General features: G+C 68.4%; 98 protein-coding genes, 1 other RNA gene and 1 pseudogene (2 of these 100 cut by a window edge). 49 read left to right on the forward strand and 51 right to left on the reverse strand.

Going from position 1 to position 114,172, the window contains the following annotated elements; genetic code table 11:
- The 6 genes from rpsA to gyrA form a co-directional block, all read right to left on the reverse strand.
- A protein-coding gene (rpsA, locus tag JI745_RS24280; RefSeq protein ID WP_201813004.1) for a 30S ribosomal protein S1 crosses the window boundary here: on the reverse strand, positions 1-1,468 show its 5' portion. Its footprint begins 251 nt before the window's first position; the window shows 1,468 of its 1,719 coding nt (coding positions 1-1,468); its start codon is at positions 1,466-1,468; the stop codon falls past the left edge of the window.
- A gap of 145 nt (positions 1,469-1,613) precedes the next feature.
- On the reverse strand, positions 1,614-3,614 hold the full coding sequence (locus tag JI745_RS24285; protein ID WP_201813005.1) for a bifunctional 3-phosphoshikimate 1-carboxyvinyltransferase/cytidylate kinase: 2,001 nt from the start codon (positions 3,612-3,614) through the stop codon (positions 1,614-1,616).
- Positions 3,615-3,653: 39 nt separating this feature from the next.
- Complete coding sequence (locus tag JI745_RS24290) at positions 3,654-4,538, reverse strand: prephenate dehydrogenase/arogenate dehydrogenase family protein (protein ID WP_201813007.1); 885 nt, start codon at positions 4,536-4,538, stop codon at positions 3,654-3,656.
- Positions 4,539-4,552: 14 nt separating this feature from the next.
- Positions 4,553-5,659 (reverse strand): prephenate dehydratase, encoded by a 1,107-nt coding sequence (gene pheA, locus JI745_RS24295; RefSeq protein WP_201813009.1) that lies wholly within the window; start codon positions 5,657-5,659, stop codon positions 4,553-4,555.
- A gap of 72 nt (positions 5,660-5,731) precedes the next feature.
- The gene (locus JI745_RS24300; RefSeq protein WP_201813010.1) at positions 5,732-6,331 is read right to left on the reverse strand and encodes a hypothetical protein; all 600 of its coding nucleotides are present in this window, start codon (positions 6,329-6,331) and stop codon (positions 5,732-5,734) included.
- A complete protein-coding gene (gene gyrA / locus JI745_RS24305; protein WP_201813011.1) occupies positions 6,328-8,949 on the reverse strand; it encodes a DNA gyrase subunit A in 2,622 nt (873 codons plus the stop codon). The genes JI745_RS24300 and gyrA overlap by 4 nt, the downstream gene beginning before the upstream one ends.
- 270 nt (positions 8,950-9,219) lie before the next feature.
- Between gyrA and ompA the strand changes: the two genes are divergently transcribed.
- The 4 genes from ompA (at position 9,220) to ssrA (ending at position 11,777) form a co-directional block, all read left to right on the forward strand.
- Positions 9,220-9,912 (forward strand): outer membrane protein OmpA, encoded by a 693-nt coding sequence (gene ompA / locus JI745_RS24310; RefSeq protein ID WP_201813012.1) that lies wholly within the window; start codon positions 9,220-9,222, stop codon positions 9,910-9,912.
- Positions 9,913-10,013: 101 nt separating this feature from the next.
- On the forward strand, positions 10,014-10,715 hold the full coding sequence (gene ubiG / locus JI745_RS24315; RefSeq protein ID WP_201813014.1) for a bifunctional 2-polyprenyl-6-hydroxyphenol methylase/3-demethylubiquinol 3-O-methyltransferase UbiG: 702 nt from the start codon (positions 10,014-10,016) through the stop codon (positions 10,713-10,715).
- Positions 10,715-11,389, forward strand: coding sequence for a phosphoglycolate phosphatase (gene gph, locus JI745_RS24320; RefSeq protein WP_201813461.1), 675 nt, complete (start codon positions 10,715-10,717; stop codon positions 11,387-11,389). The genes ubiG and gph overlap by 1 nt, the downstream gene beginning before the upstream one ends.
- Positions 11,390-11,404: 15 nt before the next feature.
- Positions 11,405-11,777, forward strand: a transfer-messenger RNA (tmRNA) gene (ssrA, locus tag JI745_RS24325).
- Positions 11,778-11,832: 55 nt separating this feature from the next.
- On the opposite strand, the gene JI745_RS24330 is transcribed toward ssrA, so the two are convergent.
- A complete protein-coding gene (locus tag JI745_RS24330; RefSeq protein ID WP_201813016.1) occupies positions 11,833-13,503 on the reverse strand; it encodes a Na/Pi cotransporter family protein in 1,671 nt (556 codons plus the stop codon).
- Between the two features lie 92 nt (positions 13,504-13,595).
- Between JI745_RS24330 and JI745_RS24335 the strand changes: the two genes are divergently transcribed.
- From JI745_RS24335 to ntrC, 9 genes are all read left to right on the forward strand, one after another.
- Positions 13,596-14,408, forward strand: a complete 813-nt coding sequence (locus tag JI745_RS24335) for a TIGR00266 family protein (protein WP_201813018.1) — start codon at positions 13,596-13,598, stop codon at positions 14,406-14,408.
- A 93-nt stretch (positions 14,409-14,501) separates the two neighbouring features.
- Positions 14,502-15,482, forward strand: coding sequence for a selenium-binding protein SBP56-related protein (locus JI745_RS24340; RefSeq protein ID WP_201813462.1), 981 nt, complete (start codon positions 14,502-14,504; stop codon positions 15,480-15,482).
- The gene (locus JI745_RS24345; protein ID WP_201813020.1) at positions 15,466-16,233 is read left to right on the forward strand and encodes a polysaccharide deacetylase family protein; all 768 of its coding nucleotides are present in this window, start codon (positions 15,466-15,468) and stop codon (positions 16,231-16,233) included. The genes JI745_RS24340 and JI745_RS24345 overlap by 17 nt, the downstream gene beginning before the upstream one ends.
- Before the next feature lie 10 nt (positions 16,234-16,243).
- A complete protein-coding gene (locus JI745_RS24350; RefSeq protein ID WP_404932865.1) occupies positions 16,244-17,230 on the forward strand; it encodes a sterol desaturase family protein in 987 nt (328 codons plus the stop codon).
- A gap of 33 nt (positions 17,231-17,263) precedes the next feature.
- Positions 17,264-18,136 carry an EI24 domain-containing protein gene (locus tag JI745_RS24355; RefSeq protein WP_201813024.1) on the forward strand — a complete coding sequence of 291 codons (873 nt, stop codon included), beginning with the start codon at positions 17,264-17,266 and terminating at the stop codon, positions 18,134-18,136.
- Between the two features lie 262 nt (positions 18,137-18,398).
- Entirely contained in the window at positions 18,399-19,814 is a 1,416-nt protein-coding gene (gene glnA, locus JI745_RS24360; protein WP_201813025.1) for a type I glutamate--ammonia ligase, read from the forward strand.
- 160 nt (positions 19,815-19,974) lie between these two features.
- The gene (locus tag JI745_RS24365) at positions 19,975-20,508 is read left to right on the forward strand and encodes a hypothetical protein (RefSeq protein WP_201813026.1); all 534 of its coding nucleotides are present in this window, start codon (positions 19,975-19,977) and stop codon (positions 20,506-20,508) included.
- Positions 20,505-21,611, forward strand: a complete 1,107-nt coding sequence (glnL, locus tag JI745_RS24370) for a nitrogen regulation protein NR(II) (protein ID WP_404932857.1) — start codon at positions 20,505-20,507, stop codon at positions 21,609-21,611. The genes JI745_RS24365 and glnL overlap by 4 nt, the downstream gene beginning before the upstream one ends.
- Before the next feature lie 38 nt (positions 21,612-21,649).
- The gene (gene ntrC, locus JI745_RS24375; protein WP_201813027.1) at positions 21,650-23,182 is read left to right on the forward strand and encodes a nitrogen regulation protein NR(I); all 1,533 of its coding nucleotides are present in this window, start codon (positions 21,650-21,652) and stop codon (positions 23,180-23,182) included.
- A 33-nt stretch (positions 23,183-23,215) separates the two neighbouring features.
- On the opposite strand, the gene JI745_RS24380 is transcribed toward ntrC, so the two are convergent.
- The 5 genes from JI745_RS24380 to JI745_RS24400 all read right to left on the reverse strand — a co-directional run bounded on the left by JI745_RS24380 (position 23,216) and on the right by JI745_RS24400 (position 34,496).
- On the reverse strand, positions 23,216-24,409 hold the full coding sequence (locus JI745_RS24380; protein WP_201813028.1) for an AI-2E family transporter: 1,194 nt from the start codon (positions 24,407-24,409) through the stop codon (positions 23,216-23,218).
- Positions 24,410-24,474: 65 nt separating this feature from the next.
- Positions 24,475-24,789, reverse strand: a complete 315-nt coding sequence (locus JI745_RS24385) for a BON domain-containing protein (protein WP_201813029.1) — start codon at positions 24,787-24,789, stop codon at positions 24,475-24,477.
- An 85-nt stretch (positions 24,790-24,874) separates the two neighbouring features.
- Positions 24,875-25,450 (reverse strand): bacterioferritin, encoded by a 576-nt coding sequence (locus JI745_RS24390; protein ID WP_201813031.1) that lies wholly within the window; start codon positions 25,448-25,450, stop codon positions 24,875-24,877.
- Between the two features lie 125 nt (positions 25,451-25,575).
- Positions 25,576-34,254: a GH36-type glycosyl hydrolase domain-containing protein gene (locus JI745_RS24395; protein ID WP_201813033.1), complete on the reverse strand. Its 8,679-nt coding sequence runs from the start codon at positions 34,252-34,254 to the stop codon at positions 25,576-25,578.
- A complete protein-coding gene (locus JI745_RS24400; protein WP_201813035.1) occupies positions 34,254-34,496 on the reverse strand; it encodes a hypothetical protein in 243 nt (80 codons plus the stop codon). The genes JI745_RS24395 and JI745_RS24400 overlap by 1 nt, the downstream gene beginning before the upstream one ends.
- A gap of 204 nt (positions 34,497-34,700) precedes the next feature.
- Between JI745_RS24400 and JI745_RS24405 the strand changes: the two genes are divergently transcribed.
- The 3 genes from JI745_RS24405 to JI745_RS24415 are packed head-to-tail and all read left to right on the forward strand — an operon-like array spanning position 34,701 to position 37,614.
- The gene (locus JI745_RS24405; RefSeq protein WP_201813037.1) at positions 34,701-34,859 is read left to right on the forward strand and encodes a DUF3309 family protein; all 159 of its coding nucleotides are present in this window, start codon (positions 34,701-34,703) and stop codon (positions 34,857-34,859) included.
- Between the two features lie 2 nt (positions 34,860-34,861).
- Positions 34,862-36,175: a sorbosone dehydrogenase family protein gene (locus tag JI745_RS24410; RefSeq protein WP_201813038.1), complete on the forward strand. Its 1,314-nt coding sequence runs from the start codon at positions 34,862-34,864 to the stop codon at positions 36,173-36,175.
- Complete coding sequence (locus tag JI745_RS24415; RefSeq protein ID WP_236675429.1) at positions 36,172-37,614, forward strand: phosphatidylserine/phosphatidylglycerophosphate/cardiolipin synthase family protein; 1,443 nt, start codon at positions 36,172-36,174, stop codon at positions 37,612-37,614. Before JI745_RS24410 ends, JI745_RS24415 begins: the two co-directional genes overlap by 4 nt.
- Before the next feature lie 20 nt (positions 37,615-37,634).
- Here the strand turns inward: JI745_RS24415 and JI745_RS24420 are convergent, their stop codons facing one another.
- The 5 genes from JI745_RS24420 to JI745_RS24440 form a co-directional block, all read right to left on the reverse strand.
- The gene (locus tag JI745_RS24420; RefSeq protein WP_201813040.1) at positions 37,635-38,246 is read right to left on the reverse strand and encodes a hypothetical protein; all 612 of its coding nucleotides are present in this window, start codon (positions 38,244-38,246) and stop codon (positions 37,635-37,637) included.
- Entirely contained in the window at positions 38,243-38,623 is a 381-nt protein-coding gene (locus JI745_RS24425) for a phage holin family protein (RefSeq protein WP_201813043.1), read from the reverse strand. Before JI745_RS24425 ends, JI745_RS24420 begins: the two co-directional genes overlap by 4 nt.
- 70 nt (positions 38,624-38,693) lie before the next feature.
- Complete coding sequence (locus JI745_RS24430; protein WP_201813044.1) at positions 38,694-39,077, reverse strand: hypothetical protein; 384 nt, start codon at positions 39,075-39,077, stop codon at positions 38,694-38,696.
- A gap of 57 nt (positions 39,078-39,134) precedes the next feature.
- Positions 39,135-39,299: a DUF1328 domain-containing protein gene (locus JI745_RS24435; RefSeq protein WP_201813046.1), complete on the reverse strand. Its 165-nt coding sequence runs from the start codon at positions 39,297-39,299 to the stop codon at positions 39,135-39,137.
- 184 nt (positions 39,300-39,483) lie between these two features.
- On the reverse strand, positions 39,484-40,839 hold the full coding sequence (locus JI745_RS24440; protein WP_201813047.1) for a CHASE3 domain-containing protein: 1,356 nt from the start codon (positions 40,837-40,839) through the stop codon (positions 39,484-39,486).
- Between the two features lie 56 nt (positions 40,840-40,895).
- Here JI745_RS24440 and JI745_RS24445 point away from each other — a divergent pair, with 56 nt between their 5' ends.
- A complete protein-coding gene (locus JI745_RS24445) occupies positions 40,896-41,528 on the forward strand; it encodes a response regulator transcription factor (RefSeq protein WP_201813048.1) in 633 nt (210 codons plus the stop codon).
- A 101-nt stretch (positions 41,529-41,629) separates the two neighbouring features.
- Here the strand turns inward: JI745_RS24445 and JI745_RS24450 are convergent, their stop codons facing one another.
- Entirely contained in the window at positions 41,630-42,031 is a 402-nt protein-coding gene (locus JI745_RS24450) for a response regulator transcription factor (RefSeq protein ID WP_201813049.1), read from the reverse strand.
- Positions 42,032-42,334: 303 nt separating this feature from the next.
- Between JI745_RS24450 and JI745_RS24455 the strand changes: the two genes are divergently transcribed.
- The gene (locus tag JI745_RS24455) at positions 42,335-42,886 is read left to right on the forward strand and encodes a hypothetical protein (RefSeq protein WP_236675430.1); all 552 of its coding nucleotides are present in this window, start codon (positions 42,335-42,337) and stop codon (positions 42,884-42,886) included.
- 93 nt (positions 42,887-42,979) lie between these two features.
- Here the strand turns inward: JI745_RS24455 and JI745_RS24460 are convergent, their stop codons facing one another.
- Genes JI745_RS24460 through JI745_RS24470 form a run of 3 tightly spaced genes read right to left on the reverse strand, consistent with a single transcriptional unit; the run spans position 42,980 to position 44,779 of the window.
- A complete protein-coding gene (locus tag JI745_RS24460; protein WP_201813051.1) occupies positions 42,980-43,558 on the reverse strand; it encodes a DUF4337 domain-containing protein in 579 nt (192 codons plus the stop codon).
- A gap of 10 nt (positions 43,559-43,568) precedes the next feature.
- A complete protein-coding gene (locus JI745_RS24465; RefSeq protein ID WP_201813053.1) occupies positions 43,569-44,084 on the reverse strand; it encodes a dihydrofolate reductase in 516 nt (171 codons plus the stop codon).
- A gap of 14 nt (positions 44,085-44,098) precedes the next feature.
- A complete protein-coding gene (locus tag JI745_RS24470) occupies positions 44,099-44,779 on the reverse strand; it encodes a GntR family transcriptional regulator (RefSeq protein ID WP_201813055.1) in 681 nt (226 codons plus the stop codon).
- Positions 44,780-44,932: 153 nt separating this feature from the next.
- Between JI745_RS24470 and scpA the strand changes: the two genes are divergently transcribed.
- The 6 genes from scpA (at position 44,933) to JI745_RS24500 (ending at position 53,562) form a co-directional block, all read left to right on the forward strand.
- Positions 44,933-47,089, forward strand: coding sequence for a methylmalonyl-CoA mutase (gene scpA, locus JI745_RS24475; protein WP_201813060.1), 2,157 nt, complete (start codon positions 44,933-44,935; stop codon positions 47,087-47,089).
- Positions 47,086-48,078, forward strand: a complete 993-nt coding sequence (gene meaB, locus JI745_RS24480; protein WP_310738762.1) for a methylmalonyl Co-A mutase-associated GTPase MeaB — start codon at positions 47,086-47,088, stop codon at positions 48,076-48,078. The genes scpA and meaB overlap by 4 nt, the downstream gene beginning before the upstream one ends.
- Before the next feature lie 11 nt (positions 48,079-48,089).
- A complete protein-coding gene (locus JI745_RS24485) occupies positions 48,090-49,622 on the forward strand; it encodes an acyl-CoA carboxylase subunit beta (RefSeq protein WP_201813061.1) in 1,533 nt (510 codons plus the stop codon).
- Between the two features lie 11 nt (positions 49,623-49,633).
- Positions 49,634-51,634 carry an acetyl-CoA carboxylase biotin carboxylase subunit gene (gene accC, locus JI745_RS24490; RefSeq protein ID WP_201813062.1) on the forward strand — a complete coding sequence of 667 codons (2,001 nt, stop codon included), beginning with the start codon at positions 49,634-49,636 and terminating at the stop codon, positions 51,632-51,634.
- 8 nt (positions 51,635-51,642) lie between these two features.
- Positions 51,643-52,110 carry a VOC family protein gene (locus JI745_RS24495; protein WP_201813063.1) on the forward strand — a complete coding sequence of 156 codons (468 nt, stop codon included), beginning with the start codon at positions 51,643-51,645 and terminating at the stop codon, positions 52,108-52,110.
- 93 nt (positions 52,111-52,203) lie between these two features.
- Positions 52,204-53,562 carry an MATE family efflux transporter gene (locus JI745_RS24500; RefSeq protein ID WP_201813064.1) on the forward strand — a complete coding sequence of 453 codons (1,359 nt, stop codon included), beginning with the start codon at positions 52,204-52,206 and terminating at the stop codon, positions 53,560-53,562.
- Positions 53,563-53,566: 4 nt separating this feature from the next.
- Here JI745_RS24500 and ggt read toward each other — a convergent pair whose 3' ends face one another.
- The 4 genes from ggt to JI745_RS24520 all read right to left on the reverse strand — a co-directional run bounded on the left by ggt (position 53,567) and on the right by JI745_RS24520 (position 58,868).
- Positions 53,567-55,282, reverse strand: coding sequence for a gamma-glutamyltransferase (gene ggt, locus JI745_RS24505; RefSeq protein WP_201813066.1), 1,716 nt, complete (start codon positions 55,280-55,282; stop codon positions 53,567-53,569).
- An 88-nt stretch (positions 55,283-55,370) separates the two neighbouring features.
- Complete coding sequence (locus JI745_RS24510) at positions 55,371-56,180, reverse strand: thymidylate synthase (RefSeq protein ID WP_310738763.1); 810 nt, start codon at positions 56,178-56,180, stop codon at positions 55,371-55,373.
- 102 nt (positions 56,181-56,282) lie between these two features.
- On the reverse strand, positions 56,283-56,960 hold the full coding sequence (locus JI745_RS24515; RefSeq protein ID WP_201813067.1) for an OmpA family protein: 678 nt from the start codon (positions 56,958-56,960) through the stop codon (positions 56,283-56,285).
- A 129-nt stretch (positions 56,961-57,089) separates the two neighbouring features.
- On the reverse strand, positions 57,090-58,868 hold the full coding sequence (locus JI745_RS24520; RefSeq protein WP_201813074.1) for an ABC transporter transmembrane domain-containing protein: 1,779 nt from the start codon (positions 58,866-58,868) through the stop codon (positions 57,090-57,092).
- 121 nt (positions 58,869-58,989) lie between these two features.
- Here JI745_RS24520 and JI745_RS24525 point away from each other — a divergent pair, with 121 nt between their 5' ends.
- The 7 genes from JI745_RS24525 (at position 58,990) to lnt (ending at position 68,462) form a co-directional block, all read left to right on the forward strand.
- Entirely contained in the window at positions 58,990-59,478 is a 489-nt protein-coding gene (locus JI745_RS24525) for a MarR family winged helix-turn-helix transcriptional regulator (protein ID WP_201813076.1), read from the forward strand.
- 82 nt (positions 59,479-59,560) lie between these two features.
- Positions 59,561-61,075, forward strand: coding sequence for an efflux transporter outer membrane subunit (locus tag JI745_RS24530; protein ID WP_201813078.1), 1,515 nt, complete (start codon positions 59,561-59,563; stop codon positions 61,073-61,075).
- Between the two features lie 33 nt (positions 61,076-61,108).
- Positions 61,109-62,410 carry an HlyD family efflux transporter periplasmic adaptor subunit gene (locus JI745_RS24535; protein ID WP_201813080.1) on the forward strand — a complete coding sequence of 434 codons (1,302 nt, stop codon included), beginning with the start codon at positions 61,109-61,111 and terminating at the stop codon, positions 62,408-62,410.
- Positions 62,411-62,425: 15 nt separating this feature from the next.
- Positions 62,426-64,027: a DHA2 family efflux MFS transporter permease subunit gene (locus JI745_RS24540; RefSeq protein WP_201813082.1), complete on the forward strand. Its 1,602-nt coding sequence runs from the start codon at positions 62,426-62,428 to the stop codon at positions 64,025-64,027.
- Between the two features lie 200 nt (positions 64,028-64,227).
- Complete coding sequence (locus tag JI745_RS24545; RefSeq protein ID WP_236675431.1) at positions 64,228-65,313, forward strand: SGNH/GDSL hydrolase family protein; 1,086 nt, start codon at positions 64,228-64,230, stop codon at positions 65,311-65,313.
- Positions 65,314-65,331: 18 nt separating this feature from the next.
- The gene (locus tag JI745_RS24550) at positions 65,332-66,015 is read left to right on the forward strand and encodes a hypothetical protein (protein ID WP_201813084.1); all 684 of its coding nucleotides are present in this window, start codon (positions 65,332-65,334) and stop codon (positions 66,013-66,015) included.
- Entirely contained in the window at positions 66,012-68,462 is a 2,451-nt protein-coding gene (gene lnt / locus JI745_RS24555; RefSeq protein WP_236675432.1) for an apolipoprotein N-acyltransferase, read from the forward strand. The genes JI745_RS24550 and lnt overlap by 4 nt, the downstream gene beginning before the upstream one ends.
- 9 nt (positions 68,463-68,471) lie before the next feature.
- Here the strand turns inward: lnt and JI745_RS24560 are convergent, their stop codons facing one another.
- Both JI745_RS24560 and JI745_RS24565 read right to left on the reverse strand, forming a co-directional pair.
- Positions 68,472-69,251, reverse strand: coding sequence for a GGDEF domain-containing protein (locus JI745_RS24560; protein ID WP_201813087.1), 780 nt, complete (start codon positions 69,249-69,251; stop codon positions 68,472-68,474).
- A 117-nt stretch (positions 69,252-69,368) separates the two neighbouring features.
- Complete coding sequence (locus JI745_RS24565) at positions 69,369-70,460, reverse strand: carotenoid 1,2-hydratase (RefSeq protein ID WP_236675433.1); 1,092 nt, start codon at positions 70,458-70,460, stop codon at positions 69,369-69,371.
- 56 nt (positions 70,461-70,516) lie between these two features.
- Here JI745_RS24565 and JI745_RS24570 point away from each other — a divergent pair, with 56 nt between their 5' ends.
- The 4 genes from JI745_RS24570 (at position 70,517) to JI745_RS24585 (ending at position 74,477) form a co-directional block, all read left to right on the forward strand.
- Entirely contained in the window at positions 70,517-73,351 is a 2,835-nt protein-coding gene (locus tag JI745_RS24570; protein WP_201813091.1) for a DEAD/DEAH box helicase, read from the forward strand.
- 102 nt (positions 73,352-73,453) lie between these two features.
- Complete coding sequence (locus JI745_RS24575) at positions 73,454-73,741, forward strand: hypothetical protein (protein WP_201813093.1); 288 nt, start codon at positions 73,454-73,456, stop codon at positions 73,739-73,741.
- Between the two features lie 59 nt (positions 73,742-73,800).
- A complete protein-coding gene (locus tag JI745_RS24580; RefSeq protein WP_201813101.1) occupies positions 73,801-74,067 on the forward strand; it encodes an antitoxin in 267 nt (88 codons plus the stop codon).
- Positions 74,064-74,477 carry a PIN domain-containing protein gene (locus JI745_RS24585; RefSeq protein WP_310738764.1) on the forward strand — a complete coding sequence of 138 codons (414 nt, stop codon included), beginning with the start codon at positions 74,064-74,066 and terminating at the stop codon, positions 74,475-74,477. Before JI745_RS24580 ends, JI745_RS24585 begins: the two co-directional genes overlap by 4 nt.
- A 12-nt stretch (positions 74,478-74,489) precedes the next feature.
- On the opposite strand, the gene JI745_RS24590 is transcribed toward JI745_RS24585, so the two are convergent.
- Complete coding sequence (locus JI745_RS24590; RefSeq protein WP_201813103.1) at positions 74,490-75,485, reverse strand: hypothetical protein; 996 nt, start codon at positions 75,483-75,485, stop codon at positions 74,490-74,492.
- A 150-nt stretch (positions 75,486-75,635) separates the two neighbouring features.
- Between JI745_RS24590 and JI745_RS24595 the strand changes: the two genes are divergently transcribed.
- Together JI745_RS24595 and JI745_RS24600 are read left to right on the forward strand one after the other, a co-directional pair.
- A complete protein-coding gene (locus JI745_RS24595; protein WP_201813105.1) occupies positions 75,636-76,244 on the forward strand; it encodes a helix-turn-helix domain-containing protein in 609 nt (202 codons plus the stop codon).
- Positions 76,244-76,762, forward strand: coding sequence for a GNAT family N-acetyltransferase (locus JI745_RS24600; RefSeq protein ID WP_201813107.1), 519 nt, complete (start codon positions 76,244-76,246; stop codon positions 76,760-76,762). The genes JI745_RS24595 and JI745_RS24600 overlap by 1 nt, the downstream gene beginning before the upstream one ends.
- A 24-nt stretch (positions 76,763-76,786) precedes the next feature.
- Here the strand turns inward: JI745_RS24600 and JI745_RS24605 are convergent, their stop codons facing one another.
- The gene (locus JI745_RS24605) at positions 76,787-77,332 is read right to left on the reverse strand and encodes a DUF3617 domain-containing protein (protein ID WP_201813108.1); all 546 of its coding nucleotides are present in this window, start codon (positions 77,330-77,332) and stop codon (positions 76,787-76,789) included.
- Between the two features lie 141 nt (positions 77,333-77,473).
- Here JI745_RS24605 and JI745_RS24610 point away from each other — a divergent pair, with 141 nt between their 5' ends.
- Both JI745_RS24610 and JI745_RS24615 read left to right on the forward strand, forming a co-directional pair.
- Positions 77,474-78,853 (forward strand): alpha/beta fold hydrolase, encoded by a 1,380-nt coding sequence (locus tag JI745_RS24610; RefSeq protein WP_201813109.1) that lies wholly within the window; start codon positions 77,474-77,476, stop codon positions 78,851-78,853.
- 181 nt (positions 78,854-79,034) lie between these two features.
- A complete protein-coding gene (locus tag JI745_RS24615; RefSeq protein ID WP_201813110.1) occupies positions 79,035-79,850 on the forward strand; it encodes an N-acyl amino acid synthase FeeM domain-containing protein in 816 nt (271 codons plus the stop codon).
- Between the two features lie 9 nt (positions 79,851-79,859).
- Here JI745_RS24615 and JI745_RS24620 read toward each other — a convergent pair whose 3' ends face one another.
- Both JI745_RS24620 and JI745_RS24625 read right to left on the reverse strand, forming a co-directional pair.
- Positions 79,860-81,653 carry an ATP-binding protein gene (locus JI745_RS24620; RefSeq protein ID WP_201813111.1) on the reverse strand — a complete coding sequence of 598 codons (1,794 nt, stop codon included), beginning with the start codon at positions 81,651-81,653 and terminating at the stop codon, positions 79,860-79,862.
- A 43-nt stretch (positions 81,654-81,696) separates the two neighbouring features.
- On the reverse strand, positions 81,697-82,059 hold the full coding sequence (locus JI745_RS24625; RefSeq protein ID WP_255545783.1) for a DUF1304 domain-containing protein: 363 nt from the start codon (positions 82,057-82,059) through the stop codon (positions 81,697-81,699).
- A 212-nt stretch (positions 82,060-82,271) separates the two neighbouring features.
- On the opposite strand from JI745_RS24625, the pseudogene JI745_RS24630 reads away from it, so the two are divergent.
- Together JI745_RS24630 and JI745_RS24635 are read left to right on the forward strand one after the other, a co-directional pair.
- A pseudogene (locus JI745_RS24630) lies at positions 82,272-82,511 on the forward strand (tripartite tricarboxylate transporter substrate-binding protein); the annotation flags it as partial.
- A 441-nt stretch (positions 82,512-82,952) separates the two neighbouring features.
- Positions 82,953-84,431, forward strand: coding sequence for a PLP-dependent aminotransferase family protein (locus tag JI745_RS24635; protein ID WP_201813113.1), 1,479 nt, complete (start codon positions 82,953-82,955; stop codon positions 84,429-84,431).
- A 5-nt stretch (positions 84,432-84,436) separates the two neighbouring features.
- Here JI745_RS24635 and JI745_RS24640 read toward each other — a convergent pair whose 3' ends face one another.
- The gene (locus JI745_RS24640; protein ID WP_201813115.1) at positions 84,437-85,000 is read right to left on the reverse strand and encodes a DUF1415 domain-containing protein; all 564 of its coding nucleotides are present in this window, start codon (positions 84,998-85,000) and stop codon (positions 84,437-84,439) included.
- 191 nt (positions 85,001-85,191) lie between these two features.
- Here JI745_RS24640 and epsE point away from each other — a divergent pair, with 191 nt between their 5' ends.
- Positions 85,192-86,760, forward strand: coding sequence for a polysaccharide export protein EpsE (epsE, locus tag JI745_RS24645; RefSeq protein WP_236675434.1), 1,569 nt, complete (start codon positions 85,192-85,194; stop codon positions 86,758-86,760).
- A gap of 15 nt (positions 86,761-86,775) precedes the next feature.
- Here the strand turns inward: epsE and JI745_RS24650 are convergent, their stop codons facing one another.
- The 5 genes from JI745_RS24650 to JI745_RS24670 all read right to left on the reverse strand — a co-directional run bounded on the left by JI745_RS24650 (position 86,776) and on the right by JI745_RS24670 (position 93,255).
- Entirely contained in the window at positions 86,776-89,283 is a 2,508-nt protein-coding gene (locus JI745_RS24650) for an FtsX-like permease family protein (protein WP_201813117.1), read from the reverse strand.
- Positions 89,280-89,939, reverse strand: a complete 660-nt coding sequence (locus JI745_RS24655) for an ABC transporter ATP-binding protein (protein ID WP_201813119.1) — start codon at positions 89,937-89,939, stop codon at positions 89,280-89,282. The genes JI745_RS24650 and JI745_RS24655 overlap by 4 nt, the downstream gene beginning before the upstream one ends.
- Positions 89,932-90,888: a tRNA (adenosine(37)-N6)-dimethylallyltransferase MiaA gene (gene miaA / locus JI745_RS24660; protein WP_201813121.1), complete on the reverse strand. Its 957-nt coding sequence runs from the start codon at positions 90,886-90,888 to the stop codon at positions 89,932-89,934. Before miaA ends, JI745_RS24655 begins: the two co-directional genes overlap by 8 nt.
- Positions 90,885-92,138 carry a multidrug effflux MFS transporter gene (locus tag JI745_RS24665; protein WP_201813123.1) on the reverse strand — a complete coding sequence of 418 codons (1,254 nt, stop codon included), beginning with the start codon at positions 92,136-92,138 and terminating at the stop codon, positions 90,885-90,887. The genes miaA and JI745_RS24665 overlap by 4 nt, the downstream gene beginning before the upstream one ends.
- A gap of 76 nt (positions 92,139-92,214) precedes the next feature.
- Positions 92,215-93,255: a nitrous oxide reductase family maturation protein NosD gene (locus tag JI745_RS24670; protein WP_201813125.1), complete on the reverse strand. Its 1,041-nt coding sequence runs from the start codon at positions 93,253-93,255 to the stop codon at positions 92,215-92,217.
- 145 nt (positions 93,256-93,400) lie between these two features.
- On the opposite strand from JI745_RS24670, the gene JI745_RS24675 reads away from it, so the two are divergent.
- Positions 93,401-93,811, forward strand: a complete 411-nt coding sequence (locus JI745_RS24675) for a PA2779 family protein (protein WP_201813127.1) — start codon at positions 93,401-93,403, stop codon at positions 93,809-93,811.
- Positions 93,812-93,817: 6 nt separating this feature from the next.
- Positions 93,818-94,738 carry a PA2778 family cysteine peptidase gene (locus tag JI745_RS24680; RefSeq protein WP_201813129.1) on the forward strand — a complete coding sequence of 307 codons (921 nt, stop codon included), beginning with the start codon at positions 93,818-93,820 and terminating at the stop codon, positions 94,736-94,738.
- Here JI745_RS24680 and JI745_RS24685 read toward each other — a convergent pair.
- The 10 genes from JI745_RS24685 to JI745_RS24730 all read right to left on the reverse strand — a co-directional run bounded on the left by JI745_RS24685 (position 94,717) and on the right by JI745_RS24730 (position 105,200).
- On the reverse strand, positions 94,717-95,835 hold the full coding sequence (locus JI745_RS24685; protein ID WP_201813130.1) for an ABC transporter substrate-binding protein: 1,119 nt from the start codon (positions 95,833-95,835) through the stop codon (positions 94,717-94,719). The genes JI745_RS24680 and JI745_RS24685 overlap by 22 nt on opposite strands.
- 262 nt (positions 95,836-96,097) lie before the next feature.
- Entirely contained in the window at positions 96,098-97,639 is a 1,542-nt protein-coding gene (locus JI745_RS24690; RefSeq protein ID WP_201813132.1) for an AMP-binding protein, read from the reverse strand.
- Positions 97,636-98,628 carry a nitronate monooxygenase gene (locus JI745_RS24695; RefSeq protein WP_310738765.1) on the reverse strand — a complete coding sequence of 331 codons (993 nt, stop codon included), beginning with the start codon at positions 98,626-98,628 and terminating at the stop codon, positions 97,636-97,638. The genes JI745_RS24690 and JI745_RS24695 overlap by 4 nt, the downstream gene beginning before the upstream one ends.
- 2 nt (positions 98,629-98,630) lie before the next feature.
- Positions 98,631-99,443 carry an SDR family NAD(P)-dependent oxidoreductase gene (locus JI745_RS24700; protein ID WP_201813135.1) on the reverse strand — a complete coding sequence of 271 codons (813 nt, stop codon included), beginning with the start codon at positions 99,441-99,443 and terminating at the stop codon, positions 98,631-98,633.
- Between the two features lie 21 nt (positions 99,444-99,464).
- Positions 99,465-100,256: an enoyl-CoA hydratase/isomerase family protein gene (locus tag JI745_RS24705; protein WP_201813137.1), complete on the reverse strand. Its 792-nt coding sequence runs from the start codon at positions 100,254-100,256 to the stop codon at positions 99,465-99,467.
- 12 nt (positions 100,257-100,268) lie between these two features.
- A complete protein-coding gene (locus tag JI745_RS24710) occupies positions 100,269-101,417 on the reverse strand; it encodes a thiolase family protein (protein ID WP_201813138.1) in 1,149 nt (382 codons plus the stop codon).
- Entirely contained in the window at positions 101,414-101,800 is a 387-nt protein-coding gene (locus JI745_RS24715; RefSeq protein WP_201813139.1) for a Zn-ribbon domain-containing OB-fold protein, read from the reverse strand. The genes JI745_RS24710 and JI745_RS24715 overlap by 4 nt, the downstream gene beginning before the upstream one ends.
- A gap of 164 nt (positions 101,801-101,964) precedes the next feature.
- A complete protein-coding gene (locus tag JI745_RS26940) occupies positions 101,965-103,158 on the reverse strand; it encodes a pseudouridine synthase (RefSeq protein WP_201813140.1) in 1,194 nt (397 codons plus the stop codon).
- A 57-nt stretch (positions 103,159-103,215) separates the two neighbouring features.
- Positions 103,216-104,124 carry a site-specific tyrosine recombinase XerD gene (gene xerD, locus JI745_RS24725; protein ID WP_201813141.1) on the reverse strand — a complete coding sequence of 303 codons (909 nt, stop codon included), beginning with the start codon at positions 104,122-104,124 and terminating at the stop codon, positions 103,216-103,218.
- A 107-nt stretch (positions 104,125-104,231) separates the two neighbouring features.
- A complete protein-coding gene (locus tag JI745_RS24730; RefSeq protein WP_201813142.1) occupies positions 104,232-105,200 on the reverse strand; it encodes a tripartite tricarboxylate transporter substrate binding protein BugE in 969 nt (322 codons plus the stop codon).
- 109 nt (positions 105,201-105,309) lie between these two features.
- Here JI745_RS24730 and JI745_RS24735 point away from each other — a divergent pair, with 109 nt between their 5' ends.
- Positions 105,310-106,200 carry an AEC family transporter gene (locus tag JI745_RS24735; RefSeq protein WP_201813143.1) on the forward strand — a complete coding sequence of 297 codons (891 nt, stop codon included), beginning with the start codon at positions 105,310-105,312 and terminating at the stop codon, positions 106,198-106,200.
- Here JI745_RS24735 and queG read toward each other — a convergent pair.
- A complete protein-coding gene (queG, locus tag JI745_RS24740) occupies positions 106,197-107,288 on the reverse strand; it encodes a tRNA epoxyqueuosine(34) reductase QueG (RefSeq protein WP_404932859.1) in 1,092 nt (363 codons plus the stop codon). The two genes, JI745_RS24735 and queG, sit on opposite strands and share 4 nt — an antisense overlap.
- Here queG and tsaE point away from each other — a divergent pair.
- Both tsaE and JI745_RS24750 read left to right on the forward strand, forming a co-directional pair.
- Positions 107,288-107,827: a tRNA (adenosine(37)-N6)-threonylcarbamoyltransferase complex ATPase subunit type 1 TsaE gene (tsaE, locus tag JI745_RS24745; protein ID WP_236675435.1), complete on the forward strand. Its 540-nt coding sequence runs from the start codon at positions 107,288-107,290 to the stop codon at positions 107,825-107,827. The two genes, queG and tsaE, sit on opposite strands and share 1 nt — an antisense overlap.
- Complete coding sequence (locus tag JI745_RS24750; protein WP_201813144.1) at positions 107,824-109,143, forward strand: N-acetylmuramoyl-L-alanine amidase; 1,320 nt, start codon at positions 107,824-107,826, stop codon at positions 109,141-109,143. Before tsaE ends, JI745_RS24750 begins: the two co-directional genes overlap by 4 nt.
- On the opposite strand, the gene JI745_RS24755 is transcribed toward JI745_RS24750, so the two are convergent.
- A complete protein-coding gene (locus JI745_RS24755) occupies positions 109,144-109,794 on the reverse strand; it encodes a DedA family protein (RefSeq protein ID WP_201813146.1) in 651 nt (216 codons plus the stop codon).
- A 50-nt stretch (positions 109,795-109,844) separates the two neighbouring features.
- Between JI745_RS24755 and mutL the strand changes: the two genes are divergently transcribed.
- Together mutL and JI745_RS24765 are read left to right on the forward strand one after the other, a co-directional pair.
- Positions 109,845-111,695 (forward strand): DNA mismatch repair endonuclease MutL, encoded by a 1,851-nt coding sequence (gene mutL / locus JI745_RS24760; RefSeq protein WP_201813148.1) that lies wholly within the window; start codon positions 109,845-109,847, stop codon positions 111,693-111,695.
- 14 nt (positions 111,696-111,709) lie between these two features.
- Positions 111,710-112,306 carry a MarC family protein gene (locus tag JI745_RS24765; protein ID WP_201813149.1) on the forward strand — a complete coding sequence of 199 codons (597 nt, stop codon included), beginning with the start codon at positions 111,710-111,712 and terminating at the stop codon, positions 112,304-112,306.
- Positions 112,307-112,377: 71 nt separating this feature from the next.
- Here the strand turns inward: JI745_RS24765 and JI745_RS24770 are convergent, their stop codons facing one another.
- Positions 112,378-113,361: a porin gene (locus JI745_RS24770; protein ID WP_404932860.1), complete on the reverse strand. Its 984-nt coding sequence runs from the start codon at positions 113,359-113,361 to the stop codon at positions 112,378-112,380.
- A gap of 172 nt (positions 113,362-113,533) precedes the next feature.
- A protein-coding gene (locus JI745_RS24775; protein WP_201813154.1) for an amino acid ABC transporter permease crosses the window boundary here: on the reverse strand, positions 113,534-114,172 show its 3' portion. 114 nt of this gene lie beyond the right edge of the window; 639 of the gene's 753 nt are visible here — the last part of the coding sequence; its start codon lies beyond the right edge, outside the window — the gene reads right to left on this strand; its stop codon occupies positions 113,534-113,536.

Raw genomic sequence — 114,172 nt, forward strand, 5'->3', positions numbered from 1 at the left:
CACGCAGATAGCCGGTCACGTCGTCGTTCAGCTGGATCTCGGCGCCACGCGCGTCGACCGTCTTGACCTTGCCGGTCACGATCTGGCCACGGTCGTTGACCGAGGTGTAGCTGGTGAACGGGTCGCTGTCGAGCTGCTTGATGCCGAGCGAGATGCGCTCGCGCTCCACATCGACGGCCAGCACGATGGCTTCGACTTCCTGGCCCTTCTTGTAGTTGCGGACCGCGGCTTCGCCCGGCTCGTTCCACGAGAGGTCGGACAGGTGCACCAGGCCATCGATGCCTTGTGCCAGGCCGATGAACACGCCGAAGTCGGTGATCGACTTGACCGGGCCCTTGACCTTGTCGCCGCGCTGCACGGTGCCCGAGAACTCTTCCCACGGGTTGGCCTTGCACTGCTTCATGCCCAGGCTGATGCGGCGCTTGTCTTCGTCGATCTCGAGGACCATGACTTCGACTTCGTCGCCCAGCGAGACGATCTTGCTGGGGGCCACGTTCTTGTTGGTCCAGTCCATCTCGGAGACGTGCACCAGGCCTTCGATGCCCGGCTCGATCTCGACGAACGCGCCGTAGTCGGCGATGTTGGTGACCTTGCCGAACAGGCGGGTGCCTTGCGGGTAGCGGCGCGACACGCCGTGCCATGGGTCGTCGCCCAGCTGCTTGATGCCCAGCGAAACGCGGTTCTTCTCGGCGTCGAACTTGAGGACCTTGGCTTGCAGTTCCTGGCCGACCTGAACGACTTCGCTCGGGTGGCGGACACGGCGCCAGGCCATGTCGGTGATATGCAGCAGGCCGTCGATGCCGCCGAGGTCGACGAACGCACCGTATTCGGTGATGTTCTTGACCACGCCGGTGACGATGGCGCCTTCGGACAGCGTGCCGAGCAGCTTGGCGCGCTCTTCACCCATCGAGGCTTCGACCACGGCACGGCGCGACAGCACGACGTTGTTGCGCTTGCGGTCGAGCTTGATGACCTTGAATTCCATGGTCTTGCCCTCGAAGGGCGACATGTCTTTCACAGGACGCGTGTCGAGCAGCGAGCCGGGCAGGAAGGCGCGGATGCCGTTCACCAGGACGGTCAGGCCACCCTTGACCTTGCCGTTGACGGTGCCGGTCACGAATTCGCCGGACTCCAGGGCCTTTTCCAGGGACAGCCACGAGGCGAGGCGCTTGGCCTTGTCGCGCGAGAGGATGGTGTCGCCGTAGCCGTTTTCGACGGCATCGATCGCGACGGAGACGAAATCGCCCGGCTGAACTTCGAGTTCGCCCTGGTCGTTCTTGAATTCATCGATGGGCACGTAGGCTTCGGACTTGAGGCCTGCGTTGACCACCACGAAGTTGTGCTCGACGCGCACGACTTCAGCCGTGATGACTTCGCCTGCACGCATCTCCGATTTGTTCAGAGATTCTTCGAACAGGGCGGCAAAGGATTCCATCCCGGCAGGGGCGGCGGTTTGTGCTTGAGGCATGGGGACTTTCTGTGTGGCAGGTGCCACGGGTTAGGTTGAACACCCGCCGCTTCGGAGCGCCTTGAACTTGTGGGGCAAGAAAGGCGCAGAGGTGAAACGGCGGACCGGTTTGCCCGGACGGGCCTTGAGAACAAGTCTCTTTCGATCAGGCCTGGCCGAACGGGTTGCGTTGCTGCCACCACTCCAGGACCTTGGCGACACACTGGTCGACCGAGAGCTCGGAGTTGTCGAGCACCATCGCATCTTCGGCTGGCTTGAGAGGTGAGGCGGTGCGGGATTTGTCCCGTGCGTCCCGTGCCTCGAGGTCGGCGCGAAGGGTGGCAATACTAGTCGAAATTCCCTTGGAAATCAATTGCTTATGGCGTCTTTCAGCCCGCACCGCGGCGCTGGCGACGACGAAGACCTTGAGCTGGGCGCCGGGGAAGATGACGGTGCCCATGTCGCGCCCGTCGGCCACCAGGCCGGGCAGCCGGCGGTGGGAGAGTTGCAGCTGCAGCAGGGCGGCGCGCACGGCCGGCCAGACCGAGACCTTGGAGGCCATGGCGCCCACGTCCTCGCGGCGCAGCTCGTCGCTGACCTCGGTGCCGCCGAGCCAGATCTGCTGGTGGGCGAACTTGAGCTTCAGGCCGGCAGCCACGGCGGCGAGCCCGGCTTCGTCGGTTTCGGACACGCCGGCCTGCATCGCCGCCAGGGCGGTGGCACGGTAGAGCGCCCCGGAGTCGAGGAAGTGGTAGCCCAGGGCCTGGGCGACGGCGCTGGCCAGCGTGCCCTTGCCGGAGGCAGTCGGGCCGTCGACGGTGATCACTGGGATCGACGACGTGTCGGTGCGGGCGACGGCGAAAAGCGTCTCGAAGTAGTCAGGGAAGGTCTTGCCGACGCAGCGCGGGTCGAGGATGCGCACCGGCTGGCGGGCGGGGTTGTAGGCGGCCAGCGAGAAGCACATGGCGACACGGTGGTCGTCGTAGGTGTGGATCGACGCGGGCGTGAACGTCGTCGGGGGTGTGACCTCGATGAAATCGGCGCCCTCGGTGACGGTCGCGCCCAGCTTGCGCAGCTCGGTGGCCATCGCGGCGATGCGGTCGGTCTCCTTCACGCGCCAGCTGGCGATGTTGTCCAGGCGCGTGCTGCCGTCGGCGTAGAGCGCCATCACTGCAAGCGTCATCGCCGCATCGGGGATGTGGTTGCAGTCGAGCGTGATCGCCTTCAGCGGCCAGGCGCCCCGGCGCACTTCCAGCCAGCCGGGGCCGCTCGTGATCTCGGCGCCCATGAGACGGGCGGCGTCGATGAAGCGGATGTCGCCCTGGATCGAGTCACTGCCCACGCCTTCGATGCGCACCGGCCAGCTTTCGAAGCCGGCAATGGCGCCGAGGGCGATGAAATACGACGCCGACGAGGCATCGGCCTCGACGTGGATGCTGCCGGGCGAGCGGTATTCACTGCCTTGCGGGATCGTGAAGCGTTGCCAGCCGTCACGCTGCACCTCGATGCCGAAACGCTGCAGCAGGTTGAGCGTGATCTCGACGTAGGGCTTGGAGATCAGCTCGCCCACCACCTCGATCGTGATCGGGTTGGCCTGCGACACCAGCGGCAGCGCGAGCAGCAGCGCGGTGAGGAACTGGCTCGACACATCGCCGCGCACCCGGATCGGGTCGGTGGTGCGCAGCGCGCCGCCCTTCAGGCGCAGCGGCGGGTAGCCGTCCTGCCCGAGGTAGTCGATCGTGCAGCCCAGTTGGCGCAATGCGTCGATCAAATCGCCGATCGGCCGCTCGTGCATGCGCGGCACACCCTTGAGGTCGAATTCGCCACCGCCTTGCGCGCTGAGCACCGACAGCGCCGCGGTCAAGGGTCGCATCGCCGTGCCGGCGTTGCCGAGAAAGAGCTGAGCCTGCTTCACCGACAGTGCCCCGCCGAGGCCGGTGATGCGCACGGTGGTGCCGTCGGTCTGCACATCGCAGCCGAGCTGGCGCAGGGCGGTCAGCATGACCTGCGTGTCGTCGGAATCGAGCAGGTCGTAGACGGTGGTGGTGCCACGGCTCAGGCCGGCCAGCAGCAGCACGCGGTTGGAGATGCTCTTGGAGCCGGGCAGCCGCACCGTGCCGTGGGCCGATTGCAGCGGGGGGATGTCAAGGAACGGCGTGGTGTACATGGGGACAACGGTGCGCCGCGCCCGGAGCGCAGCCTTGTGTCAGCGAGACGACCCGGACTTGCCGGCGCCCATCTGCCAGTTGGCGCGGGCATCCGAGGCGCTGCGGATCAGGTCTTCGAGCGCTTCGACGTTGCTGGTCTTGATGACGTGCTCGAGCGCATCCAGCGTGTGGCGGAAGCGCATCGACTGCTTGAGGATCTCTTCGCGGTTCGACATCAGGATGTCGCGCCACACTTCGGGGTCGCTCGCAGCGATGCGGGTGAAATCGCGAAAGCCCGGGCCGGCGAGCGAGAGGAAATCGCGCCCCGCCGGCTGCTTGGCCACCGAGTTGAAAAAGGCGAAAGCCAGCATGTGCGGCAGGTGGCTCACGGCGGCAAAGGCGGCGTCGTGGTTCTCCGGCGTCATGCGCAAGACCTGTGCGCCGATGGCCGACCACACGTCGGTCGCTTTCTGCACGAGATCGGTGTTGGTCTGCGGCAGCGGCGTGATGATGACTTGGCGGCCGGCATAGAGCGAGGCATCGGCATGCGCCACCCCCGACACTTCCTTGCCGGCGATCGGGTGTGCGGGCACGAAGGAGCCGACACGCTCCTTCAGCACTCGCCGCGCCGCATCAACCACGTCGCGCTTGGTCGAGCCCACGTCCATGAACAGCACCCCCGGCTCGACCAGGTGGCGGATGGCCTTGAACGTGGCTTCGCTGGCCGACACGGGCACGGCCATGATCACGATGTCGGAGCCCGAGACGGCGAGCAGCGCCGACTCGGCGGTGTCGTCGATCACGCCCATCTTCTTGGCGCGTTCGGTGGTCGAGGGTGACTTGCTGTAGCCGATGACGCGCTTGACCAGGCCGGCCCGCTTGAGGGCCAGTGCGAAGGAGCCGCCCATCAGGCCGCATCCAATCACGCCAAGCTGGTTGAACATCTTTGAATCAGCTTTCAGTGCACGTCGATCGGGTAGGTGCCGAGCAACTTGAAGAACGCGCAGGCTTCCCGCAACTCGCGCAGCGCGGTGGCCACGTGCGGCTGGTCGGGGTGACCCTGCAGGTCGATGTAGAAGTAGTACTCCCACTGGCCCGAGCGGGCCGGGCGGGACTCGAAGCGGGTCATCGACACGCCATGCTGCTTGAGCGGAACCAGCATGTCATGCACCGCGCCCGGCCGGTTGGTGACCGAGACCACGAGGCTCGTGCAGTCGTGGCCCGAGGCACGCGGCTGCGGGTGACGGCCCGGGTGGGTGACGACGGCAAAGCGGGTGCGGTTGTTGGCTTCGTCCTGGATGGCGGGCGCGATCAGATGCAGGCCGAATTCGCTGCCGGCGCGGGCACTGGCGATCGCGGCAAGCTTGGAGTCGGCCGCAGCCAGGCGCGCGCCCTCGGCGTTGCTTGCCACCGGGCGACGCTCGACGTTCGGCAGGTGCGTGCCCAGCCAGCCATGGCACTGCGCCAGGGCCTGTGGGTGGGCCACGACGGCGTCGATGTCGGCGAGCGAGTTGTCCTTGCGCAGCAGGTTGTGCTGCACGAAGAGGCTCGTCTCGCCAATGATGAAGAGCGGGGTGGTGAGGAAGAGGTCGAGCGAGCGGGTGACCACGCCTTCGGTCGAGTTCTCGACCGGCACCACGCCGAAGTCAGCCGCGCCCGAGGTCGTGACGTGGAAGACCTCGTCGAAGCTCGCACAGGGGATCTTCACGATCGACGAGCCGAAGAACCCCAGCGCCGCTTCTTCGCTGAAGGTGCCGGCAGGCCCGAGGTAGGCGACGCGGGTGGGCGTCTCGAGCGCGCGGCAGGCCGACATGATCTCGCGCCAGATCGGCGCCACGCTCTCAGCCAGCAGCGGGCCGGGGTTGAGCGCTTTCATGCCATCGATGACCTGTGCCTCGCGCTCGGGGCGGAAGGCCACGGAGCCTTCCTTCTTTTTCACCTCGCCGACTTCCTGCGCCAAGCGGGCGCGGCGGTTCAGAAGTGACAGCAACTCACGGTCGACCTCGTCGATCTGCGTCCGAAGGGCCAGCAGATCGGGATGGAGGGCAGGGGATTGGTCAGCCATGGGTGACGGAAATTGTCGCACGCAGCCTGGGGCCATCGGCAAGTGACGGCCGATGGACTGGACGGGTTCGCGTCACTTCTTGGCAGGCTTGGGCGCTGCTGCGCCCGCTGGAGCGCTGGCCGGCGCCTGCACGCCCAGTGCTGCGCGAACGTCGCGCTCCAGCGCGTCGATCTTGGGCTGCACAGCCGTGGCCAGGTCCTTTCGCACGGCGGCGACGTAGAGGTTGAGCAACTCCGGTTGCGTCTGCTGGAATTTCTTGAAGGCCGGGGCTTCCAGCGAGGTCACCAGCTGGCGCAACTCTTCTTCGGTGAACTTCTCTTCCAGGAACGGGCCGATGCTCGCCTGACCGATCTTGCCGGCGCGTTCTCGAACCAGGGGCATGGTGCCTTCCTCGTATTTCTGCAGGCTCTCCTGGATCTTCTTGACGATGGGCGGGTGCTTGGCCGGCGGGACCTGCGTCTGCAAAGCGTCATCGGCCATGGCCGCGATCTGCTGGGCCGGGCGGGCCACGACGTCGCGCGTGATGCCGTCCAGCTGGTTCTGCTGCAGGGTCAGCAGCCGCTGGACCAATTCCTTCTTGGCCGCACTGGCCGGCACACCGGGGATGGCGGTGTTCTGGGCATGGGCGACGGTTGCTGCGGCCACCAGGGCCAGGCCGATCAGACGCTTCATTCTTCAGTGCTTTCAGTGGTGGGCTCGTCGCCCGAGTTGGCATCGTTCTCGACGATGCGTTGCAGGCCGCTCAGCTTGGAGCCATCGTCCAGGGCGATCAGCGTGACACCTTGCGTCGCGCGACCGAGCTCGCGGATCTCGGAGACTCGGGTGCGCACGAGCACGCCCTTGTCGGTGATGAGCATGATTTCATCGGCAGGCCGCACCAGGGTGGCGGCGACAACCTTGCCGTTGCGCTCGCTCTGTTGGATCGCGATCATTCCTTTGGTTCCCCGGCCGTGGCGGGTGTATTCCACGATGGAGGTGCGCTTGCCATAGCCGTTTTCGGTCGCGGTGAGAACGCTTTGCGTCTCGTCCTCGGCCACGAGCATCGCGATCACGCTCTGGCCGTCTTCCAGCATCATGCCGCGCACGCCGCGGGCACCACGGCCCATGGCACGCACGTCGTCTTCATCGAAGCGCACGGCCTTGCCGCCGTCGCTGAAGAGCATCACGTCGTGCTTGCCGTCGGTGAGCGCCGCGCCGATGAGGTAGTCACCTTCGTCGAGGTCGACGGCGATGATGCCGGCCTTGCGCGGGTTGCTGAATTCGTCCAACGAGGTCTTCTTCACCACGCCCTGCGCCGTGGCGAAGAACACGAAGTGGTCGGCCGGGAAGCTGCGGAAGCCATCGGTCAGCGGCAGCACCACGTTGACCTTCTCGCCCGGCTGCAGCGGGAACATGTTGACGATCGGCTTGCCGCGCGATGCGCGCGAGCCCTGCGGCACTTCCCAGACCTTGAGCCAGTACACGCGGCCGCGGTTGGTGAAGCACAGAATGTAGTCGTGCGTGTTGGCGATGAAGAGCTGGTCGATCCAGTCGTCTTCCTTGGTCTGTGCTGCCTGCTTGCCCCGGCCGCCGCGCTTCTGCGCGCGGTACTCGCTGAGCGCCTGGCTCTTGATGTAGCCGGTGTGCGAGAGCGTGACCACCATGTCGGTGGGCGTGATCAGGTCTTCGGTGCCGAGGTCTTGCGCGTTGTGCTCGATGGTCGAGCGGCGTGCGCCGATCTTGGTCTGGCCGAACTCGAGCTTGATGGCTTGCAGCTCGTCGGAAATGATGGTCGTCACGCGCGAGGGCGTGGCCAGGATGTCGAGCAGGTCGGCGATCTGCGCCATCACTTCCTTGTACTCGCCGACGATCTTGTCCTGCTCGAGGCCGGTCAGGCGTTGCAGACGCATCTGCAGGATCTCGCTGGCCTGGTCGTCCGACAGGCGATAGAGGCCGTCGGGCTGCATGCCGTATTCGCGCGGCAGGTTCTCCGGGCGGTAGGCATCGCGGCCGCCGGCGGTTTCCTTCTCGGCGCGGGCGAGCATTTCGCGCACCAGCGACGAGTCCCACGACTTGCTCATCAGCGCAGCCTTCGCGATCGGCGGCGTGGCCGAGGTCTTGATGGTCTCGATGAACTCGTCGATGTTGGCTAGCGCGACGGCCAGGCCTTCCAGCACGTGGCCACGTTCACGGGCCTTGCGCAGCTCGAACACCGTGCGGCGGGTGACGACCTCGCGGCGGTGCTCCAGGAAGATCGCGATCAGGTCCTTCAGGTTGCACAGCTTGGGCTGGTTGTCGATCAGCGCCACCATGTTCATGCCGAAGGTGTCCTGCAGCTGCGTCTGCTTGTACAGGTTGTTCAGCACCACCTCGGGCACTTCACCGCGCTTCAGTTCGATCACCACGCGCATGCCGGACTTGTCGGACTCGTCCTGGATGTGGCTGATGCCCTCGAGCTTCTTCTCGTGAACCAGCTCGGCCATGCGCTCGAGCAGGTTCTTCTTGTTCACCTGGTAGGGGATCTCGTCGACGATGATCGCCTGGCGCGCGCCCTTGTCGATGTCTTCGAAGTGGCACTTGGCGCGCATCACCACGCGGCCGCGGCCGGTCTTGTAGCCCTCACGCACGCCGCTCGTGCCATAGATGATCCCGGCGGTGGGAAAGTCTGGCGCGGGGATGATCTCGATCAGCTCGTCGATCGTGGCCTGCGGGTTCTTCAAGAGGTGCAGGCACGCATCGACGACTTCGTTGAGGTTGTGCGGCGGGATGTTGGTCGCCATACCAACCGCGATGCCTCCGGAGCCGTTGACCAGCAGGTTGGGCAGGCGCGTCGGCAGCACGAGTGGCTCTTTCTCCGAGCCGTCGTAGTTGGGTCCAAAGTCCACCGTCTCCTTGTCGAGGTCGGCGAGCATCTCGTGTGCGATCTTCGCCAACCTGATTTCGGTGTACCGCATGGCCGCGGCGTTGTCGCCGTCGACCGAGCCGAAGTTGCCTTGCCCGTCGATGAGCATGTGGCGCATCGAGAAGTCTTGCGCCATGCGCACCGCGGTGTCATACACCGACTGGTCGCCGTGCGGGTGGTACTTGCCGATGACGTCGCCAACGATACGCGCAGACTTCTTGTAGGGCCGGTTCCAGTCGTTGTTCAGCTCGTGCATCGCGTAGAGCACGCGCCGATGCACAGGCTTCAGGCCGTCGCGCGCATCGGGGAGAGCACGCCCCACGATCACGCTCATCGCGTAGTCGAGGTACGAACGCCGCATCTCCTCTTCGAGGCTGATCGGCAGGGTTTCCTTGGCGAACTGGGTCATGCGGAGTGGGCAGAAAAGCCATGAAGGCAGGCACCGTTCGGCCTGCGCGCGAAACCCGCGATTCTAGGCGCTGGAACAGTGCTGTCGCAGTCGCGCAACATCGGGCTTTGCTTCGGTTTGCACCGATGGCAAAAGGCTTGGGTCCGAATACCCTATGGCACAATCGATTGTCGGTGGGAAACGCCCGAGTTACTTGGGGTTTGCCAGTACTTCCCGATTCGGTTTAGCGTTTCTCGTTAGAACATCTGCCCTTTCCTTGAGAGGAGAACCATGAAGAAACTGAACAAGGTCGCATCGCTCTTCGCAACCGCCACGCTCGCTATGGCTGCAGGCTCCGCGTTTGCCCAAGCCAAGTCCGTCGACAACTGGACCAGCGGCTTTGGCCTGCCCTGGAAGGCTGGCGCCGCCGACCTGTGCTGGCGTGATGCGTTCTGGACCCCTGCGACCGCTCATCCCTCGTGCGATGGCGCACCGAAGGCTGCACCGGCCCCCGCTCCGGCACCTGCCCCGGCACCTGCTCCCGCCCCCGCGCCTGCTCCCGCCCCCGCGCCGGTTGCTCCGCCTCCCCCGGCTCCTGCCCCTGTGGCCCCGCCCGCTCCGGTGAGCGAGAAGGTCACCTTCGCCGCTGACGCCTTCTACGATGTGGGCAAGTCGGTGCTGAAGCCCGATGCCAAGGCCAAGCTGGATGACCTGGTCAGCAAGACCTCGGGTGTGAACCTGGAAGTCATCATCGCCGTGGGTCACACCGACTCCGACGGTTCGCCCGCCGCGAACCAGAAGCTGTCGGTTGCTCGTGCCGAATCGGTGAAGAGCTACCTGGTCAGCAAGGGCATCGAAGCCAACCGCGTCTACACCGAAGGCAAGGGCGAAGCATCGCCGGTCGCCGACAACAAGACGAAGGAAGGCAAGGCCAAGAACCGCCGTGTCGAGATCGAAGTGGTGGGTACCCGTACCCGTCGCTGATCGCTGACTCGTGGTCTTAAAACCCCGCTTCGGCGGGGTTTTTCATTTTGACCGAGCGGGTTTCGTTATAGGCAGCGTGATTCTCTGGGTACCATTTTGAAATGATCAATGCCGACCCTCAGGAGCTCAACAAATTCAGTGAGCTCGCCCATCGCTGGTGGGACCCGGAAAGCGAATTCCGGCCTTTGCACGAAATCAACCCGCTTCGGCTGGAGTGGATCAACGGCCATGCACCGCTTGCGGGCCGGCGTGTGCTCGACGTCGGTTGCGGCGGGGGCGTCCTGGCCGACTCGATGGCGCGCAAGGGCGCGAACGTCCTGGGCATCGATCTGGCGAGCAAGGCCCTGAAGGTCGCACAGCTGCATGCCGCAGAGGCGGGCACGCCGTCGATCGAATACCGCGAGGTGGCCGCCGAAGCCCTTGCGGAAGAGACGCCCGGGCAGTTCGACGTCGTGACCTGCATGGAGATGCTCGAGCACGTGCCTGATCCGTTCTCGGTGGTGCAGGCTTGCGCCAGGCTCGTGAAGCCTGGCGGTTCGGTCTTCTTCTCGACGATCAATCGCAACCCCAAGTCCTTTCTCTTCGCGATCGTCGGTGCTGAATACATGCTGAAGCTCCTGCCGCGTGGCACGCACGAATACGCGAGGTTCATCCGCCCAAGCGAGCTCGCGCAGTGGTGTCGTGATGCCGGTCTTTCACTTGGTCAGACGCGCGGCATGGAATACAACCCGCTGACACGCCGCTATTCGCTGTCGGCCGACGTCAGCGTGAACTACCTCTTCGCTTGCACGAAGCCCGCCTGATGACAGGGCTTCGCGAGGACATCCGGGCGGTGCTGTTTGACCTCGACGGCACCTTGATCGACAGTGCGCCTGACCTGGCCGGTGCAGGCAACGACATGCGCAAGGCCCGGGGCCTGCCGCCGCTGCCGTATGAGACGTTCCGACCCATGGTGGGTGCAGGTGCGCGGGGAATGCTCGGCATTGCCTTGCAGATCACACCTGAGGACCCTGACTTCATCGCCCTGCGCGAGGAGTTCCTCAGCCGCTACGAAGCACGCATGAGCCAGGAGACGCATGTCTTCGAGGCGATGCACCCCGTCCTGGCCACGTTGCAGGCGCATGGCGTGCCCTGGGGCATCGTCACGAACAAAGCCGAGCGTTTCACCTTGCCCCTGGTCCGCACCTTGACGCTCGACGAGCGGGCAGCCGCCATCGTCGGTGGTGACACCACGCCGCATTCCAAGCCTCATCCTGAGCCGCTGCTGGAAGCCGCGCGGCGCATGGGCATTGCAGCCGACGCCTGCGTGTACGTCGGTGATGACCTGCGCGACGTGCAGGCCGGCCGAGCCGCGGGCATGGCCACGGTCGCTGCGGCCTGGGGTTATCTGGGCCAAGGCGACCCGATTGGCGCCTGGGGTGCAGACCATGTCATCGAAAGTCCCGGTGAGCTCTTGAACTTGCTGCGCCTGGCCTAAACTAAGCACTTCTCTGGGGCCGACCTGGTTTCGACGCGGGTACGGAGTTGGCGCAGGGCATGCCGAGGACCAGTCCCCTCGTAAATCCATCTGGAAACAAAGTAACTGCGAACGACGAAACGTACGCACTCGCCGCTTAATACCGGTGAGCTTCGCAACGGTTGGCCGATGGGCCGGGTCTGAGGGGCAACCCGAGGGCTGCGAAGTCATTCACATTGGCTCGCTCTGAGTCGGGTCACTCGACCCAGGGCTAAATCAAGTGACTCGGGGTTCAGGTAGCGTGCTGCTGCGCGACCTGGGCCCTTAAAACCCAAATCAGACAGCTACGCATGTAGAACTGTCCGGCAATGGCTTGCGGACGCGGGTTCGATTCCCGCCGGCTCCACCAAATCGAAGCGAACGCCACCGATGACCTCGGTGGCGTTTTGCTTTGTGCTTCGAGCTCAGGTCGCGTCGTCGGGCATGGCCGACAGGCGCGACTCGCGGATGCGCGTCTTCGACAGCGCACCGGCCGATTCGAGGATCGGGTAGGCGATCGAGCAGATGTGCGAGTTGATGCGCTTCAGGTCGCTGATCAGGTCGAGGTGAAGCGAACTCGTCTCGATGCTCTGCGCGGTGTTGTCCTGCAGGCGGGCGATGTGGGCGGCGGCATATTCGTGCTCGAGGTCGCGGAAGCGCGCTTTCTCTTCCAGAAGCTTGCGAGCGTCGCGCACGTGGCCGTCGAGGAACACGCTCATCGCAAGCCGCAGGTTCGCGAGCAGCCGCTCGTGCAGGTGCACGATCTCGGCCATGCCCGCATCGGAGAAGCTTCGGTTCTTGCGCACCTTCTTGTCTTCCACGTCCTGTAGCACGCGCTCGATGATGTCGCCGATCTGCTCCATGTTGATGGTGAAGGAGACGATGTCGGTCCAGCGGCGGCTCTCGCGTTCCGACAGGGCTTCGTGCGAGATCTGCGTCAGGTAGAACTTGATCGCGGAATAAAGCTCGTCGACCGTGTCGTCGAGCTGGCGCAGCTGCTCGGCGAGGTCGAGGTCGTTGTTGCGGATGACCGGAAGCACGCCGCGCAGCATGGTCTCGACCACGTCGGCCTGGTGCAGGGCTTCGCGCGCTGCACAGCTGATGGCCAGCGAGGGCGTGGCCAGTGCCACGGGGTCGAGGTGGCGGGGGCGGGTGCTGCTCGCGGCGCCGTTCTTCTCGACCAGCCACCGGTCCACGGTGCGGCCGACGAGACCAGTGAAGCTGATGAAGGTGATGGCGAGCACGAGGTTGAAGCCCAGGTGGAAGAACACCACCTGGTCGTGCACGTTGAACGCGAGCTGCTGCAGGAGCACGTGGATCTGCGGCATCAGCGGAATGGCCATCAGCACGCCGACGAGCTTGAAGATCAGGTTGCCGAGCGGGAGGCGGCGCACCTGCTGTGCGGCGTTGCCGGTGGCGATCATCGCGAGGAAGCCGCTGCCGAGATTGGCCCCGAGCACGAGCCCCAGGGCGACCGGCGTGGTCAGCATGCCCGACGCGGCCAGTGTGGCGGTCAGCAGCACGATCGCGAGGCTCGAATACGAGAGCACCGTGAGCGCGGCACCCACCACGATGTTGAGCATCACCTCGTTGGGCAGCGCGACCAGCAGGGCCCGCACGGCCGGCGCCTGGGTGAGCGGCTGGGTGGCGGCGACGATGAGCTGCAGCGCGAGCGTGATGAGCCCGAGACCGATCAGCACACGGCCGATGCGGCCGGCCGCGCTGTTCTGCCGCGAGATGAAGAGCACCACGCCGACGAAGATGAGCAGCGGCGAGAGCCATGACAGGTCGAACGAGAACACCACCGCCATCAGGCTCGTGCCCACATCGGCGCCGAGCATCACGGCCAGCGCAGGCCCCGTGGTCACGAGGCCCTTGCCGACGAACGAGGCCACGATGAGGCAGGTGGCGGTGCTCGACTGCACGACGCTCGTGACGCCCAATCCTGCCGCCGCGGCGGAGAGGCGGTTGCTGAAGCTGCGCGAGAGGATCTGCCGTAGGTTCTCGCCGAAGACCCGCAGCATGCCGGTGCGCACGATGTGCGTGCCCCACACCAGCAGGGCAATCGCCGCGAGAAGGTTCAGCAGGTGTTGCATGGCTTGAGTCTATCGCCGGGACATGGCCGAAATGGCTCAAAATGCCGGCTCCTTTCGAACCTACTGTTGGACTACTTGTTGGAGAGATGGCCGTGGCAATGGACGTGGTGGACTACGAGATCAAGGGCAGCGAGATGCAGTTCGTGGAGGTCGAGCTCGACCCCGGCGAGGCTGCCGTCGGCGAAGCGGGCAGCATGATGTTCATGGACGCCGGCATCAGCATGGACACCGTCTTCGGCGACGGTTCGCAAAACCAGGGCGGCATCTTCGGCAAGCTGCTCGGTGCCGGCAAGCGGCTCATCACCGGTGAGTCGCTCTTCACGACGGTCTACACGAACCAGGGGCAGGGCAAGCAGCGCGTGGCGTTCGCGTCGCCGTACCCCGGCAAGATCCTGCCGATGGACCTGAAGCAGCTGGGCGGCATGCTGATCTGCCAGAAGGATTCGTTCCTTTGCGCGGCCAAGGGCGTGTCGCTCGGCATCTTCTTCCAGCAGAAGATCTCGACCGGCTTCTTCGGCGGCGAAGGCTTCATCATGCAGAAGCTCGAGGGCGACGGCCTGGCGTTCGTGCACGCCGGTGGCACCGTGGTGCGCCGCGAGCTGAAGCCGGGCCAGACGCTCTTCATCGACACCGGCTGCCTGGTGGCGCTCACGCCCAACGTCAACTTCGAAGTGCAGTACGTCGGCAAGATCAAGACGGCCCTCTTCGGCGGCGAAGGTCTCTTCTTCGCCAAGGTCACCGGCCCGGGTACGGTGTGGGTGCAGAGCCTGCCGTTCTCGCGCCTGGCCTCGCGCGTGTTTGCGGCCGCGCCGCAGCGTGGCGGCAGCCGCGAAGAGGGCTCGGTGCTCGGCGGGCTCGCCGGTGGTGGCCTGTTGGGTGGCATTCTTGGCGGTGACGACGAGTAAGCCTCCCCGAGAGGGAACTTTGCGGAGGATGGCGCGCCTACACTAGCCGCCCGTCCTCCGGTGGTGCCTGTGTTGAATCCGTTTTCCGCTCTTTTGTCTGCGCTGGTGGCCGTGCTGGCCGCGCTCTGCTGCTCGTCGGCCCTGGCAGCCGACAAGCCGCCGATCTTCGTGCTGAATTCGCTCGACGCATCGATCAGCGTCATCGATCCGGTGAGCTTTACCGAGCTCAAGCGCATCCCGACCGGCAAGGAGCCGCACCACCTCTACCTCACGCCCGACGAGAAGTCGCTCATCGTCGCCAATGCCTTGAGCGACTCGCTCACGCTGATCGACCCGAAGACGGGCGAGGTGCAGCGCACCATCACCAAGATCATCGACCCGTACCACCTGCGCTTCTCGCCCGACATGAAGTGGTTCGTGACGGCGGCCAACCGGCTCGATCACGTCGACATCTACCGCTGGGAACCGCAAGACACGGCCACGCCGCTCAAGCTGGCTGGTCGCGTGCGCGCCACGCGCACCCCGAGCCACCTGGCGATCGACAGCAAGAGCACCACGGTCTACGCGTCGATGCAGGACAGCGACGAGCTGATGGCAATCGACCTCGCCACGCAGAAGCCGCGCTGGAAGATCGCCATCGGCAAGCTTCCCGCCGACCTGTACCTCACCCCTGACGACCGCCTGCTGATGGTGGGCCTGACCGGCGACGAGTACGTGGAGGTCTACGACGTGACGCAGCCCACGCCCAAGCTCGTCAAGCGCATCCAGACGGGGGCCGGCGCGCATGCCTTCCGTTCGCGCGGAGACGGCAAGCACGTCTTCGTCAGCAACCGGGTGGCCAACACCATCAGCATGGTCGACGTCCAGAGCCTTTCGGTGGTGGCGCAGCTGCCCGGCCCTGGCGGTCCCGATTGCATGGACCTGTCGTCCGATGGCAAGACCCTGATGGTCACCTCGCGCTGGGCGCGCAAGCTGAGCTTCATCGACATCGAGAAGAAACAGGTGGTTCGCCAAGTGGCGGTCGGCCGCTCGCCGCACGGCGTGTGGACGCTCGATCATGCGCCGCGCCGCTAGTGCCGCGCTGTTCGCGTGGGCGGTGGCGCTTCCGGCGCACGCGGCCTGCGACAAGCCGCTCTACCTGACCTTCGACACCGGCCACATGGGCGTGGCACCGCTCGTCGCCGAGGTGCTGAACCGCCAGGGCGTGAAGGCCACCTTCTTCCTCGCCGACGAAAAGACCTTGACCGGCGGGACGAGCCTCGACGACCAGTGGGCGCCTTGGTGGAAAGCGCGGGCCGCCGAAGGCCACCTCTTTGCATCGCACACCTTCGACCATGTGTATTGGGTTGCCGATGTGGCAGAGGGCTTTCGCGTGCGTGCGAGCGCGGGGCCGAAGGCCGGGCAGGTGCAGACCTGGACGCCTGCGCAGTACTGTGCCGAACTGCAGCGCCCCGCGGATCGTCTGAAGGCGATGACCGGGCAGGCCATGCCCAGGCTCTTTCGCGCGGCGGGTGGCAAGACCTCGCCCGCCTTGCTGAACGCCGCAAAGGCCTGCGGATGGACGCATGTCGGCTGGAGCCCGGCCGGCTTTCTCGGCGACGAACTGCCCAGCGAGCGCTACCCCAATGCCACGCTGCTCGCCCGTGCTCTGCGTGACGTGCGCCGGGGCGACATCCTCCTGGCGCACCTGGGCATCTGGTCGCGACGCGACCCCTGGGCACCGGCCGTGCTCGAGCCGCTGATTGAGGGGCTGAAGGCCAAGGGCTTCTGTTTCGCGACCCTGGCGGAGCATCCTGTCTACCGCGCCGCGGCCGTCGCGCGTTGAGCACCCCATGATCGACCAGCTCCTCCAAGTCTTCGCCGATGGCTTCCATCGCGTGCAGGAGCTCGTCTACGAAACCGTGGTGCAGCCCGTCGCGTTTGCGCTGGGCATGGGCAACATCCTCGAAGACGGCTACGCTGCCACCGGCTGGTTGCTCGTGGGAGTGCTCCAGCTCATCGTGATGCTGGTGGTGTTTCGAGCGCTGGAGCGTTGGCGACCGGTGGAGCCGGTGAGCGATCGGCGCGCAGTGCGGGTCGACGTGCTCTACACCTTGATCCATCGCCTCGGCCTGTTCCGCCTGGCCTTGTTCTTCTCGATCGACCCGCTGTGGGACATTCTCTTCGGCACCCTCAGCCTGCATGGTGTGTCGAGCTGGCAGCTCGACCAGGCGCTGGCGCCGCTGTGGCCTGGGCTCACCGACACGGCCTGGTTTGCCTTCCTGGCCTACCTCCTGGTGCTCGACTTCATCGACTACTGGCTGCACCGCGCGCAGCACAACTTGCGCTGGTGGTGGGGCCTGCATTCGCTGCACCACAGCCAGCAGCAGATGACGATGTGGAGCGACAACCGCAACCACCTGCTCGACGACCTGATCCGCGACAGCATCCTCGTGCTCGCCGCACGCCTGATCGGCATCGCGCCGGGGCAGTTCGTGGCGGTCGTGGCCTGCACGCAATTGCTCGAGAGCCTGTCGCACGCCAATGTGCGCATGTGGTTCGGCCCGGTGTTCGAGCGTGTGCTGGTCAGCCCGCGCTTTCATCGCCTGCACCACAGCATCGGCGCCGGCCACGAGTCGAACGGCCGCGGCTCGCTCGGCGGGCACAACTTTGCGGTGCTTTTCCCGGTGTGGGACGTGCTCTTCCGCACGGCCGACTTCACTTTGCGCTACGACCCGACCGGCATCCGCGACCAGCTGCCCGAGGAGGGCGGCCGCGACTACGGGCGAGGCTTCTGGTCACAGCAGTGGCTGGGCCTGCGGCGCGTGTTCGGGCAGCGCTGAGCCTGGCTTGATCCCCGGCTATCCTTGCGGCCCATGATCCGTTCCGTGTTCGATGCGGCGTGGCGCGCCGCGGCTTATTGCGTCCATCCGGTGGTGATCGGGCTGTCGTTGCTGCCGCTGGTGCTCATCAGTGGGTCGGCCTATGCGCTCAGCAGGCTGTACTGGGTGGATGCGATGGACGCGGTGCGCGGCGCGTTTGAATCGTGGGACCTGCTCGAAGCCTTGTTCAAGTGGCTCGCCAGCATCGGCATGAGCGGCCTGAAATCGGTGCTGGCGCCGCTGGTCGTGGTCTTGCTGGTCACGCCGGTGCTGGTGATCCTGTCGCTGGTGGCCGTCGCGCTGCTGATGGCGCCGGCGATGCTGAAGCTGGTGGCTCGCCGCCGGTTCCCAAGCCTGGAGGTGCGCCGCGGGGGATCGTTCGCCGGCAGCGTCTTCGTGAGCCTGAGTGCCACGCTGATGGCGGTGATGGCGCTCATCGTCTCGATCCCGTTCTGGCTCATTCCGCCGGTGGTGCTGGTGGTGCCGCCGCTGATCTGGGGCTGGCTCACCTACCGGGTGATGAGCTACGACATGCTCGCCGACCACGCCAGCAAGGAGGAGCGACAGGAGGTCATCCGCCGCCACCGGTGGATGCTGCTGGGGATGGGCGTGCTGACCGGCTACCTCGGAGCGGCACCGTCGCTGCTGTGGATCTCCGGCGCCTTGTTCGTGGCGGTGGCGCCGTTGCTCATTCCGGTGGCGATCTGGATCTACACCTTGGTGTTCGCGTTTTCGGCGCTGTGGTTCGCCCACTATCTTCTGGCCGCGCTGGAAGTGCACCGGGCTCAGCATGCCGCAGCACTCGCCGAGGCTGCCGTCCTGACCGAAAGCTTGGCGCCGCCGGATGGCCCAAAACTGGTGCGTTGAGATGTTCGCGAGCGCACCAAGTTGGTGTTGTTGATTGCACCAAATTGGATTCCCCAGCGGAGGCGGCGCTTCAGCGCACCAAGTGCCGTCTAAATCTTTCATCCGCCCCGTTATGGACCCGTTTCGACCACCTTCGATCAAGGGGTATCGGGCATGCTTTCTGCTACATTCCTGTGCGCTTTTCGGGGCCGGTCTGCGCCTGAACTGCCAGCAACACTGACCCAATTCCAACCCCACACAGCATCTCGCTAGGAGTCCCCTGATGGCCAAGACCGTCGCCGACGTGATGAAGATGGTGAAGGAGAACGAAGTCAAGTTCGTCGACTTCCGTTTCACCGACACCCGCGGCAAAGAGCAGCACGTTTCCGTGCCCGTGTCTCACTTTGATGAAGACAAGTTCACGTCGGGCCACGCCTTCGACGGCTCGTCGATCGCCGGCTGGAAGGGCATCGAAGCCTCTGACATGCTGCTGATGCCGGACGCCAACACGGCCAACATCGACCCCTTCTTCGAAGAGTCGACCCTCATCCTTACCTGCGACGTGATCGAGCCGGCCGACGGCAAGCCCTACGAGCGCGACCCGCGTTCGCTGGCCAAGCGTGCCGAGGCCTACCTGAAGTCCTCGGGCATCGGCGACACCGCCTTCTTCGGCCCGGAACCCGAGTTCTTCATCTTCGACAGCGTGCGCTGGGGCGTCGACATGTCGGGCTGCTTCTCGAAGATCGAGTCCGAAGAAGCTGCCTGGAACACGGGCAAGGAATACGAGCACGGCAACTCCGGCTATCGCCCGACCGTCAAGGGCGGCTACTTCCCGACCCCCCCGGTCGACAGCGGCCAGGACCTGCGCTCCGAGATGTGCCTGATCCTCGAATCGCTGGGCATCCCCGTCGAAGTGCATCACCACGAAGTGGCCAACGCCGGCCAGATGGAAATTGGCACCAAGTTCAGCTCGCTGGTCCAGCGCGCCGACTGGCTGCAGCTCCAGAAGTACGTGATCCAGAACGTCGCCCACGCCTATGGCAAGACCGCGACCTTCATGCCCAAGCCGATCGTCGGCGACAACGGCTCCGGCATGCACGTGCACCAGTCGGTCTGGAAGGATGGCAAGAACCTGTTCGCAGGTGACGGCTACGCCGGCCTTTCCGAATTCGCGCTGTTCTACATCGGCGGCATCATCAAGCACGCTCGCGCGCTGAACGCCATCACGAACCCCGGCACCAACTCGTACAAGCGCCTGGTGCCTGGCTTCGAAGCTCCGGTGAAGCTGGCCTACTCGGCCAAGAACCGCTCGGCCTCGATCCGCATTCCGTATGTGTCGAACCCGAAGGGCCGCCGCATCGAAGCGCGTTTCCCGGACCCCCTGTGCAACCCGTATCTCGGGTTCTCGGCGCTGCTGATGGCCGGCCTGGACGGCGTGGAAAACAAGATCCACCCGGGCGAAGCCGCCACGAAGGACCTCTACCACCTGCCGCCGGAGGAAGACGCGAAGGTGCCGACCGTCTGCCACAGCCTGGACCAGGCCCTCGAGTACCTCGACAAGGACCGCGCGTTCCTGACCAAGGGTGGCGTGTTCACCGATGCCTACATCGACGCTTACATCGAGCTGAAGATGCAGGAAGTGACCCGCTTCCGCATGGCCACGCACCCGGTCGAGTTCGACATGTACTACAGCCTCTGAACCTCCCCGGTTCCGATGGCTCGAAAGGGACGGCAGCCGCCGTCCCTTTTCTTTTGCCCTCGTTCTTTTGGTGCATCGGGAGACGGCAATCGGACACAATCGCAAGGCTTGTCCTGTCACCCTGCGCACGGGCGCTGGCGTTACAGGGCAGAGGTGACACATGACATCAGCGCGCTCCCGGTTCTCTTTTTCCCTGTTGACGGCCCTGGCGGCGGCGTCGCCCGCGTGGGCCCAGGGCGACAAGCCCGTCTACCGCTGCCCGGGCAACCCGCCGCTGTACACCGACGCGCTCTCTGCCAAGGAGGCCCGCGACAAGGGCTGCCGCACGCTCGAGGGCGCCCCCATCACTGTCATCCAGTCGCCCAAGCCGCGGCCGACCGCCGGTGCGCCGGTGCCGCCGGCGGCCAGCCGCGAAAAGGTCGACTCCGCCGAGCAGCGCAACCGCGATTCCGATGCCCGCCGCATCCTCGAAGCCGAACTCAAGCGCGAAGAGGAGCAGCTTGCCAGCTTGCGCAAGGACTTCAACAACGGCGAGCCCGAGCGCCGTGGCGATGAGCGCAACTACCAGAAGTACCTGGACCGCGTGGCCGAGATGAAGGCCGCCATCGCCCGCAAGGAAAACGACGTCGCGGCCCTGCGCCGCGAGCTCGGGAAGCAGCCTCCGCCCTCCGACGCTTCGCCGAAGCTGCAGTGAGCGCCGCGTCCACGACCACCCAGCCGGCGTTGACCCCGGCGCAGACCCGGGCCTACGAGGCCTTCGACCACCTCGCCACGATGGTCGCGGTGGTGCACCGCGAGGGCAGTTGCCTCTTTGCAAACGCCGCCTTCGAGCACGTGCTGGGCCTGTCACGGCGCAGCGTGCTGCGGGGCTCGCTTTTCGACTGGTTCGTCGACGCACAGATCGTGCGCGACACCGTCGACGCCGTGGCCCGCAACGATTTCGCCACCAGCCGCTTCGAGGCGCTGCTGCGCCGGCCGGCCTCGCTGCACAGCGAACCCCTGCCGGTGCACGTGATCGTCAACCAGATGGACCGGGGCGACCAGGTGCTGGTGGAACTGGTCGAGATCGAGCAGCAGACGCGCCAGGACCGCGAGGAGCGCGCCCTGGGCCAGGCGGCCGCCAATAAAGAGCTGATCCGCAACCTGGCGCACGAGATCAAGAACCCGCTCGGCGGCATCCGTGGCGCGGCGCAGCTGCTCGAGATGGAAGTCGAGTCGCGCGCGCTCACCGAATACACCCAGGTCATCATCCAGGAGGCCGACCGCCTGCAGGCGCTGGTCGACCGGCTGCTGGCTCCGCACCGCAAGCCCCACGTGGTGAGCGACGTCAACATCCACGAGGTGTGCGAGCGGGTGAGGGCGCTGATCCTGGCCGAATTCCCCCGCGGGCTCACGGTCCGCCGCGACTACGACACCTCCATCCCCGAATTCCGCGGCGACCGCGAGCAGCTGATCCAGGCCGTGCTCAACATCGCCCACAACGCCGCCCAGGCGCTCACCGAGCGCATCGCCCAGGGCGACGCCAGCATCACCTTGAGCACCCGCATCGCACGGCAGGTCACTCTCGGCAAGCAGCGCTATCGACTGGCACTGGACTTGCATATCGAGGACAACGGCCCGGGCATCCCCGAGTCGATCCGGGATCGCATCTTCTACCCCTTGGTATCAGGACGCGATGGCGGGTCGGGTCTGGGGCTCACACTCGCACAAACCTTCGTGCAGCAGCATCAAGGCGTGATCGAATGTGCGAGTGAGCCGGGTCAGACCATTTTCAAGATCGTGATACCGCTGCCGTAGCTTCACGCCTCGTCAGCGGCCACCAGAACAGGCAGGGCATGAAACCCATCTGGATCGTTGACGACGACCAATCCATCCGATTCGTGTTGGAGAAGGCGCTGGCGCGCGAAGAACTCGCGGTGCGCAGCTTCACCAACCCGCGCGACGTGCTCGCCGCACTCGAGGAAGACCAGCCCCAGGTGCTGGTGTCCGACATCCGCATGCCGGGCGGCTCGGGCATCGAGCTGCTCACCAAGGTCAAGGAGCGAGCGCCCGGCCTGCCCGTCATCATCATGACGGCCTACTCCGACCTCGACAGCGCCGTGAGCGCCTTCCAGGGCGGTGCCTTCGAATACCTGCCCAAGCCCTTCGACGTGCCCAAGGCGGTGGAGCTCATCCGCCGCGCGGTCGACGAGAGCATGCGCGAGGAAGTGCGTGACGAGCGCATGGCCGCGATGCCCGAGATGCTGGGCCAGGCGCCGGCGATGCAGGACGTCTTCCGCGCCATCGGCCGCCTGAGCCAGAGCGTCGTCACCGTGCTCATCACCGGCGAGTCGGGCTCGGGCAAGGAGCTCGTGGCCCACGCGCTGCACAAGCACAGCCCGCGCGCGAGCGGCCCGTTCGTCGCGATCAACACCGCGGCCATTCCGAAGGACCTGCTCGAGAGCGAACTCTTCGGCCACGAGCGCGGTGCCTTCACCGGCGCCCAGACCACGCGCCGCGGCCGCTTCGAGCAGGCCGACGGGGGCACGCTCTTCCTCGATGAAATCGGCGACATGCCGTTCGACCTCCAGACGCGTTTGTTGCGCGTGCTGAGCGACGGCCAGTTCTACCGCGTGGGTGGCCACAACCCGCTCAAGGCCAACGTGCGCGTGATCGCTGCCACCCACCAGAACCTCGAAGAACGGGTGAAGCTCGGCGCCTTCCGCGAAGACCTGTTCCACCGCCTCAACGTGATCCGCCTTCGCCTGCCTGCGCTGCGCGAGCGGCGCGAAGACGTGCCGGCCCTCGCGCGCTTCTTCCTGCAGAAGAGCGCGAAGGAGCTTGGCATCGAGGCCAAGCGCATCACCGATGCAGCGCTGAACCGGCTGATGCAGTTCGACTTCCCCGGCAACGTGCGCCAGCTGGAGAACATCTGCCACTGGCTCACGGTGATGGCCCCGGCGCAGGTGATCGAGCCCAAGGACCTGCCGCCTGAGCTGCTCGGCGGCGACCCGATGGCGCCGCGCCCCGTGCTGCCGGCGGCAGCGCCGGCGCTCGCCGTCGAAGGCGTCGCCGACCTGCCCGGCGCAGCCCCCGCTGCGGTGGCCCCGGGGTGGACCGCTTCGTCGCCGCCCGCGACCACCGTGCCGGTGGCCGAAGTGCCGATCGCGGCGGCCAACTGGCTCGCCGACCTCGAACGCGAGTCGCGCTCGATGCTGCAGGCCGGCGTGCCCGAGGTGTGGGACACGCTCACGCGCAAGTTTGAAGCGCAGCTGATCCACACCGCGCTCGAGATCACGCGCGGCCGCCGCATCGAGGCCGCGCAAAAGCTCGGCATCGGCCGCAACACGATCACGCGCAAGATTCAGGAACTCGGCCTCGACGACTAACCTCGGCCGGCGTACTCGACGGCCGAGGGGCCGTCATCCTGGCGGCGCTTCCTGCATCAGATGGGCAAGCCGCTGCCCCGAGCGGGTGTGTGCGGCGATCACCTTCATCACCACCACCAAGGCCGGGCCCAGGAAAAGGCCCCACAGCCCCCAGATGCAGCCCCAGAACACCAGGCCGATGAACACGGCCGCGGGGTTCATCTTCGCCGCACGCCCTTGCAGCCACGCGGTCACGACGGTGCCCACGAGCGTCGACATCACGATGATGAACGCCGCCATGGCCGCCGCCGAGCCCAGCGAGCCGTGCGCGAGGAAGGTCTCCGCCGCCCCCAGCCCCGTGAGCACCGCCATCCCGAGGTAGGGGATGACGTGCAGCAGTCCGGCGGTCACGCCCCAGCCGCCGGCGTCGGGCAGGCCTGCCGCCCAGAAGGCGAGCCACACCGCCGCGCCGATGATGGCGTTGGTCACGACGAGCACGCCGAGGTAGATGCGGACCTGGTGGGCACATTCGAGCAGCGCCTTCTCGGCGCGTGCCTGCACCTCGGGGTGCTCGCCCCAGAGCCCGAGGAAGCGCTCGGTGAGCGGCTTGCCGCCGATGAGCACGAAGAAGGCGATGAGGAACACGATGCTCAGGTTCGCGGTGAACTCGAGCAGCGCGCTCGAGCCCGTCACCGCGCCTTCGCGCAAGGCCACCGTTGCACCGGCGGTGATGGTGTTGGGGGCCGAGGCCGCTGCTGCGGCGGCCGCGGCGGCCACCACGCGGCGTGTCGGCCGCGGTGGCTTGCCCGACATCACGCGCTCGGTCGCACGATCGAGCTCCTGCAAGGCGATGCGCGCGCGTGACACGACCGATTCGGCCCCCGGGTCGCGCTCGGCCAGCTTCGCCGCGGCCATGCTGATCATCTCGGGCGTGCGCTCGGCCACGCGCACCAGCTGGCCGCCGAAGATCGCGGCCCCTGCGGCCAGCGTGCCCATCACCACCGCGAGCGTGATGAGCGTGGCCAGGGTGCGGCTGCGCACGACACGCTCGAGTGCCACCGACAGCGGCGTCACCAACATCACGAGCATCAGCCCCGCCGTCAGCGGGATCAGGAAACGCTGGCCCCACCACAAGACGGCGACGACGGCGATGGCGGCCAGCAAGTTGGTGGCGGCACTCGAGCGCACGCGCGGCTTGTGCGTGCGCCGTGGCAGCGGGTCATCGTCGTCTTCGTCGGTGGTGTGCATCGGTCGGCGTGCGAAAAAAAGCCCCGGCGTTCACATGAACCCGGGGCGGCGATCAGCGCACTGGTTCAGGGGCGAACGGCGATCTCGTTCTTGACGGCCTTCACACCGTCGACCTTCCAGGCGATGTTCTCGGCGGTGGCCTTCTCGGTCGCGTTCTTCGCGAAGCCCGACAGCATCACCGTGCCCTTGAGCGTCTCGACCTTGATCGAGGTGGCGTCGACTTCCTTGTTGTCGACGAAGCGGGCCTTCACGGCGGTGGTGATCTTGGCGTCATCGACATACTCGCCGACGGTTTCCTGGCCGCGCTTGACGGCGCAGCCCGAGGTGGCGATCAGCGCAAAAGCCGTCATCGCGGCGGCGAGGGTGGTACGGATCATCATGGTGTAGCTCCTATCGTGTTGGACATGCGGGTGGTCTTCGAACCCACCACCCTGGGGACGGAAACGTTGAAAGGCGGTGGAGGGTTCAGGCCAGCCAGTCCGACAGCTCGTCGGCGTGCTCCTGCTCGTCCGCGAGGATCTCCTCGAGGATGCGGCGCGTGGTGCTGTCCTTGTCGCCGATCAGCTTGATGATCTGCGTGTAGGCCTCGATGGCCACGCGCTCGGCAATCAGGTTGGCGCGGATCATGTCCTGCAGCTCCAGCGATTCGTCGTAGTCGGCGTGGCTGCGCTGCGTGAGCGAATCGGGGCGGAAGTCAGGCTTGCCGCCGAGCTGCACGATGCGCTGCGCGAGCTTGTCGGCGTGGGCCGACTCCTCGTTCGCATGCACGAGGAACTCGTCGGCGATGGCGGGCGAGTCGAGACCGACGGCGGTGTAGTAGTGGCGCTTGTAGCGCATCACGCACACGAGCTCGGTGGCGAGCGAGTCGTTGAGCAGCTTGATGATGTCTTCGCGCCAGGGGCCGTAGGCCGGGGTGATGGCGCCCTGGTCGAGGCTCTTGCGTGCTGCCTCGAGGCCTGCCTCGTCGAGCACCAGCGGTGTGTGGGCATCGGGCTGTGTCGTGGCGGGGCCCTGGGTTTTCTGGTCTTGTGAGGTGTACATGCGGCGTCCTCGTCGGGGTGTCAGGTCAGTGCCTGAACTCTAGAAAGCCATTTGAGCGGCATCCATCGGCGCGGCGGCCCTGGTGCTGTAGGACGGGGCCTCAGGCCCCTGTCGGAGCCACGAGGTCACTTCTGCAACGCGCTCTGCGATTGCGGCTCCGGCGTGTTGGCGTGCTGCTCCACCGCCACCACGAAGGCCATGTCGGCGGGCAGGTCACGCCACGCGACCACCTCGCCCACCTGCAGCAGCCGCGCGTTTCGCGCGGTGGCCATCTCGCGCGCCGCCACCGTGCTGGCGCGCAGCAGCGTGAAGTGAAGGCGTCGGCCGTCGCGCTGCAGCGTGAGCTCCGCCTGCGGCCAATGCGCGGGCAGGCAGGGGCGCACGCTCAGCGTCTGTGCCTGCAGCTTCAGCCCGAGGATGGAGCCGATCGCCGCACGGTGCAGCCACGCGGCCGCGCCGGTGTACCAGCTCCATCCGCCGCGGCCGACGTACGGTGGCTGCGTGTACACGTCGCCAGCCATCACGTAGGGCTCGATCGCATACGCTTCGCCCACCTTCGGGTGCAGCGCACGGTGCGCGGGGCTCAGGTAGCAGAAGTAGCGGTAGGGCAGCTCGGCGACGTCGGGCGCCATGTCGGCGCGCGTGGCCAGCTCGGCCTGCGCCATCAGCGCCCACACGCCGGCATGCGAATACTGTCCGCCGTTCTCGCGCACGCCCGGCGGGTAGGCCTGGATGTAGCCGGCACTCGGCGAGGCGGTGGCGAGCGGCGGGTCGAGCAGCTTGACGAGGCCGGCCTCGTGGTCCACCAGCAGCTCCTCGGCGGCCGTCATCGCGGTGTGCGGCCGCTCGGCATGCTCGCCGGTGAGCTCGCGGCTCGAGAGCACGCTCCAGGCCTGGGCGATGAGGTCGATGCGCCCTTCGCGGTTGACCTGCGAGCCGAGCGGCGAGCCGTCGTCGAAGAAGGCGCGCTTGAACCACTGGCCATCCCAGGCTTCGGCGTGCAGGGCGCGGCGCCAGCCCTGCGCCGCGCGCTCCCACAGCTCGGCGCGCGAGGTCTCGCCGCGCCTGCGCGCGACCGGGGCGAAGTCGTCGACGATGCGGCAGAGGAACCACGCGAGCCACACCGATTCGCCACGCCCTTCATGGCCGACACGGTTCATGCCGTCGTTCCAGTCGCCGGTGCCCATCAGCGGCAGGCCGTGGGCCCCGTTTTTCAGGCTGCGGTCGATGGCGCGTGCAGCATGCTCGTAGACGCTGGCCTTCTGGGCACTGATGGTGGGCGTGTAGTACGCGTCTTCCGCGCCTTCGGGGATGGGGCCGCCTTCGAGGAAGGGCACCTCCTCGTCGAGCAGCGAGGTGTCGCCGGTCGCCTCGAGGTAGTGCGAGGTGGCGTGCGCCAGCCAGAGCAGGTCGTCCGAAAAATGCGTGCGCACGCCGGCGCCTGCGGGGGCGTGCCACCAGTGCTGCACGTCGCCTTCGGGGAACTGGCGCGAGGCCGCCACCAGGATCTGGTCGCGCAGCATCTTCGGGGCTGGCCAGGCGAGCGCCATCGCATCCTGCAGCTGGTCGCGAAAGCCGGTCGCGCCACCGGCCTGGTAGAAGCCGGCCTTGGCCCACAGCCGGCAGGCCACGGCCTGGTAGAGCAGCCAGCGGTTGACGATGGCATCGAAGAGCGGGTCGGGTGTCTGCACGCGCGTGGCGCCGAGCAGGGCGTCCCAGCGCGCGAGCACGGCATCGAGCCGCTGCCGGGGTGGCACCGGCATCGCTTCTTCGGCGAGCAAGCGCGCCGCCGCCGGGCTGCTGCCGTAGCCGATGAGGAAGACCTGGTCGTGGGTGGCGCCCGGCTCGAGCGTGATGCGCGTCGACAGCGCGGCGCAAGGGTCCAGGCCCGCGCCGCGTTGCTTTGCCAAGCGCTCGGGCAGCACCAGCCGGCCACGCGCATCGAAGCACTCGCGGCGGTCGCAGGTCCAGTCGTCGTCTTCGTCACGGCCCTGCATGGCGAGGAAGGCCGTGCCATCGCCATAGCCGGCCGTGCGGTCGGCCTGGGTGGCGAGCAGGGCCAGCACCTGCCCTGAGCTGTGCACCGCGGTGTGCACCGTGCCGCGCTCGCTGCGGCTGGCGCCCATCATCCACTCGGCCATGGCCACGAGCCGCAGCGATTGCGCACGCGTGCCCCTGTTCTCGAGCCGCAGCCAGACCTGCTTCACCGCGGTCTGCGCGTCGACGCACCACGAGGCGGTGACGGCCACGTCGCCCCGCTGGTGGCGCACCATCGAGTAGCCCTGACCGTGCTGCACGTGGTAGGTGATGCGCTCGTCGCCCCAGGCCGAGGGCGTCACGCTCCACGCCTCGCGGGTCTTGCGGTCCTGCACGAGGAACCATTCCGAGGGCGGGTCGGACACCGGGTCGTTCGACCATGCGGTGAGCTGGTTGAGCCGGCTGTTCACCGCCCAGGTGTAGCCGCCGCCGGCCTCCGAGAGCTGCCCGCCGAAGTCGGGGTTCGACAGCACGTTGATCCACGGGCGCGGCGGGCGCATGCGGCCACCGGCCTCGAAGCGGAACTCGTGCGCGCCTTCGTCGAAGCGGCCCCGCGTCACGGCCACCGGCGCCGCGGGCAGGCGCGCCATCGGCACGGCGCTGATGGCCACCGCGCTGCGCGCGTCTTCGGCCTTCTCGTGCAGCGCGATCCACTCCTGCACGTGGTGCACGAGCGGGCGCCCGTCGGCGCGCAGTCGGATGCGCGCCAGGCTGCGCAGCGTGCCCATCTCTTCGGGGCTCAGCTCGTCGGCGCGCAAGAGGTGCAGGCCGGTGCAGGGCGGCCCCGGTTGCGCGGCGTTCTCGGCGTCGTGCCGCTCGCGCAGCGCCGTGATCTCGCGGTGCAGCGCCATGTGGTACGACGCCGGCTCCGCGTCCACCACCACCAGGTCGCAGGGCAGACGCCCCCAGGCCCACAGCCGCAGCACCTGGCCGAGCGAGCGCAGCAGGCCGAGCGATTGCGTGAGCCCCGCCGACACCAGCACGATCGGCCGGTCGCCCGAGATGCCGAAGCGCCACAGCAGCTTGCGGTCGCACACGTCGATGCGCTCGGTGGCGCGCCGCTCGGGCCCCGGCGGGCCGATCGCGGGCCGTGTGAGCGACAGCGCCACCGCGGTGGTCAGCGCCTGGGCCGCGTTGAAGGTCTCGGCGCTGATGTTGAGGCTGCGCAGGCGGATGCCGGTGAGCGTGGCCGACATCAGCGACGAGCGCTGCAGGTGGATCGGCTGGCGGTACTTGTCGATCACCGCGTGCAGCGTGGCCGACGAATCGGACGCCGCCGTCGCGAAGGTGAGCTGCGCGCGGCCGTTGGGTTTCAGTCGCAGCGTGACGGCGAGTGCGCAGAGCGGGTCGAGGCCGGTGTCGAGCGTGACGGGCGTCTCGGGGTCTGCACCGGCCGGCACCTCGCGCAGGCCGCCGTGCGGCCGCACCGCATCGTGGTTGCGGCCCAGCCACTGCAGCCGGTCTGTCTGCACCCGAAGCCGCGTGACCTGCGCATCGCTCTCGGCGAGGAAGTGCGCCGCCTGCAGGCCCGATTCGGTGACGAGCCGCGGCTTGCGCTCGAAGAGCAGCGCCTGCTCGGACGCGAGCCACTGCGCACGGATGAAGAGGTTGGAAAACGCCGGGTGCGCCTCATCGGCGCGCGGGTCGGCGAGCGTCGGCTCGAAGACGGAGACGAGCTCGAGCTCCAGCGGCTCGTTCGTCAGGTTGCGCAGCTCGACCTGGCGGAACTCGATGTCGTCCTCGGGGCTGACCCACACGGTGCTGTGCGCCTGCACGTCGCTCCATGCGGCATCGAAGCACACACGGTCGGCATGGAAGACCGCGCGGTACCAGGCCTTCGGGTCGGGCGCCGGGTGCTGGGTGATCGACACCAGCGGGGACACGAGCGGGGACACCCGCAGCGAGGCCTGCTGCTGCGCGCCGGGCCGCCGCAGGTAGAAGAAGCTGCCCTGCGCATCGCGCAGCGCGTCGTCGCGCCAGCGTGTGATGCCGGCATTGCCGCGGCGGCTCCAGCCGGCGCCGTTGGCGCGCAGCGAGACGCTGTAGCGACCGTTCGACAGCAGGTGCGTCGGCTCCACCGCACTGGTGCCCGGGCTCAGCTCGCGCAGCAGCGCCGGCGTGCGCTTCACCGCCACCGGCGGCGGCCCGGCCAGTGGCTCGTACAGGCGCGACACCTCGTGCGGCGCGCGCTCGTGCAGCAGCGAGGACACCGCCTCGATGCGCGGGTTGCCCATGCCCCAGCGCTTGGCGCGTCCGTCGAGCAGCACGTTGGCGATGGAGACGATGCTCATGCCCTGGTGGTGCGCCATGAAGGTGGCGACCGGGGCGTACGGCTCGGCGGCGGCCAGTCGCGCGGGCGTGAAATCGAGCGCCTCGATGTAGCCGTAACGCGCCCGCGCGCCCAGGGTGGCGAGCGCATCGAAGTTGGCGGCGGCGCGGCGCGGCGCCACCTGCGCGGCAAGCGCAGTGGCGTACGGCGCGATCACCAGCTCGTCGACCGGTGTGCGGCGGAAGGCCAGGCGCGGCACGCCCTGCGGCGCGTACTGGTAGGCCAGCGTGTGGTCGCGGCCGGCATAGGCCGACTCCGAGATGCCCCAGGGCACGCCGTGCGCGCCGGCGTAGTCGATCTGCTCCTGCACCGCGGCGATGGCGGCATCTCGCAGCACGCTGCCGTGTGGCTCGTCGAGCACGAGGCTGGGCATCAGGTACTCGAACATCGAGCCCGACCACGAGCGCAGCCCTGCCTGTGCGCCCACCGCGTAGAAGGGCCGTCCGAGCGAGGCCCAGTGGCTCACCGGCACCTCGCCCTTGGCGATGGCCAGGAGGCTCGTCAGCCGCGCCTCGGAGGCCAGCAGGTCGTAGAAGCCGGCATCGAGCTGCCCTTCGGCCACGCGATAGCCGATGTGGAAGAGGTGGCGCTTCGGGTGGTAGAGGAAGCTGAAGTCGGCGCTCCAGGCCAGCGCTTCGCAGCGCTCGGCGATGGTCAGCAGCTGGGCGCTCAAGGCCTCGGCATTGCGCCGCGCGTCGATGTCGTGCAGGGCCGATTCCAGCGTGGCGAGGTGGTCGCCAAGTTGCCAGGCGAGCTCCTCGCGCAGCGTGGCCTTGGTCGGCACGGTCAAGGCGTCCACCACCTCGGGCATCCAGGCGCGCAGCTCCTCGCGCGCATCGCGCAGCAGCAGGCCGAACTCGGCCGGGCGGTGCTCGGCCTCGTCGAGCGGGCTGGGCATGGCGAGCAGTCGCGCGAGCGGCCGGCTCGGGTGGCCGTTGTCGGGGAAGAGCTCGGGCAGCTGCTGGAGCAGCGGCGAGAGCCGTGCGCGCGAGGCGTGTGCCGCGGCCTGGGCGGCGTGGAGGTCGAGCGGGCGGGGTGCGAGCTCGCGGCAGGCCTGCGCCACGGCGAGCAGGTGGCCGCAGAGGTTGCCGCTGTCCACCGTCGACACGTACAGCGGCAGCAGCGTGGCGCCGCTCTGCGTGTCGTACCAGTTCAGGAAGTGGCCGCGGTGGCGCTGCAGGGTGTCGAGCGTGCCGAGCGTGGCCTCCAGTCGCTGCGCAAGCTCGCGGCTGCCGATCCAGCCGAAGGCCCGCGCGCAGCAGGCCGAGAGCAGGTACAGGCCGATGTTGGTGGGCGAGGTGCGGTGCGCCACCATGTCGTGCGGCAGCGTCTGCAGGTTGTCGGGCGGCAGGTGGCGGTCGCCCGGGCCGACGCAGCGCTCGAAGAGCCGCCAGGTGTCGCGCGCGATGCGCTCGAGCCGCATGCGGTCGTCGAACGGCAGGGCCTGGTCTTCGCGGGCGGGGCGGGGGCGGCTCACCCACCACGTCCACACCGGCGAGGCGCCCCAGGTCGCGCACAGCAGGGCCGCGAGCCAGGGGTAGGGCGTGCGGGCGATGAGCAGCAGCGCGAGCAGCACGGTGGCGGCGGTGGTCGTGCGCCAGTGGACCTGGGCGAGCGCGCGCAGCTCGGTCTCCGCCGTGGCCCGGGCGCTGGCGGAGGTGGTCCACTGCATCAGCAGGCGCCGGCTCACGAACATGCGGTGCAGCGAGCGCACGATCGCATCCACCGCCAGCAGTGCGTGCTGCAGCAGCTGCGCCACGTGCCACAGCGCGCCGAGCAGTGCCCGCGCGAGGTCGAGCGCAGCGCCGCGGTAGAAGTGGCGCACGGCGATGTTGTCGCGGCTGGGCGCGAAGCCGGCGATGGCGCCGAGCAGCGGCCCCGCACCGAAGGCGGCGAACACGAGCACCAGCGCCGCCCACGGCGACACCACCGGCCGCATGAGCGCCAGCACGAGCAGCAGCAAGGCGGCCGGCGGCACCAGCGAGCGGCGCAGGTTGTCGAACACCTTCCAGCGGTTCACGCCGCGCATCGGGTAGAGCCGAGGGCTCGCGAAGATGGGCAGCAGCTGCCAGTCGCCGCGCATCCAGCGGTGGATGCGCGCGGCGGCGGCGTCGGCATGCACCGGTGCGTCTTCGATCAGCGCGAGGTCGGTGACGGCGGCGCAGCGGGCGATCGAGCCTTCGACCAGGTCGTGGCTCAGCACCAGGCCTTCGGGCAGGCGCTCGTGCAGCACGGTGTGCATGGCCTGCACGTCGAGCAGCGCCTTGCCGGTGTAGGTGCCTTCGCCGAAGACGTCCTGGTAGATCTCGGAGCTTGGGGTGCTGTAGGGGTCGAGCCCCGGCTGGCCGGCGTAGAGCCAGTGGAAGGGCGTGGCCTCGTGCGGCTGCGGCAGCGGCGTGGCGATGCGCGGCTGGAAGATGCTGTAGCCGCGCGTGACCTGCAGGCCGTTGTCATCGACCTGCGGCCGGTTGTGCGGGTGGGCCGCCACGCCCACCAGCTCGCGCAGGCGACCGGGCGGGAGCTCGGTGTCGCTGTCGAGCGTGAGGATGTAGCGCGTGCCCGCGGCCATGTGCGACTCGGGCCCGAGGTCGAGGAAGGGCCCGCGCTCGCCGCGCGCGAGTGCGGCGATCAGTTGCTCGAGCTTGCCGCGCTTGCGCTCCCAGCCGATCCAGCACTGCTCGGTGCTGCTGAACTCGCGCTCGCGGTGCAGGATGATGAAACGCGGCGGCTCGCCCTCGGCCACCGGGTGGCGCTTGTTGAGCGCACGCACCTCGGCCACCGCATCGCGCAGCAGCGGCGTGTCGGTGGGCATGTGCGCCGCCTCGGCGTCGGCCCAGTCGCTGAGCAGGGCGAACTGCGCATGCCGCTCGGGGTTGGCGAGGTGGTGGAGCAGCAGGCGGTGCACGAGCGCGGCGATGCCGTCGTCGCTGGTCAGCATGCACGGGATCACCACCATCACCCGGTGCTCGGGCGGGATGCCCTCGTGCAGCGCGAGCCGCGGCAGGTGCTGCGGCCGCACCGATTCGCTCACCAGCCTGTTGATCACCGCGACCACCGCCTCGGAGGCCGGGAAGAACATCAGCAGCGTGGCCAGGGCGGCGAGCAGCACCGGTGTCTTGTTCGGGGTGGGCGGCGCCAGCGCGAACATCAGCATCACCACGGCCACCGTGACCGCGAGCAACGCGCCCAGGTAGATCGGCAGCGCGTTGACGCGGGCCTGTACGGCGCACGCGGTGCCGGTGTCTTCGCGCAGCTTCAGCGCTTCGAGCAGGCGTGCGCGGCCACCGCCTTCGAGCCAGTACAGGGCGACCTGGGTGTCGGGCTCGTCGGGGTCGCCGCTTCTCATCAGCGAGAGCAGGGTGCGGCCGACGTCGGTCTCGCTGCGGCCACAGCGGCGGGCCAGGCGCTCGATGCCGTGCAGCGTCTGGTCGCGCGTGGCGGTGTGCTCGGCGGCAAAGATCGGCGAGCCGAGCATCAGCTGCATCAGCGTGGAGCTTTTCGCAATGATGTCGGGCCAGTCGGCATCGCCGATGGTGCGCAGCGAGGTGACGGCGTTGCTCACGCTGAGGTTGTCGGCGGCCTGGTCGGCGGCCTGCTGGGCGCGCAGCGTGGCCACGTCGGGCAGGGCGGCCTGCAGCCAGTGCTGGTAGGGCAGCAGGGCGAGCGGGTCGCTGGTGCGCTGCAGGTCGGCCATGCGCTGCGTCATCTGGCCGAGGAAGGTGCGGCCCACGCCGCGCCGGTTCAGCTCGGCCAGCAGTTCGTCGAGCGATTCGATCGAGAAGGTGTGCAGGCGGTCGCTGCACAGGTTGGCCAGCTCGCGCGCCGCCTTCGTGGTGGCCACGCGTTCGGCCAGCCGCCGCAGGTTCTCGATCAGCACGACGCGCAGCGTGGTGGGCAGCGCCCACAGCTCGGCCAGCTGCAGCTCGCGGGCCTGCTGGTAGGCGGTGAGGAAACGCAGCGCGAGGTCTTCGTCGAAGGCGCCGTCGGTATGGGCCACGAACGCCCAGGCGAGGCCGTACACGCGCGGCAGGCCGGCGAGCGGCTCCTCCACGAGCACCGGCAGGTGGCGGTAGTAGCGGCGTGGCAGGTCCTCGTGGATGGCCTTGAGCTGCGCCTCGATCACGTGGAAGTTGTCGAGCAGCCATTCGCCGGCAGGGCTGATGTCGTAGCCGCTCTCGGCCTGCAGGCCGATGTACTGGTGCGCTTCGCGCAGCGCGGTGATGTTGTGGCGCAAGCGCGGGAAGAAGGTGGCCGAGCGCCAGTGCCCGCGCTCGGCGCGGTGGCTGTCGGCCAGGCTTCTCGCATGCTGGGCGAAGCGCTCGGCGCCGTAGAGCTCGGCACGCACCGGCGCCAGCACGGGGCCGCGCTCGCCATCGAGGATCTTCAAGAGGGGCCGGGGCGCCTCCGGCAGCAGACGCTCCAGCGGGCGCGTGGCCATCACACGACCAGTGAAGTGACCCCTATCAGAAAGGCGGCCACCACGAGGGTCGTGACAAGCCGGCCGGCGATGAATCGGTCGGTTGCTTCGGCCAGGCACTGCAAGGTGAACCAGCGGCCATGCAGGCTCTTGCAGGACGTGAAGTGCTCGCTGAGCCCCGACAGCTCCGCGGGCGTGGTGTCCGGGCTGTCACCGAAGGAAGCGGTGCTCCAGAAAGGCGTGGCGGGGTGGCGTTGCGTCATGCCGCGATGGTGGCTTCAGCGCGTTTGAAGGCACATAAGACGAGCCCTGCACGCGGTGTCGGACGAGGCCTACACGCGAAGGTGCGCGGAGTCTGCTGTAGGCGGCGGCCCACAGCGAAAGCCGCCGCGGGCTGATGGCAAGCGGGGTGCCCGCCACGGACGATGCGCAACATCCTGATACCAACTCTTTGACGGAGGAACGACATGACCCTCGGGACCATCCTGCTCATCGTGCTGATCCTGTTGCTGATCGGCGCCTTTCCCAGCTGGCCGCACAGCCGCGGCTGGGGCTACGGTCCGACGAGCGGCGTCGGCCTCCTGCTGATCATCGTGATCGTGCTGCTGTTGATGGGACGGATCTGACCATGTGGCAGCTGACGCTGGCGGCGCTGATGCTGTCGGTGCTCGCCGGGTGTGGCGACACCGCAAAGCTCCCCGTCTCGGCCGGCACCGGCCCGACGCCTGAATTGCCGGCGCCCAACAAGACACTGATCCCGACCGTCAACGTGGCCAAGGCCGAGCCCTTCCCGGCCGGCCAGGGCCCTCAAGCGGCGCCGGGCACGAAGGTCAACGTGTTTGCCTCGGGCCTGGACCACCCGCGTTGGGTGCATGTGCTGCCCAACGGCGACGTGCTCGTGGCCGAGAGCAACGCACCGCCGAGGCCCGACGCCAACAAGGGCGTGCGCGGCTGGGTAATGGGCCTGATGCAGAAGAAGGCCGGTGCGGCAACGCCCAGCGCCAACCGCATCACCCTGCTGCGCGACACCAATGGCGACGGCGTGGCCGACGTGCGATCGCCCTTCCTCGAAAACCTGAACTCGCCCTTCGGCATGGCGCTGGTGGGCGACCAGTTCTTCGTCGCCAACACCGACGCCATCGTCCGCTTCACCTACCCGACCGGAAGCACGCGCATCGAGACCGCGCCCTTGCGCGTGGCCGACCTGCCCGGCGGCACGCTCAACCATCACTGGACCAAGGCCCTCATCGCCAGCCGCGACGGCAGCAAGCTCTACGCGACCGTCGGCTCCAACAGCAACGTCGCCGAGAAAGGCATGGCGGTGGAAGAGGGCCGCGCGGCCATCTGGGAGGTCGACGCGAAGACGGGTGCCAAGCGCCTCTTCGCCACCGGCCTGCGCAACCCGAACGGCATGGCCTGGGAGCCGTCGACCAACGTGCTGTGGACGGTGGTCAACGAGCGCGACGAGATCGGCAGCGACCTCGTGCCCGACTACATGACCTCGGTGCGCGACGGTGGCTTCTATGGCTGGCCCTACAGCTACTTCGGCTCGCACGTGGACGAGCGCGTGAAGCCGCCGCGCCCCGACCTCGTGGCCACCGCGCTGGTGCCCGACTACGCGCTGGGGCCGCACACCGCCTCGCTCGGCCTCGCGTGGTCGGGCGGCACGACGCTGCCGGCACCCTTTGCACAAGGCATGTTCATCGGCCAGCACGGCTCGTGGAACCGCAAGCCGCACAGCGGCTACAAGGTGGTCTTCGTGCCCTTCCAGAACGGCAAGCCCTCGGGGGCGCCGGTCGACGTGCTAAGCGGCTTTCTCGATGAAGGGAGCGGCAAGGCACGTGGGCGGCCGGTCGGCGTGGCCCTCGACACCAAGGGCGCGCTGCTGGTGGCCGACGATGTGGGCAACGTGGTGTGGCGCGTGAGCGCGGCCCAGCCATGATGGCGATGCGCACCGGCAGGCCCCACCAACTCAACTGCATCGTCCTGGCCGCACTGGTGGGCCTGAGCGGGGTGAGCGCCTGCAGCACGCTGCCCGAGCCCGAGAAAGTGCTGGCCACGGCGCCGGCCAAGCCTCAACTCGAAAGCGCCCGCGGCCCGCTCACGCCCGAGCAGAGCAAGGCGGTGCTCGCCAAGCTGGCGGCGCGTGCGCCCGAGACCGGTATCTTCGAGCGGCACCTGGCCATCGAGGAGGCGGTGGTCGGCAGCCCGCTCACCATCGGCAACCAGGCCACCCTGCTGCAGGACGGCCCGGCCACCTACAGCGCGATGTTCGCCGCCATCGAGGCGGCGCGCGACCACATCAACCTCGAGACCTACATCCTCGACGACGACGAGGTGGGGCGCCGCTTCGCCGATGCACTGATCGCCAAGCAGAAGAAGGGCGTGCAGGTGAACGTGATCCACGACAGCGTGGGCACCCTCTTCACGCCGAAGGAATTCTTCAAGCGCATGACCGACGTCGGCATCAAGGTGCTGGAGTTCAACCCGGTCAACCCGAAGAACGCACGCAAGGGCTGGGACATCAACCAGCGCGACCACCGCAAGCTGCTGATCGTGGACGGCAAGGTGGCCTTCCTCGGCGGCATCAACATCAGCAGCGTCTATTCGAGCGGCTCGTTCAGCCGCTCGGGGGGATCGGGCTCCTCGGGCAGCTCGGGCTCGGGCGGCGTGGCCCCCGGCAAGGACGGGCATGCCTGGCGCGACACGCACGTGCGCCTGCAGGGGCCGGTTGTCGCCGAGTACCAGCGGCTCTTCCTCAACACCTGGAAGAAGCAGAAGGGCGAGCCGTTGCCGGAGCGCCAGTACTTCACGCCGCTGCAGCACGTGGGCAACCAGGTGGTGCGTGCCATCGGCAGCTCGCCCGACGAGCCCTACAGCCTGATCTACGCCACCTTGCTGTCGGCCATCGGCGCGGCCGAGACCAGCGTGCACATCACGATGGCCTACTTCGCGCCCGATCCGCAGCTGCTCGCGTCGCTCGAAGCCGCCGCGCGGCGCGGGGTCGACGTGACGCTCATCCTGCCGAGCCAGACCGACGCCTGGCTCATCTTCCATGCCGGGCGGCGCTTCTACTCGCAGCTCCTGAAGGCGGGCGTGAAGATCCACGAGCGCCGGGGTGTGATCCTCCATTCGAAGACGGCAGTGATCGACGGCGTGTGGGCCACGGTGGGCTCGACCAACCTCGACTGGCGCAGCTTCCTGCACAACGACGAGCTCAACGCCGTCGTGCTGGGGGCCGACTTCGGCCAGCAGATGGAGGCGATGTTCAAGAAGGACCTGGAGGCCTCGCAGCCGGTCACGCTGACGCAATGGAAGAAGCGGCCCATGAAGGACCGCCTGAAGGAAACCTTCGCCGGGATCTGGGAGTACTGGCTCTGACGACCGGGCCGGGCCGGTCGTCAGTGCAGGGTGCCGGTGGACGGAATCGGCGGTGCCGGGTCGGACGAGGCGGTGCCCGGCTTCACGCCGGTCTGCGCGGACGCGGACGGGGCTGCACCGTTGCCGGGCGGAGCGGCCTCGGGCTTCGTGTCGGGTGAGTTGCCGCCATGCATGCGCTCGTTGACGAAGGTCGACACGGCCGACATCCACGACTCGAGCGGCACATGGTCCATCACACGCGAGACGAGGTGGGGCACCATGCCTGCCAGCAGCGCGGGCTTCAGCAGGCCACGCCACGGCTTCACCCAGTACAGCAGGCCGCCGATCGCGGCGGCCACGAGGATCAGCCCGAAGGGGCTGCGACGCGCCACCGGCTCCACCGCACTGCGCGCGGTGTTGCCCGCGACGAGCGTGGCCAGGTGCAGCGGGTGCTGCGACCACCAGTTGCGCACCGACTCGACCACCGTGTTGACGCCAGGGATGGCCATCAGCGCGGTCATCAGCACCGAGGGGCCGCCGTCGTCGCCGTCGTGCCGGGGCGGCGACAGCTCCTGCAGGGCACCGCGCAGGCGCTCGCGCGAGAGGGCGAGGCGCTCGACAGCAGACAGGCGGGGGTCGAGTTCGGTGCTCATGATGCGGTGACCTCCTTGAACATCGCGGCGTCTTCGCGCAGCTGGCGCCGCACCTGTTCGAAGGCCTTGGGCCCGTCCTTGCTTTGAGCCGCGACCCAGCACCCGACGGCGAGACCGAGCGGCACCAGCGGCGAGACCAGCAGCGCCCAGGGCGCGTTCATGTTCTCGGGCGGCACCACCGCCCAGAGCATCAGCGCCACGCCGGCGAGCACCGCGCCCACGCCTGCTGCGCACAGCGCCACGGCGCTCAGCAGGGCCTTGCGCTTCCAGTGGGCAGACGCCACGCCGATCTCTTCACCCAGCAGTTCGGCATAGGCGCCGGCGTGGTCGGCCAGCAGGGAGGGTTCACGGACGGCGAGGTGCAGCAGCGGGTGCATGGCGGGTGGCTCCTGAGACGAGAGAAAGCCGCCCGCTTTTCAGTCGGGCGGCGAGGGGCTTGTGACGTTCTCAGTCGTGGTGGCGCGAGCGGCTGAGCAGGCTCACGAGCGCCATCAGGGCAGCACCGGTGGCGGCGGCGATCAGCACCGACTTGATCGGGTCGTTGCGGATGTAGCTCGCGGTGGCGTCGGAGGCGTGGCTGGCCTTGTCGCGCAGTTGCTGCGAGGTCTGGCGCACGGCTTCCATGCTGCGCTGAGCCAGGGCGCTGGCCTGCTCGGTGGCGCGGTTGATCATCGGCGCGACGCGGCTGGAGGCGCTGTTCACGCTCTCGGACAGGCCGTCGAGCGCGTCGTTGGCCAGGCGCTGCGTCGAGCGGATGGCCTGGTCGGCCTTGCCTGCGGCTTGGTCAGCGACGGTGGAAGCGGTGGGATCAGCGGGGTTCTTCGTGTACATGATGGTGTCCTTTCGTTCGATCGATCGAGGGGGGTGAGTGGTGCGGATGAAGGCCGGTCAGCCTTTTCTCAGCAGGCCGAAGAGGAAGCTCGCGACGGCGAGCACAGCGAATACGATGAACAGGATCTTGGCGATGCCCACGGCGCCGGCGGCAATGCCGCCGAAACCGAACAGTGCCGCGATCAGAGCGATCACGAAGAAAACGACGGCGTAGTGCAGCATGAGGTGCTCCTTGTGAAAGAGTTGGTCTTCTCGGGTTCGCAGGGTGGCTGCGAATGGGAGGCAGTGTGGGTGCGCGCCCACGCGCAGGCGATAGGCGGCACCGCCTAGGCACTGTCGGGGGAGCGAGCAACGCGGCGTAGGAGGCCGCTGACAGGCAAAACGCGTGGGTCTTGCCTGTGGGCGATCAGGCCGGCGCGGTCTCGGTTTCGGGCAGCACCGCCTCGACGCAGGTGCCTTCGCCGGGGGCGGAGCTGAGCTTGAACTCGCCGCCTTCGGCTGCCACGCGGTAGCGCATGCCGATGAGCCCGAAGCTCGATCGGGGCTGCTGGGCGAGGTCGAAACCCACACCGTCGTCGCGCACCGACACGTGGGCCTGGCCGTCGCGCGCCTGCAGGCTGATCCACACCTGCCTGGCCCGTGCGTGCTTGGTGATGTTGGTGATGGCCTCCTGCACCAGCCGGTAGACCACCAGCTGGGCATCGGACGGCAGCTTCACCGCCTCGAGCTGCGAGTGCACCTGCACGCCGGAGTGGCTGGCGAAATCGCGCCCGAGGATCTCGAGCGTGGGCACGAGGCCGAGGTTGCTCAGGGTCGAGGGACGCAGGTCTTCGATGATGCGGCGGCCCAGCGCGATGCTGCTGTTGAGCGTCTCCACCAGGTGGTTCAGCCGGTCGAGTGCCTCGGGGGCGGCGCCGGCCAGCCGGGAGCGGATGCGCGCCGCATCGAGCTTGGCCGAGGTGAGCAGGGCGCCCAGCTCGTCGTGCAGGTTGCGCGCGAGCCGGTTGCGCTCGTCCTCGCGGGCCGTCTGCAGGTGATCGGTCAATTCGACAAGCTGGGCGGTGCGCTGCGCGACCTCTTCTTCCAGCCGGTCGCGCTCACCCTGCACGAGGCGCTGCTGCTCCTCGCGCTGGGCCTCCAGCCTGGAGGTCTGGCGCAGGTACATGAAAAGCGACAGCAGCCCGAGCACGCTCAGGACCATCACGCCCAGGCGGGCCAGCCAGAGCGTCTGGGTGACCTCTTCGCGGCCGGCGGCCACGTTGGCGCTTTCGCGGGCAAAGAGCTCCTGCGTCAGCTGGCGCACCGCGTCCATCTTCTCGCGGCCGATGTCGGACAGCATCAGCGCCATCGCGGCATCATTTTTGCCCTCACGTTGGAGGCGCAGGGTTTCGGACAGTTCCGAGAGCTTGCCCTCGACGACCGTGTGCAGCTTGGACAGCACGGCGGTCGAGTTTTCGTCTTTCTGGTAGTACTGGTCGAGGAACCTGAAGGAATGGTCGATCTGCTTCAGCGCCTGCTCATACGGCCGCAGGTATTCGTCCCGGTGGGTGACGAGGTAGCTTCGCTGGCTCGCTTCGGCGTCGAGGATGGCCTGTGCCAGGTCCTGCACCGCCGTGCGCGCTGCGCCGAACTGGGTCAGGGTGTTGAGCTTGGCGGAAGAGCGCCAGTAGGAGGTTTCGCTCACGGCCACGATGGCCAGCACGGCCAGGCAGGCGAGCGGGAAGACGACGGGGTTTCGCTTGAGGACCTTGTAAACGCTCATGTTTTGTTTTCGTCCGATAACATGTGATCATCGTTGAGGAACAACAGAGGCACACCATGATTCGAATTGCCATCGTTGATGACCATGCCATGATTCGCGCAGGGTTGAAGCAGTTCTTCTCCGACCAACCCGATTTCTCCGTGGTCGCCGAAGCGAACAACGGCCGCGAGGCCCTCGACATCGTGCGGGGTGGGGAAGTCGACGTGATCGTGCTCGACATCTCCATGCCCGACCAGAGCGGTGTCGATGCACTCGCCGGCATCAAGGCGCGCGCGCCCGACCTGCCGGTGCTGATTTTGAGCGGCTTTCCCGAAGAGCACTACGCAACGACCCTGCTGCGCCAGGGTGCGAGCGGTTATCTCAACAAGGACTGCGACCCGGAAGAGATCGTCAAGGCGATCCGCACGGTGGCGCGCGGCCGCAAGTACATCACCGCCGGCGTGGCCGAGCGCCTGGCCGACGGGCTCAACGGCGGGGGCGACAAGCCGCCGCATGAGCAGCTCTCCGAGCGTGAACTGCAGGTCTTCCTGCGCCTGGCCAAGGGCGAGACCATCAGCCACATGGCCGACAGCATGTCGCTCAGCGTGAAGACGGTCAGCACCTACCGGACGCGGGTGATGGAGAAGATGAAGCTCGAGTCGAACAGCGACTTGACTTACTACGCTCTGAAGAACGGCCTCATCCAGTGAAATGACCGCCCCTCGGCCGACGGCTACGTCGGCCCATCCCCCGAGGGAATGCGGGCCGGCTTGGGAGCGGCTCGGCGCTCGGCCCGCTGCCTCCGTTCACGTCACATCAAGGCGCCGTGGCCGGTTTCGCCACCGGCCAGTCGTGTGCAGTACTGGATGAGCGCATCGATCTCGTTCGACTTGTCGAACACCTTGTCGGCCCCCAGCTCCAGGCACTTGCGGCGGATGTCCTGCGTGGCGTAGTTGCTGAGCACCACCACGTTGCAGCGCGCGTGCATGTCGTGCGTGACCTTGAGCACCCCGAGGCCCGAGCCGGACTTCAGGAAGATGTCGACGATGACGAGGTCGGCCATGTTGTCGGCGCGCTTCAGCCACTGGATGGCCGAGGCCTCGTCTTCCGCGTGACCCACCACCTCGACAGGCACCAGCTCCTCGAGCGTGGCGATCAGGTTGTCACGGATGACCTGACTGTCTTCGACGATGTAGGCCCTCAGCGGCTGCATGGACGGCGAACCTTGTTGTGTGTCAGGAGCCTGGGCGGACATTTCACCGCTGCTGACGGGAGATAAAGCTTGCATGTTCACCTGAGTGTCTGACGTATCGGACTGCAACGCCATGTGCGTGAACCTCAACGCGCTGTCGGACGATGCCTACAAGCAGACTTCCAGTTATTCGATTGACGGCGTTGTGGCGTGCCTAACGGCGTAGGACTCGCACTACAGGCGCTTTCGGCGCTGTCTGGTGGGCGTGCGCTGACCGGCTGCTGATACTCCGGTCCACTTTTCAACAGCCATGAGGAGCACCCCATGACCAAAATCTCTCAATTCAAGTGTTCGCTGGTGGCCGCTGCCGTGCTGGCGCTGCCAATGGGCTCTGCCCTCGCGCTCGACAAGGCCCAGCACAAGGCCGAGAAGGAGCGTGTCGAGGCCGCCTACAAGGCCGACAAGGCGGCCTGCGATGCCCTGAAGGACAACGCCAAGGACGTCTGCGAAAAGGAAGCGAAGGCGAAGGAAAAGGTCGCCAAGGCCGAGCTGGATGCCAGCCTGAGCGGCAAACCGCAGGACCAGGAGAAGCTCGCCAAGGTGAAGGCCGACACCACCTATGACGTCGCCAAGGAAAAGTGCGACGACAAGTCCGGCAACGACAAGGACGTGTGCGTGAAGGAAGCCAAGGCCGCGAAGGACAAGGCGCTGGCCGACATCAAGGCCGCGAAGAAGTCGCAGAGCGCCCGCTCCGATGCTGCGGACGACAAGCGCGATGCCACCTACAAGGTCGCCAAGGAAAAGTGCGATGCACTGTCGGGCGACGCCAAGGACGCCTGCATGTCCAGCGCCAAGGCCCAGAGCGGCAAGTCCTGATCGACTGCAGCGCTGACGACGAACAAGGCCCGCGCAAGCGGGCCTTGTTCTTTTGTGTCTTCTGTCGTGGGCGTCTGCGCCCGCCCGGCGACGTCAGAAGTGGAACCAGGCCATCCCGCCGAGGGCCACGCCGACCGCGCTCACGCCGAGCACCGCGTATTCGAGCCAGCGCTTCTTGGTGAGCAGCGCGATCGCAGCGAGTGCGATGGCGATCTGCAGCGCCGTCGTGGCCTGGGCCCAGCGGTGGTGCTCGTGCATCTGGGCGTCGCTCTTCCTGTCCCAGTCCTTCGACTCGGCCTCGATCTTCTCGGCCTCGGCCTGGATGTCCTTCTTTTCCTTCTCGTAGCGGTCGATCTTGGCCTGGTACTTCTCGCGGTCGGCCGGCACGGTCGACAGGTCGCGCGACACCTCGGCGAGCGACTGCTTCGTGCTCTTGGCCTGGAAGAAATTCCACTGGTTGGAGGCCTCGGTCTTCTTGATGGCCGCCATGTTCTTGTAGAGGCCCGCATTGGCCTGCGTGGCGCCGCCCATGTACGCGAACATCGCGCCCACCGTGGCGAGGATGGCGGTGATCACCGCCAGCTGGCCAGCCATGCCGCTCGGCTCGTGTTGCGCCGCATGCTCCAGCTCGTGGTCGTGCGGACCATGGACGTGGAAACCTCCTCCAGACATCGTGTTCTCCTCAGCGTTTTCGTTGGTAGGTGACAAAGGCGTAGTCGAACGGTGCCGACTCGCTGGCGCGGTGTGACTCGCGCTCGATTTCCTCGTAGTCGCTTCGCGCCCACACGGGGAAGAACGCGTCGCCCTCGGCCTCTTGATCCACTTCGGTCAGGTCGAGCCGGTCGGCATGGGGCAGGGCGAGCGCATACAGCTCGGCGCCGCCGATCACGAACGCCTGCTGCGCGCCGCGCGTGTGCGCCAGCGCGTCTTCGAGGCCGTGCGCGACGACGGCGCCCTCGGCTTGCCAGTCGCGGTTGCGGGTGACGACGATGTTGAGCCGCCCGGGCAGCGGCCTGTTCTTCGGCGGCAGCGAGTCCCAGGTCTTGCGGCCCATGATGACCGGGTGGCCGAGCGTGAGGCGCTTGAGGCGCGGCAGGTCGCCAGGGATGCGGAAGAGCAGCTGGTTGTCGCGGCCGATGGCGCCATTGCGGGCGACGGCAGCGATCAGCGTGAGCGGGGGGCGGGGCGCGTTTGGCATGGCCCGCGATTCTGTCAGGACAGCGCGGCGGCCTCGCGTCCGTGGCGGATGTGCAGCTCCATCAGGCGCTTGACCTTGGCCGCATCGCGCACGGCGATGGCCTGCATGATCTTGCGGTGCTCGTCGAGCGAGGCCTCGATGCGGCCCTGCTTGAACAGCGACTGGTGTCGGTTGAGCTTCATCACGCGCCGCAGGTCGCCGACCATCTCCTGCGTCCAGCGGTTGTCGGCGATGTGCAGCAGCTTGAGGTGGAACTGCTCGTTGGCGCGGAAGAAGGCGTCGCGGTCGTCGACGCAGCGCTCGAGCTGGTCGTGCAGGGCCTGCAGCTCGGCGAGCTGCGCATCGGTCGCGCTTTGAGCCACCGTCGCGGCCGCATCGCTCTCGAGCAGCGCCAGCAGGTGGTAGACCTCGGACAGGTCGCGCTCGGAGACTTCGGTGACATAGGCCCCGCGGCGCAGCTTCATCGTCACTAGGCCCTCGGCGGCCAGCACCTTGAGCGCTTCGCGCAGCGGTGTGCGGCTGATGCCGAACTCGTTCGCCAGGGCCTGCTCGTCGATCCAGCTGCCGGGCGCCAGGGTATGCGCCAGGATGCGGGCGCGCAGCCGCTCGGCCACCTGCTCGTAAAGCGCGCTTTCGCGCAGGCGTGGCGATGCGGCGGCCGTGCCCGGGCTGGTGGTGAGGGGGTTGCTCGGCATGAAGGTGAGGGATGGTTTGGTGCGGCGCCACAAAAACGAATGCGACGCGGTATTGTAGATATAATTCAATTTTGAATTACGGTGGCGCGGCAAGATTTTTAGGTTCACAGTGACCCGCGTCCGCCCCGAGAGACGTCACACCGGGTTCTCCTCATGTCTGAACACAAGCTCACACCCGAGGCGCTGGCCGCCTGGCACAAGGCCGCGGCCAAGTCGGCGCCTGGCGGCCAGGTCGACGCGCTCAACTGGGTGACGCCCGAAGGCATCACCGTCAAGCCGCTCTACACCGCAGACGACACCCAAGGTCTGCCCTACGCCGACACGCTGCCCGGCTTCGCGCCCTTCGTGCGCGGCCCGCAGGCCACGATGTACGCGGTGCGGCCATGGACCATCCGCCAGTACGCCGGCTTCTCGACCGCCGAGGAGAGCAACGCCTTCTACCGCCGCGCACTCGCCGCCGGCGGGCAGGGCGTGAGCGTGGCCTTCGACCTCGCCACCCATCGCGGCTACGACAGCGACCACCCGCGCGTGACCGGCGACGTGGGCAAGGCCGGTGTTGCCATCGATTCGGTGGAGGACATGAAGATCCTCTTCGACGGCATCCCGCTCGACAAGGTGAGCGTGTCCATGACGATGAACGGTGCGGTGCTGCCGGTGCTCGCGGGCTACGTGGTCGCGGCCGAAGAGCAGGGCGTGCCGCAAGACAAGTTGAGTGGGACCATCCAGAACGACATCCTCAAGGAGTTCATGGTCCGCAACACCTACATCTACCCGCCCGAGCCGAGCATGCGGGCCATCGGCGACATCATCGAGTACACGGCGAAGCACATGCCGAAGTTCAACTCGATCTCGATCTCGGGTTATCACATGCAGGAGGCGGGCGCGAACCAGGCGCTGGAGCTCGCCTTCACGCTGGCCGACGGCCGCGAGTACGTGAAGACGGCGCTCGCCAAGGGCCTGAACGTCGACGACTTCGCGGGCCGGCTGAGCTTCTTCTGGGCCATCGGCATGAACTTCTATCTGGAAGTCGCCAAGATGCGTGCTGCGCGCCTGCTGTGGTGGCGCATCATGAAGGAGTTCAACCCGAAGAACGACAAGAGCCTGATGCTGCGCACGCACTGCCAGACCTCCGGCTGGAGCCTGACCGAGCAGGACCCGTACAACAACATCGTGCGCACCACCATCGAGGCAATGGCCGCGGTGTTCGGCGGCACGCAGTCGCTGCACACCAACTCCTTCGACGAAGCCATCGCACTGCCCACCGACTTCTCGGCCCGCATCGCGCGCAACACGCAGCTCATCATCCAGGAAGAGACGCACATCACGAACGTGGTCGACCCCTGGGCCGGCAGCTACATGATGGAGAAGTTGACGCAGGACATGGCCGATACCGCCTGGGCCATCATCGAGGAAGTCGAGGCGATGGGCGGCATGACGAAAGCCGTGCAGAGCGGCTGGGCCAAGCTGAAGATCGAGGCGAGTGCCGCCGAGAAGCAGGCGCGCATCGACTCGGGCAAGGACGTGATCGTGGGCGTCAACAAGTACAAGCTGAAAGAAGAAGACCCAATCGAGGCGCGCGACATCGACAACCACGCGGTGCGCGATGCGCAGGTGGCGCGCTTGCAGAAGATCCGCGCCACGCGTGACCCCAAGGCGGTGCAGGCGGCGCTTGACGCGCTCACGCAATGCGCCGACAGTGGCTCGGGCAACCTGCTCGACCTCTCCATCAAGGCCATCCGCCTGCGCGCGACGGTGGGCGAGGTGAGCGATGCACTCGAAAAAGTCTGGGGGCGCCACCGCGCCGACACACAAAAGGTGACCGGGGTGTATGCAGCCGCCTACGACAGCGCCGAAGGTTGGGAAAAGCTCCAGCAGGAGATTGCGGCCTTCGCCGAAGAGCAGGGCCGCCGCCCGCGCGTGATGATCGCCAAGCTGGGGCAGGACGGGCATGACCGGGGCGCGAAGGTCGTCGCCACCGCGTTCGCCGACCTCGGTTACGACGTCGACATGGGCCCGCTCTTCCAGACCGCTGAAGAGTGCGCGCGCCAGGCGATCGAGAACGACGTGCACGCAGTGGGCGTCTCCACGCTCGCAGCCGGACACAAGACGCTGGTGCCCGCCATCATCGAAGCGCTCAAGGCCCAGGGCGCCGACGACATCGTCGTCTTCGTCGGTGGCGTGATTCCGCGGCAGGACTACGAGTTTCTGTACGAAGCCGGCGTGAAGGGCATCTACGGCCCGGGCACGCCCATCCCGGCGAGCGCGAAGGACGTGCTCGAGAAGATCAAGGCGCAGATCGCGAAAGCGTGAGCCCTTTGGACGCCACCGACCAGCAGCTGATGGAGGGTGTGCGCAGCGCCGACCGGCGCGCGCTCGCCAAGGCCATCACGCTGCTGGAATCGACCCGCTCCGACCACCGTGTGCGGGCCGACGAGTTGCTCAACGCACTGCTGCCGCACACCGGCCAGGCGTTGCGCCTCGGCATTTCAGGCGTACCGGGCGTTGGCAAGTCGACCTTCATCGAGGCGCTCGGCCTCCACCTGATCGCGCAAGGCCACCGCGTGGCGGTGCTGGCGGTCGACCCATCGTCCAGCCTCTCCGGCGGCTCCATCCTTGGCGACAAGACGCGCATGGAGCAGCTCTCAGCGCGAGAAGAGGCCTACATCCGCCCCAGCCCTTCGTCGGGCACGCTTGGGGGTGTGGCCGAGAAGACGCGCGAGGCGATGCTGGTCTTCGAAGCGGCGGGCTACGACGTGGTGATCGTCGAGACAGTCGGTGTCGGCCAGAGCGAGACCGCGGTGGCCGGCATGACCGACCTCTTCGTGCTGATGCAGTTGCCCAATGCGGGCGACGACCTGCAGGCCATCAAGCGCGGCGTGATGGAGCTGGCCGACCTCGTCGTCATCAACAAGGCTGACCTCGACGTCGATGCCGCCACGCGCGCCGAAGCCATGATCGCGAGCTCGCTGCGCCTGCTGGGCCAGGCGGGCCACGGCGACGGCGCGCCCTCGCGCGTGCTGAAGCTGAGTGCGCTCAAGGCCGAGGGTGTCGACACCTTCTGGCAGAAGGTGCAGGGCCTTGTGTCGCATCGCCGCGAGAGCGGCGAGTTCGCGCAGCGCCGCCAGCACCAGGGCCGCGCCTGGATGTGGGACCTGATCCATGCCGCGCTGCTCGGCGACTTCCGCCGCCACCCCGACGTGCGCCAGGCCTTGCCCGAGGTGCTGAAGAGCGTCAACGAATCCCGCGTCGCGCCCTCGGCCGCGGCGCGATCGCTTCTCCAACTGTTCACCCGAACCTGAGAGACCACCACATGCACGACATCATCGAACAGCTCGAAAAGAAGCGCGCCGCGGCGCGCCTGGGCGGCGGCGAGAAACGCATCGCCGCGCAGCACGGCAAGGGCAAGCTCACCGCGCGCGAGCGCATCGAGCTGCTGCTCGACGAAGGCACCTTCGAGGAATGGGACATGTTCGTCGAGCACCGTTGCCACGACTTCGGCATGCAGGACAACAAGATCCCCGGCGACGGCGTCGTGACCGGCTACGGCATGATCAACGGCCGCCTCGTCTTCGTCTACAGCCAGGACTTCACCGTCTTCGGCGGCGCGCTCTCCGAAGCGCACGCCGAGAAGATCTGCAAGGTGATGGACCAGGCGATGAAGGTCGGTGCCCCGGTCATCGGCCTCAACGACTCGGGCGGTGCGCGCATCCAGGAAGGCGTGGCCTCGCTCGGCGGTTATGCCGAGGTCTTCCAACGCAACGTCTTGGCCTCTGGCGTGGTGCCGCAGATCAGCATGATCATGGGCCCGAGCGCCGGGGGCGCGGTGTACTCGCCGGCGATGACCGACTTCATCTTCATGGTGAAGGACAGCAGCTACATGTTCGTCACCGGCCCCGAGGTCGTGAAGACGGTGACGCACGAGGAGGTGACCTCCGAAGAGCTGGGTGGTGCGACCACGCACACGACGAAGAGCGGCGTGGCCGACCTGGCGTTCGACAACGACGTGGACGCGCTCCTGATGCTGCGCCGCTTCTACAACTACCTGCCGCTCAACAACCGCGAGAAGGCGCCGGTGCGCCCGAGCCACGACCCGGCCGACCGAATCGACCTCTCGCTCGACACGCTGGTGCCCGACAACCCCAACAAGCCGTACGACATCAAGGAACTGATCGTCAAATGTGCCGACGACGCTGAGTTCTTCGAGCTGCAGCCGGGCTACGCGCAGAACATCGTGATCGGCTTCTGCCGAATGGAGGGCCAGACGGTCGGCGTGGTGGCCAACCAGCCGCTGGTGCTCGCGGGGTGTCTCGACATCAAGAGCAGCATCAAGGCCGCACGCTTCGTGCGCTTCTGCGATGCGTTCAACATTCCCATCGTCACGTATGTAGACGTGCCGGGCTTCATGCCGGGCACTTCTCAAGAGTACGGCGGCATCATCAAGCACGGCGCCAAGCTGCTCTACGCGTATGCCGAGTGCACGGTGCCCAAGATCACCGTCATCACCCGCAAGGCCTACGGCGGGGCGTACGACGTGATGGCCTCCAAGCACCTCAGAGGCGACGTCAACTTCGCCTGGCCCAACGCCGAGATCGCGGTGATGGGCGCCAAGGGCGCGGTGGAGATCATCTTCCGTGAGGAAAAGAGCGACCCGGCGAAGCTCGCCGCCCGTGAAGCCGAATACAAGGCCAAGTTCGCCAACCCCTTCGTGGCCGGCGCGCGCGGCTTCATCGACGACGTGATCCAGCCGCACGAGACGCGCAAGCGCATCTGCCGGTCGCTGGTGATGTTGAGAAACAAGAAAGTGGAAAACCCGTGGCGCAAGCACGGGAACATTCCTCTCTGAGCGAGACGACCATGTTCACAAAAATTCTCATCGCCAACCGCGGCGAAATCGCCTGCCGCGTCATCAAGACAGCCAAGAAGATGGGCATCAAGACGGTCGCCGTCTACTCCGATGCCGACCGCGATGCCCGCCACGTGGAGATGGCCGACGAGGCGGTGCACATCGGTGCGCCGCCGTCGCGCGAGTCGTATCTCGTGATGGACAAGATCATCGCGGCCTGCAAGCAGACCGGCGCGCAGGCCGTGCACCCCGGCTATGGCTTCCTGAGCGAGAACGAGGAGTTCGCGCGCAGGGTGGAAGAAGAGGGCATCGTCTTCATCGGCCCGAAGCACGCCTCCATCGCCGCCATGGGCGACAAGATCGCCTCGAAGAAGCTGGCGGCCGAGGCGCGTGTCAACACGATCCCGGGCCACAACGCGGCGATTGCCGGTGCGAAAGAGGCGGTCGAGATCGCCAAGAAGATCGGCTACCCGGTGATGATCAAGGCGAGCGCCGGCGGGGGTGGCAAGGGTCTGCGGGTGGCCTACAGCGACAAGGAGGCCTTCGAAGGCTTCACCGCCTGCCAGAACGAGGCCCGCAACAGCTTTGGCGACGACCGCGTGTTCATCGAGAAGTTCGTCGAGGAGCCGCGCCACATCGAGATCCAGGTGCTGGGCGATGGCCACGGCAACACCGTCTATCTGTGGGAGCGCGAGTGCTCCATCCAGCGCCGACACCAGAAGGTGATCGAAGAGGCTCCCAGCCCCTTCCTCGACGACGCCACGCGCAAGGCCATGGGCGAGCAGGCCGTGGCGCTCGCGAAGGCGGTGAACTACCAGTCGGCCGGTACGGTGGAGTTCGTCGTCGGCAAGGACAAGAGCTTCTACTTCCTCGAGATGAACACCCGCCTGCAGGTGGAACACCCGGTCACCGAGTGCATCACCGGGCTCGACCTGGTGGAGCTGATGATCCGCGTGGCGGCCGGCGAGACGCTGCCCTTCACGCAAGACGAGATCAAGCGCGAAGGCTGGGCGATGGAATGCCGCATCAACGCGGAAGACCCGTTCCGCAACTTCCTGCCCTCGACCGGCCGCCTCGTGAAGTACGCGCCGCCCAAGGAAGAGAACGCTGTGCGTGTGGACACCGGCGTCTATGAAGGCGGCGAGATCCCGATGTACTACGACTCGATGATCGCCAAGCTCATCGTGCACGGGCGCGACCGGCTCGACGCGATCCGCAAGATGCGCGAGGCGCTCAACGGCTTCGCCATCCGCGGCATCAACTCCAACATCCCGTTCCAGGCGGCGCTGCTGGCGCACCCGAAGTTCGTGGCCGGCCAGTTCAACACCGGCTTCATTGCCGAGCACTACGGCAAGGGCTTCACGGCCGAAGCGGTGCCGCACGACGACCCGATGTTCCTGCGCGCGCTCGCGGCGGTGGCCAACCGCAAGCACCTCGAGCGCGCAAGCCGCATCACCGGCCAGCTGCCGGGGCACGAAATGGAGATCGGCACCGAGTTCGTGGTGGTGACCGACCTGGGCCTTGGCAAGACCGAGCAGGTGCCGGTGAAGGTGGAAAAGCAGGGCGGTGGCTTCGAAGTGACGATCAATGGCAAGACCAGCCGCATCGCTTTCGTCACGCCGCTGCGCGACATCGTGATCCGCGGCACGCTCGACGGTGAGCCCTTCTGCGCGCAGATCGAGCGCATGGGCCTCGCCTACCGCGTGGCGCACAACGGCACGCAGATCGAGGCCAAGGTACTCACGCCGCGTGCCGCCGAGCTCAACGCGCTGATGCTCTTCAAGGCGCCGCCCGACCTGTCGAAGCTCCTGCTGTCGCCGATGCCGGGCCTGCTGGTCGACGTGGCGGTGACCAAGGGGCAGAAGGTGATGGCCGGCGAGAAGCTCGCGGTCATCGAGGCGATGAAGATGGAGAACATCCTCACCGCCACGCAGGACTGCGTGGTGGCCGAAGTGGCGGCGAGCAAAGGCGAAAGCCTCTCGGTCGATCAGATCATCCTGAAGTTCGAGTGAGCCAGGGAATGAGCACGACAAGACCGTTCAAGGTGCTGGGCATCCAGCAGGTGGCGATCGGCGGGCCCAGCAAGGATCGTCTGCGCACGCTGTGGGTCGACACGCTGGGGCTCGAGGTGACGGGCAACTTCGTCAGCGAGCGCGAGAACGTCGACGAAGACATCTGCGCCATGGGCAAGGGCGCGTTCAAGGTCGAGGTCGACCTGATGCAGCCGCTCGACCCTGACAAGAAGCCCGCAGTGCACACCACGCCGCTCAACCACATCGGCCTGTGGATCGACGACCTGCCCAAGGCGGTGGAATGGCTCACCGCCCAGGGCGTGCGTTTCGCGCCCGGCGGCATCCGCAAGGGTGCGGCGGGCTACGACATCTGCTTCCTGCACCCGAAGGCCAACGACGAGTTTCCCATTGCAGGCGAGGGCGTGCTGATCGAGCTGGTGCAGGCGCCGGAAGAGGTCATCAAAGCCCTTTCGTAATGGAATGACGATCGTCATGGCATAAAGGCGCCTTGGTGACAGACGGCAGCTGGCGCATGGTGCGAAGCTGCCCGCATCCCGGAGGAGACCTCGATGTCCATGCTGACCGGCCCCATCCTGCCGACGCTGCTGCGCCTGGCCTTGCCCAACGTGCTTGCCATGGCCTCGGCCACGGCGGTGGGCATTGCCGAGACGGCCTACATCGGCCAGCTCGGCCTCACACCGCTGGCCGCGATGGCGCTGGTGTTTCCCTTCGCGATGTTGATGCAGATGTTTTCTGCCGGCGCGATGGGCGGCGGCATCTCGTCGGCCATCTCACGGGCGCTCGGGGCGAAGGACCAGGCGCGTGCCGAGACGCTCGCCTTGCACGCCGCGCTGATCGGCGGCAGCTGCGGGCTCTTCTTCATGGTGCTCTTCATCGCCTTCGGCCACGTGTTCTACGCGGCGCTGGGCGGCCAGGGGGCGGTGCTGGCCGAGGCCACCCGCTATGGCATGGTGCTCTTCGTCGGAGTGGTGGGCGTGTGGCTCACCAACTCGTTCTCGTCGGTGCTGCGCGGCAGCGGTGACATGCGCACGCCCTCGACCGTGATCCTCGCCGCCTCGGCGATGCAGATCGTGCTGGGTGCGTGCCTGGGGCTGGGCCTCGGGCCGTTCCCCCGGCTGGGCATGCCAGGGGTGGCCTTGGGCAGCGTGCTGGCCTTCACCGGTGCGGCGATCTACCTGGCGCACCGGCTGATGCGAGCCGACGCACGCGTGCGACTGCACTGGCGCGGCGTGAAGCTCCAGAAGGCGATGTTCTTCGACATCCTGAAGGTCGGCGGCCTGGCCTGCCTGTCGCCGCTGCAGTCTGTTGCGACCGTCATCCTCATCACGGCACTCGTGGCACGCACCGGTGTCGAGGCGCTGGCGGGCTATGCCATCGGATCGCGGCTGGAGTTCCTGCTCATCCCGATCGCCTTCGGCATCGGCGTTGCGGCGGTGCCGATGGTGGGCATGGCGATCGGCGCCGGCGACGTGACGCGGGCGCGGCGCGTGGCGTGGACCTCGGGCGCGGTGTCGGCGGTGATGCTGGCCGTGGTGGGCTTGGTGGTGACGGTGGCGCCCAACCTGTGGAGTGGCATGTTCACGCAGCAACAAGGTGTGCTCGACGCCGCCGCGCGCTACCTGCGCTCGGCCGGGCCGGCGTTCCCGTTCTTCGGCCTCGGGCTCACGCTGTACTTCGCCTCGCAGGGCTCCGGCAAGGTGCTGGGCACGGTGCTGGCCGGCACCGCGCGTTTCCTGGTGGTGCTGGGCTTCGGCCTGTGGCTGGGCGCGAATGGCGCCAGCGACACCGCGATGTTCCTGCTGGTCGGCGGCGCGATGGTGGTCTACGGCATCGCGTCGGTGATCGCGATCTACGTCACGCCCTGGGGCCCGCCGCGCGCCGCGGTGACCAAGCCCGCGGCGGCCTGAACGTTCAGTAGCCTTTCGCGAGGCCCGAGTTGCGCCGGGGGTCATTGGACCCGTAATAGCGGTTCTTGCCCACCGGCTTGCCGCCGAGCGAGGGCGCGCCGATGAGGATCGCAGCCACGTGGTTGGCGGGCTGCGGATTGCCCACCTTGTGGCCCATGCCTTCGAGCAGCTTCTGCGTGTCGGGGCTGATCGCGAAGCGCTCGAAGTTCGTCGCCTCGGGCAGCCACTGCTGGTGGAAGCGCGGCGCGTCGACCGCCTCCTGGATGTTCATGCCGTAGTCGACGACGTTGAGGATGGTGTGCAGCACCACGGTGATGATGCGGCTGCCGCCCGGCGTGCCGACCACCAGCACCGGCTTGCCGTCCTTCGACACGATGGTCGGGCTCATCGAGCTGAGCGGGCGCTTGCCGGGCTCGATCTTGTTGGCCTCGCCCTGCACGAGGCCGTAGATGTTGGGCACGCCCACCTTGGCGGTGAAGTCGTCCATCTCGTTGTTGAGCAGCACACCGGTCTTGCCGGCCGTCACGCGCGCGCCGAACCAGTCGTTGAGCGTGTAGGTCACCGAGACGGCGTTGCCCCACTTGTCGACGATGGAGTAGTGCGTGGTGTTGCTGCCCTCGTGTGGCGGCACGCCGGGCTTGATCTCCTGCGACACACCCGCCTTGGCGGGGTCGATCACCGCGCGGATCTTCGCGGCGTAGTTCTTGTCGAGCAGGCGCTCGATCGGGTTCTTCACGAAGTCGGGGTCGCCGAGGTAGGCGTTGCGGTCGGCATACGCGTGGCGCATCGCCTCGATCTGGTAATGCACCGCCTGCGCCGAGCGGAAGCCCAGGTCCTTCAGCGGGTAGCCCTCGAGGATGTTGAGCATCTCGCAGATGATCACGCCGCCCGAGCTCGGCGGCGGCGCTGAGACGACGCGGTAGCCGCGGTAGTCGCACTCGATGGGCGCCATCTCGCGGGTGCTGTACTGGTCGAAGTCAGTCTGCGTGAAGAGGCCCTTGCCGGCCTGGCTCGCGGCCACGAGTTCGGCGGCGGTGCGGCCTTTGTAGAAGCCGTCGGCACCTTTGTCGCGGATGAGCCTGAGCGTGGCGGCCAGGTCCTTCTGCACCAGCTTCTGGCCGACCTCGAAGGCCTCGCCCTTGTTCAGGAAGATGGCGGCCGAGGGGGCGTCCTGGCGGAAGTCCTCGGTCGCGGTCTTCAGCATGTCGATGTCGCCCTGGTCGAGCACGAAGCCGCGTTGCGCATAGCGGATGGCCGGGTCGATGAGGGCGGCGCGTTTCATCGTGCCGTATTTCTTCAGCGCGTATTCGAGCCCGTGCACCGTGCCGGGCACGCCGGCCGCGAGGTAGCCCTTGGTGCTCAGGCCCTTGACGACGTTGCCGTCGGGACCGAGGTACATGTCGGGCTTGGCGGCGAGCGGCGCCTTCTCGCGGAAGTCGAGGAAGGTCTTGCGGCCGTCGGCGAACTGGATGGTCATGAACCCGCCGCCACCCAGGTTGCCGGCCGCCGGGTAGACGACCGCGAGCGCATAGCCCACTGCCACCGCCGCATCGACGGCGTTGCCGCCGTCCTTCAGCACGTCGACGCCCACGTGCGTTGCCAGGTGCTGGGCGGTGACGACCATGCCGTTCTCGGCCGCGACGGGCGCGACCGATGCCGCATGTGCCGCAGGCAGCATGACGGCGATTGCAAGGCTGAGGACGAAACGCGGGACGGTCATCGGTGGCTCCAGAAACGAGGAGCGCCGATGAAAGCACAGCCCATGCGGGCCGTCGAGAAAGGCCGGGTCAGGCGTGGGGTGCGCGGGGCTAGACCGCCACCGGCGCCTTGATCGTCTCGTGGTGCTGGTAGTCCGCGAACTCGAAGTCTTCGTACTGGTAGTCGAAGATCGACTCGGGCTTGCGCTTGATGCGAAGCGTGGGGTAGGGGTAGGGCGTGCGCGACAGCTGCAGCGCGACCTGCTCGGTGTGGTTGCTGTAGATGTGGCAGTCGCCGCCGGTCCAGATGAAGTCGCCGACATCGAGGTTGCACTGCTGGGCCAGCATGTGGGTGAGCAGCGCGTAGCTCGCGATGTTGAACGGCACGCCGAGGAAGATGTCGGCGCTTCGTTGATAGAGCTGGCAGCTCAACTTGCCGTTCGCCACGTAGAACTGGAAGAACGCATGGCAGGGCATCAGCGCCATCTTCGACAGCTCGGCCACGTTCCACGCGCTCACGATGATGCGGCGCGAGTCGGGGTTGGTCTTGAGTGTGTTGACGACTTCGGCGATCTGGTCGATGTGGCCGCCGTCGGGCGTGGGCCACGAGCGCCACTGCACGCCGTAGACGGGGCCGAGATCGCCGTTGGGTGCGGCCCATTCGTCCCAGATGGTCACGCCGCGCTCCTGCAGCCACTTGGCGTTGCTGTCGCCGCGCAGGAACCACAGCAGCTCGAGGATCACCGCCTTGGTGAAGATCTTCTTGGTGGTGACCAGCGGGAAACCTTCGTTCAGGTCGAAGCGCATCTGGTAGCCGAACACGCTCTTGGTGCCGGTGCCGGTGCGGTCGGCCTTGAAGACGCCGTGCTCGTGCACGTGACGCATGAAATCTTCGTACTGGGAACGGATGGGGCGGGTCACGTCGGGGGCTCCTCGAAAGCGGCCGACGGATTATCCGCGAGCATGAAAAAGGGCGCCTCGTGGGCGCCCCTTCTCGTGCGGTGATTCACGCGATGGAATGAATCACCCTTGTTGCGCCGGTTCGCGCAAATACATCTCGACGCGGCGGTTGCGGGCACGGCCCGCATCGGTGCTGTTGTCGGCCACTGGTTCGCGCTCGCCGCGGCCGGCGGTCTCGATGCGGTTGGCCGACACGCCACGCGCGGCCAGGTAGTCGCGCACGCTGCGGGCGCGCTCCAGCGACAGCGGGTTGTTGATGGCGTCGGAGCCGGTGCTGTCGGTGTGGCCGACGATGGTGAGCTGGGCGCTCTGGTCGCCGCGCAGGCTGTTGGCAAAGGTGTCGAGCACGGAGCGCAACTCGGGCTTGATGTTGGCGCTGTTCACGTCGAACGACACATCGTTCGGCACGTTGAGCTTCAACTGGTTGTCGGCTGTGCGCGTCACGTCGATGCCGGTGCCCTGCGTGGCCTGCTCCATCTGGCGCTTGCGCTCCTCCTGCCGCTTCGACCAGATGTTGCCGGCGATCGCGCCGACCGCGCCACCGACCACGGCACCCACGCCCGCACGGTCACCGGCGGCCTTGCCGATCACGGCACCGCCTGCAGCGCCCACGCCGGCACCGACGGCGGTGCCTTTCTGGGTGGGGGTCATGCTTTCACAACCGGCCAGCGCCACGGCGGCGGAAGCGATGGCGACGAGGGTGATGCGGGGCACCAGAGGGGATGCGGCTTTTCTGTTCATGGAATGACTCCTTCTAGAGCGATGCCTCAGCAGGCACCGATGCCGAAGGAGTTTCTGCGGCGCCCTTGGGGCTGTCTGTCGGAGCGCGGCGTGAGCTGTCTGTCGGACGTTGCCTACACCGGCAACATCTCATTGCTCAAATTGCAAAGCCGCAAGCCGCGCGTACAGGCCGTTGCTGGCAATCAGGCTCGCGTGCGTGCCGGTCTCGACGATGTGGCCGTGCTCCATCACCACGATGCGGTCGGCGCGCTGGATGGTGGCCAGCCGGTGCGCAATGACGAGCGTGGTGCGGCCCTGCATCGCCGATTCGAGCGCGGCCTGCACCATGCGCTCGCTTTCGGCGTCGAGCGCGCTGGTGGCCTCGTCGAGCAACAGCAGTGGGGGGTTCTTGAGCATGGCGCGGGCGATGCTGATGCGCTGGCGCTGGCCGCCCGACAGGCGCACGCCGCGCTCGCCGAGGAAGGTGCCGTAGCCCTCGGGCAGGGCGCGGATGAAGTCGTCGGCGAAGGCCGCGCGGGCCGCGGCGATCACCTCCTCGTCGCTGGCGTCGGGCTTGCCGTAGCGGATGTTCTCCATCGCGTTGGCCGAGAAGATCACGCTGTCTTGCGGCACGATGCCGATGCGCTGGCGCAGCGCGTGCAGGTCCACCTCGCGCACCGGCACGCCGTCGATCAGCACCTCGCCCGCACTCGCGTCGTAGTAGCGCAGCAGGAGCTGGAAGACGGTGCTCTTGCCGGCGCCGCTCGGGCCGACGAGGGCCACCGTCTCGCCGGGCTGCACGCGCAGGTTCACCTGCGACAGCGAGGCAAGCTGCGGCCGAGAGGGGTAGTGGAAGCGGACATCGCGCAGTTCCACCGACGAGCCGGCCGCGGTGGGCGGCAGCGGGGTGGGGCGTGCGGGTGACTGGATGGGCGAGTGGGCCGCGAGTAGCTCCATCAGCCGCTCGGTTGCGCCGGCCGCGCGCAGCAGGTCGCCATACACCTCGGACAGCACCGCCACGCTGCTCACGAAGATGATCACGTACACCACCGTCTGCCCCAGGTGCCCCGGCGAGATGACGCCGCGCATCACCGCCTGCGTGCCCTGGTACAGGCCCCACAGGAGCGCGCCGAAGGTGGCGGTGATGATGAAGGCGACCAGCAGCGAGCGCACGCGGGTGCGCTTGATCGCGGTGTGGAAGGCGTTCTCCGTCGACTGGCCGAAGCGTGCGGCCTCGCGCTGCTCCTGCGTGTAGCTCTGCACCACGGGGATGGCGTTGAGCACCTCGGCGGCGATGGCCGCCGAATCGGCCACGCGGTCCTGGCTCGCGCGGCTGAGCTTGCGCACGCGGCGGCCGGCGTAGATCGACGGCAGCACCACCAGCACCAGGATGCCGAGCACCTGCGACATCACGTACGGGTTGGTGATCACGAGCATGAGCAGGGCGCCCAGGCCCATCACGGCATTGCGCAGGCCCATCGAGAGGCTCGAGCCGACGACCGTCTGCACGAGCGTGGTGTCGGTGGTCAGGCGCGAGAGCACCTCGCCGGTCTGCGTGGTCTCGAAGAACTCGGGGCTCTGCTTCACCACGTGGGCATAGACCGCGTTGCGCAGGTCGGCCGTGACACGCTCGCCGAGCCAGGTGACGGCGTAGAAGCGTGCCGCCGAGAAGAGGCCGAGCGCCGCGCCCACGGCGAAGAGGGCGAAGAAGTGCTCGCGCAGGGCCATCACACGCTGGCCGGGGTCGGCAGAGACCAGGCCCTGGTCGATCAGCGACTTGAGTGCGACGGGGAACACGAGCGTCGTGACCGCCGCGAGCACGAGGAAAAGCCCGGCCAGCGAGATGTGCAGCCGATAGGGGCGCAGGAACGGGGCGAGGCCGCTCAGGGATTTGACGTTGCGCGCGGGTGCGGGGGTGGTGTCGGGCATGGGCGTCGAGTCTAGGTGGGGCGGCGGCGAGAACAGGCGGCGATCCCCTTCAATCCTGGCAAGGGATCATTTCGAATTTCGCAGCCTTGACAGTATTTGCTTAGGCAACTAAATTCTTGGCATGCCTCGCACACCCCCACCTGCGGATTTCTATCGGCCGAACGAGTACCCCGCCGACGACAGCGTCGGTTACCTGATTCGCCGCATCCTCACCTCGCTCAAGAGCGAAACCGACAAGCGCCTGGAGCCCCACGGCCTGACCAATGCGCAGTGGGAGCCGCTCTTCAAGCTGAAGAAGATCCAGAACGCGACGGTCGCCGAGCTCGCGCGCGAGATGCAGACCGACCCCGGCGCCACCACCCGCATGCTCGATCGCCTGGAAGCCAAGGGCCTGTGCAAGCGCGTGCGCTCCACGGCCGACCGCCGCGTGGTCAACGTCGAGCTCACGCCCGAGGGCGAGGCAGCGGCCGCGATGGTGCCGCCGGCATTGGCGGCGGTGATGAATGCGCACCTCGCCGGCTTTTCCAAGACCGAATGGCAGGCGCTGCTGGGCTACCTGCGCCGCATCATGGCCAACGCCGAAGCGATGCGCGACAACACGGAGAAGTAGACCCAGGGCCGCAATGCCCTGTCCTCCGCCCAGATAGTTGCCTAAGCAAATAAAGACCTGACAACAAATTCACATGACCGCCATGACGCCACAAGACACGCTCGACCACCCGCCGCCGGCCGCGCCCGATGCACCGGTCAGGGTGGCCCCCGTCCTCACGGCCCTCGTCGTCGCGCTCGCCTCGGCGATCGTGCTCACGCTCACCGGCTGTGCCAGCACGAACGGCATCGCGCCCGCCGCCCGGAAGATGGAGCCGGGCGCGCTCGGCCTCGACACCCCGCAAGCGGCCACCGCGGACGCCGCGCTGCAGTTGGACGCGCAATGGTGGCGCCGCTTCGGCGACGACACGCTCTCCGGCCTCGTCGACAAGGCGCTCGCCGGCAGCCCGAATCTCAAGGTGGCGCAGGCGCGCCTCCAGCGGGCGCAAGCCGGCGCCGATGTCGCGCGCTCGGCCGAGTGGCCGCAGGTCAACGCCGGCTTCGACGCGCAGCGCCAGCGCTACACCGCCAACGGCCTCGTGCCCCCGCCGATCGCGGGCACCACGCGCGAGACCGGCACGCTGCAGGCGACAGCCTCGTGGGAGATCGATTTCTTCGGCCGCAACCGCGCCGCGCTCGATGCCGCGGTGGGCGCACAGCGTGCGGCCGAGGCCGATGCACAAGCCGCGCGCGTGCTGCTGGCGAGCAACGTGGCGCGCAGCTACCTGCAACTGGCCCGCCTGATCGAGCAGCGCGAGGTGGCCAAGGCCTCGCTGCAACAGCGTGACAGCGTGCTGGCGCTGATCCGCCAGCGGGTGGACGCCGGACTCGACACGAAGGTGGAGCTGCGCCAGGGCGAGGGCGCCTTGCCCGAGACGCGCGCGCAGCTCGAAGCGCTGGCCGAGCAGATCACCCTGACCCGCCATGCGCTGGCCGCGCTCACCGTGCAGCCGCCGAATGCGCTCGATGCGCTGGCGCCGCGCCTCGCCACGCTCCAAGCCCAGCCGCTGCCGACCGCCGTGCCGGCTGACCTGCTGGGCCGCCGGGCCGACATCAGCGCCGCGCGCTGGCGCGTCGAAGCGGCCACCGGCGACGTGCAGGCCGCACGTGCCCAGTTCTATCCCAACGTCAACCTCACCGCCTTCGTCGGCTTCTCGAGCATCGGCCTCGACCGCTTGCTCAAGAGCAGCAGCGAGCAATACGGCGCGGGCCCGGCGATCCGCCTGCCGATCTTCGACGCGGGCCGCCTGCGCGCCAACCTGCGGGGCAAGTCGGCCGATCTCGACGCCGCGGTCGAGAGCTACAACGCCACGCTCGTCGATGCCGTGCGCGACGTGGCCGACCAGATTGCCTCGCTGCAGTCCATCACCCGCCAGCAGGCCGAGCAGGCCGCAGCGCGCGACGCCGCCGAGTCGGCCTACGACATCGCGGTGCAGCGCTACAAGGCCGGCCTCGGCACCTACCTCGTCGTGCTCAATGCCGAGAACGGCGTGCTCGCGCAGCGCCGGGCCGCGGCCGACCTGCAGGCGCGTGCGCTCGACACGCAGGTCGCGCTGATCCGCTCGCTCGGCGGCGGTTATGCCGACACCACGCCGGTTGGCACCGCCGCCGGCCACTGAACAACACCACCCAAGAAGTCCCGGAGAAACCTCATGAACGCTCCTCAAGTCCAGGCCCCTGCCGGCAACCCCAAGCGCCGGAAGGCGCTCACCGCCGTGGCCCTCGTCGTTGCGCTTGCCGGCATCGGCTACGGTGCCTACTACGGCCTCGTGCTCAGCCACTACGAGCACACCGACAACGCCTACGTGCAGGGCAACGTGGTGCAGCTCACGCCGCAGGTCGGCGGCACCGTGCTCGCGATCAACGCAGACGACACCGACTTCGTCAAGGCCGGCCAGGTGCTGGTGAAGCTCGACCCGGCTGATGCGCAAGTGGCGCTCGACCAGGCCGAAGCCCAGCTCGCGCAGACCGTGCGGGAGGTGCGCACGCTGTACGCCAACAACGCCACCTACAAGGCGCAGATCGCGCTGCGCGAGGCCGAGCTCGCGCGGGTGCAGAGCGACGTGGCGCGTGCGCAGGAAGACGTGAACCGCCGCACGCCGCTGCTCGCCACCGGCGCCGTCGGCAAGGAAGAGTACGAGCACGCCACCGCCCAGCTCAACGCGGCCAGGGCTGCGGTCGCGTCGGCGCAGTCGGCCGCGCTCGCCGCGCGCGAGCAGCTCGCTTCCAACCAGTCGCTCACCGACAACACCTCGGTCGAGCAGCATCCCAACGTGCAGCGCGCCGCCGCCCGCGTGCGCGAGGCCTACCTCGCCGTCAAGCGCTCCGAGCTCGTGGCGCCGGTCGATGGCCACGTCGCCAAGCGCAGCGTGCAGCTCGGCCAGCGGGTGCAGGCCGGCACGCCGCTAATGTCGGTGATCGCGCTCAACCAGGTCTGGGTCGACGCCAACTTCAAGGAAAGCCAGCTGAAGGCCTTGCGCATCGGCCAGCCCGTCACGCTCACCGCCGACATGTACGGCAGCAAGGTGGAGTACCACGGCAAGATCGAAGGCCTGGGCGCGGGCACCGGTGCCGCCTTCGCGTTGCTGCCGGCGCAGAACGCGACCGGCAACTGGATCAAGGTCGTGCAGCGCCTGCCGGTGCGCGTGTCGCTCGACCCGAAGGAGCTCGCCGAACACCCGCTGCGCGTGGGCCTCTCGATGGAAGCCAAGGTCGACGTGGCCGACACCAGCGGCAAGGCGCTCGCCGATGCGCCGCGCAGCACGGCGGTGGGCCATGCCGCCGCAATCGAAGCCAGCAGCGCCGAGGCCGATGCCGAGGTGCGCCGGATCATCGCGGTCAACACCGGCCGTGCCGCGCCGCGTGTGGCGGCGCCGGCTGTGAGCTCGTCGCCGGCGCCCGGCGGGCACGTCGCCTCGGCTGCGGTGCGCGCCTCGGTCGTGGCCGGCAAGTGAGGCGGGAGCCGGCCCATGTCGTCTTCCACCACCACGGCTGAGCTGCCGTCGCCGCCGCCCGCGGCGCCTGCCAATCGCCCGCCGGCCTATCCGCCGCTCACCGGTGGCCAGCTCGTGCTGGGCACGGTCGCGCTGTCGCTCGCGACCTTCATGAACGTGCTCGACAGCTCGATCGCCAACGTCTCGATCCCCGCGATCTCGGGCGACATGGGCGTGAGCCCGGCGCAGGGCACCTGGGTCATCACCTCCTTCGGCGTGGCCAACGCGATCAGCGTGCCGCTCACCGGCTGGCTCACGCAGCGGTTCGGCCAGGTGCGACTCTTCGCCGCGAGCATCCTGCTCTTCGTGCTGGCCTCGTGGCTGTGCGGCCTCGCGCCGAGCATCGAGCTGCTGATCGCCTTCCGCGTGCTGCAGGGCCTGGTGGCCGGGCCGATGATCCCGCTGTCGCAGACGCTGCTGCTGGCCAGCTACCCGCCCGCCAAGGCCGGCATCGCGATGGCGATGTGGGCGATGACGGTGCTGGTGGCGCCGGTGGTGGGCCCCCTGCTCGGCGGGTGGATCACCGACACGATCTCATGGCCCTGGATCTTCTACATCAACATCCCCGTGGGCCTGGTGGCGGCCGCCTTCACCTGGTCGATCTACCGCACCCGCGACCCGGGGCCGAGGCGTGTGCCGCTCGACACCGTGGGTCTCGTGCTGCTGGTGCTCTTCATCGGCGCGATGCAGATCATGGTCGACAAGGGCAAGGAGCTCGACTGGTTCGAGAGCAACGAGATCATCGCGCTCGCGGTGGTGTCGGTGGTGAGCTTCATGTTCTTCATCGCCTGGGAGCTGACCGAGAAACACCCGATCGTCGACCTGCAGCTCTTCGCACGGCGCAACTTCTGGCTGGGCACGGTGTCGCTGTCGGTGGCCTATGGCGTCTTCTTCGGCAACGTGGTGCTGATGCCGCTGTGGCTGCAGCAGTACATGGGCTACACCGCCACCTGGGCCGGCATCGCGGTGGCGCCGGTCGGCCTGCTCGCCATCGTGCTCTCGCCATGGGTGGGCAAGAACGTGCGGGTGATCGACCCGCGCAAGCTCTCCACGGTGGCCTTCCTCGGCTTCGGCCTCGTGCTGTGGATGCGTTCGCACTTCAACACGCAGGCCGACTTCCAGGCCATCCTGATCCCGACGGTGCTGCAGGGCGCGGCGATGGCGTTCTTCTTCATCCCGCTGCAGGCGATCACCTTCTCGGGCCTGCAGCCGCACGAGATGCCGGCGGCGGCGGGCCTGAGCAACTTCGTGCGCATCACGGCGGGTGCCGTCGGCACCTCGCTCTTCACCACCGCGTGGGACAGCCGCGCCACGCTCCACCACGCACAGCTCGCGGAAAGCATCAACCGGGGCAACAGTGCCGCGATGCAGACGCTCTCGCAGCTGCAGGCGGGCGGCTTGAGCTACGAGCAGGCGCTCGCGCAGGTCAACCGCATGATCGACCAGCAGGCCTTCACGATGGCGGCGACCGATCTCTTCTGGATGTCGTCCTTGCTGTTCGTGGCCTTGATCGGCCTGGTGTGGCTCACGCGGCCGCAGATGAATGCGGCTGGGGCCGATGCCGGTGGCGCCCATTGAGGTCCGTGCGGCCATTTAATGGACGATGATGCAATTTAAGCGCGGCGACCACGTTCACCCGGCTCAGTCAGCACTTTCGGCAAGTCAGTACACAGAGGTAGCAGGCCGGTACAACGGGGTGCGGGGATTCTCCTGATGCCGTAAAAGTAGACGACCGTCTACATTTTCGGAAGGCAATCACAACCCCAAGGAGACCTGCGATGACCTTCCGTACCAGCGCCACGCTGCGCGCGTTGCTGCCCGCTCTGGCCCTGCTGAGCTTCGGCGCCGAGGTGGCGGCCTCGGGCATCACCCAGAACGCGTCGTGGACGGTCAACCGCGCCAGCACGACAACCAAGTACCGCGTCGTCGCCTACGGTGACTCCATCTTCGCGGGCTACAACACCTCGCTGACCAGCGTGGCCCGCTACTCGGCCCCGACCGTGCAGGCCGAGTACCTGTCGGCCGCGTGGAATGCCGACATCGAGAGCATCCGCCGCACCAAGTCGGGCGCGGTGGCGCAGGAGATCTACGAGAGCAAGATCGTCGCCGAACGTGCCTACATGCAGAACAGCGCCACCCGCGTGGTCGCCTTCGAGATGTGCGGCAACGATGGCCTGCAGAACCGGGCCGATTTCGATGGCCAGACCGGCACCTGCAGCTACACCAAGCTGAACCAGGGCGTCGAGACCTGCAAGACCTACGTCGCCCGCGCGATGGACTACATCAACGCCAACGCCTATTCGGGCGTCAAGCTCAAGATCATCGGCAACCTGCACATGCCGGGCATGGATGCGTACAACAAGACCAGCAGCTGCCGCGACGCGAGCACCGGCCGTGGCGTCAACATCACCGAGATGATGCTCGGCGTGGCGGCGCGCGCGAACTACTGGATGTGCGAATACGCGCGCCAGAAGGGCTTCGTCTGCGTCGACAACTTCGCGCAGTACCACGCGGCCGACTACGACAGCAACGGCGACGGCCTCATCGACTCCGAGGCCATCAAGTACCGCCCGGGCGACACCGAAGCGGCCTATGTGACCCGCATCACCACGACCTACCGTTCGACCATCCGTGATGCCAACGTGAAGCGCGTCACCGCCGGCACGACCTACGACTACATCCAGTCTGACGACATCCACCCCACCTACACCGGCGGCAACGTGTCGCTGAGTTTCGGCACGGGCACCGGCTCTGCGGCACCGCGCTACACCGCGTTCACCGGCGGCAAGAGCCCGATCTGGGACCGCTACGCGCACGAGCGCTCGGGCTGGTCGATGGCGACGAGCAACCCCGCGACGCCTTGAGCCGGGTCGAGGCCTGACGTGAAAGAGCCGGGCAGTAACAGCCGGCAGACGGGGACCGAGAGCGGGGCCTTCGGCCCGTCGTTCGGGTACCTGGTCGCCGCGGTGCTCGTGGCCGGTGGCGTGGCCTACTGGCTGACGGCGCCTTCGCAGGAAGAAGCCGTCGCGCTGGACCCCGCCGCCGCCGCGTGGATCGCGACCCACCATCCGGCAACCGAATCCACGCACGTGGCCTCGGCGCCGGTGAAGGGGGTGGCGCAGAGCGCCTCGCTGCCGACGCGCCCGTTGGTGCGGGTGCGCGGTGCCGACGAAGACCCGTCGCCCGACCTCACCGACTACCTCAATCCTGGCGAGAAGCCGACGATGAACGAGGTGATCGACCGGCTGCGGCGTGCCGGTGTCACCACCGGCGTGGCCGCTTTCAACCCGCCCGGCACGAAGCCGGTGCTCGTCGGGCTGGCGGTGCCCGAAGACTTCGCGCTGCCGCCCGGCTACGTGCGCCACCACCAGACAACCGATGACGGGCAGGCCGTCGAGCCCATCCTGATGTACGCGCCCGACCACCCGCGCTTTGTCGACGCGTCGCGCCAGCCCATCGGAAGCGCCCGCGACCGTGTGGTGCCGCCCGAGCAGGCCCCGCCCGGCTTGCCGCTGCGGCGGGTGGTGGTCCCGGCGCCGGTCGAGCCCGACAAGGCCGGAAGTTGAAACCCGCCGCCTGGTTCTCCCGCCACGGCGGCCGCGCGTGGGTGGGCATCCTCGCGAGTGCGGCGCTCGTGTTCCTCTACGCACGCGGTGGCGCGGGCTGGTGGCTCGGCTTCGTGGCACTGGTGCCGTGGCTGCGCACGCTCGATGCCACGCCGACGTGGCGCGTGGCCTTGCTCAACGGCTGGGCGATGTCGGTCGCCTTCACCCTGGCGGCCTTCCCCTGGTTCGGTGCTGCCATCGGCCACTATGCGCAGCTCGGCACGGCCGCCGGCCTGCTGGTGCTGCTGGTCGCGGCGCCGCTCTTCCAGCCGCAGCTCCTCGCGTTCGCATTGCTGCGCCATCTGGCACGCCCGCGCGGCGTGGCGTTCGCGGCCCTGGTCGGTGCGGCCGCGTGGGTGGCGACCGAATGGCTCGTGCCCAAGATGCTGGGTGACACCTACGGCTACGGGCTCTATCCCTCCCATCTGCTGCGGCAGGCTGCCGACCTGGGCGGCACGGCCGGGCTGAGCGTCCTGCTGCTGCTCGTGAACGAGGCGGTGGCGCTCGCGTGGTCGCGCCGGGCAGAGGGTGCTCGCGCGATGCTCAAGCCGCTGGGCCTCGCCTTCCTCGTGCCGCTCGCGCTGGCCGCCTACGGCTGGGCGGCGCTCGCCAATCTTCCTGCCGCAACGGCCAAGCCGCTGCGCATCGGCCTCGTGCAATCGAACATCGCCGACTACGAGCGCCTGCGCCAGGAGAAGGGCGTCGACGCGGTCGTGCGCGAGGTGCTCGACACGCACTACGAGATGTCGCTGGCCGCGGTGGGCCAGCATCGCGTCGATGCGGTGCTGTGGTCGGAGACGGTCTACCCCACCACCTTCGCCCACCCCAAGAGCGAAGGCGGCGCGGAGCTCGATCGCGAGATCCAGGGCGTGATCGACACCGCCCGCGTGCCGTTTGTCTTCGGCACCTACGACCGTGACGACGCCGGCGAGTACAACGCGGCCGCCTTCGTGAACCCGGGCACCGGCCTGCTGGGCTTCTACCGCAAGACACGGCTCTTCCCGCTGACCGAATACGTCCCGGGCTGGCTCGACAGCGCCTGGCTGCGCCGCCTGCTGCCGTGGACGGGCGCCTGGCTCCCCGGCACTGGCGCTCGGGTGTTTCCGCTGCGCCTGGCCGACGGGCGCGAGATCCCCGTGCAGCCGCTCATCTGCCGCGACGATGTGGACCCGGGCCTCGCGATCGACGGCGCCCGGCTCGGCGCGCAGGCGCTCGTCACGATGTCGAACGACGCCTGGTTCACCACCTGGCCGCAAGGTGCCGAGCTGCACCAGGCCGCGGCTGCCTTTCGCAGCATCGAGACACGCCTGCCGCAGTACCGCGTGACCACCACCGGCTTCAGCGCTGCCATCGACCCCACCGGTGCGGTTCTCGCCAGCACCCGCATGGGCGAGCGCACCCTGGTGATCGGCGACCTGTCCGTCGCCGAGCCGCCGGTCACGCTGATGGTCCTGTGGGGCGACTGGGTGGGCCGCACGGCGGCGGTCTTTCTCGTCGTGCTCGCGGCCGTGTCGCTCGTGCGCCGCTGGCGCGGGCGGCTGGCCGGCCTGGCAACGGCACCCGCGGCGTGGCCCGCCGAGGGGGTGGTGCTGCCGCCTGCGCTTCGCGTCGTGGCGGGAGCGCTCCGCAGCGTCGCGCGCCTGAGCCTGCTCGTGATGGCGCTGGTGTTCCTCTTCGGTGACGGTCCGTTCCGCTCCAACAGCCTGGCGCAGATCCGGGCGTTCACGGCCTGCTTCCTGGTCCCGGAGCTGCTGGCGTGGCTGATGCTGCGCGCCTATGCGGCGCAGCTCAGCCTCGAAGGGGCGGTGCTGCGGCTGGCGCGCGGTGCGCGGCGGCTCGAGTTGCCTCTGGCCGACATCGTGTCCGTCGAGCCGTGGCGGCTCCCGGTCCCGGCGGCGGGCGCTTGGCTTCGCCTTCGCTCGGGCCAGCGTCACGGCCTGCTGCATGCCGACCCGGCGGGGCTGGCGCGTGCCATTGAGGCCGCAGGTGGCCCCGCGGTGGCCGATCGTCCCACCTTGCGCGCACGCACCTACGAGCAGGTGCGCCTTGCCATCCGCCGCGGGCGCCTGGAGCACCCGGTGCTCAAGTTCGTGCTCTTCCCCTTGCTGCTCGCCATCCCGGCGTTCCGGGTGCACCAGCACATCATGTTCGGCAGCAGCTTCGGCGAATACCATGCATACGGGCTCGTGGCCTACCTGCAGGCGTTTGCCATCTGGTGGGCGGCGTGGACGATCGCGGTGGTGGTCTGTGCGGCGGTGCTGCGCGCGCTCACCGAAGCCGGCACGCTGGCCAGCCTGTGGCTGCGGCCCGGTGCAGCGATCGATGCGCGCTGGTGGCTCGAGCGGGGCGGGCTCGCCTTGCTCTACCTCGGCCTGCCGGCGTGGCTGGCCATGAAGACGCTCGCCTGAAACGCGAGCTCAGGCCGTTTCCAGCACGTCGGCCTGGCGGGGGCGCACGCTCGCGAGCATGTCGGCCGCGTGCGCCAGCACCTCTTCGAGCGTGTCGCCGTGCATCGGCCAGATGGCCAGTCCGACGCTGCAGCCGATCTGCAACGTGCTGAGCGTGCGGTAGGCCAGCGGGCGCTGCAGCTCGGCCTTGATGCGTGCCGACATGCTGCGCGTGAAGTTCAGGCACTCGGTGTGCGGGGCGGCGAGCAGCAGCACGAACTCGTGCTCCTCGACGCGCAGCACGCGGTCTTCCTCGCGCACGAGCTGGCGCAGGCGGCGCGCCACCTGGCGCAGCACCTGTTCGCCGGCCTCTGCGCCGTAACGCTCGGTGATCTGGCTCACGCGGTCGAGGCCGACGTGCAGCACGCACAGGCGCAGGCCACGCTGTTCGAGGTCGTCGGACCAGGCGGTGTCGGCGTCGCCGAGTGCCTTCAGGGCCGAGAGGTCGGTGAGGGCATCGTGGTGCGCGGTGAGCAGGGGCACCGAAGGCTTGGCCGGCTGGCCAAAGGCGTCGGTGCGGCGGCGTGTGGGTTGGACGGGCGTCTGCCGCGGGCGCTCGGGCGCGCGCACCGAGCGGGGCACCACGGGGCGCGTTGGCGTGCGGCGGGTCACGAGGCCCAGCGCAAAGCAGGAGAACCAGGCCCAGGCCGCAAACGGCGCCTGTGCTGCCGTGACCGCCCAGGCGAGCAAGGCCGGCCGCGCCGGCAGGCGGGCAGTCGTTGCATCGGTGGTCGGGTCGGTCGGGCGCATGGTGCAGACAGAGGCGGGCGCTTTCATTGTGAGCCTCGGCGCAATTCGCTGTCTGGGGAATAAGGCACGTTTGTGCCTCTTTTTTCAGCAGATCGAGACGACGCCCCGGACGCGCCCTCAGAGCACGAGCCGCCCCGCGTAACCCGTCATCTCGAGGTAGCCGCGGCCCACCCGTGCGTCGCCGGCGCCCCGCAGGTCGCACAGGCCTTCCCAGTACCAGGCGCCGGTGCTGGCGCGGCTGTCGAGCTCCTGGGCGTCGAAGCGGGCCTGCACGCGGTGGCGGCCGGCGGGGGTGTCGATCGTCCACTCGACCGGGTAGCGGGCCTGCGACGCCGGGCTCTGCCATTGCCGGCCGGGCGTGAAGCGCACCTCGTCGGGCGCGAAGTTGCGCTGCTGGCCCGCCGCGTTGCGCAGGCTGCCCCCGGCGTAGAGCGCCGACCCATCGGTGCGGCGCAGGCGGAAGGCGGTGAGCGCGCTGCCGTCATCGAGGTTCATGCCGATCCAGTCCCAGCCGACGACCTCGGGGTGGAGCAGGGCGTCGCTCCACTCGTGGTCGAGCCAGGCCCGGCCCTGCACGGGCAGCGCCTGGCCGTCGAGCGTGAGCTGCCCCTGCGCCTGCAGCTGCGGCTGGCTGTAGTAGTGGCTGGCCGGGCCGGGCTGGGGCGCCTTGGCCGAGAAACCGGCCTGGCCCTGCAGCAGCACCGGCTGGGTGGTGGCGCACTGCAGGTCGAGCGCAAAGGCGGCGCGGTCGCTCGCGATGGTGGCGCGGTACACGCTGCGATCGGGGGCGCCGCTGCGCACCAGTGACCAGCCGCGCAGGCGCACGTCGGTGTCGCCGCTGGCCGCCTCGGCGATGCCGAAGCCGGCGCGCGCGATGCACTGGTCGTGCCGCTGGCGCTGCTGCGCCGGGTCGCCGAGTGCGGCATGGGCGAACACGAGCTGCGTGGGCGCGAAGCGGCTGGGCGAGCCGGCCCCGACGCCGGTGCGGCTGCGGAAGAAGGTGACCTGGAAGCCGAACTCGTGCGGGGCGCCCGAGACGGTGGCCTGCAGCACCCCCGTCAGGTACCACCATTCGGTGCGGGTGTCGGGGTGGGCGCCGAAGTCGGCCGGGAAGGTGAGCGCCCGCGGGGCCACCCCGGCGTGCGCCGGCCGCACGGCAGACAACGGGGCCAAGACGGTCAGAACCCCCAGCAATTCGCGGCGTTTCATGCGGCCAAGCATAGCCAGCCGGATGACAATGCAGGGTTCCGCAGATTACGTTGCCGATGAGCTCCTTCTCGCTACCCGAAGACTTCGACCTGGGCGAACACTTCGACCACCGCACCCTCATCCGCGCCATGGAGCTCAAGCCCCAGCAGGCCGTGACGGCGCTCCAGGTGGACGGGCCGCGACTCGTGAGCCGCGTGCAGGGTGCCGGCCCCAATGCCTACCAGCAGCACATCCAGTGGGTGCAGGACCGCCGCCTCGGCCCCAGGCTCGAAGGCCGTTGCTCCTGCCCCGCCGGCCACAACTGCCAGCACGTGGCCGCGGCGCTGATGGCCTTCGAGGCGCAGCAGATCCGTATCAAGAAAGGCCTGCCCGAAAAGCCCGGCGTGGCCACCCCCGTCGCCCGCCCGGCGCCGCCGCCGGCACCCGAGATGATCGAGCTGGGCGCGCTGGCCCTCGTGCCGGTGCTGCGGCTCACCACCTGCGTCGACGTGGCCTCCGAGGCGCTGCTGCACCACCGCTACGGCTCGGCGCAGGCCCGTTCGTCGACGCTGCGCCAGGGCGCGGCGCAGCTCTTCTACCGTTATCAGCCGGCCACCGGCAAGGCGCTCGACTATCACTTCCCCGCCGGCAACGCGACGACGACGCTCGCCGAGGTGAACGACCCGGCGCGGCCGGGCCGCATCGCGATGGGGCACTTCCAGCGCCAGTCGCTGGCCGAAGCCGCTGCGCTGCGCTCGCTGGTGGGCGAGCTGGAGCTGCGACCGTGGAGCCTCTCGGCCGGCCTGGCGGTCGAGCGTGTCACGCGCCAGCAGATGATCCGCCAGCCGGCCAGTGCGCCGGCCAGCCCCGAGTCGCACACGCCCATGCTGCTCGTGCCGCAGCGGCGCGACCGCTGGCCCGAGCTGCTGGCGCACCACATCCCCGAGCTCGAACGCCGCGGCTGGGTGGTGGAGCTGGCCGACGACTTCCCCTACGAGCTGCACCAGGCCGACGACTGGTCGGTCGACATCGGCGAAGAGCCCGGCGGCCACTGGTTCAGCGTGGGCCTGCGCGTCACGGTCGACGGCGAGCCGGTGAACCTGGTGCCGCTGCTCGTGAGCCTGGTGCAGAACGGCTGGCTCAACGGCGAGTCGGCGCTGAGCCGCACCGAAGGCAGCGAGGTGCTGGTGCCGTGGTCGGTCGAGAGCGCGCCGGCGCCCGGCACCGCGCCGCGCCAGCGCCTGCTGCGGCTGCCCATCGCGCGCGTGCTGCCGCTGATGGAGTGGCTGCGCAGCGTGTTCCGCGTGGGCGAGCGCTCCAACGCGCTGCGACTCTCGCGCTTCGACCTGGGCACGCTCGAATCGCTGGGCCAGGCCGGCAAGGTCACCGCGCCGCCCAGCTACACCGAGCTGATGGAGCAGGTGAAGCTGCTCAACGGCGAAGGCGGTCTGCCCGCCATCGAGGCCTCGCCCAACGTGCAGGCCACGCTGCGCCACTACCAGCTCGATGGCCTGGCGTGGATGGATTTCCTGCGCCGCTCGCGCCTGGGCGGTGTCCTCGCCGACGACATGGGCCTGGGCAAGACGCTGCAGGCGCTCGCGCTGCTGCAGGCCGAGCTCGACGCCGGCCGGCTCGACCGCCCGAGCCTCGTGATCGTGCCCACCAGCCTCATCGGCAACTGGGAGGCCGAGGCGCGGCGCTTCACCCCGGGCCTGAAGCTCGTGGTGCTGCACGGTGCGCAGCGCGCCAAGCACTTCAAGCACATCGCCGGCGCCCACCTCGTCATCACCAGCTACCCGCTCGCCATGCGCGACATGGCCACCCACGGCGCGCAGGAGTGGCACTACGTGATGCTCGACGAAGCACAGCGCATCAAGAACTCGCGCAGCCAAGCCGCGCTGTCGGTGAAGGAGCTCAACGCGCGACACCGGCTCTGCCTCTCGGGCACGCCGCTCGAGAACCACCTGGGCGAACTGTGGAGCCTGATGGACTTCGTCTGCCCCGGGCTGCTCGGCAGCGAGGCGCAGTTCCGCGAGCACTACCGCACGCCCATCGAGCGCCGGCAGGACACCTTCCGCGCGCAGCAGCTGGCGCGGCGCGTCAAGCCTTTCCTGCTGCGGCGGACCAAGCAGCAGGTCGCACGCGAGCTGCCCGAGAAGACCGAGACGCTGCTGCGCGTGGAGCTGAGCGGCACGCAGCGCGACCTCTACGAGACCGTGCGCGCCACGATGGACAGCAAGCTGCGCGAGGTGATCGCCCAGCAGGGCCTCGCGCGCAGCCAGATCATGGTGCTCGACGCGCTGCTGCGGCTGCGCCAGGTGTGTTGCGACCCGCGCCTGCTCAAGACCGGCGACGACGGCGAGGCGACAGCCACGCGAGCGCACCACCCGTCGGCCAAGATGGAGCTGCTGCTCGACCTGCTGCCCACGCTGGTGGAAGACGGGCGCCGGGTGCTGCTCTTCTCGCAGTTCACCGAGATGCTCGCGCTCATCGAGGCGGAGCTCGTGCGCCTGAAGCTGCCCTACCTGCTTCTCACCGGCGAGACCAAGGACCGCGGCGCCCTGGTCGAGAAATTCCAGCAGGGCGACACGCCGCTCTTCCTCATCAGCCTGAAGGCCGGTGGCGTGGGGCTGAACCTCACCGCGGCCGACACCGTGATCCTCTACGACCCCTGGTGGAACCCGGCCGTGGAGCAGCAGGCCATCGACCGCGCCTATCGGATCGGGCAGGACAAGCCGGTCTTCGTCTACAAGCTGCTCGCCAGCGGCACCGTGGAAGACAAGATGCTCGAGCTGCAGGCACGCAAGGCGGGCCTCGCCGACTCGCTGCTCTCGGGCGTGGCGAGCGACGCGGCGCTGACCGCGCAGGACTTCGACGAACTCTTCAAACCCCTGGGCGGAGAGCAGGAATAGACCCGCCGCGGGCCGACGGCCCGACGCGGATTTTTCCTACAGGCCGCGCTGGAACATCCTTCGATCATGGTGTCTTGTCGAACGCACCTTGAAGGGGGTTCCATGTCAGACCTTCCCCGTTTCCAGCGCCAGGTCCAGGCCGTGGGCCAGATGCTGTCGTCGGCCGGCTACGACGCCGATGACTTCGAGATCCAGGCCGACCGCTCCTCGCCGCTGGCCCAGTTGTTCCGCCTGGCCGGCGGCGTGCTCGTGGTGAAGCGCCGCTCCACCGGCGAGTCGCGGTTCTACGCGACCGACAGCGAATCGGCCTGGGCCGACACGCTGATGAGCGACCTCGAGCACGGCGCGCTGGCCGCGCCCACCGATACCCGACCGGGCCTCCTGTCATAGCCCGCTGCGGGCGGCTGAGGTGTCTATACTGAAGTAGATACCCCAGCGAGACGCCCGCCATGAGCACCTACAAGACCGCCAAGCTCTTCACCAACGGAGGCAGCCAGGCCGTGCGCCTGCCGGCCGAGTTCCGCTTCGAAGGCGACGAGGTCTACATCCGCCGCGACCCGCGCACCGGCAACGTCATCCTGTCGGCGCGGCCCGAGCTGTCGTGGGTGGAGTTCATCGCGCTGCGCCACCAGCTGGGCGAGCTGCCCGCCGATGCGCTCTCCGACCGTGCGCAGAGCACGCAGCGCCGCGACCCCTTCGACACCTGGGTGGAGTGACCACAGTGCTCTACCTGCTCGACACCAACACCGCCACCGCCGCGATGCGCGGCACCGCCGGCCTCGACAGCCGCCTCTCGCGCCTGCAGCCCGACGAGTGGTGCATTTCCGCCGTGACCAACGCCGAGATGCGCTATGGCGTGGCACTCAAGCCGCAGGCCATCCAGCTGGAGCGCTATGTCGACGCCTTCCTGTCGGTCGTGCGCACCGAGCCGTGGGACGAAGCCTGCGCCGAGTTCCATGGCCACCTGCGTGCGCGCCTGCGCGCCAAGGGGCACACGCTCGGCGACTTCGACGAGATGATCGCGGCCCATGCGCTCGCGCTCGGCGCGGTGCTCGTGACCGACAGCGTGCGGCACTTCAAGCGCGTCGAGGGGCTGCGGGTCGAGAACTGGATCCGCAGTTCCTGAACGGCGCGCCTACTACTGCGCCACCCCGGTGAGCCACGCCCGGCGGATCAGCCCGCCGCAATCGGCCGATTCGTTGCCGCCACCCGCCAGCGCCACGCGCGCCACGATGCCGTAGTGCGTCTTGTTGACGTCGATCCAGGGGTAGAAGCCGAAGGCGCCGGCGCTCGAGAAGGCACCGTCGCCGCTCGTCTCGACCCAATGGCCGAGCGAGTAGTGGAAGCTTTGCGACGCGGGCACCGGCGTGTTGACGGCGGTGGGGCAGGTGGCGGGGTTGGTGCACACGGCGTGGGCGCCGAGGCGTGTGGAGAGCTGCAGTTCGTTGTTGAGCAGCCTGCGCAGGAAGACGGCGTACTGCGATGGCGTGGTGCGCGCGCCGCCGGCCAGTTGCGGCTGTGTGTAGCTGAGGCTCATGCCGAGCACGCGGGTCATTTCTGCGGCGAGCGTGGCGTTGTCGAGCGCGCCGAGCCCCATGCCGGGCGCGGCGATGTTCGCGTGCACCTGCATGTGGCCGCCGCCGTACGAGAAACGGTCGACGTGGGCCGGCGTCTGCACGCCGTTGTTGCCCCGCGCCACGCACGAGGCCACGGTGTCGCTGGGCTCGCAGCCCGAGAAGCCGAAGCTCGTGTAGCCGGCGGTGAAGTTGAGGTGGCGGATGTCTTCGGCGGTGAGCGCGCCGCCGCGGCGCTCGACGACGTAGGCGCCGTAGAGCCACTTCGAGGCCGAGGCGATGTTCATCACCGTGGCGGCGGTGTAAGTGGTGGCGTTGCCGGCCTCGTTGACCGAGCCGCTGGCGCGAAGCGCCGTGCCGTCGCCCACCTCCCAGTAGAACGGGCGGATCGGCGCGCACAGGTTGCTGCTGCTCTGCGCGGTGGTCGTGGCGGCCCCGATGCGCTGCGCCAGGTCGGGGCTGCTCGGCGGTGGCGGTGCCGGCGAATCGGAGTTGCCGCCGCAGGCGCTGAGCGCCACGGTCGCGAAGAGCACGGTGAGTGCAGGCCAGCGGTCGAGCATGAGGTCCCTCGGGGTGTTGGTTTTTGTGCAGCCATTCTGTCGGGTCGCGCGCCGGCCTTGTGTTGCCGGTCTGCAAAGACGCGGTATCTGTTTGCGACACGGTGCGGGTGTTGACGAGGTCAATCCATCAAAGTAGATTTCTGTTCCATCATGAAGGAAAGCGCGTCAGACACCCGAGACACGCTCGACCAGCGCATCGCCCGCCGCGTGCGCGAGCTGCGCGCTGCGCAAGGGCTCACGCTGGAGCAGCTGGCGGCGCGCTCGGGCGTGAGCCGCTCGATGATCTCGGTCGTCGAGCGTGGCGAGAGCAGCCCCACCGCCGCGTTGCTCGACAAGCTGAGCGCCGGCCTCGGCACCAGCCTCAACGCACTCTTCGAAGCGCCGCGCGACGAGGCGCCGCCTTCACCCGTGGCGCGCCGCGCCGACCAGCCCGAGTGGCAGGACCCCGATTCCGGCTACGTGCGGCGCGCGCTCACGCCGCCGGGCATCGCCGCGACGCTGCAGCTGGTGGAGGTGAACTTCCCGCCCGGTGCGCGTGTGAACTACGAGGTCGGCGTCCACCGTGCGGGCTTCCAGCAGCAGGTGTGGGTGATGAGCGGCAGCGTCGTCGTCACCGTGGGCGGCGAGCGCCACAAGCTCGCCGCGGGCGACTGCCTCGTGCACCCGATCGACCAGCCGATCTCCTTCCACAACCCTTCGCGCCAGGCGGCGCATTACCTCGTGGCCTTCTCCGGGCCACCCACTTCCAGGAGCATGTGATGGGTCTCGCCTTGCAGCAGCTCGACGCCGAGGCCACGCGTGCGCACATGCCGGCGCTGTGCGACCTGCTGATGGATTGCGTCGCCGGGGGCGCTTCGGTCGGCTTCGTGCAGCCGATGTCCACCGCCAAGGCGCAGCGTTTCTGGGAAGGCGTGGCGGCCTCCGTGGCCCGCGAAGAGACGGTGCTGCTCGTGGCACGCGATGGCGATGGCCGCGTCGCGGGCACGGTGCAGCTCGTGCTCGCGCTGAAGGAAAACCAGCCGCACCGTGCCGAGGTGTCGAAGCTGCTGGTGCACCGGCGCGCACGCCGCCTCGGGGTGGGCGCCTTGCTGATGCGCGAAGCCGAGGCCGTGGCGCGGCGCATCGGCCGCACCGTGCTCGTGCTCGACACGTCCACGCCCGAAGCCGAGCGGCTTTACGAGCGCGAAGGCTGGTCGCGCTGCGGCACGATCCCCGACTACGCGCTGATGCCCGATGGCTCGCTGTGCGGCACCACGATCTTCTTCAAGCGCCTGTGATGCACGAGCCGCTGCGCGCCAAGGTCACTTCCCCAGGGGCCTGACGCTGCCGCAGTCGGCACTCAGCCACCGGCCGGTCTGGTCGACGGTCACGCGCTCGTTCTGGCCCATCACGACGGTGTCGACGATGCCGCGGCTGGTGTAGGCGGTCGGGCTCTGGAATTCGACCAGCGCTTCGCCCGCGGCCGGCGGGTTGGTGGCGCAGCTGAACTTCACCTTCATCGAGCTGGCGCTCTTGTCCAGCACCTGCTGCGTGCAGTCGCCCGCCTGCTGCGGTATCTGGCCGCGCTCGGCGTCTTCCTTGCTGATGCAGGCCTGCACGCTGCTGGTCTTGTCGCCGAGCTTCACGCCCTGCTGCGCCATCATCTGCTCGACCTGCTTGCGCTGGTCGGGCGGCAGCCGTGCGATGTAGGCCTGCGCCTCGCGCATCGCCATCTCGGCCTTGCCGCTCTGGCTCTTGAGCGACATGTTGATTTCCCACAGGCCGGCCTCGATGCGGGGGCCGGGCTGGGTCTGGGCGTGTGCGGTGCCGATGCAGAGCAGGGCGGCGAGTGTTGTCTTCAACTTCATCATCGATTACGGGGTCCTCTGGAGATCAATCAGCGGGGTCATCGGCCAGAATGCCGGCCTGTGACGACCCACCTGCCAATGATCCGCCGAGTACGGATGCTCACATGTGCCGCGGCCCTGTTCTTCACAGGGGCTCTGGCGATGGCACAGAACACGAACACCGCCCCGTGCGTGGAGCCGGTGCCGCCTGCAGCGTCGGGTGCAGCCCCCCAGCTGCCGCCCCCGCGCCTGCAGCAGCTTCAGTACAAGTGCCTCAAGCTGAACGGCGGCCAGCGCGTGCTGGTGGGCGAGGCCGGCGATGCAAAAGCGCCGCCGGTGCTGCTGGTCCATGGGCTGGGCAACAACGCCCACCGCGACTGGGCGCCGGTGATTCGCCCGCTGGCTGCGCAGTTCCACGTGATCACGGTCGACCTGCCGGGCTTCGGCGCCTCGCCCGGCAGCGGCGAAGGCTATTCGTTCATCGGGCTCGGGCGCGTGCTGTCGCAGGTGCTGGACCAGCTGGCGCCGGGGCAGAAGGCGCACGTGGTCGGCCATTCGCTGGGCGGCGCGGTGAGCCTCTTCTTCGCGCATGCGTATGGCGAACGGGTGGAGCGGCTGGTGCTGGTCGATGCCGCAGGCATCCTGCTGAAGAACGTGTTCGTGCAGCACATCGCCGGCCTGCGCACGCCGCAGGTGGGCATCGCGCCGGTGGACCAGATCCTCAAGGGCTTCAGCGAGCGCCTGGGCAGCGTCAAGCGCGGGCTCTTCTTCCGGCTCGACGACCGCTTCGACTTCAGCCGCTGGCTCGCGCAGAACCCGCCTGTGCGCATTGCGCTGCTCGGCCGCCACACGCAGGTGGACGCGGGCCTCGGCCTCGTCGAGCACGACTTCACCCGCGCCATCCGCGAGACCACCGCGCCCACCACCATCCTCTGGGGCGGCGACGACCCGATCGCGCCGCCGCGCACCGGCCGGCTGCTGGCCGCACGCCTGCCCGATGCGCGGCTCAAGGTCATGGAAGGTGTGGGCCACACGCCGATGCTCGAGAGCCCCGAGGCCTTTCGTGCGCTGCTGCTGGAGGCCCTGACCGTGCCGCAACTGGCGCCGCGCCAGGCGGCGAGCGTGCCGGACGCATCGCAAGGCGACGTGACCTGCAGCGCGCAGGCGGGCCGGGTGTACACCGGCCGCTTCGACACCCTCACGCTCGACAACTGCATCGGGGTGCGCATCCACACGGCGCGCATCAAGCGGCTGGTGCTCAGGAACGCGGCCGCCACGCTCGACGACGTGGTGGTGGAGTCCGACGACGTGGCGCTCACCGCCACCGACAGCGAGCTCAGCGCGACGCATGTGCGCCTGACAGGCCGCGTGGCCGTGCGCGCCGAGAACAGCTGGCTCGACCTGGCCGGCGCGAGCCTCGTGGCCCGCGAGCGCGGCGTGGAGGCGTCGCCGCCCAGCCGCGTGTTCTTCTCGGTGAGCGACATGCGCGCGCCGGACACCACCGGCGACCTGCACACCGTGTGGTGGCCGACGTCGCGCTGACCATCCCTTGCTCTTGGGGGTTAGCACCCCGAGTTGTCACCAAGTGCGGCTGTGCCGCGCGTGTGCAAACAACTCGCAACAACTCATGCGCATGTCCCCTCTATGTGCATGCGCCGCGCCTTGAGATGCTTCCCCCGGGAGCCCGACAGAGCGATACGCCACGGGTTGAACAGGGACCATCATGTACAGGGAAGACTTTTCTCCGGCAACGCTGTTGCCGGTGTCGCGTGCGCCTGCGTTGGGCGGGAGCACCACCGGTCCGGATGCGGTCATCACCGCAGCGGTTCACACGTCGCCGCGCCCGGCAGCCGCCGCCGTCGGGTTCGGCCTGCCCTTCAAGGTGAAGCTGGTCTGCGACGAGCGCCAGCTGCTGCGGGTGCAGGCCTTGCGGCAACTGGCCTACGGCCGCCACCTGCCGGGCCAGGCCGAAGCCTTCGGCAGCGCTGACGCGCAAGACCGCACGCCGGGCACCGTCATCTTCTATGCCGAAGACAAGGCGAGCGGCGAGCTGGTCGGCTCGGTGCGCGCCCAGAGCAACCGGCACGCGCCCCTGCAGATCGAAAGCAGCATCGAGCTGCCGCCCTTGCACCAGGGGCGCCAGCTGGCCGAGATCACCCGCCTGTGCGTGCGGCCGGGCTACGAGCACCAGGTGCGGCTCGCGCTGCTGAAGGCGCTCTACCTGTACTGCATCGCGATGCAGATCGGCGGCGTGGTCGCGGGCTCTCGCCGCTCGCTGCTGCGCACCTACCTCAGCCTCGGCTTCACCGATCTGTTTGGCGACGAGCGCATGTGCCCCCTGCAGCACGCCGGTGGCCTGCCGCACCGCGTGCTGTTCCGCGACATGCTGCAGACCGACGCGCCGGTGCGCAGCTGGCGCCCACAGGACTACGAGTTCGTGTACCGCGACTTCCACCCCGACATCGAGGTCTTCGATTCGATCGCTGCGGCGGTGAGCTTCGGCTTGAGTGGCCGCGCGGTGCCCAGCCGGCCGCACTGAGCTGCGTGCTCAGGCCTGCGCGGCGACGGTGTCTTCGAGGTAGGGCGCCAGCACGGCCCGCAGCTGCTCGATGTCGAAGGGCTTGGCGAGGTAGTCGTCCATGCCGGCGGCGCGGCACTGCTCGCGGTCTTCGGGGAAGACGTTGGCGGTGAGCGCGATCACCGGCAGGCGCGGCAAGTGGTGCTCGGCCTCGTGCGCACGGATGCGGCGTGCCGCCTCGAAGCCGTCCATCTCGGGCATCTGGCAGTCGAGCAGCACCAGGTCGGGCCGCGGGCCATCGGTCTGGCACACCTGCGCCACCACGCCCACGCCGCTCGGCACACGGTCGACGAGCAGCCCCAGGCGCACCAGCGACGACTCGGCCACGATCGCATTCACCTCGTTGTCTTCGGCCAACAGCACCTTGCCGCGCAGGCGCGCATGCGACGGGCTGTGACCCGCGGGCGCGGCTGCCGGGCTCTGCGCCGGCGTGGGCGGCAGGTCGATGGGCAGGAACACCTCGAAGGTGGAGCCCTGGCCCAGCTGGCTCCGGCAGGTGATGCGCCCACCCATCGCTTCGCACAGCGAACGCGTGATCGAGAGCCCGAGGCCGGTGCCGCCGAAGCGTCGGGTGTTGGAGCTGTCGACCTGCACGAAGGGCTCGAAGATGCTGTCGAGCGCCGAGGGCGCGATGCCCACGCCGGTGTCTTCGACGCGGATGCGCAGCTGCCGGCCGCCTTCGGTGGCGGCCGCGTGCACGCGGATCGAGCCTGTCTCGGTGAACTTGACCGAGTTGCCGATCAGGTTGAGGAGGATCTGCCGCAGGCGGAACGGGTCGGCCATCGCCACGCAGGGGCGCGGCAGGTCCACGCTGCCGTGGATGGGCAGGCCCTTCTCGGCGGCGCCCGGCTTGCACATCGCCACGCTGTCGTCGACGATCTGCGCGAGGTCGACCACCTGCGGGTGCAGCTTCACCCCCTGCACGCCGAAGCGCGAGTACTCGAGGATGTTGTTGATGAGGCCGAGCAGGTGCTCGCCGCAGCGGCGGATCACGCCCAGCCCTTCGCGCGGGCTCGCGCCCGACGGGCCGGAGAGCAGCATGTTCGAGACGCCGAGGATGCCGTGCAGCGGCGTGCGCAGCTCGTGGCTCATGTTGGCCACGAACTCGTTCTTCGCCTGGTTTTCCAGGCGGGCCATCTCGAGCGCCGAGCTCAGCTGCGTGGTGAGCTGCTCGTTGGTGTAGCGCAGCGTCAGCATCTCCACCACCTGCCGTTCCGAGCGGCGGGTGGACACGAGCAGCAGCGCGTAGAAGGTGAGGATGGCGAAGGCCCCGTAGACGCCGATCGCGTCGCCACGCGCGAGCATCATCACGACGCCGGGCGCCTGCATGGGCGCGGTGTACGCCACGCACGAGGGCCAGTCGGCATGCAGCACGAAGGCGGCGATGGTGCTCACGCCGGCCAGCGTGGCCACCACGAGCGTCAGCGTGGCGTGGTCCTCGACGCCGGTGAACATGAGGCCGGCCAGGCCCCAGGCGGCACCGTCGATGAAGAGCATCGCGCGGCCCCATTCGAGCCAGCGCAGCGAGTCGTTCTTGCGCCGGCGGAAGAGCAGGCCGTGCGCCACCCGCGGCACCACCACCGCGATCTTGATCGCGAGCCACAGGTACACCGTGTCGCGACCGACGATGTCCTGCAGGTACAGCGCCATCGCCACCGCGAAACCGGTGGCCGCGAACACGGCCACGGAGGTCTGGTCGAAGACCATCGCCATCTGGGCGACACGGACCCGCGTGCGGATGTCAGTCGGTGTGGCTGCGGCCATTTGGCGAGCAATGTACCTGCGTTGCCCTGGCGGGGCGGCGCCTTCAGGTCAAAAGCAACACTGCCCCGATCGCGATGGCCCCGGGCAGCGCCTGCACGAAAAGGATCTTGCGGCTGGCGGTCATCGCGCCATAGATGCCGGCGACCACCACGCAGCCCAGGAAGAAGAGCGCGATCGGGCGGCCCGCGCCGCCGAGTCCCATCCACAGGCTCCACAGCAGGCCCGCGGCGAGGAAGCCGTTGTAGAGGCCCTGGTTGGCCGCGAGCACCTTGGAGGCGGTGGCGAACTCGGCCGTGTTGCCGAAGACTTTTCGGCCCGTGGGCTTGTCCCACAGGAACATCTCCAGCACCAGGAAGTAGGCGTGGAGCAAGGCCACGAGAACGACGAGTGATGCGGCGACCAGCATGGAGCTCTCCTTGTGCGTACTTGTCCGGGTAGGTCTCTGGGACGTGAGGGCGCCCGCTGCGCAGAACGGCGGATAGGGCATTCCCGTCTGGGCAGTGTACGGATCGCCACGCATGGTGAGCCGCACTCCGCGCCGGCCTCCCGCCGAGGCGCCGCGCCAACGCAACCCGGCCAAGGCGGCCTCGGCCAGGATCAGCAGCGTGGCCGATCTGGCTGAAGGCGCTGGCCGTGACGGGCAGCACCTGATCGCTCACCATGCTGGACCTGCCCACCGTCGAAGAGGCGGGCGGCCCGTCGCTCAAGGGTGACGAGGCCACCTCATGGTTCGGCCTGCTGGCGCCGGCCGGCACCCCACCCGATGTGGTGAGCCGCGTGCAGCAGGGCACGGCCAATGCGCTCAAGAGCCCCGCGCTGCGCGACCGCATGCTGGCCCAGGGCGCCGTCCCAAGCGGCATGAGATTGGCGACTCGTGCCGAGTGAGGCGATGAGCCTCACCTCCGCGGCGCGCCGGCCCGCGGCTTCGAGCCGCACCCAGCCGGCGCGGCGCACGAGCTGCGCGCTGCCGGCCGGCAAGGTGACCGTCACCTGCGAACCGAAGCCCAGCCAGCCGTCGGGTGGCAGCGTGAGCGAGACGCTGCCGCGTTCGGCGAGCACATGGCTGCCGCGCTCCATCCAGAGCTGCTGCGGCTGGCCGGGGTGCAGCCAGCGTTGTGGGGGGTCGATGCACATGGTGGACCTTTGTCGATGCGATGGCTCCTAGCCTAGGGACCGCGCCGCATGCCGAACAGGCACAGCCGGCGGCCTTGTGTTCCGCATCAGATGCGATTCGCCAAACCTGTTATGGCGCAGTAAGCTGGCATCTGTTCCGGTCTCGCCGCAGGAGTCGCACGCATCATGGACACCGTGGACACGAACCCTTCTGCCGAACCCCTCTACCAGCGCGTGGCGCATCACTACCGTGGCGCCATCCGCGCCGGCACCCTGGCACCCGGCGCCCGCATGCCCTCGGTGCGCTCGATGACGCGGCTGCACCAGGTGAGCCTCTCGACCGCGCTGCTCGCCTGCCGCAGCCTCGAAGACGAAGGCCTGCTCGAAGCGCGGCCTCGCTCGGGCTATTTCGTGCGGTTGCCGCGGCGGCTCGCCATGCCGCCGGCGCGCGAGCCCGATGCGGCCGAGGCGGTGGATGCGGCGCGCTACGTCGGCATCCACGACCGCGTGTCGGCCTTCGTCGCCCAGGGCGAGCGCAGCCTGGTGCGTCACGACTTCGCCGCGGCTTATGCGTCGCCCGAGTCCTACCCCGGCGAGGCGCTTCAGCGTGCCGCGATGCGCGCGCTACGCCACCACCCCGACCTGCTGGTCAAGCCCGTCAACTCCCCCGGCGATGCCGGCCTGCGCGCCGTGCTCGCGCGCCGCGCGCTCGATGCCGGCATGCAGCTCACCGCACACGACATCGTGGTCACGCAGGGCTGCGTGGAGTCGCTCAACGTCGCGTTGCGTGCGGTGTGCCAGCCGGGCGACACGGTGGCCGTCGAGTCGCCCGCCTACTACGGCCTGCTGCAGGTGCTCGAAAGCCTGAGCCTGCGCGCGCTCGAGATCCCCACGAGCCCGAGCACGGGCCTGTCGATCGAGGCGCTGGAGCTCGCGCTGCAGACACACGAGCGCATCCAGGCCGTGGTCGTGGTGCCCAATTTCCAGAACCCGCTCGGCTGCGTGATGCCCGATGCGCACAAGCAGCGCCTGGTCGAGCTGTGCAGCCGCTTCGAGCTGCCGATCATCGAAGACGACACCTACAGCGCCCTGTGCGACGACGGTGTGCCGCTCAAGGCCGTGAAGGCCTGGGACCGTGACGGCGGCGTGATCCACTGCGCCTCGCTGCGCAAGACGCTCGCACCCGGGCTGCGCCTGGGCTGGGTGAGCGGCGGGCGCTGGCATGCGCGCATCCAGATGCTCAAGTACGCACAGAGCCGCGCCAACGAAGCGCTCTCGCAGATGACCGCGGCCGAGTTCATCGGCAGCAGCGCATACGACCGGCACTTGGCACGCCTGCGCCGTCTGCTGAAGACGCAGCGCGAGCAGGTGGCCGAGTGCATCGGCGCGAGCTTCCCGGAAGGCACGCGCTTCAACGTGCCGGCCGGCAGCCTGCTGCTGTGGGTGCAGCTGCCCGAGGGCTGTGAAGCGCAGCGCGTGAGCGACGCGGCGCTGGAGCGCGGCATCCGCGTGGTGCCGGGGCCGCTGTTCTCGAACTCGAAGCGTTACGACAACTGCCTGCGCATCAGCAGCGGCTACGCGGTCACGGCAGAGGCGCAGCAAGGTCTGCGCGAGCTGGGCCGCATCGCAGCCGGCCTCCATGCGAGCAGCCTGATCAGCGGCTAGTTTGATCAGCGGGCGGTCTTGATGCGTGCCTGAAGCTCGGCCCAGCCTTCGGCGCCCAGCGTTTCCATCGTCTCGATGTTGGCTTCGTAGATGGCCTCGGCCTCGGGGAAGGCTGCGACAGCACGCTCGACGCTCGCCTCGCGCAGCAGGTGCAGCGTGGGGTAGGGCGAGCGGTTGGTCGCGTTGGTGATGTCGTCGGCGTCGGTGCCGGCGAACTGGAACTCAGGGTGGAAGCTTGCGATCTGCAGCACGCCCTCGTGGCCCGCATCGGCCAGCGCCTCTTCGGCGAGGCCGAGGAAATCGTTGAAGTCGTAGAAGTCGCCGAGCATCTGCGGGTGGATCAGGAGCGTGGTGTCGACCTGCGCCGGGTCGGCGTCGGCCAGCGACTGCATCTCGTCGACCAGCTGGGCCAGCAGCGCCTCGGGCTCAGTGGCGTCGCTCACCACGTAGCGCACCTGGCCTTTGGCGTGCACCGCCTTCGCGAAGGGGCAGAGGTTGAGGCCGATCACCGCGTGCTCGAGCCAGGCACGGGTTTCGGCGATGACGGTGGGGGCGTGGGGCGTGTTCACGGTGGGCCGTGATGATGACAGGTCGTGCAAGTCTTACGACGAAGGGCCCTCGCCAGGCATCTTTTGCCATCGGCCCCTTCGTGGCGCGGCGTTTGGAAGCACCGGCACGCAGGCCAGCGCGGCATCGAATTTGCCCACGCTCAGTCGAGGGTTTGCCCGCAGTCTTCTTCCAACAACATTGCTTGCCAGCCATGAGTTTCGCGATGCGCCGTGTCTTTCGTGCCCTGTGTCTGATCCTGCCGTTGGCGCTGGGCGCCTGTGCGACCCAGCAGGCGACCACGTCGTCCAACCCGAAATCGGGGCGCCCGGCTGCGGGCAACGTCCTCTCGGGCGCGGCGGCGAGCAAGACGCCGGCAACGAACACGGCCAAGTCGGCCAAGGCTGCCAAGGCAGAGAAAGCCGCAGCGGCGAAGGCGGCTGCCGAAGAACGGGCTGCCGCGGCGAAGGCTGCCGCCGCAGAGCGGGCGGCGGCCGCGAAAGCTGCCGCGGAGGCCAAAGCCGAGGCGGCGAGGATCGCCGCTGCAGAGAAAGCCGCGGCAGCGAAAGCGGCGGCCGCCGCGAGGGCCGAGGCAGCAGCGCGAGCCGAAGCCGCGCAAAAGGCCGAGCTGGAACGAGCCGCTGCGGCAGCAAGGGCCGAGTCTGTCGCGAGGGCCGTGGCGAAGGCCAGGGCCGAGGCGACCGCGAAGGCGGAGGCCAACGCGAGGGCCGAGGCGGCAGCGAGGGTCGAAGCAGAAAAGGCTGCCGCCGCGGCGAAGGCCGAGGCAGCAGCGAAGGCCGAGGCAGCGGCAAGAGCCGAGGCCACCGCCAAAGCCGAGGCGGCCGCGAGGGCCAACGCTGAAGCCCGAGCCGTGGCTGCGGCACGATCCGAAGCCGCCGCGAGGGCCGCTGCGGCGGCGAAAGCCGCAACCCCCGAACCCACCGTGCCCGCCCGGACCGCGGAGTCCGTGGCGGTCGCGTCCCCGGCCTCCAGCGATGCGCCCACGGTGACGGCGGCGCTTGCGGCCCCGGCAGAGCCGGCGGCTCCCGAAACGCGCCGCGACTACGCGGTCGGCGGCGGCGACGTGCTTCGCATTTCCGTCTACCAGAGCCCGGATCTGTCGCTCGATGCGCGCGTGTCGGAGAGCGGCACGATCTCCTATCCGCTGCTCGGGCAGGTGTCCGTGGGAGGCCAGTCCATCTCTCAAGTGGAGGCCACCATCGCCAACGGGCTGCGCAACGGCAACTTCCTCAAGCAGCCGCAGGTGGCCGTGTTGCTGATGGAGGTGCGCTCGAACCAGGTCTCGGTGCTGGGCATGGCCAACCGGCCGGGCCGCTACCCGATCGAGGTGAACGGCATGCTGCTGAGCGAGCTGCTGGCGCTGGCCGGCGGCGTGGCTGCGGGCGGCAGCGAGATCGTCACGCTGAGCGGCATCCGCAACGGCAAGCAGTTTCGCCAGCGGGTCGACATCAACGCACTCTTCACTAACGGCGCGCAAAACGGCAACCCCATGGTGCGCAACGGCGACACGCTCTACATCGACCGCCTGCCCAACGTCTACATCTATGGCGAGGTGCAGCGCCCCGGCCCCATCCCGCTCTCGCCCGACATGACGCTGATGCAGGCCGTGGCCAGCGGCGGCGGTCTCACGCAGCGCGGCACCGAGCGCGGGATGCGCGTGCACCGGCGCGACCCCTCGGGAGAGATCCAGGTCCTGAAGCCGTCGATGGACGACGTCCTCCGGCCCGGTGACGTCGTCTACGTGCGCGAGAGCCTCTTTTGACCCTGCGCCCGCCGCCTACCAATCCTCCTTCACCGCCAGCGCCATCTGCCGAGACGCTGCGCTGCGCGCCGCCAGCCACGCGGTGAGCGTGCCGGCGGCGACCACTGCCGCGCACAGCAGCGCGAGCCGCCCGCCGGGCAGGGCCATCTCCATCGTCCAGTGGAAGCTCTGCGGGTTGACCACCTTCACCAGCACCACGCTCACCGCGAGGCCCAGCAGCAGGCCGAGCAGGGCGCCGGCGCAGGTCCACACCGCACCTTCGCCGGCCACCACGGCGAGCACCTGGCGGCGGGTGAAGCCCAGGTGCGCGAGCAGGCCGAACTCCTTGCGGCGCGCGAGCACCTGGGCTGAGAAGCTGGCCGCGATGCCGAAGAGCCCGATGCCGATGGCGACCGCCTGCAGCCAGTAGGTGACGGCGAAGCTGCGATCGAAGATGCGCAGCGACACCGCTCGCAGCTCGCCGGCGGTGGCGCACTGCAGCGCATCGGCGCTCGGGCCCGCCAGCGTGCGCAGCGTGCGCTGCAGGGCGCCGATGTCGCTGCCGGGCTGCAGCCACAGCGCGAGGTCGGTGATGCGGGTGTCGCCGGTGAGGCGGCGGTAATCCTCGGCGTGCAGCACCACGGCGCCGTGCTGGTGGGCGTAGTCGCGCCACACGCCGCGCACAAACACGTTCACCCGCTTTCCATCGGGCATGGGCAGCGCGGTGCGCATGCCGGGTCGCAAGTCGTAGAGGCGTGCCGCACCTTCGCTCACATAGGCTGCGGTCTCGCCCGCCGGCAGCGGCTGCAGCGTGCCGACGAGCGGCAGCGACTGCGCCGGGTCGACCATGTCACGCACCATCAGCGCGACCGGTGGGCGCTCGGGGGCGAGCTGCACGCTTGCCGAGTGCAGGGTGGCCATGCGCCGCACGCCCGGCAGGCGCGGCGCTTGTTCGACGAGCGCCGGCGGCAGGCTCGCCGCCTCGCCCGAGGGCACGCGCACATACAGGTCGGCCGGCAGCACCTGGTCCAGCCACTCGACCATCGAATCGCGGAAGCTCGTGACCATCACGGTGAGGGCGACCGAGAGGCTCAGGCTGGCCACCACGCCGGCGACCGCGATGGTGGCGGTGTGGCGCTCGTGCCGCGCGCGCTCGATCGCGAGCAGCGCGAGCGCGTGGCGCGGCGCCGGCAGCAGCTTCAGCAGCCAGCCGACGCCCGCCGGTACGCAGGCGATGCCGCCCAGCAGCAGGCAGGCGACGGATGCATAGGCGGGCAAGGGCAGCTCCGCGACCGGTGGCAGCAGTGCGAGCACGCCTGCGGCGGCGAGCATCGCGGGGCCGAACCACGCGGCGCCCGCCGAGCCGTGCGCGGCGCTCAGGCCTTTCAGCGCCTGGGCCGGTGCCATCTGCTGCGCCGCTCGTGCCGGCGTCCAGGCACCGACGACCGCGGCGATCACGCCGAGCGCACCGTAGACCGCCGCGGCCGCCAGGCTGAACTGCAGGCGCGGTGCGACGCCTGGAAAGTAGCCGCCGCCCAGGTCGCCCGCCAGCAGGCGCAGCGCGAGGGCCGCGAGCCCCGTGCCCAGCAGCAGCCCGAGTGCGCTGCCCACGAGGCCGAGCAGCAGCGCTTCCAGCATCACGAGCCGCAGCCGCTCGCGCGCCGAGAGCCCCAGCACGCCGAGCAGCGCGAACTGCGGCTGCCGTTGCGCGACCGACAGCGAGAGGATCGAGAACACGAGGAACGCGCCGGTGAAGAGCGCCACCAGCGCGAGCACGGTGAGGTTGACGCGGTAGGCGCGCGACATGTTGGACGCGCGCTCGGCCGACTCATCCGGCGAGGCAGCGCGCACGCCTTCGGGCAATGCGAGCGAGCGCAGCACCGCGGCGCGGTCGGCGCCGGGCTGCAGGCGCACGTCGATGCGGCTCAGGCGGCCGAGCCAGCCGAAGGAGGCCTGCACGGCGGCGATGTCCATCACCACCAGCGGCGGCCCACCCGCACCGACGCGGCCTTGCACCGTGACCGGCACCCACCCCGCGGGTGAGCGCAGCTGCAAGCTGGTGGCATTGGCGAAGCGCTGCTGTGCCGCGCCGTTGAGGAAGGCTGCGTCCGGCGAGAGCGGTGCGAGCCGGTCGGCGTCGTCGTTCACTTGCGGCAGCAGCGAAGGGGCGACCGGCGCGGCAGTCAGCACGTCGAGCCCGAGCAGCTTGACGGGCACCCGTTCGCCCGAGGCCGCCTGCACCTGCGTGTCGACCTCGATCACCGGGCTCGCCACGGCCACCTGCGGGTGCTGCGCCACGCGCGCGTAGAGCGACTCGTCGAAGCCGCCGCGTTGCGCGCGCAGCTCGAAGTCGGGCTGGCCATTGACCGAGCGGACCGCCGCGCCGAACTCGGCGAGCGCCGACTGGTTGATGAGTTGCACCGAGAACGCGAGTGCCACGCCCAGCGTGATCGAGAGCAGCGCGGTGAGCAGCCGCCCGGGCTGCCGCCGCCACGCCGGCCAGGAGAACTGGCGCAGCAGGCCGGTGATCGGACTGGCGCTCATGCGCCCTCGTGCAAGCCGTCGCGGCGCAGCGTGAGCACGCGGTCGGCATGGGCCGCGGCATGCGACGAGTGCGTGACCAGCACGCACGCCGCGCCGTGCTCGCGCACCTGCGCCGCAAGCAGCGTCATCATCTTCTCGGCGGTCTCGGGGTCGAGGTTGCCGGTGGGCTCGTCGGCGAGGATGAGCTTGGGCGAATGCACCAGCGCACGTGCCAGCGCCACGCGCTGCAGCTGGCCGCCGGAGAGCGTCTTCGGCAGCCGCTCGCCCAGGTCGGCCAGCCCCACCGCTTCCAGCATTGCGCGCACGCGCGCATCATCAGGCCGGCCTTGCAACAGGAGCGGCAGGCCCACGTTGTGCGCCACGCTCAGGTGCGGCAGCACGTGGAAGGCCTGGAACACGAAGCCGAGTTGTATGCGCCGGAAGAGGGCCTGCTCCGCTTCGGGCAAGGTGGTGATGTTCGTGCCGGCGATGTGCACGTCTCCGCCGTCGACGCTGTCGAGCCCGGCGAGGCAATTGAGGAAGGTCGACTTGCCGACGCCCGACTCGCCGAGGATCGCGACGAACTCGCCCGCGGCCAGCGTGAGGTCGACGCCGCTGAAGACGGTGCTCTCGCCATAGCGCTTGGCGAGCGCGCGCACCGCCAGCAGCTCAGGCATCGACCTGCTCCGCGATCAGGCGCTGCGCAAGGGCGATCGCCTCGACTTCAGGCACGGGGCCCGGCCTGTCGCAGGCCACCACGTGGCGGTAGGGCATGCCGCGCAGCCAGGTGACCTGCCGCTTGGCGAGCTGGCGCGTGGCGGCGATGCCGCGCTCGGGCAGCGAGGCGAGGTCGCCGCTGTCGAGGGCTTCCCAGGCCTGGCGGTAGCCGACGCAGCGCATCGAGGGCAGGTCGGCGTGCAGGTCGCCACGCGCGCGCAGCTGCTTCACTTCATCGAGGAAGCCTGCGGCCAGCATTGCCTCGAAGCGCTGGGCGATGCGCTGGTGCAGCCAGGCGCGGTCGTTCGGCTCGAGCGAGATGAGGGGCGGCGGTTTGTCCACCTGCTTCTCGCGGTGGAAGGCCGACAATGGCTGGCCGCTCACCCGGTACACCTCCAGGGCCCGCTGGATGCGCTGCGAGTCGCCGGGCGCGAGGCGCGCGGCCGTCACCGGGTCGACACGCTGCAGCTCGTCATAGAGGGCCGGCAGGCCTTCGCGTGCGAGCGTCTCGTTGAGCGCGGCACGCACCGCCGCATCGGCGGCGGGCATCTCGTCGAGCCCTTCGAACAGCGCCTTGAAGTACAGCATCGTGCCTCCCACCAGCAGCGCCAGCGCGCCGCGCGAGTGGATCTCGGCAATCCGCATGCGCGCATCGGCGACGAAGCGCGCAGCCGAGTAGGCCTCGGTGGGTTCGATGATGTCGATCAGGTGGTGCGGCACCTGCGCGCGCTCGGCGGCGCTGGGCTTGGCGGTGCCGATGTCCATGCCGCGGTAGACGAGCGCCGAGTCGACGCTGATGATCTCCACCGCACGAGTGGCTCGCAGCGACTCGGCGATGGCCAGCGCCGTCGCCGTCTTGCCCGAGGCCGTGGGGCCGGCGAGGCAGAGGTAGCCGTGCGGTTTGCTCATGCCGACGAGGTGGCGGCCGCCGGCCACTGCGGCTCGCCGTGGCGCTGCACCAGCGTCCAGGCCACGAGGGCGATGCCCAAACCGAAGACGCCCACGCCGAGCGTCAACGGGTACACCGTGCCGTCGAGGTGCTTGCCGAGCCAGAAGCTCACGAGGAAGGCACTGACCGACATGCCGAAGCCCGACAGCGACGCAGCCGTGCCCGCCTTCTCGGGGAAGGGGCCGACGGCACCAGCCTGCCCGCAGGGCTGGTGGATGCCGTGGCCCAGCGCATAGAGCCACTGAGGCACCGCGATGGCCCAGACGTTGTGCACGCCGAAAAGGCTCAGGCCCGCCATGCTCACGCCACCGGCCAGCGACAGGCCACCGCCGATCGCGACCGCGCCACGCAGCCCATGCGACAGCAGCAGGCGCCGGCAGAGGAAGGTGCCCGCGGTGTAGGCGATGGAGCTCGACAACAGGAAGAGGCCATAGCCGGCGCGCGAGATGCCCAGCACCTCGATCACCACGAAGGACGAGCCGGCCAGCGTCACGAAGAGGCCGCCATAGGTCAGCGCCGACAGCGCGGCCCACGCCAGGAAGGTCGGGTGCGACGCAACGCTGCGCCAGTTGCGCAGCATCGGCACGATGCGCGTCGCGCTCGGGTTGCGTGCCGGCACGGTCTCTTCGAAGCGCCACAGCACGAGGCCGAGCGCCACCGCACCGAAGACGGCGAGCACGGTGAGCGCCGCATGCCAGTTGAAGTATTCGACCAGCACGCCGCCGAGCAGCGGGCTCGCCATCGCGATGGTGCCAAGGCCGGTGAGCGCACGCGACATCACCCGCGCGCCGTCGTGCGGCGCATAGAGGTCACGCACGATCGAACGCCCGCAGGTCACCGCCGCCGCCATCGCCGCGCCTTGCAGCGCGCGCCACAGCACCAGCCACTCGATGGCTGGCGCCGCAGCGCTCAGCACGCTGGCGAGCGTGTACAGCGACAGCCCGGTGATGAGCACCGGCCGGCGCCCGAAGCGATCGGCGAGCGGCCCGCACACCAGCTGGCCGAAGCCGAAGCAGATGATGAGGGCCGACAGCGTGAGCTGCGCCGAGGCGATGTTGGCCCCGAGGTCGCGCGTGAGCGCCGGCAGGGCGGGGAGATAGAGGTCGGTGGTGACGGGCTGGATGCCCATCAGGAGGGTCAGCAGAAGCACCACCGTGGCAGGGCTCATGGCCACACGGTGGGCCGCAGGGGCAGCCGGGGTCGGGATCATCGTGTGAGCCTACCGCATCGCGGCGAGGCTCACAGCGGCGGCCCAGTGAACACAGGGCGCTTTGCGTTCTACGGCGTCATTCGTTGCCAAGCAGACAGGTGCCGCTCAGTTCCGGCCCGCCGATGTTGGTCAGCAGGTTGCTCTTTCCCACGGCCAGGGGTTGTGACTCGCAACGAACGAGTGCCGACGAGCGGAAGCCGGTCGCCACGTTGCCCGAGAACACGATGCCCTTGTCGTAGTAAGACAGCAGCAAGGCCGCTGCGCCGTCGCCTGCCTGATTGCCCTGGAGCAGGTTCTCGCGCACCCTGATCTTGTCTGCCGGATCGGTCGCGAGCAGCGCCATTCCGCCACCCCAGCCCGTCGCCGTGTTGTTGGTCAGCACATTGGACGAGATCGTGCCCGACGACGCGTTGAAGAAGAGACCACCACCGTAGTCAGCGCCCCGGTTGTCGCTGATGACGTTGGAAGCGATGGTGATTCCGTTGACAGCGTTGATGGCCAATCCGCCGCCATAACCACCCACCTGGTGGCCCGAGATCACGTTGTCGGTGATGCTGGACGGAGAGGCTCCTCCGCCATTCAGAAAAATCCCTCCGCCGTTCGCTCCTGAGCAGCTCGGGTCCTGGATGTTGTGGCGGATCTTGTTGCCTTTGATTCGTACGGCCGCGGTTGTCGTGCCGATGCCCGTCCCGAGACACGACACATTGCGCTCGATGATGTTGTTCATGACGGTTGCCTGCACCGAATCGAGATAGATGCCGCCCCCGCTCCCGCCTCCGTTGGAGAACAGGCTCGCGCCGTTGGTAATCCTGAAGCCGGAGATGGTGACAGCCTCCTGGCCAGTGCCTCTTGCCGAAATCACGCTGGCGAGGGCTCCACCATCGATGACAGTTGCGTTGGGGCCGGCGGACGACTGGAGAACCAGCGCCTTGTCGATCACCAGGTTTTCGCGATAGGTCCCGGGTGCGACGACGATCGTTGACCCGGACGTGGCCGCGTTGATGGCGCTCTGGATGGTGGGGTAGGCCGAAGGAACTTCGAATCGCGCGGGCTGCGCGCTCGCCGGCTGACAGAACGCAATTGCGGCGCTCAACGCCACAGCGGATCGGATCATCATGAGTTTCTCCCTGAGTTCTTGGTGCTCCCGCGTGCCGGGAGTGGCCGAAAGTTTAGGGGTGCCCTATCCGACCCTTGCCCCCCCAACGGAGGGTTGAGGGCGGTCCCGGATTGCTACGATCGCTCGATTCGGAATAGGAAAGTTCATGGCCAGAACCAAGCGTCTCATTGTCTTTGTCGTATCGGCGTGTCTCAGTTGGACCGGGTTTGTTCAACCCGTCATGGCCAACGAGTTGATCACCGCAGAACAGGTCGTTCAGCGCCAGTCACTGGATGCGTCCACCCTGGATGTGCGGGCGCAACTGCAGGCCAGGTTGAATCGTGCTGACGTGGCCTCCGCCCTGATGGAGCGTGGGGTGAGCAGTGAGGAAGCGAGTCGTCGCGTCGCAGCCCTCAGTGATGCTGAGGCTGCGATGCTGCTCGCCGAGATCGACGAGGCGCCCGCAGGTGCGTCCGGCGAACTGATCGGCACGCTGATCCTCGTGCTCTTCATCCTGGTGTTCAGCGACATCCTGGGCTTCACGCGCATCTTTCCGTTCCTGCGGCCGGCCCGCTGAGCTGGTGTGCAGCGGCGTGCCTGCCTTGCGCTGACCTTCGCGCCGCTGGCCGGGTGCGCGGTGCAGGCCGACGCCTGGCTGGCCGAGGCGCCGGCGGGTCTGCCCGCGCGCGTGGAGCTGTCGCGCACGCCCTTTTTCCCTCAGACCGATTGGCACTGCGGCCCGGCCGCGCTGGCCACGGCCTTGGGCGCGGTGGGCATTGCGGCCTCGCCTGAAACGCTCGGTCGAGAAGTCTTCCTGCCCGCGCGCGGAGGCAGCCTGCAAACCGAGATGCTCGCTGGCCCGCGCCGTCATGGCGCAGTGGCGGTGCGCATTCCGGGCACGGTGGCGTCCTTGCTGCGCGAAGTGGCTGCCGGCGAAGTGGTCGTGGTGCTGCTCAACCTGGGACTGGCCATCGCGCCGCGCTGGCACTACGCGGTGGTGGTCGGCTACGAGCTCGAGCAGCGCGAACTGTTGATGCGATCGGGCACCACCGAGCGCGACCGCATGGCGCTGCGCACCTTCGAGCACACCTGGGCGCGCGCCGGGCACTGGGCTTTTGTCGTGGTGCCGCCGGGGCGCTGGCCAGTGACGGCGCGCGCAGAGGCCGCGGTCGAGGCCGCGATCGGCTTCGAGCGAACAGCCTCGCCGGCGCAGGCCTTGAAGGTCTACGAGACAGGGTCGGCGCGCTGGCCCGAGAGCCTGCCCTTGGCCATCGGCCTTGGCACGAGCGCGCACGCGACCGGTGACACGGCGAAAGCGAAGGCGGTGTTCCGCCGCGCGGGCGAGCAGCACGGCAGCGGCGCTGCGTGGCTCAACCTGGCGCGGCTGCTGCAGTCAGAAGGACAGCGCGACGAGGCGATCGCCTCTGCGCGACGCGCGCTGCGCGACCCGCTGTGGGCCGCGCAGGCGCAATCGTTCCTGGCTCAGCCGACCATCCGACCGTAACGGTCGAGTGCCACGAGCTCCACGTACTTCGAGCCTTGCGTGCTGCCCGGCGTGAACTGCACGGTGTAGCCGCCGAGGTCGGCGCGCAGGTTGGAGAGCGCGTCCTTGATGCCGCGCTTGTTGGCGCCGGCGCCACGCAGGGCCACACGCGCGGCCTCCACTGCGATGCGGCCGCTGATGTAGCCCTCGAGCGTGGCCACGTTCACCTTCTCGTCGCTCTTGATCGCGGCGAGGTCCTGCTGGCAACGGCTCACCACCTGCAGGCCCATCGCCGACGGGCGCGGCACGACGACGCTCAGGATGGCGCTCTGGCCCCGCGCGGTCAGGGTCTCGATCAGGCCTTGCCCCGCCATCGACGACGCGTAGAAGAGGCCCTTGTACCGGGCCGCATGCATCTGGTCGATGATCGCGGCCACCGGGGCGGCGCCGGTCACGAAGAGCACGCAGTCGAGGTTGGCGCCGGCGAGCCTGGTGGCCGCGGCCTGGAAGGACGCCGGGCTCTGGTCGACGGCGATCACCTCACGCGGCGCGATGCCGGCGCCGGCGAGGGCGCCCGTCATCGCGCCCAGGTTGGCCGCAGTGATGCCGACCTGGTGCACCAGGCCCACGCGCAGCAGCGCGCGCTCGTGGGCATAGGTGACCATGCGCTTGAACTCGAGGTCGTGGCCGGCACGCACATGGAAGGCCGAGTGCACCTTCTCGTGGCGCAAGCCCATGGTGCCGCTGGCCGGTCCCACGAGGGCCATCTGCTGCTGCTCGATGGCGCCCATCGCGGCCTCGGTCCCGGGGCCGCTGGTCAGGCCGACGAGGGCCGCCACGTTGGAGCCGAGCAGGGTGTTCACGTTCTGCACGCAGCGCTCGGGCGAGCCGGCGTCGTCGAGGGTGATCAGCTCGAAGCGCGTGCCGCCCGCTTTGGAGGCCGCTTCGAATGCGGCCACGATGCCGGCGCGCACGTCTCGCGCATGTTCGGCGCCGAGGCCCGTCATGGCGGCCGACTGGCCGAACTTGATGACGTTGGCCTGCGCCAATGCGCGGCCCGCCCATCCGGTGCCCAGAGCACCCGCCACACCCCCAACGATCAGATTTCTGCGATTCATTTGAAGCACCCCTGTGTGTCTGACGAGAGGTGCGCATTAGCCGCTCATTCGGGGTGTTACGGCGTGTCTTCTTGTTGCACGGGTTTTGGCGCCGCAAGGGGGTGGACCCCCGCGTTTAAGGGGGAAAGTTCACGGATCCCGGTCCGGGTTTGCCCTGGAAAAGCGGTTACGGCGGGTTACGAACTCGGTGAATCACCGCCCAATTGCCCGAACTCCGGCGCCGGCCCGGGGACTCGACGCCACGCGATGCCGAAGCACGGCCTCAGATCTTCCGACCGGCGTCTGCCCAGTACGGCGCGCGCAGTTGGTTCTTGAAGAGCTTGCCCATGCCTTCGCGCGGCAGCGAGGCGTGGAAGTCGACCACCTTCGGCACCTTGTAGCCGGCCAGGCGCTCACGCACCCATTGGCGGATGCTGTCTTGCGTCGGCGTGCGGCCCGGCGCCGCCACCACCGCGGCCGCCAGCGCCTCGCCGTACTCGGCGTCGGGAATGCCGAACACCGCCGCGTCGAGCACCTCGGGGTGGGCCAGCAGCACATGCTCGATCTCGGCCGGGTAGATGTTGACGCCGCCCGAGATCACCATGTCGCGCTTGCGATCGGTGATGAAGAGGTAGCCCTCGGCGTTGAGGTAGCCCATGTCGCCGTTGGTGATGTGGCCGTCGCGCTCGATGCTCTGGCGAAGCTCGGGGTCGTTCTTGTAGGTGAAGGGCAGCGCGTTGTCGCCGGGGTGGACGTAGATCTCGCCCACTTCGCCAGGCGGCAGGACGCGGCCTTCGCCATCGACGATGCGCAACGAGAAACCGTCGACCGGCTTGCCCACCGTGCCGGGAAAGCGCAGCCACGATTCGCTGGTGCCGAGCGTCACCAGGCCGGCTTCGGTGGAGCCGTAGGTTTCGGTGAGGATGGGGCCCCACCAGTCGATCATCGCGCGGCGCACCTCGGGCGGGCAGGGCGAGCCGCCGTGGGTGGCGTTCTCGAGCGACGACACGTCGTACCGCTCGCGCACGGCCCGGCTCAGCTTGAGCAGGCGCACCAGCATCACCGGCACCAGCGAGAGGTGCGTGAGCCGGTAGTGCTCGATGGCCTGCAGCAGCGGCTCGGCCTCGAAGCGCGGCATCACCACGATCACGTCGGCCATCTCCAGCGCGAGGCGTGCGCCGGCGTTGGGGCCGGCGTGGTACAGCGGGCCGACGATGGCGGTGCGCATGCCTTCCCTCGCGCGGTTGACGAGGGCGCGCACGCGCAGCTGCCCCGCATGCTGGGCAGGCGTGCCGGGCAGTCGCATCACGCCCTTGGGCCGGCCGGTGGTGCCCGAGGTGTAGAGCAGCGACCCGAGCGAGGGCACGGGCGCGGCGCGCCACGGCTCGTGGCGATCTCGCCAATCGGCCCAGCGCAGCATGCCCTCGGGCAAGGCCGGCTCGCCACTGGCCACGCCGTAGGCGCTGCCGATCTCGGCCGGCGTCTCCACTGTGATGACCATCACGTGAGGTGGCACCACCGCCGCCACTTGCGGCCACAGGTCGGCATGGATCACCAGCACCTTCGCGCCGCTGTCCGCGAGCAGGAAGCCGGCCTCGTCGGCCTGGAAGTGCCAGTTCACCGCCACGAGGTAGGCCCCCAGGCGGTTCACCGCGAGCATGGCCTCCAGGTAGGCGAGGTCGTTGCGCATCATCACCGCGACCGCATCGCCCTGGCCCACGCCGAGCGCCGCGAAGCCCGCGGCCGCGCGGGCTGCGTTCAGGCGCAGGGTGCTGCCGCTCATGCGGCGCCCGCCGCAGATCAGCACTTGGGTGTCGGGGTTCAAGAAGGGGTCTCCAGCGTCTTCAATCGGTTCAGGGAGGTGGCGGCGTCGGCCATGAGGGCGTCGATCGTCTCGGCGATGGATTCGCGCTTCGTCGCGAAGCCGATCGACGGGCCCATCGAGACCATGCCCTGCTGCACGTCACCCCCGCGGTAGCAGAGGTCGCGCGTGGTCGTGCCCTTGATGCGCTTGCCGAACTCGGGGTAGCTGCGTGCGCCATCCGCTTCCATCTGCTGCACGATGCGCGCGTTGTCGTTGGCAAGCACGCGCCAGGTGTCCTTGAGCGTGCGCATCGCGGTGGTCGAGTCGTCTTCGTTGCAGGCCAGCAGGTGGTTCTTGTAGTTCTCGTGCGCCCAGACCTCGTGGCAGGTGAGGAAGCGGGTGCCCATCAGCACGCCATCGGCGCCGAGCGCGAGGGCCGACACGATCTGGCGCCCGCTGCCGATGCCGCCGCCGATGACGAGCGGGACCTTCAGGCGGTCGACGGCATAGGCGCCCATCACGAAGGCCGGCAGCTCGTTCATGCCGGGGTGGCCGCCGGCTTCCATGCCGACGAGGCACACCGCATCGGCGCCGAGCGCTTCGGCCTTTTGCGCGTAGCGGATGCGCGAGGCCTTGTGCACCACGATGCCACCGCCATCGTGGATGGCCTTGAAGAGAGGCTCGGGGTTGGCGGCCACGGTCTCGAAATGGCGCACGCCTTCTTCGAGCGCCATCTCGATGTGGCGCGGCACGAGCTCGTTGTGGGCGTTGCGGGATGAGAGCGTGAGGTTCACGCCGAAGGGCTTGCCATGCGCCTGCTCACGGCAGAGCCGGAGCTGGTCGCGAAACGCAGCTGGCGTGTCGAACGAGCGCGGGGTGATGAAGCCCATGCCGCCCGCGTTGACGATGCCGGCCACGTAGCGCGCATCCGACAACCACATCAGCCCACCGGCGAGGATGGGGTGCTTGATGCCGAACAGCTCGGTGATGCGTGTCTTGAACAAGCTCACGCTCACAACATCGTGAACCCGCCGCTCACCCCGATGCTCTGGCCGGTGATGAAGGCCGCGCGGTCGGACGCGAGGAAGGCCACCATGCCCGACACGTCTTCCGGCCTGCACAGGCGGTTGAGCCCGCGCGAGATCGGGTAGGCCTTGAGCATCTTGGCCAGGCGCTCGTTGTTCTCGGGGGTCGCGCTTGGCGCGAGCGCACCGTCCTTGATGCCTTCGTGCGAGACGGCGCCGAGTGCGATGACGTTGACGTTGATGCAGTCCTTGCCGTGCTCCTGCGCGATGGCCTTCGAGAAGCCGAGGATGGCGGCCTTGGCGCCGGAATACACCGCGAGGTTGGCCTCACCCACACGCCCGGCTTCCGACATGATCGAGACGATCTTGCCGCCGCGCTTTTCAACCATGCCGGGCAGCACCGCCTTGCAGCAGTACAGCATGCCGTAGACGTTGAGGTCGACGATCTTTTTCCAGCCGATCGAATCGGTCTGCAGAAACTTCGGCGGGATGCCACCTTTCTCGCGACGCTCGGGGATGATGCCGGCGTTGTTGACGAGGATGTCGATGGTGCCGAAGGCGGCCACGCCCTCTGCGATCATCTTGTCGACCGCCGCTTCGTCGGTGATGTCGGCCACCGCCGCGCGGGCCTGGCCACCCGCATCGGTGATCTCCTTCGCCACCGCGGTGGCGCGTTCGGCAAAAAGGTCGTTGACCAGCACGTGGGCGCCTTCGGCCGCGAGGTCGAGGCAGATGCGGCGGCCCACGCCCTGGCCGCCCCCCGTGACGAGGGCGACCTTGCCCTTGAGATGCAGATCCATGGGGTCTCCTGAGGGTGAGGTTCAGCGGCCCTTGAAGGCCGGGGCGCGTTTTTCGATGAAGGACTGCATGCCTTCCTTGCGGTCTTCGCTGTCGACCACCATCGCCGCGGCATAGCGCTCGAACTCGAGCCCGGCCTCGATGCCGACCTCGATGCCCAGGTTGATCGACTGCTTGGCGAAGCGCAGCGCGAGCGGCGCGTTGCGGGCGATCTTGGCGGCCATCTCGAAGGCCGCGTCCATCAGCTTCTCGGGCGCGACCACGTGGTTGACGAGGCGGATCTCGTGCGCACGCTGCGCGTCGATGATCTCGCTGGTGAAGATCAGCTCCTTCGCCATCCCCACGCCCACCACGCGCGGCAGGCGCTGCGTGCCGCCGGCGGCGGGGATGACGCCGATCTTTCCTTCCGGCAGGCCGAAGCGGGCGGTGCTGGAGGCGATGCGGATGTCGCAGCAGAGCGCGAGCTCGAGGCCGCCGCCCAGCGCCACGCCGTTGATGGCGGCGATGATCGGCTTCTCGAACTCCTCGATGTGGCGGAAGAGCTGGTGCGTGGCCTTCTGCTTGACGTAGTAGTCGGCCGGGTGCGTCTGGGTGGCGGCGCGCTCCTTGATGTCGGCGCCGGCGCAGAAGGCGCGGTCGCCGACGCCGGTGAGGATGACGCTGCGCACGGAGTCATCGTGGCGCGCGAGGTCGAGGATGGCCGCCTGCAGGTCGGGCTTCATCGTGCCGCCCAGCGTGTTCATGCGCTCGGGGCGGTTGAGGCGGATCACGGCCACGCCGTCCTTCACCTCATAGAGCAATGTCTCGAATTTCATCTGTGGTCTCCTTCAATCCGTCTTCTGCAGCACGTGGGCGATGGCGACCGAGCCGAGGCCGATCATGTGGGCCATCGCGAGCCGCGTGTTCGGGTGCTGGCGGCCAGTGGCTTCAGAACGCATTTGGCGGGTGATCTCGGCGATCTGGCCCACGCCGGTCGGGCCGATGGGGTGGCCCATGCCGATGAGGCCGCCCGAGGCGTTGACGGCGCAGCGGCCGCCGATGGCGGTGTCCCCGCGGGCGAGGTCGTGCGCGCCTTCGCCGGGTTTGCTCACGCCGATGGCCTCGCCATAGACGATCTCCTCGATGGAGAAGGCGTCGTGCAGCTCGACCATGTTCAGGTCGCTCGCGGCGATGCCGGCTTGTTCGAGTGCGGCGAGTGACGAGTCGCGCACCATCTGCACGATGGGCGGCACGTCGCCCCGGCCGAGCTTTTCGCTAATTGACACCGAGGCAATCACGCGCGGCGAGCGCGTGCGGCTCAGGCCCAGGCGCGCGATGGCCGCGGCCGAGGCCACGATCACCGCGGCGGCACCTTCGCCGCGCGGGCAGCATTGCTGCACCGTCAACTCGCCGGCCACCTTCGGCGACGCCAGCACCTGCTCCAGCGTGCGCGGCTTGCGGAACTGTGCATACGGGTTGAGCGACGCGTTGCCGTGGTTCTTCACCGCGACGCGGGCGAGCGCTTCGATGTTCAGACCGCCGTCGCGCAGGTAGCGGCGCGCGAGCAGCGCGAACTTGGCAACCGGCAGGTTGCTGGTCGGGCTCAGCGTCGACAGGCCATCGCTGCCGGACGCACGGCGCGCATGGCCGGTCTTGTCGACGCCGACCGCGAGCACGACGTCGTGTTCACCGCTTGCGACCGCCTGGCAGGCAAGGCGGAAGGCCGACGAGCCCGACGCCGACGCGTTCTCGACCTGCGTGACCGAAAGGCCGGTGGAGCCCAGGTGGCGCAGCATCACACGGCCGGCCGCCATGCCGATCGCCGCGGTGCCGACAAAGGCGGCCTGCACCTGCGGCCATTGCAGGCCGGCATCCTTCAGTGCTTCGCGCACGGCGGTCAGGCCGAGGTGCACGTACGGCGTCTCGCTCGGGAACTGGTACGGGTGCATGCCGATGCCGACGACATGCACCGCGCGTTCCTGCAGCAGGCGGCTCATCGTTGTGCCTTCAGGGGACGAAAGCGCAGGCCGCGTTGCGTGTCGGCCGAGTCGGCGCCGATGGCCTCCATTGGCATGTCGAGTTTGAGTTGCGATTCATCGGCCACAGCAATGAGCGCTTCTTCCACCACGCCCGGTGCGATCTCGACTTCGCCCACGACGACCGGCGACGTGAGCCCCGGTGCGACGTCGCCGTAGACGGTGATGAAGTTGCGCAGCCGTGGTGTCTGCGGCATCGGCACCTTGTCGAGCGTGTCATCGCCGCACTCGCGGCAGCCCCAGGCGTTGGACGGGAAGGTGTAGGTGCCGCACCGGCGGCAGTGCGCCAGCAGCGTGGGCAGGTGGTCCACGCCCCAGGCGGGCATCAGGGGCGAAGTCGTCATGGTGCGAGGCGTTGCGTGAGGGCGTGTTTGAGCGCCGCAATGTCGCTCGACGCGGGGCGTTCGGCACTCGCGGGCATGCGCCCAGTCTAGAAACTTGCTGATCACGCAACAAGTAACTAGGCGGCCGATTTTGTCGGTGTAAACGCTAGAGGGCGTTCTTCACGTCAGAAGCGTTCGTTGCCGCGCAGGTAGCGCCAGGCGCCAGGCGGCAGATCACCCAGCATCACCCGGCCGATGCGCACGCGCTTCAGGCCCACCACCTTCAGGCCGACGGCTTCGCACATGCGGCGGATCTGCCGCTTCTTGCCTTCGCGCAGCACGAAGCGGAGCTGGTCGTCGTTGACCCACTCCACCTGCGCCGGCTTGAGCGGCTCGCCGTCGAGTTCGAGGCCGTGGTTGAGCAGGGCCAGGTTTTCCTGAGACAAGGGTTCGCCGTTCACGCTCTCCACGCGCACGAGGTATTCCTTGTCGATCTCGCTGTCTTCGCCGATGAGCTGCTTGGCGATGCGGCCGTCTTGGGTGAGCACGAGCAGGCCGGTGGAGTCGATGTCGAGCCGGCCGGCGGGTGCCAGGCCGCGGTGGTGCGACTGCAGGAAGCGGATGCCGGAGCGGTCTTCGCGCCACTGGTTCTGCGGGGTGACGAGCACCGAAGCGGGCTCATAGCCGTCTTCGGCCTGGCCGCTCACGTAGCCGATGGGCTTGTGCAGCAGCACCGTCACCTTCAGCGCCTGCGCGTCGCGTGCCTTGGCCTCGATGCTGATGAGCTGCCCAGGCAACACGCGCGAGCCGAGTTCGGTGACGACCTTGCCGTCGACACGCACCCAGCCCTTGGGAATCCACTCGTCGGCCTCGCGGCGCGAGGCGATGCCAAGCTCGCTCATGCGCTTGGACAGGCGCATCGAGCCTGGGGTGTCGGTGTGGACCTTGAAATCCTCGTCTTCGTCGTCGTCCTCACGGTGACGGGGCATCGGCGGGCGCTTGGGAGCCGAGTGCGGATGCGCGGGGCGGGCGGGGCCTCCGAAGGCCGTGTTGGGTTTGCCGAAGGCGGTGTTGCCGCCTTGACGGTTCGGGTTGACGGGGCGGGCGGGTGGCAGCGGCCGCTGCGGGCGATCCTGTCGCTCCTGCCGAGGTGGGCGGGCCAGGCCTTCAGGCTCGGGGCGGCGTTTGGCCGAGGCGGGCGGCCGGTCACCGTAGCGCAGCCTCAGCTGCTCCTGGTAGCGCGCCTCGCGCTCTTCGCGCTCGGTCTGGGCCTGTGCGAGGGTGGGTCGCTTTTTCACCCCAGCGCCGCTGCCGCGCACCGGGGCACGCCCGGGCGTTGCGGGGCCAGTGGGCTTCTTCTTCAACTTCAGGGTGGCCATGGGCCGGATTGGAACACGTCGCTCACCCGGTCCTTCCCGCTGTCACGGGAATGACGCTCAGCCGCGCGGGTGATGTGTCGCGTGCAAGGACTTCAGCCGCTCGCGCGCCACGTGCGTGTAGATGGTGGTCGTGGAGATGTCGGCGTGGCCGAGCAGCATCTGCACCGCGCGCAGGTCGGCGCCGTGGTTAAGCAGATGCGTGGCGAACGCATGGCGCAGCGTGTGGGGCGAGAGCGGGACGCGAACGTCGCCCTGCAGCGCATATTTCTTGATGAGCTGCCAGAACATCTGGCGCGTCATCGGGCCGCCGCGGGCGGTGACGAAGAGCGCGTCGCTGGCCTGGCCCTGCAGGATGTCGCTGCGCGCTTCGGCCAAGTAGCGCGTGAGCCACGCGTGCGCCTCTTCACCGAAGGGCACGAGCCGCTCCTTCGCGCCCTTGCCGGTGACGCGCAGCACGCCTTCCGACAGGCTCAGGTGCACGCTCTTGAGCGACACGAGTTCGCTCACGCGCAGGCCGCTCGCGTACATCAGCTCGAGCATGGTGCGATCACGCAGCCCGAGCGGGGTGTCGACATCGGGCGCGTTCAGCAGCGCCTCGACCTGTGCCTCGCTCAGCGTCTTGGGCACACGCAGCGGCTGCTTGGCCGACAGCAGCTTGAGCGTCGGGTCGGCCTGCACGAGATGCTCGCGCAGCGCCCAGCGAAAGTAGCGTTTGAAGACGGTCAGCCGCCGGTTGGCGCTGGTGGCCTTGCTCGCGGCGTGCTGCGCGATGGCGTGCTCGCGCAGGTGGCTTTCACGGGTGTCGTCGAGCGAGGCGCCGTGGGCCTTGGCCAGCCACTGGGCGTAAAGCATCAGGTCGCGCCGATAGGCGGCAAGCGAGTTGGGCGACAGCCCATCCTCGATCCAGAGGGCATCAATGAAGCGGTCGATGGACTGTTGGCTCGCAGCCAGGGATGAGTCGGCCATGCGTCGATGATCGCACCCAGCGAGCGCAGCGAAGCCACCCGAAGCCCGGGTCTCCCGGGCCGAAGGGGTGGCCCCTTGGGGGTCGGAGCGCAGCGACTGGGGGGCCGTCACTCCAGCGTCAGCTTCTGCTGCGCCACCACCTTCTTGTAGACCTCGAACTCCGCCTTGATCTGCTCGCCGAACTGCTCGGGCGTGTTGGCGACGATCAGCGAGCCGGTGTCTTCGATGCGCTTCTTCACGGTCGGGTCTTCCACCGTCTTCTTGACCGCGGAGTGGACCTTGTCGACCACTTCCTTCGGCAGGCCCTTGGGGCCATAGATGCCGTAGTAGGCCATGCGGTTGACGGGCTCCAGGCCCACGTCCTTGAAGGTGGGCACGTTGGGCAGCACCGACAGGCGCGTGGGCGCGGCCACCACGATGGCGATCAGACGGCCTTCCTTGATGAAGGGCAGGGCCGAGGGCAGGTTGTCGAAGATGATCGGCACCTGGCCCGCCACGGTGTCGTTGAGGGCCGGGCCCGCGCCGCGGTACGGGATGTGGGTGATGAAGGTGCCCGACAGGTTCTTGTAGAGCTCCATCTGTAGGTGGCCGATGCCGCCGGTGCCCGAGCTCGCGTAAGAGTACTTGCCGGGGTTCTTCTTGATTTCGGCGATGAAGCCCTTGTAGTCGCGTGCGGGGAAGCTCGGGTGCACCGCGATCACGTTGGGCGTGGCGGCCACGTTGATGATGGGCGTGAAGTCGGTCAGCGGGTTGTAGGGGATCTTGGGGTTGATCGCAGGGTTGGCCGCCGTGGTGGAAACGGTGGCCATGCCGAGCGAATAGCCGTCGGGCGCGGACTTCGAGGTCTCGTTGGCGCCGATCGAGCCGCCGCCGCCAGCCTTGTTCTCGACCACGAGGGTCTGGCCGAGCGGGCCGGTGATCTTCTCGGCCACCACGCGCGCGATGATGTCGGTGGTGCCCCCGGGTGCGAAGGGAACGACCAGCCGTACCGGCTTGGTGGGGTACGCCTGTGCAAGCGCGAAAGGGCTGGTGGCGGACAGGGCGAGCGCGGTGGCGATCAGGTGTCTGCGATGCATGGGTACTCCTCTGGTGTGCGGACGTGCGGCGAAGAAACCATGCTGCCCTTGCGAACCTGCATTGGCGACTGTGGAAACTACGCAGGACGTTGTACTGCAAACTCGCACGATGTCGAATGGCCTTCTGCTGCTACCGGACTTTCTGCTGATCGTCTGCGGCTTCCTGCTCTGCCGCTACACGGCGCTCGATCGCCCCATCTGGGAAAGTGCGGAACGGCTGGTGTACTACCTGCTGTTCCCGGTGCTGCTGTTCAACTCCATCGTCAAGACACCCCTGCAGCCTGCACAGACGCTGGGGCTCGCGGGGGCCGGTATCGGCGTGATCCTGTGCGGCGTGGTGCTGGCGTTTTCGCTGCGGCGCTGGCCGGGTGTCGATGCGCGACTGCATGCGTCGGGTGCGCAGATCGCGTTTCGCTTCAATTCCTACGTGGCGCTCGCGCTGGCCGAGCGCCTGGGTGGCTCGCAGGGCGTGGCATCGATGGCCCTCTTGATCGCCCTGGGCGTGCCGCTCGCCAACGTGGCGGCGGTGTGGTCGCTCGCGCGCCATGGCGGGCACAACTACCTGAAGGAGATTGCGCGCAACCCGCTCATCATCAGCACGGTGGCCGGGCTCATGGCCAATGCGGCCGGCGTGAGCTTCCCGGAAGCGGTGGCCACCACGCTGCAGCGCATCGGCGTGGCTGCCTTGCCCATTGGCCTGCTGGCGGTCGGCGCCGGTCTGCGCGTGGGGGGATTGATGAAGGGCCCATGGCTCGCCGCCACCTTGCTGGGCATCCGGCATGCCGTGCTGCCGGCGATCGGTCTCGGGCTCACGCTGCTGCTGGCGCTGCCACCGGAGCAGCGCTACATCGCGGTGCTCTTCGCCGCGATGCCGACCGCGTCGAGCGCCTTCGTGCTGGCCTCGCGCATGGGCGGTGACGGCCCCTACGTCGCGGCGCTGGTGACGGCCTCGACGCTGCTCGGGATGCTCAGCATCCCGATCTGGCTGGCGTTGATCTAGCCCTGGGCGAGGGCCCAGTCGATGTGCTCGCGCAGCAGGGGGCTCGCGCTGTCTCTTGCCGATTGCAGGGCTGCGGTGATCGCAGGGTCAGGCTGAGCGCGCAGCGCATTGCCGAGCGCCACGGCGATGTTGCGCTGCCAACGTGCGTGGCCGATGCGGCGGATGGCGCTGCCTTCGGTGTGGCGCAGGAACTCGTCTTCCGACCAGGCCCAGAGCTGCAGCAGCGTGGCGCCGGTGAGCGACGCCCGGGGGTCGAAGTCGGGCAGCTCGTTGCGTTGCGCGTACTTGTTCCACGGGCAGATGAGCTGGCAGTCGTCGCAGCCGTAGATGCGGTTGCCGAGCAGCGGGCGCAGGTCTTCGGGGATGGGGCCGTCATGCTCGATCGTCAGGTACGAGATGCAGCGGCGGGCATCGAGCCGGTAGGGCGCGACGATTGCGCGCGTGGGGCAGACGTCGATGCAGGCGCTGCAACTTCCGCAGTGGGAGCTGACGGGCTCTGACAGGGGCAGTGGCAGGTCGACGTAGATCTCGCCGAGGAAGAAGGTCGAGCCGGCCTCGCGGTGCAGGGTCAAGGTGTGCTTTCCCCGCCAGCCGATGCCGCTGCGCGAGGCGAGCTCGACTTCGAGCACCGGTGCCGAGTCGGTGAACACACGGTGGCCGTAGGGGCCGACGGCGTCGGCCAGCCTGTCGGCGAGCTTCTGCAGGCGGTTGCGCAGGACCTTGTGGTAGTCGCGGCCCCGGGCGTAGAGCGAGATGGCGGCGTCGGCCGGGCGCTTGAGCCGGGCCCATTCGACGGCTTGCCATTCTTCAGGCGTGTCACGCGGCAAGTAGTCCATGCGAGCCGTGACGACACGCACCGTGCCTGGCACCAGCTCGGCCGGCCGGGCGCGTTTCAGGCCGTGTGCGGCCATGTAATCCATCGAGCCATGAAAGCCGTTCTGGAGCCAGGCCATGAGCCCGGGTTCGGCGGAGGACAAGTCCACGTCGGCCACGCCGATCTGTGAAAATCCGAGCGCCCTGGCCCACTCGCGCAGTGGTGCCATCAGCGCGAGGAGTGCCTCGTCGTCCAACTTGCGAGCGTCATCCATTGCCGTCGATTCTAGGAACCCGCACCCTGCACTGGGCCGATGAGGCCGCTTGTCAGGCCACCGCGCAGGCACTGGCGCAGCGGCCTGCGTTGCGCGATGCGTTCGTCGAGCTGCATGGCACGCTCGGTGCCGGCAAGACGACCTTTGCCCGTCATCTGCTGCAAGCGCTGGGTGTGCAAGGGCGCATCAAGAGCCCGACCTATGCGGTGCTCGAGTCGTATGAGGTGGCAGGGCTTGCGATCTCGCATTTCGACTTCTACCGCTTCAAGGACCCGCAGGAATTCGAGGACGCCGGCTTTCGCGACGTGTTCGCCGCGGCCGGCATCAAGATTGCCGAGTGGCCCGAGCAGGCCGAGGGCCTCTTGCCCGTGGCCGATTTGCGCGTGGAACTCATTCCGCTGGATGGAGACGAACGCCGCGTGATCTTCACTGCCCAAACGCCGCGAGGCTCGGAGCTCCTGCCCGACGCCGGGCCGCCCCAAGGCGGGCAGAGCCCCTTGGGGGCAGGAGCGAAGCGACCGGGGGGCATTTCATCTTGAAGCGGCGCCAGCTCCTTCAAGGCTCCATCGCCCTGCTGCTCGGCACGCACGAGCTGGCCTTCGGCGCCAGCATCCTCGCGGTGCGGGTGTGGCCCGCGGCCGAGTACACCCGGGTCACGCTCGAGTCTGACGAGGCCTTGCCGGTCAAGCATTTCCTGGCCGAGAACCCGGCGCGGCTCGTCATCGACATCGAAGGCCTGGAACTCAGCCCGGCCCTGCGCGACATCGTGGGCAAGGTGCGCTCCGACGACCCGTTCATCGCCGGCGTGCGCGTAGGCCAGAACCAGCCGCGCGTGGTGCGCCTGGTGATCGACCTCAAGCAGAGCACGGCGCCCCAGCTTTTCACGCTCGCGCCGGTGGCGGCCTACCAGCACCGCATGGTGTTCGACCTCTACCCCACGCAGGAGCGCGACCCGTTGCTCGCGCTGGTGCAGGACAAGTCGCAGGCCGAGCAGAAGGCCGCGCAGGCGGTGCAGGACGCGCTGGGTGAATTTATCGACCGCATCGGCAAGCCCGGCGCGGCGTCGGCCCCGACCGGCCCTTCCGTGCCCGTTTCGCCGCCGGTGGCGGCAGCCTCGGCGCCGACCATGAGCCGCGCGCGCATCGACCGCCTCATCATCGTGGCCATCGACCCCGGCCACGGCGGAGAAGACCCCGGCGCCATCGGCCCGAGCGGCCTGCGCGAGAAAGACGTGGTGCTGGCCGTGGCGCTCAAGCTGCGCGACCGCATCAACGCGATCACCGGCATGCGGGCGATGCTCACGCGCGATGCCGACTTCTTCGTGCCGCTGCACGAGCGCGTGCGCAAGGCGCGGCGGGTGCAGGCGGATCTCTTCGTCTCGATCCACGCCGATGCCTTCATGAAGCCTTCTGCGCGAGGCGCCTCGGTTTTCGCGCTCTCGCAGAGCGGCGCCACCAGCAGCGCCGCGCGCTGGATGGCCGACAAGGAAAACGCGGCCGACCTCGTCGGTGGCGTCAACTTCAAGGCAAAGGACTCGGCCGTGCTACGCGCGATGCTCGACATGAGCACCACGCGACAGATCAAGGACAGCCTGAAGCTCGGCGGCGAGGTGCTCGGGCAGATCCGCAAGGTCGGCCACCTGCACAAGGGCAGCGTGGAACAGGCGGGCTTCGCGGTGCTGAAGGCGCCCGACGTGCCCTCGATCCTGGTGGAAACGGCCTTCATCTCCAACCCGGAGGAAGAGGCCAAGCTGCGCAGCAGCGAGTACCGCGATCAGCTGGTGGACGCACTCACGGCGGGCATCAAGCGCTACTTCGCGAAGAACCCGCCGCTGGCGCGCAGCCGCCAGCTCTGATCAGGCCGCGGCGGCGGCCTTTCGCTTGGCCTTCCACGCGCCGATGATCACGATCAGCCCCGGCACCAGGATGGCCCCCCAGATGATCTTGTCGAGGTTTTCCTTGACCCAGGGGATGTTGCCGAACACGTAGCCCGCGAGCGTGACGCCGCCCACCCAGATGCTCGCGCCCACCACGTTGTAGACCGTGAAGCGGCTGCGCGTCATCTCGGCCACGCCGGCGACGAAGGGCACGAAGGTACGCAGGAAGGGGAAGAAGCGCGCCAGGATGATGGTGATGCCGCCATGCTTCTCGTAGAAGGCATGCGCCTGGTCGAAGGCCTGGCGGTTGAAGAAGCGGCTTTGCTCCCACTGGAAGACCTTGGGGCCGATGTAGCGCCCGATGCTGTAGTTGCACTGGTCGCCCAGGATGGCGGCGATGGTCAGCAGTGCCAGCGCCAGCGGCAGGCTCATCAGCCCGGCGCCGCACAGCGCGCCCACCACGAAGAGCAGCGAATCGCCCGGCAGGAAGGGCATCACCACCACGCCGGTCTCGACGAAGATGATGAGGAAGAGCAGGGCGTAGACCCAGGCCCCGTAGGTCGCCACGAAGTTGGCGAGGTGCACGTCGACGTGCAGGATGAAGTCGATCAGGAAGGTGATGAATTCCATGGCGGGCGATTATGGGCGACGTATCGGGGCGCGATTCTTACAATGCCCCGATGAACGCCGTGCCCGAGCTTGCCGCCACTGATCCTGCTGTCTCTGAGCCTGCAATGCGTCGACCCATTCGCGAGCTGCCCGACGAGCTCATCAGCCAGATCGCCGCCGGCGAGGTGGTGGAGCGGCCGGCCTCGGTGGTGCGCGAGCTGGTCGACAACGCGCTCGACGCCGGTGCGACCGAGGTGGTGGTCAAGCTGATGGCAGGTGGGGTGCGCAGCATCCTGGTGGAAGACGACGGGGTGGGCATTCCGGCCGACGAGTTGCCGCTTGCACTGCGCCGCCATGCGACGAGCAAGATCGCCTCGCTGGGCGAATTGGAAAGCGTGGCGACGATGGGGTTCCGCGGCGAGGCGCTGGCGGCGATCTCGTCGGTTGCCGAGCTCAGCATCGCCAGCCGGACCGAAGGCGCGCCGCACGCCCAGCGCATCGACGCGCGCAGCGGCGAGCTGGTCCCGGCCGCGCGCGGGCGAGGCACGAGCGTGGAGGTGCGCGAGCTCTTCTTCAGCACCCCGGCCCGTCGCAAGTTCCTGAAGACCGACGCGACCGAGCTGGCGCACTGCCTCGAAGCGGTGCGTCGCCATGCGCTGGCGCGCCCGGACGTGGGCTTTGCGGTGTGGCACGAGGGCAAGCTCGTCGAACAGTGGCGCCGCAGCAGCCTCGCCCAGCGCGTGCGCGAGGTGCTGGGCGACGACTTCGTGGCCGAGAGCCGCGAGGTGCAGCTCGAGATCGGGCCGCTGCGGGTGATGGGCCGGGCCGGCACGCCGGCGGCGGCACGCGCGCGCGCCGACCAGCAATACGTCTACGTCAACGGCCGCTACGTGCGCGACAAGCTGATCGCCCACGGCGTGCGCTCGGCCTATGAAGACGTGCTCCATGGCGGCCGGCAGCCGGCCTATGTGCTGTTTCTGGAGATCGCGCCGGACCGGGTTGACGTGAACGTGCACCCGACCAAGATCGAGGTGCGCTTCCGCGATTCGCGCGAAGTGCACCAGGCCATGCGGCGTGCCGTCGAGGCAGGTCTCGCGCCGCCCCAATCGGCCACTGTGTCGGCGACTGCGGCCCCGTCTCAGGCCGGGGCAACCGAGGCCCTTCGCCCGGCGTTCGCGCCGGCGTACATGCCGACGGTGCAGAACCCTCTGGCCTTGGAGCAGGTGGCCGTGTTGCATGCCCAGGAGGCTCCGGCCGCCTGGCGGGTGACCCCAGCCAGCGTGGCGAAGCCGCTGGCCTCGGCGCCTGTGGCGCCTACGCAAGCACTGCCCGCAGGTGATTGGCCGCTGGGCCGGGCGATCGGGCAGGTGGGCGGTGTTTTCGTGCTCGCGGAAAACGCGCAGGGCCTGGTGGTGGTCGACATGCACGCGGCGCACGAGCGCATCGTCTACGAGCGGCTCAAGGCGAGCCTGGGTGCCGCCGCGATCGAATCTCAGCCGCTCCTGATCCCGGCGACCTTTGCCGCCACGCCGCAGGAAATCGCGACCGCCCAGGCGCAGGCCGACAACCTGCTGGCCCTTGGCCTCGACGTCTCGGTGCTGTCGGCCAGCACGTTGGCCGTGCGCTCGCGGCCCGCGGCCTTGGCGGGGGGCGACGTGGTGGAGCTGGCGCGCAGCGTGCTCGCCGAGCTGGCGCAATACGACGGCAGCACGGTGATCCAGCGCGCGCAACATGAGCTGCTGTCGACGATGGCTTGCCACGGAGCCGTGCGTGCCAACCGCCAGCTCACGCTCGACGAGATGAACGCACTGCTGCGCGACATGGAGCGCACTGAGCGCAGTGACCAGTGCAACCATGGCCGGCCCACCTGGCGGCAGATCACGATGAAAGAACTCGACGGGCTGTTCTGGCGCGGCCGCTGAGTAAGGCGCCTGCCATGCAACACGATTTCCTCTCGGCGCTGATCCTGCTGCTGCTGGTGCTCGACCCCGTGGGCAGCCTGCCGATCTTCATTCCGGTGATGGGCCAGGTCGCCCCCGAGCGGCGGCGCTGGGTGGCGCTGCGCGAGGTGGGCATCGCGTTCGCGGTGCTCTTCGTCTTCATGTTCGTCGGCGAAGGCTTCCTGCGCGTGATGCGCCTGTCGGAGCGATCGCTCGAAGTGGCCGGGGGCGTGATCCTCCTGATGGTGGCCATCCGCATGATTTTCGGCAGTGGCAGCGGTGGCGTGTACGGTGTGCCCGAGGGCAGGGAGCCGCTCATCTTCCCGCTGGCCGTGCCGCTGCTCGCCGGGCCGTCGGCGATGGCGACGGTGTTGCTGCTGGCCTCTCGGCAGCCCGACCGCATGCTGTCCTGGATCGGGGCGCTGGCCTGCGCAATGGCGGTGTCGCTCGTGGTGCTGCTGCTGTGCAACCAGATCCGCCGCGTGGTCGGCGACTCGGTGGTGTCGGCGGTCGAGAAGCTGATGGGGCTGGTGCTCACCGCGATCGCGGTGGAGATGATCCTGGCGGGGCTGAAGCGCTACTTCCTTGGCTGAGCGAGGCACATAAAAAAACGGCCAGTCTTTCGACTGGCCGTCTTGTCTGCAACAGCTCGCTGATCGGTGGATCAGAAGTTGTGGCGCACGCCCACGGCGAACGACTGGATGTTCTCGCCAGCGGCCGGGCCGGGGCCAATCAGGGCGCCCGGGTTGTAGGCAGCGTTCGCCTCGTTGTCGACCTTCGTGTAGAAGGCGTAGACCTTGGTGCGCTTGCTCAGGTTGTAGTTGTAACCCAGGGTGTACTGCTTGGCGCCGGAGGCGTCCACACCACCGCGGTCACCAGCAAGGCCGGCGTTCACATGGAACTCCGAGGCGCCCATCGCGTACATGCCGGCAAAGCGGATGTTGTTGCGCTTGAAGGTGTCGCCCGTGGTGCGCTCGTAGTAGCCGCCGAAGGTGAAGGCGCCGAGTTCGTACAGGGCGCGGAAGGCGTAGCTCTTGCGTTCCGTGCCGGTGGCGGCTTCATGGCCGAAACCCAGGTGCAGGGGGCCTGCGTCGTAGTTCACCGCGAAGGAGCGGTTGGTCACGGTGCCGGTCTCGTGCAGCGAGTACTGCACATCGCCACGGAAGCCGGCGATCGTCGGCGTGGTGTAGGCGATGGCGTTTTGCAGGGCGCCGGTGGTCACGAACTCATACAGCGCATCGGCGGAGCTGCCGGTGTCGTGGTTGTGCATCGACACGTAGTCGGCGGTAGCGAAGTAGGCTTCGGATGCCGGCATGTTGCCCAGACGGATGGCACCGAACGTCGGGTGCGACAGGCCAACGGTGGATTCACGACCCCAGAAGCGGCTGCCGGCGATGGTGCCGGTGTCAGTGTTGAAGCCGTGCTCGATCACGAAGTTGGCCTTGAGGCCGCCACCCAGATCTTCCGAACCCTTGAAGCCGATACGCGATGCGCTGTCGACTACACCGGTGCGGCTGGTGGAGCCGACCTTCTGGCGCTCGACGGTGTCATTCAGACGACCGTAGATGGTGACGTTGCTTTGTGCGAGAGCCGAGCCAGCCGCGAGGGTGGAAATGGCGGCAATGAAAAGAGAGCGCTTCATGAGCATTCCTTATGTGTGAAGTGCGGGTTGGTACCGCGGGGAGTTTCACTATTCAGAGGCTGAGTCCCGTACTGCTGACCCAACCGCGCGATGAGTTTAGGCGCGCATGTTCTGGAAAGTCCCAATCTCGTTGCTCGTGCGCAACAAGCTTTTTTGTGCTTTAGAGCGCTAGCACAAATCAACGGCCACGGTGGTGCGCGGGGGCTTCAAGCCGCTTGGCGAGCACCGACAGCAGCAAGGTCAGCACGAGGTACATCACCGAGATGGCGAGGTAGGGCTCCCAGTAGCGGGAGTACGCGCCGGCCACGGTGCGCGCGGCCATCGCGAGCTCGGCGAGGCCGATGGCGGAGACGAGCGACGAGTCCTTGATCAGCGTGATGCCCTCGTTGACCAGGGCCGGCAGCATGCGCCGGAAGGCCTGTGGCAGCACGATGAAACGCATGGCCTGCGCGTGCGTCAGGCCCAGGCTGTAGCTGGCCTGCGTCTGCCCGAGGTGGATGCTCTGGATGCCGGCGCGGAAGATCTCGGAGATGTAGGCCCCGGCGTTGAGGCTCAGCGCGAGGGCGCCCGAGAAAAACGCGCCGTGCGATTGGCGGAATTCGCGCGCGGCCTCGCCTGCGAGCAGAAGGCCGGTGTCGGGGTGGATCAGCAGCGGCGTCACCGCGAAGTGCACCAGCACGATCTGCACGAAGAGCGGCGTGCCGCGGAAGAAGGTCACGTAGGCGGTGGTGAACGCCCGGGCGACCTTCAGCGCCCAGCCGAGGGCGATGGACTTCGGCGGCGGTGCATCGACCGAGCTGCTGAGCATGCCGAAGAG

The sequence above is a fragment of the Piscinibacter sp. HJYY11 genome, assembly GCF_016735515.1.
Taxonomy (GTDB): Bacteria; Pseudomonadota; Gammaproteobacteria; order Burkholderiales; family Burkholderiaceae_C; genus Rhizobacter.

Bases quoted from the DNA above. Each gene is read 5' to 3' on its own strand.
- JI745_RS24285 (WP_201813005.1), bottom strand. From the start codon at position 3,614: ATGTACACCACGCCGTTCCTTGACATCCCCCCGCTGCAATCGGCCCAC.
- JI745_RS24290 (WP_201813007.1), bottom strand. From the start codon at position 4,538: ATGTTCAACCAGCTTGGCGTGATTGGATGCGGCCTGATGGGCGGCTCC.
- pheA (WP_201813009.1), bottom strand. From the start codon at position 5,659: ATGGCTGACCAATCCCCTGCCCTCCATCCCGATCTGCTGGCCCTTCGG.
- JI745_RS24300 (WP_201813010.1), bottom strand. From the start codon at position 6,331: ATGAAGCGTCTGATCGGCCTGGCCCTGGTGGCCGCAGCAACCGTCGCC.
- gyrA (WP_201813011.1), bottom strand. From the start codon at position 8,949: ATGACCCAGTTCGCCAAGGAAACCCTGCCGATCAGCCTCGAAGAGGAG.
- ompA (WP_201813012.1), top strand. From the start codon at position 9,220: ATGAAGAAACTGAACAAGGTCGCATCGCTCTTCGCAACCGCCACGCTC.
- ubiG (WP_201813014.1), top strand. From the start codon at position 10,014: ATGATCAATGCCGACCCTCAGGAGCTCAACAAATTCAGTGAGCTCGCC.
- gph (WP_201813461.1), top strand. From the start codon at position 10,715: ATGACAGGGCTTCGCGAGGACATCCGGGCGGTGCTGTTTGACCTCGAC.
- JI745_RS24330 (WP_201813016.1), bottom strand. From the start codon at position 13,503: ATGCAACACCTGCTGAACCTTCTCGCGGCGATTGCCCTGCTGGTGTGG.
- JI745_RS24345 (WP_201813020.1), top strand. From the start codon at position 15,466: ATGCGCCGCGCCGCTAGTGCCGCGCTGTTCGCGTGGGCGGTGGCGCTT.
- JI745_RS24355 (WP_201813024.1), top strand. From the start codon at position 17,264: ATGATCCGTTCCGTGTTCGATGCGGCGTGGCGCGCCGCGGCTTATTGC.
- glnA (WP_201813025.1), top strand. From the start codon at position 18,399: ATGGCCAAGACCGTCGCCGACGTGATGAAGATGGTGAAGGAGAACGAA.
- JI745_RS24365 (WP_201813026.1), top strand. From the start codon at position 19,975: ATGACATCAGCGCGCTCCCGGTTCTCTTTTTCCCTGTTGACGGCCCTG.
- ntrC (WP_201813027.1), top strand. From the start codon at position 21,650: ATGAAACCCATCTGGATCGTTGACGACGACCAATCCATCCGATTCGTG.
- JI745_RS24380 (WP_201813028.1), bottom strand. From the start codon at position 24,409: ATGCACACCACCGACGAAGACGACGATGACCCGCTGCCACGGCGCACG.
- JI745_RS24385 (WP_201813029.1), bottom strand. From the start codon at position 24,789: ATGATGATCCGTACCACCCTCGCCGCCGCGATGACGGCTTTTGCGCTG.
- JI745_RS24390 (WP_201813031.1), bottom strand. From the start codon at position 25,450: ATGTACACCTCACAAGACCAGAAAACCCAGGGCCCCGCCACGACACAG.
- JI745_RS24395 (WP_201813033.1), bottom strand. From the start codon at position 34,254: ATGGCCACGCGCCCGCTGGAGCGTCTGCTGCCGGAGGCGCCCCGGCCC.
- JI745_RS24400 (WP_201813035.1), bottom strand. From the start codon at position 34,496: ATGACGCAACGCCACCCCGCCACGCCTTTCTGGAGCACCGCTTCCTTC.
- JI745_RS24405 (WP_201813037.1), top strand. From the start codon at position 34,701: ATGACCCTCGGGACCATCCTGCTCATCGTGCTGATCCTGTTGCTGATC.
- JI745_RS24410 (WP_201813038.1), top strand. From the start codon at position 34,862: ATGTGGCAGCTGACGCTGGCGGCGCTGATGCTGTCGGTGCTCGCCGGG.
- JI745_RS24415 (WP_236675429.1), top strand. From the start codon at position 36,172: ATGATGGCGATGCGCACCGGCAGGCCCCACCAACTCAACTGCATCGTC.
- JI745_RS24420 (WP_201813040.1), bottom strand. From the start codon at position 38,246: ATGAGCACCGAACTCGACCCCCGCCTGTCTGCTGTCGAGCGCCTCGCC.
- JI745_RS24425 (WP_201813043.1), bottom strand. From the start codon at position 38,623: ATGCACCCGCTGCTGCACCTCGCCGTCCGTGAACCCTCCCTGCTGGCC.
- JI745_RS24430 (WP_201813044.1), bottom strand. From the start codon at position 39,077: ATGTACACGAAGAACCCCGCTGATCCCACCGCTTCCACCGTCGCTGAC.
- JI745_RS24435 (WP_201813046.1), bottom strand. From the start codon at position 39,299: ATGCTGCACTACGCCGTCGTTTTCTTCGTGATCGCTCTGATCGCGGCA.
- JI745_RS24440 (WP_201813047.1), bottom strand. From the start codon at position 40,839: ATGAGCGTTTACAAGGTCCTCAAGCGAAACCCCGTCGTCTTCCCGCTC.
- JI745_RS24445 (WP_201813048.1), top strand. From the start codon at position 40,896: ATGATTCGAATTGCCATCGTTGATGACCATGCCATGATTCGCGCAGGG.
- JI745_RS24450 (WP_201813049.1), bottom strand. From the start codon at position 42,031: ATGCAGCCGCTGAGGGCCTACATCGTCGAAGACAGTCAGGTCATCCGT.
- JI745_RS24455 (WP_236675430.1), top strand. From the start codon at position 42,335: ATGACCAAAATCTCTCAATTCAAGTGTTCGCTGGTGGCCGCTGCCGTG.
- JI745_RS24460 (WP_201813051.1), bottom strand. From the start codon at position 43,558: ATGTCTGGAGGAGGTTTCCACGTCCATGGTCCGCACGACCACGAGCTG.
- JI745_RS24465 (WP_201813053.1), bottom strand. From the start codon at position 44,084: ATGCCAAACGCGCCCCGCCCCCCGCTCACGCTGATCGCTGCCGTCGCC.
- JI745_RS24470 (WP_201813055.1), bottom strand. From the start codon at position 44,779: ATGCCGAGCAACCCCCTCACCACCAGCCCGGGCACGGCCGCCGCATCG.
- scpA (WP_201813060.1), top strand. From the start codon at position 44,933: ATGTCTGAACACAAGCTCACACCCGAGGCGCTGGCCGCCTGGCACAAG.
- JI745_RS24485 (WP_201813061.1), top strand. From the start codon at position 48,090: ATGCACGACATCATCGAACAGCTCGAAAAGAAGCGCGCCGCGGCGCGC.
- accC (WP_201813062.1), top strand. From the start codon at position 49,634: ATGTTCACAAAAATTCTCATCGCCAACCGCGGCGAAATCGCCTGCCGC.
- JI745_RS24495 (WP_201813063.1), top strand. From the start codon at position 51,643: ATGAGCACGACAAGACCGTTCAAGGTGCTGGGCATCCAGCAGGTGGCG.
- JI745_RS24500 (WP_201813064.1), top strand. From the start codon at position 52,204: ATGTCCATGCTGACCGGCCCCATCCTGCCGACGCTGCTGCGCCTGGCC.
- ggt (WP_201813066.1), bottom strand. From the start codon at position 55,282: ATGACCGTCCCGCGTTTCGTCCTCAGCCTTGCAATCGCCGTCATGCTG.
- JI745_RS24515 (WP_201813067.1), bottom strand. From the start codon at position 56,960: ATGAACAGAAAAGCCGCATCCCCTCTGGTGCCCCGCATCACCCTCGTC.
- JI745_RS24520 (WP_201813074.1), bottom strand. From the start codon at position 58,868: ATGCCCGACACCACCCCCGCACCCGCGCGCAACGTCAAATCCCTGAGC.
- JI745_RS24525 (WP_201813076.1), top strand. From the start codon at position 58,990: ATGCCTCGCACACCCCCACCTGCGGATTTCTATCGGCCGAACGAGTAC.
- JI745_RS24530 (WP_201813078.1), top strand. From the start codon at position 59,561: ATGACGCCACAAGACACGCTCGACCACCCGCCGCCGGCCGCGCCCGAT.
- JI745_RS24535 (WP_201813080.1), top strand. From the start codon at position 61,109: ATGAACGCTCCTCAAGTCCAGGCCCCTGCCGGCAACCCCAAGCGCCGG.
- JI745_RS24540 (WP_201813082.1), top strand. From the start codon at position 62,426: ATGTCGTCTTCCACCACCACGGCTGAGCTGCCGTCGCCGCCGCCCGCG.
- JI745_RS24545 (WP_236675431.1), top strand. From the start codon at position 64,228: ATGACCTTCCGTACCAGCGCCACGCTGCGCGCGTTGCTGCCCGCTCTG.
- JI745_RS24560 (WP_201813087.1), bottom strand. From the start codon at position 69,251: ATGCGCCCGACCGACCCGACCACCGATGCAACGACTGCCCGCCTGCCG.
- JI745_RS24565 (WP_236675433.1), bottom strand. From the start codon at position 70,460: ATGAAACGCCGCGAATTGCTGGGGGTTCTGACCGTCTTGGCCCCGTTG.
- JI745_RS24570 (WP_201813091.1), top strand. From the start codon at position 70,517: ATGAGCTCCTTCTCGCTACCCGAAGACTTCGACCTGGGCGAACACTTC.
- JI745_RS24575 (WP_201813093.1), top strand. From the start codon at position 73,454: ATGTCAGACCTTCCCCGTTTCCAGCGCCAGGTCCAGGCCGTGGGCCAG.
- JI745_RS24580 (WP_201813101.1), top strand. From the start codon at position 73,801: ATGAGCACCTACAAGACCGCCAAGCTCTTCACCAACGGAGGCAGCCAG.
- JI745_RS24590 (WP_201813103.1), bottom strand. From the start codon at position 75,485: ATGCTCGACCGCTGGCCTGCACTCACCGTGCTCTTCGCGACCGTGGCG.
- JI745_RS24595 (WP_201813105.1), top strand. From the start codon at position 75,636: ATGAAGGAAAGCGCGTCAGACACCCGAGACACGCTCGACCAGCGCATC.
- JI745_RS24600 (WP_201813107.1), top strand. From the start codon at position 76,244: ATGGGTCTCGCCTTGCAGCAGCTCGACGCCGAGGCCACGCGTGCGCAC.
- JI745_RS24605 (WP_201813108.1), bottom strand. From the start codon at position 77,332: ATGAAGTTGAAGACAACACTCGCCGCCCTGCTCTGCATCGGCACCGCA.
- JI745_RS24610 (WP_201813109.1), top strand. From the start codon at position 77,474: ATGGCACAGAACACGAACACCGCCCCGTGCGTGGAGCCGGTGCCGCCT.
- JI745_RS24615 (WP_201813110.1), top strand. From the start codon at position 79,035: ATGTACAGGGAAGACTTTTCTCCGGCAACGCTGTTGCCGGTGTCGCGT.
- JI745_RS24620 (WP_201813111.1), bottom strand. From the start codon at position 81,653: ATGGCCGCAGCCACACCGACTGACATCCGCACGCGGGTCCGTGTCGCC.
- JI745_RS24625 (WP_255545783.1), bottom strand. From the start codon at position 82,059: ATGCTGGTCGCCGCATCACTCGTCGTTCTCGTGGCCTTGCTCCACGCC.
- JI745_RS24635 (WP_201813113.1), top strand. From the start codon at position 82,953: ATGGACACCGTGGACACGAACCCTTCTGCCGAACCCCTCTACCAGCGC.
- epsE (WP_236675434.1), top strand. From the start codon at position 85,192: ATGAGTTTCGCGATGCGCCGTGTCTTTCGTGCCCTGTGTCTGATCCTG.
- JI745_RS24650 (WP_201813117.1), bottom strand. From the start codon at position 89,283: ATGAGCGCCAGTCCGATCACCGGCCTGCTGCGCCAGTTCTCCTGGCCG.
- JI745_RS24655 (WP_201813119.1), bottom strand. From the start codon at position 89,939: ATGCCTGAGCTGCTGGCGGTGCGCGCGCTCGCCAAGCGCTATGGCGAG.
- miaA (WP_201813121.1), bottom strand. From the start codon at position 90,888: ATGAGCAAACCGCACGGCTACCTCTGCCTCGCCGGCCCCACGGCCTCG.
- JI745_RS24665 (WP_201813123.1), bottom strand. From the start codon at position 92,138: ATGATCCCGACCCCGGCTGCCCCTGCGGCCCACCGTGTGGCCATGAGC.
- JI745_RS24670 (WP_201813125.1), bottom strand. From the start codon at position 93,255: ATGATGATCCGATCCGCTGTGGCGTTGAGCGCCGCAATTGCGTTCTGT.
- JI745_RS24675 (WP_201813127.1), top strand. From the start codon at position 93,401: ATGGCCAGAACCAAGCGTCTCATTGTCTTTGTCGTATCGGCGTGTCTC.
- JI745_RS24685 (WP_201813130.1), bottom strand. From the start codon at position 95,835: ATGAATCGCAGAAATCTGATCGTTGGGGGTGTGGCGGGTGCTCTGGGC.
- JI745_RS24700 (WP_201813135.1), bottom strand. From the start codon at position 99,443: ATGGATCTGCATCTCAAGGGCAAGGTCGCCCTCGTCACGGGGGGCGGC.
- JI745_RS24705 (WP_201813137.1), bottom strand. From the start codon at position 100,256: ATGAAATTCGAGACATTGCTCTATGAGGTGAAGGACGGCGTGGCCGTG.
- JI745_RS24710 (WP_201813138.1), bottom strand. From the start codon at position 101,417: ATGAGCCGCCTGCTGCAGGAACGCGCGGTGCATGTCGTCGGCATCGGC.
- JI745_RS24715 (WP_201813139.1), bottom strand. From the start codon at position 101,800: ATGACGACTTCGCCCCTGATGCCCGCCTGGGGCGTGGACCACCTGCCC.
- JI745_RS26940 (WP_201813140.1), bottom strand. From the start codon at position 103,158: ATGGCCACCCTGAAGTTGAAGAAGAAGCCCACTGGCCCCGCAACGCCC.
- xerD (WP_201813141.1), bottom strand. From the start codon at position 104,124: ATGGCCGACTCATCCCTGGCTGCGAGCCAACAGTCCATCGACCGCTTC.
- JI745_RS24730 (WP_201813142.1), bottom strand. From the start codon at position 105,200: ATGCATCGCAGACACCTGATCGCCACCGCGCTCGCCCTGTCCGCCACC.
- JI745_RS24735 (WP_201813143.1), top strand. From the start codon at position 105,310: ATGTCGAATGGCCTTCTGCTGCTACCGGACTTTCTGCTGATCGTCTGC.
- queG (WP_404932859.1), bottom strand. From the start codon at position 107,288: ATGGATGACGCTCGCAAGTTGGACGACGAGGCACTCCTCGCGCTGATG.
- JI745_RS24755 (WP_201813146.1), bottom strand. From the start codon at position 109,794: ATGGAATTCATCACCTTCCTGATCGACTTCATCCTGCACGTCGACGTG.
- mutL (WP_201813148.1), top strand. From the start codon at position 109,845: ATGAACGCCGTGCCCGAGCTTGCCGCCACTGATCCTGCTGTCTCTGAG.
- JI745_RS24765 (WP_201813149.1), top strand. From the start codon at position 111,710: ATGCAACACGATTTCCTCTCGGCGCTGATCCTGCTGCTGCTGGTGCTC.
- JI745_RS24770 (WP_404932860.1), bottom strand. From the start codon at position 113,361: ATGCTCATGAAGCGCTCTCTTTTCATTGCCGCCATTTCCACCCTCGCG.